Origin of the sequence: Mesorhizobium sp. M1050 (assembly GCF_040318715.1) — a bacterium.
Taxonomy (GTDB): Bacteria; Pseudomonadota; Alphaproteobacteria; order Rhizobiales; family Rhizobiaceae; genus Mesorhizobium.
This window is the reverse complement of the sequence record NZ_JAMYMV010000009.1, coordinates 57672-146864: the sequence shown is the minus strand read 5'-3', so window position 1 is coordinate 146864 and position 89193 is coordinate 57672. Positions and strand designations below refer to the sequence as shown.

The 89193-nt window shown below is 63.0% G+C and carries 91 protein-coding genes, 2 tRNA genes and 1 riboswitch (1 of these 94 cut by a window edge); of the genes, 45 read left to right on the top strand and 48 right to left on the bottom strand.

What is annotated here, in order from left to right:
* Positions 1 to 129 precede the first annotated feature (129 nt).
* The 6 genes from clpB to NKH57_RS08445 form a co-directional block, all read right to left on the bottom strand.
* On the bottom strand, positions 130 to 2736 hold the full coding sequence (clpB, locus tag NKH57_RS08470) for an ATP-dependent chaperone ClpB (protein WP_352943484.1): 2607 nt from the start codon (positions 2734 to 2736) through the stop codon (positions 130 to 132).
* A gap of 221 nt (positions 2737 to 2957) precedes the next feature.
* Positions 2958 to 3905, bottom strand: a complete 948-nt coding sequence (locus NKH57_RS08465) for a DUF4167 domain-containing protein (protein ID WP_352943482.1) — start codon at positions 3903 to 3905, stop codon at positions 2958 to 2960.
* A 302-nt stretch (positions 3906 to 4207) separates the two neighbouring features.
* Positions 4208 to 5086, bottom strand: a complete 879-nt coding sequence (prmC, locus tag NKH57_RS08460; protein ID WP_352943480.1) for a peptide chain release factor N(5)-glutamine methyltransferase — start codon at positions 5084 to 5086, stop codon at positions 4208 to 4210.
* On the bottom strand, positions 5079 to 6158 hold the full coding sequence (prfA, locus tag NKH57_RS08455) for a peptide chain release factor 1 (RefSeq protein ID WP_352943478.1): 1080 nt from the start codon (positions 6156 to 6158) through the stop codon (positions 5079 to 5081). Before prfA ends, prmC begins: the two co-directional genes overlap by 8 nt.
* Positions 6159 to 6168: 10 nt before the next feature.
* A complete protein-coding gene (gene ptsP, locus NKH57_RS08450) occupies positions 6169 to 8439 on the bottom strand; it encodes a phosphoenolpyruvate--protein phosphotransferase (protein ID WP_352943476.1) in 2271 nt (756 codons plus the stop codon).
* Between the two features lie 81 nt (positions 8440 to 8520).
* A complete protein-coding gene (locus NKH57_RS08445; protein ID WP_023757178.1) occupies positions 8521 to 9774 on the bottom strand; it encodes an aspartate kinase in 1254 nt (417 codons plus the stop codon).
* A 259-nt stretch (positions 9775 to 10033) separates the two neighbouring features.
* Here NKH57_RS08445 and NKH57_RS08440 point away from each other — a divergent pair, with 259 nt between their 5' ends.
* Positions 10034 to 11875, top strand: coding sequence for a CHASE3 domain-containing protein (locus NKH57_RS08440; protein ID WP_352943491.1), 1842 nt, complete (start codon positions 10034 to 10036; stop codon positions 11873 to 11875).
* Between the two features lie 26 nt (positions 11876 to 11901).
* Here the strand turns inward: NKH57_RS08440 and NKH57_RS08435 are convergent, their stop codons facing one another.
* Positions 11902 to 12471: a putative glycolipid-binding domain-containing protein gene (locus NKH57_RS08435; RefSeq protein WP_352943474.1), complete on the bottom strand. Its 570-nt coding sequence runs from the start codon at positions 12469 to 12471 to the stop codon at positions 11902 to 11904.
* Positions 12472 to 12652: 181 nt separating this feature from the next.
* Here NKH57_RS08435 and ubiG point away from each other — a divergent pair, with 181 nt between their 5' ends.
* Positions 12653 to 13402 (top strand): bifunctional 2-polyprenyl-6-hydroxyphenol methylase/3-demethylubiquinol 3-O-methyltransferase UbiG, encoded by a 750-nt coding sequence (ubiG, locus tag NKH57_RS08430; RefSeq protein ID WP_352943472.1) that lies wholly within the window; start codon positions 12653 to 12655, stop codon positions 13400 to 13402.
* Between the two features lie 115 nt (positions 13403 to 13517).
* On the opposite strand, the gene NKH57_RS08425 is transcribed toward ubiG, so the two are convergent.
* A complete protein-coding gene (locus NKH57_RS08425; protein WP_352943469.1) occupies positions 13518 to 14432 on the bottom strand; it encodes a DMT family transporter in 915 nt (304 codons plus the stop codon).
* A gap of 97 nt (positions 14433 to 14529) precedes the next feature.
* On the opposite strand from NKH57_RS08425, the gene NKH57_RS08420 reads away from it, so the two are divergent.
* Positions 14530 to 15015, top strand: coding sequence for a MarR family winged helix-turn-helix transcriptional regulator (locus NKH57_RS08420; RefSeq protein WP_352943466.1), 486 nt, complete (start codon positions 14530 to 14532; stop codon positions 15013 to 15015).
* Positions 15016 to 15019: 4 nt separating this feature from the next.
* Here NKH57_RS08420 and NKH57_RS08415 read toward each other — a convergent pair whose 3' ends face one another.
* Genes NKH57_RS08415 through NKH57_RS08400 form a run of 4 tightly spaced genes read right to left on the bottom strand, consistent with a single transcriptional unit; the run spans position 15020 to position 17414 of the window.
* Positions 15020 to 15445 carry a DUF1178 family protein gene (locus NKH57_RS08415; protein WP_023757184.1) on the bottom strand — a complete coding sequence of 142 codons (426 nt, stop codon included), beginning with the start codon at positions 15443 to 15445 and terminating at the stop codon, positions 15020 to 15022.
* On the bottom strand, positions 15442 to 16305 hold the full coding sequence (locus tag NKH57_RS08410; RefSeq protein WP_352943462.1) for a carbon-nitrogen hydrolase family protein: 864 nt from the start codon (positions 16303 to 16305) through the stop codon (positions 15442 to 15444). The genes NKH57_RS08415 and NKH57_RS08410 overlap by 4 nt, the downstream gene beginning before the upstream one ends.
* Before the next feature lie 11 nt (positions 16306 to 16316).
* Positions 16317 to 16586, bottom strand: a complete 270-nt coding sequence (gene grxC / locus NKH57_RS08405; RefSeq protein ID WP_023757186.1) for a glutaredoxin 3 — start codon at positions 16584 to 16586, stop codon at positions 16317 to 16319.
* 27 nt (positions 16587 to 16613) lie between these two features.
* Complete coding sequence (locus NKH57_RS08400) at positions 16614 to 17414, bottom strand: ComF family protein (protein WP_352727979.1); 801 nt, start codon at positions 17412 to 17414, stop codon at positions 16614 to 16616.
* Positions 17415 to 17477: 63 nt separating this feature from the next.
* Between NKH57_RS08400 and NKH57_RS08395 the strand changes: the two genes are divergently transcribed.
* The gene (locus NKH57_RS08395) at positions 17478 to 18353 is read left to right on the top strand and encodes a methyltransferase domain-containing protein (RefSeq protein WP_352943458.1); all 876 of its coding nucleotides are present in this window, start codon (positions 17478 to 17480) and stop codon (positions 18351 to 18353) included.
* A 23-nt stretch (positions 18354 to 18376) separates the two neighbouring features.
* On the opposite strand, the gene NKH57_RS08390 is transcribed toward NKH57_RS08395, so the two are convergent.
* The 5 genes from NKH57_RS08390 to argJ form a co-directional block, all read right to left on the bottom strand.
* The gene (locus NKH57_RS08390; RefSeq protein WP_352943456.1) at positions 18377 to 18556 is read right to left on the bottom strand and encodes a Flp family type IVb pilin; all 180 of its coding nucleotides are present in this window, start codon (positions 18554 to 18556) and stop codon (positions 18377 to 18379) included.
* 109 nt (positions 18557 to 18665) lie between these two features.
* Complete coding sequence (locus NKH57_RS08385) at positions 18666 to 18980, bottom strand: hypothetical protein (protein WP_023757190.1); 315 nt, start codon at positions 18978 to 18980, stop codon at positions 18666 to 18668.
* 129 nt (positions 18981 to 19109) lie between these two features.
* On the bottom strand, positions 19110 to 19532 hold the full coding sequence (locus tag NKH57_RS08380) for a (deoxy)nucleoside triphosphate pyrophosphohydrolase (RefSeq protein ID WP_023757191.1): 423 nt from the start codon (positions 19530 to 19532) through the stop codon (positions 19110 to 19112).
* Between the two features lie 23 nt (positions 19533 to 19555).
* Entirely contained in the window at positions 19556 to 20308 is a 753-nt protein-coding gene (locus NKH57_RS08375; protein ID WP_352943452.1) for a GNAT family N-acetyltransferase, read from the bottom strand.
* 29 nt (positions 20309 to 20337) lie between these two features.
* Positions 20338 to 21579 carry a bifunctional glutamate N-acetyltransferase/amino-acid acetyltransferase ArgJ gene (argJ, locus tag NKH57_RS08370; protein WP_352943449.1) on the bottom strand — a complete coding sequence of 414 codons (1242 nt, stop codon included), beginning with the start codon at positions 21577 to 21579 and terminating at the stop codon, positions 20338 to 20340.
* A 498-nt stretch (positions 21580 to 22077) separates the two neighbouring features.
* Between argJ and NKH57_RS08365 the strand changes: the two genes are divergently transcribed.
* Positions 22078 to 22677, top strand: coding sequence for a TetR/AcrR family transcriptional regulator (locus tag NKH57_RS08365; RefSeq protein ID WP_352943446.1), 600 nt, complete (start codon positions 22078 to 22080; stop codon positions 22675 to 22677).
* A gap of 78 nt (positions 22678 to 22755) precedes the next feature.
* Here the strand turns inward: NKH57_RS08365 and NKH57_RS08360 are convergent, their stop codons facing one another.
* A complete protein-coding gene (locus NKH57_RS08360; protein WP_352943443.1) occupies positions 22756 to 23667 on the bottom strand; it encodes a peptidylprolyl isomerase in 912 nt (303 codons plus the stop codon).
* A 247-nt stretch (positions 23668 to 23914) separates the two neighbouring features.
* On the opposite strand from NKH57_RS08360, the gene secA reads away from it, so the two are divergent.
* The 3 genes from secA to NKH57_RS08345 all read left to right on the top strand — a co-directional run bounded on the left by secA (position 23915) and on the right by NKH57_RS08345 (position 28096).
* Positions 23915 to 26647, top strand: coding sequence for a preprotein translocase subunit SecA (secA, locus tag NKH57_RS08355; protein ID WP_352943440.1), 2733 nt, complete (start codon positions 23915 to 23917; stop codon positions 26645 to 26647).
* A 403-nt stretch (positions 26648 to 27050) separates the two neighbouring features.
* Positions 27051 to 27692, top strand: coding sequence for a DUF433 domain-containing protein (locus NKH57_RS08350; RefSeq protein WP_352943437.1), 642 nt, complete (start codon positions 27051 to 27053; stop codon positions 27690 to 27692).
* The gene (locus tag NKH57_RS08345) at positions 27689 to 28096 is read left to right on the top strand and encodes a DUF5615 family PIN-like protein (RefSeq protein ID WP_352943434.1); all 408 of its coding nucleotides are present in this window, start codon (positions 27689 to 27691) and stop codon (positions 28094 to 28096) included. The genes NKH57_RS08350 and NKH57_RS08345 overlap by 4 nt, the downstream gene beginning before the upstream one ends.
* Before the next feature lie 12 nt (positions 28097 to 28108).
* On the opposite strand, the gene NKH57_RS08340 is transcribed toward NKH57_RS08345, so the two are convergent.
* Positions 28109 to 28178 (bottom strand) — tRNA-Ser (locus NKH57_RS08340).
* A gap of 291 nt (positions 28179 to 28469) precedes the next feature.
* Between NKH57_RS08340 and NKH57_RS08335 the strand changes: the two genes are divergently transcribed.
* On the top strand, positions 28470 to 29870 hold the full coding sequence (locus NKH57_RS08335) for a lipopolysaccharide biosynthesis protein (protein WP_352943431.1): 1401 nt from the start codon (positions 28470 to 28472) through the stop codon (positions 29868 to 29870).
* The gene (locus tag NKH57_RS08330) at positions 29870 to 31150 is read left to right on the top strand and encodes a GNAT family N-acetyltransferase (protein WP_352943429.1); all 1281 of its coding nucleotides are present in this window, start codon (positions 29870 to 29872) and stop codon (positions 31148 to 31150) included. Before NKH57_RS08335 ends, NKH57_RS08330 begins: the two co-directional genes overlap by 1 nt.
* Positions 31151 to 31190: 40 nt before the next feature.
* On the opposite strand, the gene NKH57_RS08325 is transcribed toward NKH57_RS08330, so the two are convergent.
* Positions 31191 to 31275 (bottom strand) — tRNA-Leu (locus NKH57_RS08325).
* Between the two features lie 254 nt (positions 31276 to 31529).
* Here NKH57_RS08325 and NKH57_RS08320 point away from each other — a divergent pair.
* A complete protein-coding gene (locus tag NKH57_RS08320; RefSeq protein WP_352943426.1) occupies positions 31530 to 32117 on the top strand; it encodes a YqaA family protein in 588 nt (195 codons plus the stop codon).
* Positions 32118 to 32152: 35 nt separating this feature from the next.
* Positions 32153 to 32671: a disulfide bond formation protein B gene (locus NKH57_RS08315; RefSeq protein ID WP_352943423.1), complete on the top strand. Its 519-nt coding sequence runs from the start codon at positions 32153 to 32155 to the stop codon at positions 32669 to 32671.
* A gap of 274 nt (positions 32672 to 32945) precedes the next feature.
* On the opposite strand, the gene NKH57_RS08310 is transcribed toward NKH57_RS08315, so the two are convergent.
* Together NKH57_RS08310 and NKH57_RS08305 are read right to left on the bottom strand one after the other, a co-directional pair.
* Positions 32946 to 33503, bottom strand: coding sequence for an HNH endonuclease (locus NKH57_RS08310; RefSeq protein WP_006328497.1), 558 nt, complete (start codon positions 33501 to 33503; stop codon positions 32946 to 32948).
* A 128-nt stretch (positions 33504 to 33631) separates the two neighbouring features.
* A complete protein-coding gene (locus NKH57_RS08305) occupies positions 33632 to 34273 on the bottom strand; it encodes a DNA-3-methyladenine glycosylase family protein (RefSeq protein ID WP_352943420.1) in 642 nt (213 codons plus the stop codon).
* Between the two features lie 74 nt (positions 34274 to 34347).
* Between NKH57_RS08305 and gluQRS the strand changes: the two genes are divergently transcribed.
* Positions 34348 to 35223 carry a tRNA glutamyl-Q(34) synthetase GluQRS gene (gene gluQRS / locus NKH57_RS08300; RefSeq protein ID WP_352943417.1) on the top strand — a complete coding sequence of 292 codons (876 nt, stop codon included), beginning with the start codon at positions 34348 to 34350 and terminating at the stop codon, positions 35221 to 35223.
* A 150-nt stretch (positions 35224 to 35373) separates the two neighbouring features.
* Positions 35374 to 36270 carry a DMT family transporter gene (locus tag NKH57_RS08295; protein ID WP_352943414.1) on the top strand — a complete coding sequence of 299 codons (897 nt, stop codon included), beginning with the start codon at positions 35374 to 35376 and terminating at the stop codon, positions 36268 to 36270.
* Positions 36271 to 36430: 160 nt separating this feature from the next.
* Here NKH57_RS08295 and NKH57_RS08290 read toward each other — a convergent pair whose 3' ends face one another.
* The gene (locus NKH57_RS08290; RefSeq protein WP_032906951.1) at positions 36431 to 37282 is read right to left on the bottom strand and encodes a YihY/virulence factor BrkB family protein; all 852 of its coding nucleotides are present in this window, start codon (positions 37280 to 37282) and stop codon (positions 36431 to 36433) included.
* 55 nt (positions 37283 to 37337) lie between these two features.
* Between NKH57_RS08290 and NKH57_RS08285 the strand changes: the two genes are divergently transcribed.
* The 7 genes from NKH57_RS08285 to NKH57_RS08255 all read left to right on the top strand — a co-directional run bounded on the left by NKH57_RS08285 (position 37338) and on the right by NKH57_RS08255 (position 42735).
* Positions 37338 to 38204 (top strand): SDR family oxidoreductase, encoded by an 867-nt coding sequence (locus NKH57_RS08285; RefSeq protein WP_352943411.1) that lies wholly within the window; start codon positions 37338 to 37340, stop codon positions 38202 to 38204.
* A 24-nt stretch (positions 38205 to 38228) separates the two neighbouring features.
* Positions 38229 to 38420, top strand: coding sequence for a twin transmembrane helix small protein (locus NKH57_RS08280; protein ID WP_023757208.1), 192 nt, complete (start codon positions 38229 to 38231; stop codon positions 38418 to 38420).
* Positions 38421 to 38443: 23 nt separating this feature from the next.
* Positions 38444 to 39025, top strand: a complete 582-nt coding sequence (locus NKH57_RS08275; protein WP_352943408.1) for a cob(I)yrinic acid a,c-diamide adenosyltransferase — start codon at positions 38444 to 38446, stop codon at positions 39023 to 39025.
* 27 nt (positions 39026 to 39052) lie between these two features.
* The gene (locus tag NKH57_RS08270; protein WP_352943489.1) at positions 39053 to 39853 is read left to right on the top strand and encodes a rhomboid family intramembrane serine protease; all 801 of its coding nucleotides are present in this window, start codon (positions 39053 to 39055) and stop codon (positions 39851 to 39853) included.
* Positions 39854 to 40036: 183 nt separating this feature from the next.
* Entirely contained in the window at positions 40037 to 40786 is a 750-nt protein-coding gene (locus tag NKH57_RS08265) for an electron transfer flavoprotein subunit beta/FixA family protein (RefSeq protein ID WP_352943405.1), read from the top strand.
* Positions 40787 to 40810: 24 nt separating this feature from the next.
* Entirely contained in the window at positions 40811 to 41740 is a 930-nt protein-coding gene (locus NKH57_RS08260; protein WP_352836682.1) for an electron transfer flavoprotein subunit alpha/FixB family protein, read from the top strand.
* Positions 41741 to 41856: 116 nt separating this feature from the next.
* Positions 41857 to 42735: a 3-hydroxybutyryl-CoA dehydrogenase gene (locus NKH57_RS08255; RefSeq protein ID WP_352604382.1), complete on the top strand. Its 879-nt coding sequence runs from the start codon at positions 41857 to 41859 to the stop codon at positions 42733 to 42735.
* Between the two features lie 113 nt (positions 42736 to 42848).
* On the opposite strand, the gene NKH57_RS08250 is transcribed toward NKH57_RS08255, so the two are convergent.
* Both NKH57_RS08250 and NKH57_RS08245 read right to left on the bottom strand, forming a co-directional pair.
* Entirely contained in the window at positions 42849 to 43487 is a 639-nt protein-coding gene (locus NKH57_RS08250; protein WP_352943401.1) for an NrsF family protein, read from the bottom strand.
* A gap of 1 nt (position 43488) precedes the next feature.
* Positions 43489 to 44025 carry a sigma-70 family RNA polymerase sigma factor gene (locus NKH57_RS08245; RefSeq protein WP_352943398.1) on the bottom strand — a complete coding sequence of 179 codons (537 nt, stop codon included), beginning with the start codon at positions 44023 to 44025 and terminating at the stop codon, positions 43489 to 43491.
* Positions 44026 to 44226: 201 nt separating this feature from the next.
* Here NKH57_RS08245 and NKH57_RS08240 point away from each other — a divergent pair, with 201 nt between their 5' ends.
* From NKH57_RS08240 to NKH57_RS08230, 3 genes are all read left to right on the top strand, one after another.
* Positions 44227 to 45234 (top strand): iron ABC transporter substrate-binding protein, encoded by a 1008-nt coding sequence (locus tag NKH57_RS08240; protein WP_352943395.1) that lies wholly within the window; start codon positions 44227 to 44229, stop codon positions 45232 to 45234.
* A 174-nt stretch (positions 45235 to 45408) separates the two neighbouring features.
* Positions 45409 to 46989, top strand: a complete 1581-nt coding sequence (locus NKH57_RS08235) for an ABC transporter permease (RefSeq protein ID WP_352728011.1) — start codon at positions 45409 to 45411, stop codon at positions 46987 to 46989.
* Complete coding sequence (locus NKH57_RS08230; protein WP_352727925.1) at positions 46986 to 48068, top strand: ABC transporter ATP-binding protein; 1083 nt, start codon at positions 46986 to 46988, stop codon at positions 48066 to 48068. Before NKH57_RS08235 ends, NKH57_RS08230 begins: the two co-directional genes overlap by 4 nt.
* A 36-nt stretch (positions 48069 to 48104) precedes the next feature.
* Here the strand turns inward: NKH57_RS08230 and NKH57_RS08225 are convergent, their stop codons facing one another.
* The 5 genes from NKH57_RS08225 to tlpA form a co-directional block, all read right to left on the bottom strand.
* A complete protein-coding gene (locus NKH57_RS08225) occupies positions 48105 to 49172 on the bottom strand; it encodes a sn-glycerol-3-phosphate import ATP-binding protein UgpC (RefSeq protein WP_352943392.1) in 1068 nt (355 codons plus the stop codon).
* 7 nt (positions 49173 to 49179) lie between these two features.
* Entirely contained in the window at positions 49180 to 50028 is an 849-nt protein-coding gene (ugpE, locus tag NKH57_RS08220) for a sn-glycerol-3-phosphate ABC transporter permease UgpE (protein ID WP_352943389.1), read from the bottom strand.
* Positions 50029 to 50036: 8 nt separating this feature from the next.
* The gene (gene ugpA, locus NKH57_RS08215) at positions 50037 to 50921 is read right to left on the bottom strand and encodes a sn-glycerol-3-phosphate ABC transporter permease UgpA (protein ID WP_352943386.1); all 885 of its coding nucleotides are present in this window, start codon (positions 50919 to 50921) and stop codon (positions 50037 to 50039) included.
* 186 nt (positions 50922 to 51107) lie between these two features.
* Positions 51108 to 52418, bottom strand: coding sequence for a sn-glycerol-3-phosphate ABC transporter substrate-binding protein UgpB (gene ugpB / locus NKH57_RS08210; protein ID WP_352943383.1), 1311 nt, complete (start codon positions 52416 to 52418; stop codon positions 51108 to 51110).
* Between the two features lie 285 nt (positions 52419 to 52703).
* Entirely contained in the window at positions 52704 to 53393 is a 690-nt protein-coding gene (gene tlpA, locus NKH57_RS08205) for a thiol:disulfide interchange protein TlpA (RefSeq protein ID WP_352943380.1), read from the bottom strand.
* A 35-nt stretch (positions 53394 to 53428) separates the two neighbouring features.
* Here tlpA and argH point away from each other — a divergent pair, with 35 nt between their 5' ends.
* The 6 genes from argH to NKH57_RS08175 all read left to right on the top strand — a co-directional run bounded on the left by argH (position 53429) and on the right by NKH57_RS08175 (position 60792).
* Positions 53429 to 54829 (top strand): argininosuccinate lyase, encoded by a 1401-nt coding sequence (gene argH / locus NKH57_RS08200; RefSeq protein ID WP_352943377.1) that lies wholly within the window; start codon positions 53429 to 53431, stop codon positions 54827 to 54829.
* A gap of 144 nt (positions 54830 to 54973) precedes the next feature.
* Positions 54974 to 55180 (top strand): lipoprotein, encoded by a 207-nt coding sequence (locus tag NKH57_RS08195; RefSeq protein ID WP_352727911.1) that lies wholly within the window; start codon positions 54974 to 54976, stop codon positions 55178 to 55180.
* Positions 55181 to 55247: 67 nt separating this feature from the next.
* Positions 55248 to 56516 (top strand): diaminopimelate decarboxylase, encoded by a 1269-nt coding sequence (lysA, locus tag NKH57_RS08190; protein WP_352943374.1) that lies wholly within the window; start codon positions 55248 to 55250, stop codon positions 56514 to 56516.
* Positions 56517 to 56556: 40 nt separating this feature from the next.
* A complete protein-coding gene (locus tag NKH57_RS08185; protein ID WP_352943371.1) occupies positions 56557 to 57498 on the top strand; it encodes a threonine/serine dehydratase in 942 nt (313 codons plus the stop codon).
* Positions 57499 to 57716: 218 nt separating this feature from the next.
* A complete protein-coding gene (locus NKH57_RS08180; RefSeq protein ID WP_352943368.1) occupies positions 57717 to 60308 on the top strand; it encodes a TIGR02302 family protein in 2592 nt (863 codons plus the stop codon).
* A 112-nt stretch (positions 60309 to 60420) separates the two neighbouring features.
* Entirely contained in the window at positions 60421 to 60792 is a 372-nt protein-coding gene (locus tag NKH57_RS08175) for a glyoxalase superfamily protein (protein WP_352943365.1), read from the top strand.
* Here NKH57_RS08175 and NKH57_RS08170 read toward each other — a convergent pair.
* Positions 60771 to 61652, bottom strand: a complete 882-nt coding sequence (locus NKH57_RS08170; RefSeq protein WP_352943362.1) for a LysR family transcriptional regulator — start codon at positions 61650 to 61652, stop codon at positions 60771 to 60773. The two genes, NKH57_RS08175 and NKH57_RS08170, sit on opposite strands and share 22 nt — an antisense overlap.
* Positions 61653 to 61874: 222 nt before the next feature.
* Between NKH57_RS08170 and NKH57_RS08165 the strand changes: the two genes are divergently transcribed.
* Complete coding sequence (locus NKH57_RS08165; protein WP_352943486.1) at positions 61875 to 62822, top strand: DMT family transporter; 948 nt, start codon at positions 61875 to 61877, stop codon at positions 62820 to 62822.
* Here NKH57_RS08165 and NKH57_RS08160 read toward each other — a convergent pair whose 3' ends face one another.
* From NKH57_RS08160 to NKH57_RS08150, 3 genes are all read right to left on the bottom strand, one after another.
* Positions 62823 to 63194 (bottom strand): response regulator, encoded by a 372-nt coding sequence (locus NKH57_RS08160; protein WP_023757231.1) that lies wholly within the window; start codon positions 63192 to 63194, stop codon positions 62823 to 62825.
* Between the two features lie 75 nt (positions 63195 to 63269).
* On the bottom strand, positions 63270 to 63812 hold the full coding sequence (gene hpt / locus NKH57_RS08155; RefSeq protein ID WP_023757232.1) for a hypoxanthine phosphoribosyltransferase: 543 nt from the start codon (positions 63810 to 63812) through the stop codon (positions 63270 to 63272).
* Positions 63813 to 63832: 20 nt separating this feature from the next.
* A complete protein-coding gene (locus tag NKH57_RS08150; protein WP_352943359.1) occupies positions 63833 to 64477 on the bottom strand; it encodes a hypothetical protein in 645 nt (214 codons plus the stop codon).
* Between the two features lie 192 nt (positions 64478 to 64669).
* Here NKH57_RS08150 and ftsE point away from each other — a divergent pair, with 192 nt between their 5' ends.
* The 3 genes from ftsE to NKH57_RS08135 all read left to right on the top strand — a co-directional run bounded on the left by ftsE (position 64670) and on the right by NKH57_RS08135 (position 67129).
* Positions 64670 to 65329 carry a cell division ATP-binding protein FtsE gene (gene ftsE, locus NKH57_RS08145; protein WP_023757234.1) on the top strand — a complete coding sequence of 220 codons (660 nt, stop codon included), beginning with the start codon at positions 64670 to 64672 and terminating at the stop codon, positions 65327 to 65329.
* Positions 65322 to 66317, top strand: a complete 996-nt coding sequence (locus NKH57_RS08140) for a cell division protein FtsX (protein WP_352943355.1) — start codon at positions 65322 to 65324, stop codon at positions 66315 to 66317. Before ftsE ends, NKH57_RS08140 begins: the two co-directional genes overlap by 8 nt.
* An 86-nt stretch (positions 66318 to 66403) precedes the next feature.
* Entirely contained in the window at positions 66404 to 67129 is a 726-nt protein-coding gene (locus NKH57_RS08135; protein ID WP_352943353.1) for a YdcF family protein, read from the top strand.
* Positions 67130 to 67133: 4 nt separating this feature from the next.
* Here the strand turns inward: NKH57_RS08135 and NKH57_RS08130 are convergent, their stop codons facing one another.
* From NKH57_RS08130 to NKH57_RS08120, 3 genes are read right to left on the bottom strand one after another with little or no spacing between them, the layout of a single operon-like run.
* On the bottom strand, positions 67134 to 67793 hold the full coding sequence (locus NKH57_RS08130; protein ID WP_352943350.1) for a pyridoxamine 5'-phosphate oxidase family protein: 660 nt from the start codon (positions 67791 to 67793) through the stop codon (positions 67134 to 67136).
* A 21-nt stretch (positions 67794 to 67814) separates the two neighbouring features.
* Positions 67815 to 68285 carry a nuclear transport factor 2 family protein gene (locus NKH57_RS08125; protein WP_352943347.1) on the bottom strand — a complete coding sequence of 157 codons (471 nt, stop codon included), beginning with the start codon at positions 68283 to 68285 and terminating at the stop codon, positions 67815 to 67817.
* A gap of 59 nt (positions 68286 to 68344) precedes the next feature.
* On the bottom strand, positions 68345 to 68896 hold the full coding sequence (locus NKH57_RS08120; RefSeq protein WP_023757238.1) for a carboxymuconolactone decarboxylase family protein: 552 nt from the start codon (positions 68894 to 68896) through the stop codon (positions 68345 to 68347).
* A 100-nt stretch (positions 68897 to 68996) separates the two neighbouring features.
* Between NKH57_RS08120 and NKH57_RS08115 the strand changes: the two genes are divergently transcribed.
* Both NKH57_RS08115 and NKH57_RS08110 read left to right on the top strand, forming a co-directional pair.
* Complete coding sequence (locus NKH57_RS08115; protein WP_352943344.1) at positions 68997 to 69902, top strand: LysR family transcriptional regulator; 906 nt, start codon at positions 68997 to 68999, stop codon at positions 69900 to 69902.
* A gap of 76 nt (positions 69903 to 69978) precedes the next feature.
* The gene (locus tag NKH57_RS08110; RefSeq protein ID WP_352943341.1) at positions 69979 to 70779 is read left to right on the top strand and encodes a lysophospholipid acyltransferase family protein; all 801 of its coding nucleotides are present in this window, start codon (positions 69979 to 69981) and stop codon (positions 70777 to 70779) included.
* Positions 70780 to 70803: 24 nt separating this feature from the next.
* Here NKH57_RS08110 and NKH57_RS08105 read toward each other — a convergent pair whose 3' ends face one another.
* From NKH57_RS08105 to NKH57_RS08095, 3 genes are all read right to left on the bottom strand, one after another.
* On the bottom strand, positions 70804 to 71430 hold the full coding sequence (locus NKH57_RS08105; protein ID WP_352943338.1) for a LysE family translocator: 627 nt from the start codon (positions 71428 to 71430) through the stop codon (positions 70804 to 70806).
* Between the two features lie 92 nt (positions 71431 to 71522).
* Positions 71523 to 72470 (bottom strand): aldo/keto reductase, encoded by a 948-nt coding sequence (locus tag NKH57_RS08100; RefSeq protein WP_352943335.1) that lies wholly within the window; start codon positions 72468 to 72470, stop codon positions 71523 to 71525.
* A 120-nt stretch (positions 72471 to 72590) separates the two neighbouring features.
* Entirely contained in the window at positions 72591 to 73112 is a 522-nt protein-coding gene (locus tag NKH57_RS08095; protein ID WP_023757241.1) for a gamma-glutamylcyclotransferase, read from the bottom strand.
* Between the two features lie 150 nt (positions 73113 to 73262).
* On the opposite strand from NKH57_RS08095, the gene NKH57_RS08090 reads away from it, so the two are divergent.
* Positions 73263 to 74261: a DUF2125 domain-containing protein gene (locus NKH57_RS08090; RefSeq protein WP_352943332.1), complete on the top strand. Its 999-nt coding sequence runs from the start codon at positions 73263 to 73265 to the stop codon at positions 74259 to 74261.
* Between the two features lie 10 nt (positions 74262 to 74271).
* A complete protein-coding gene (locus tag NKH57_RS08085) occupies positions 74272 to 75195 on the top strand; it encodes a sugar kinase (RefSeq protein WP_352943329.1) in 924 nt (307 codons plus the stop codon).
* A gap of 7 nt (positions 75196 to 75202) precedes the next feature.
* Here the strand turns inward: NKH57_RS08085 and NKH57_RS08080 are convergent, their stop codons facing one another.
* Both NKH57_RS08080 and hisC read right to left on the bottom strand, forming a co-directional pair.
* The gene (locus NKH57_RS08080) at positions 75203 to 76138 is read right to left on the bottom strand and encodes a prephenate/arogenate dehydrogenase family protein (protein ID WP_352604327.1); all 936 of its coding nucleotides are present in this window, start codon (positions 76136 to 76138) and stop codon (positions 75203 to 75205) included.
* Between the two features lie 6 nt (positions 76139 to 76144).
* Positions 76145 to 77254, bottom strand: a complete 1110-nt coding sequence (hisC, locus tag NKH57_RS08075) for a histidinol-phosphate transaminase (protein WP_352943325.1) — start codon at positions 77252 to 77254, stop codon at positions 76145 to 76147.
* 137 nt (positions 77255 to 77391) lie between these two features.
* A riboswitch (SAM riboswitch) is annotated at positions 77392 to 77469 on the top strand.
* Between the two features lie 112 nt (positions 77470 to 77581).
* On the opposite strand from hisC, the gene metX reads away from it, so the two are divergent.
* From metX to NKH57_RS08055, 4 genes are all read left to right on the top strand, one after another.
* Positions 77582 to 78751: a homoserine O-acetyltransferase MetX gene (gene metX, locus NKH57_RS08070; RefSeq protein ID WP_352604323.1), complete on the top strand. Its 1170-nt coding sequence runs from the start codon at positions 77582 to 77584 to the stop codon at positions 78749 to 78751.
* A 58-nt stretch (positions 78752 to 78809) separates the two neighbouring features.
* On the top strand, positions 78810 to 79424 hold the full coding sequence (gene metW / locus NKH57_RS08065) for a methionine biosynthesis protein MetW (RefSeq protein ID WP_023757246.1): 615 nt from the start codon (positions 78810 to 78812) through the stop codon (positions 79422 to 79424).
* Positions 79373 to 80203 (top strand): Stf0 family sulfotransferase, encoded by an 831-nt coding sequence (locus NKH57_RS08060; RefSeq protein ID WP_352943320.1) that lies wholly within the window; start codon positions 79373 to 79375, stop codon positions 80201 to 80203. Before metW ends, NKH57_RS08060 begins: the two co-directional genes overlap by 52 nt.
* 155 nt (positions 80204 to 80358) lie before the next feature.
* On the top strand, positions 80359 to 81351 hold the full coding sequence (locus tag NKH57_RS08055; RefSeq protein ID WP_352727878.1) for a glycosyltransferase family 2 protein: 993 nt from the start codon (positions 80359 to 80361) through the stop codon (positions 81349 to 81351).
* A 58-nt stretch (positions 81352 to 81409) separates the two neighbouring features.
* Here NKH57_RS08055 and NKH57_RS08050 read toward each other — a convergent pair whose 3' ends face one another.
* On the bottom strand, positions 81410 to 81730 hold the full coding sequence (locus tag NKH57_RS08050; protein WP_352727877.1) for a DUF1330 domain-containing protein: 321 nt from the start codon (positions 81728 to 81730) through the stop codon (positions 81410 to 81412).
* Positions 81731 to 82097: 367 nt separating this feature from the next.
* Here NKH57_RS08050 and NKH57_RS08045 point away from each other — a divergent pair, with 367 nt between their 5' ends.
* A complete protein-coding gene (locus NKH57_RS08045; RefSeq protein WP_352604317.1) occupies positions 82098 to 83033 on the top strand; it encodes a glycosyltransferase family 2 protein in 936 nt (311 codons plus the stop codon).
* Positions 83034 to 83099: 66 nt separating this feature from the next.
* Here the strand turns inward: NKH57_RS08045 and NKH57_RS08040 are convergent, their stop codons facing one another.
* The 3 genes from NKH57_RS08040 to NKH57_RS08030 all read right to left on the bottom strand — a co-directional run bounded on the left by NKH57_RS08040 (position 83100) and on the right by NKH57_RS08030 (position 86862).
* Positions 83100 to 83897 (bottom strand): DUF1194 domain-containing protein, encoded by a 798-nt coding sequence (locus NKH57_RS08040; RefSeq protein ID WP_023757250.1) that lies wholly within the window; start codon positions 83895 to 83897, stop codon positions 83100 to 83102.
* Positions 83898 to 84107: 210 nt separating this feature from the next.
* Positions 84108 to 85934: an ABC transporter ATP-binding protein/permease gene (locus tag NKH57_RS08035; RefSeq protein ID WP_352943316.1), complete on the bottom strand. Its 1827-nt coding sequence runs from the start codon at positions 85932 to 85934 to the stop codon at positions 84108 to 84110.
* A gap of 139 nt (positions 85935 to 86073) precedes the next feature.
* Positions 86074 to 86862 (bottom strand): class I SAM-dependent methyltransferase, encoded by a 789-nt coding sequence (locus tag NKH57_RS08030; protein ID WP_352943313.1) that lies wholly within the window; start codon positions 86860 to 86862, stop codon positions 86074 to 86076.
* 107 nt (positions 86863 to 86969) lie between these two features.
* Here NKH57_RS08030 and gloB point away from each other — a divergent pair, with 107 nt between their 5' ends.
* Both gloB and NKH57_RS08020 read left to right on the top strand, forming a co-directional pair.
* Complete coding sequence (gene gloB / locus NKH57_RS08025) at positions 86970 to 87737, top strand: hydroxyacylglutathione hydrolase (RefSeq protein ID WP_352943311.1); 768 nt, start codon at positions 86970 to 86972, stop codon at positions 87735 to 87737.
* A 23-nt stretch (positions 87738 to 87760) separates the two neighbouring features.
* Entirely contained in the window at positions 87761 to 88189 is a 429-nt protein-coding gene (locus NKH57_RS08020) for a cupin domain-containing protein (RefSeq protein WP_352832765.1), read from the top strand.
* A gap of 13 nt (positions 88190 to 88202) precedes the next feature.
* Here NKH57_RS08020 and NKH57_RS08015 read toward each other — a convergent pair whose 3' ends face one another.
* The gene (locus tag NKH57_RS08015; protein WP_352943308.1) at positions 88203 to 88877 is read right to left on the bottom strand and encodes a lysoplasmalogenase; all 675 of its coding nucleotides are present in this window, start codon (positions 88875 to 88877) and stop codon (positions 88203 to 88205) included.
* Positions 88874 to 89193, bottom strand: partial view of an aromatic amino acid exporter YddG gene (yddG, locus tag NKH57_RS08010; RefSeq protein WP_352943306.1) — the final stretch only. It continues 616 nt past the right edge of the window; 320 of the gene's 936 nt are visible here — the last part of the coding sequence; its start codon lies off the right edge, out of view; the stop codon is at positions 88874 to 88876. The genes NKH57_RS08015 and yddG overlap by 4 nt, the downstream gene beginning before the upstream one ends.

The following is an 89193-nucleotide window of genomic DNA, read 5'->3' as shown; positions in this document are numbered from 1 at the left end:
TCTCCTATGATTCGAGCTTCGCAACCCGAGTTACGGAGAACCCCTCCTCAACTGCAAGAATCTCATATCTGTCTGAGCGCGGTCAAGACCTAAGACGCCGCGCATCCAGAATGGACGCGCGGCGTTGGATCAGGCTGCCGCTTCCGCCGCGACGATCGTCGGCTTAGAGCGGAAGTTCAGCCGGTCGGAACCGGCTGTCACCTTGACGGTCGAGCCGTCGAGAATGTCGCCAAGCAGGACCTTCTCCGCCAGAGGATCCTGCAACTCCTTCTGCATCACTCGCTTCAGCGGCCGCGCGCCATAGGCCGGGTCGTAACCCTTGGCTGCCAGCCAGTCGATCGCCTCCTGATCCAGCGATAGCGTGATCTTGCGGTCGACAAGCAGGCTCTCCAGCCGCTTGAGCTGGATCTCGACGATGCGGCCCATATCCTGCCGGCGCAGCCGGTGGAACAGGATCACCTCGTCGACACGGTTGAGGAACTCCGGCCGGAACGATGCCCTGACGACATTCATCACCTCGTCGCGAACCACATCGACATCCTGGTCCTCGCCGAGATTGACGAGATATTCAGCACCGAGGTTCGAGGTCATGATAATCAGCGTGTTGCGGAAGTCGACGGTACGGCCCTGGCCATCGGTCAGGCGGCCGTCGTCGAGCACCTGCAACAGCACGTTGAAGACATCGGGATGTGCCTTTTCGATCTCGTCGAACAGCACGACCTGATAAGGCCGCCGCCGCACCGCTTCGGTCAGCGCGCCGCCTTCCTCATAGCCGACATAGCCGGGAGGCGCGCCGATCAGCCGGGCAACCGAGTGCTTCTCCATGAACTCCGACATGTCGATGCGCACCATCGCGCTTTCGTCGTCGAACAGGAAGTTCGCCAGCGCCTTGGTCAGTTCGGTCTTGCCGACACCCGTCGGTCCGAGGAACATGAACGAGCCGATCGGCCGGTTCGGATCCTGCAAGCCCGCACGCGCCCGACGCACGGCCTTCGAGACAGACTGCACCGCTTCGCCCTGGCCGACGACGCGCTTGCCGATCTCGTCTTCCATGCGCAGCAGCTTGTCGCGCTCGCCCTGCAGCATCTTGTCGACCGGAATGCCGGTCCAGCGCGAGACAATATGGGCGACGTGGTCGGGGGTGACCACCTCTTCGACCATGCCGACCTTGCCGTCCTGGGCCTCGGCCTGCTTCAGCTTCTTTTCCAGTTCCGGGATCTTGCCATAGGCCAGCTCGCCGGCGCGCTGGAACTCACCCTTGCGCTGGGCAATGGCGAGGTCGTTGCGCGCCTCGTCGAGCTGCTTCTTGAGGTCAGCGGCGAGCCCGAGCTTCTGCTTCTCGGCCTGCCACTTGGCGGTGATCTCGGTCGATTCCTCTTCGAGGCCGACGAGTTCCTTTTCCAGGCGGGCGAGTCGGTCCTTCGAGGCATCGTCCGTCTCGACCTTCAGCGCTTCGCGCTCGATCTTGAGCTGCATGATGCGGCGATCGATCTCGTCCAGTGCTTCGGGCTTGGAATCGACCTGCATGCGCAGTCGCGATGCGGCCTCGTCGACGAGGTCGATCGCCTTGTCCGGCAGGAAGCGGTCGGCGATGTAGCGGTTGGACAACGTCGCCGCCGCCACCAGCGCCGAATCCGAGATACGCACCTTGTGGTGCTGCTCGTATTTTTCCTTCAGGCCGCGCAGGATCGAAACGGTGTCCTCCACCGTAGGCTCATCGACGAACACCGGCTGGAAGCGCCGGGCAAGGGCTGCATCTTTCTCGACATGCTTGCGGTACTCGTCGAGCGTGGTGGCGCCGACACAGTGCAGTTCACCGCGCGCAAGCGCGGGCTTCAACAGGTTCGACGCATCCATGGCGCCATCCGCCTTTCCGGCACCGACCAGCGTGTGCATCTCGTCGATGAACAGGATGATGTTGCCGCTGGCCGAGGTGACTTCGGAGAGCACGGCCTTCAGCCGCTCCTCGAACTCGCCGCGGTATTTGGCGCCGGCAATCAGCGCGCCCATGTCGAGCGCCATCAATTGCTTGTCCTTCAGCGATTCCGGCACGTCGCCATTGACGATGCGCAGCGCCAGGCCTTCGGCGATCGCTGTCTTGCCGACGCCCGGTTCACCGATCAGCACCGGATTGTTCTTGGTGCGGCGCGACAGCACCTGGATGGTGCGTCGGATCTCGTCGTCACGGCCAATCACCGGATCGAGCTTGCCGGCACGCCCATCCGCGGTCAGGTCGCGCGCATATTTCTTCAGCGCGTCGTAGCCCTGTTCGGCACTCGCTGAATCGGCGGTGCGGCCCTTGCGGACGTCGTTGATGACCTGGTTGAGTGCCTGCGCGGTGACGCCGGCCTTGGCCAGGATGTCGGCGGTCTTGGCCGATTTCTCCATGGCGAGCGCCTGCAGCAGCCGCTCGACGGTGACAAAACTGTCGCCGGCCTTCTTGGCCAGTTCCTCGGCGGTCGAGAACACTTTTGCCAGCGGCTGCGCCAGATAGAGCTGGCCATTGCCGCCCTCGACCTTGGGCATCGCCTCGAGCGCCGTCTCGACGCCAAGCTTGACGTCGCGGGCATTACCGCCGGCGCGCTCGATCAGCGATGCGGCAAGGCCCTCGTCATCGTCGACGAGCACTTTCAGGATGTGTTCAGGCGTGAACTGCTGGTGGTTGCGGGAGAGCGCCATGGTCTGCGCGGACTGGATGAAGCCGCGCACGCGCTCTGAGTATTTCTCAAGGTTCATATCTGTCTCCTTCCATCACCGGCCCGCTTTGCGGCACCGGATCAGATTGCGGTGACGAATCCGCCCATTCGAGCCGGATCCTGTTCAGCCGAGATATGGTGCGTAGGCCATGCTGTCTCAAGACGCCTTGATGTCGGTCAACGCATAATATGCCATCGCGGCACAAAACAAAAACGGCGGAGATTTCTCCCCGCCGCTCAATGTGTTGAAATGTCGTTCGATCAGTTGTCGATGTCGACAATTGCCGGTTCAGCGTTGCCGCTGTCGGCCGGGGCCGCTGTCACCTCGCCGCCTTCGGCACTGTCGCCACCGCCATCGACCTGATTGGCGTTGACGCGCGGACGGCGCGGACGCCTCGGGCGACGGGCAGCACCGCTTTCGGCGGCCGCCTCATTGAGCTCGGCCTGGGCGGCAAGACCCGCCGGCGAAAGGTTCTCGAACAACGGAGCGGGTTCGGCCGCCGCAACGGACTCGGTCGGCGAAGCGGTTTCGGCCTGAACCGGAGCCTCGTTGCCCCGGGACTGACCACCTTGCTCGGCGGACGACGAATAATCCCGCTGACCGTAACCGCCATTGGGGCGACGATCGCGATGGCGTGCGCCACTGTTGTCGCGGCCACCACTGTTGCGCCCGCTATTGTCACGTCCGCTGTTGTCACGCCCGCTATTGTCACGATTGTCGCGGCCACCTTCCCGGTTGAGCGCAACCTCGGCCGGCATGCCTTCGATGACCGGCTGCGGGCCGGCGCCATGGTTGATCACCGGCACTTGGGCATCGGAAACGGTATTGCTGTTGTTGCTGGCATTGTCGAAATCGTCGCGATCCTCGTCGCCGTCATCGTCGAAATCATCGCGATTCTGCTGCGTGTTCTGGATCGGCATCTGCGCCTGCGCGGCCGCGATGATGCGATTGTAATGTTCGGCGTGCTGGAGATAATTCTCCGCCATGACCCGATCGCCGGAGCTTTGCGCGTCGCGGGCAAGGGTGGCGTATTTTTCGGCGATCTGCTGAGCCGAACCGCGGATCTTGACGTCCGGGCCATTGCTCTCGTAGTTGCGCGTCAGGGGGTTCGGCCCCTTGCGGTTGTTGTTGTTATTGTTGTTATTGTTGCTGCCGCCGCCATTGTTGTTGCGACCGCGCATGCGCCTGTTCTGCTGTTGTGGCCTCATCAAACTCTCTTCATCTTGAAATTTTCGAAAACTCTTCACGAACGGAGGCGCTCATGCAGCCAGCCGCTTCGTCTCTTCACCGGCGTTCGCCCGCATCAATTGCGTTGGCGCCACGTGCCATCCTGTTCCGGTTACATCACTTGCCGGACGATTCCCGCACGAAGCTTGGGCATCGTTTGCGCAAGAAGGCAGCTATTTCCAAGGAAAACCGAATCGCTAAGAGCACTGCCTGCTTCGTCTCATCCGGTTAAGGCGACCCTAGCCGCATTCCCCGGCATTGCCAAGCGCTTTTTTGCACTGCATCAAGGCTTTATCCTTTCAAAGACAAGAACCCTGTCGTTTCCGCCAAGATCCCGAAAAGCACCACCCGGCACGTAGCCGGCAACTGTGAATATCTCCGAGACTTGATCGTGCTGCGTGTGGCCGATCTCGACCGCAATCCTGCCTTCAGTTTCCAAAAACCTCGCCGCCTCCGCGGCGATGATCCTATAGGGGTTCAGACCATCCGCGCCGCCATCCAAGGCCAAGCGCGGGTCGAAATTGCGGACTTCGTCCTGCAGATTTCCTATGTCTTCAGAGGGTATATAGGGAGGGTTTGCGGCAATTACATGGTACCGGCCCGAAACTTTTTCAAACCAGTCCGACTGCAGCGCTGTGAACCGCCTTGCAAGGCCCAACTGCCCGGCATTGCGGGTCGCCGTCGCCAACGCGCCCGCGGACAGATCGACACCGGTGGCCGTAGCTGTCGGCACGGCACTGAGCAGCGCCAGCGCAATGGCGCCGGTGCCGGTGCCAAGATCGAGGATCCGGCATACGCCCTCCCGCGCCGCAATTGCCTTGACGAAGGGCAACACAGCCTCGACCAGCGTTTCGGTATCCGGCCGCGGCTCCAGCGTTTCCGGCGACAGCGACAGGCGTAAACCATAGAATTCACGATAGCCGAGGATGCGGTGCACCGGCTCACCGCCGGCGCGGCGCCGCAAGGCAGCGTCGATTTCGGCAACAATATCGGCGTCGACCTTGCGTTCGGGGTCCGCGATGGCTTGCGTACGCGTGGTGCCGGAAAAATGCTCGACGATCAGCCGCGCATCGAGCGCCGGATCATTGGTAACTGCAGCGGCAAGCCGAGCCTGCGCTTCCCGCAGCAGCGGCCCGAGCGTCTCGGGCAGTTGATCAGCCATCGATGCCGATGTCGGCAAGCAGCTTCGACTGGTGATCGGCGATCAGCGCGTTGATGATCTCGTCGAGTTCGCCCATCATCACCCGGTCGAGCTTGTAGAGCGTCAGGTTGATGCGGTGGTCGGTGACGCGGCCTTGCGGGAAATTATAGGTGCGGATGCGTTCAGAGCGGTCGCCGGAACCGACCTGCGACTTGCGCGATTCGGAACGCTCCTCGTCAGCCTTGCCGCGCTCCAGGTCATAGAGCCGGGCGCGCAGGATCTGCATGGCCTTCGCCCGATTCTGATGCTGCGACTTCTCCGCCTGCACCACCATGATGCCAGTCGGCAAATGAGTGATGCGAACGGCCGAATCAGTGGTGTTGACGTGCTGGCCGCCTGAACCCGAGGCGCGCATCGTGTCGATGCGGATGTCTTCGGCCCTGATGTCGATGTCGACCTCTTCGGCTTCCGGCAGCACCGCGACGGTGGCCGCCGACGTGTGGATGCGCCCGCTCGCCTCGGTCGCCGGCACGCGCTGCACGCGGTGCACGCCGGATTCAAATTTCAGATGCGCAAAGACGCCCTTGCCCGACACGGTGGCGATGATTTCCTTGTAGCCGCCGGCATCGCCTTCACTGGCCGAAGCCGTCTCGAAACGCCAGCCATGTTCGGCAGCGTAGCGCTCATACATGCGAAACAGGTCGCCGGCGAAAAGGGCGGCCTCATCGCCGCCGGTTCCGGCGCGAATTTCGAGGATGGCGTTCTTGTCGTCGGCGGCATCCTTGGGCAACAGCAGGATTTGGATGTCCCTCTGCAGCGCCTCGATGCGTTCCTCGACCTCCGGCAGGTCGGCCTCGGCAAGCGCCCGCATCTCGGCATCGGTGCCCTTGTCGGCAAGCATGGCTTTGAGGTCGGCCTGCTCATGCTCGGCCAGGCGCAGTGCCCTGACCTTGGCCACCACGTCCTGGATTTCGGCATATTCGGACGCCATCCGTACATAGGCATCCGGCGCCGGGCCGGCCGACATCTGCGCTTCGAGCATCTCGAAACGCTTGACGACTTGATCCATACGATCGCGGGGCAGGTTGACCATGATGAGGACGCTACAATGGAATCGAACGGTCGTCGGCAAAGGCCTGCAGTAGCGCCCGCATCGGCAATCCCTGCGCCGGCGCCATCAGATTGTCGTCGAAGAACGCCTCCAACTCATCCAGCGGCAGTTCCGTCAGCATCGCCTTGACCGGGCCGATCGAGGCCGGCGACATCGAGATAGAGCGGAAGCCGAGGCCGATCAACGCCATCGCCGAGATAGGTTTTCCGGCGAGTTCGCCGCACAGGGTCACCGGCGTGTGGTTGCGGACGCCGGCATCGGCGATCTGCTTGAGCACCCGCAGGAACGGCGCCGACAGCGTGTCGAAGCGGTTGGCCAATTGCGTGTTGCCGCGGTCGACGGCCATGACGAACTGGAACAGGTCGTTCGAACCGACCGAGACGAAATCGACGGCCTTCATCAATTCGTCGAGCTGGAACAAAAGCGACGGCACTTCAAGCATCGCGCCCAGCTTGAGGCTGGTCGGTAAATGATGGGCAAAACGCGACAGATGCCGCACCTCACGATCGATGATCTCGCGCGCCTGGGCGATCTCGCCGAGTTCGGTCACCATCGGCAGCATCAGCTTCAATTCGCGCCCGCCGCTGGCCTTGAGCAAGGCGCGAATCTGGGTGCGCAGCAAGCCCGGCCGGTCCAGCGTCAGGCGGATCGCCCGCCAGCCAAGCGCCGGATTCTCCTCCTGGATAGAGCCCTTGAAGTAGGGCAGCACCTTGTCGCCGCCAATATCGATGGTGCGGAAGGTAACCGGCTTGCCGCGCGCTGCCTCAAGCACGTCGCGGTAGAGCTTTTCCTGGGCCTCGGCCCGGGGAAACGTCGAGGCGACCATGAATTGCAATTCGGTGCGAAACAGGCCGATGCCGGCCGCACCCGCCTCGGCGAGCTGCGGCAGGTCGACGGCAAGACCGGCGTTCATCAGCAGGTCGACCTGGACGCCGTCCTTGGTCGTCGACGGCTTCTTGCGCAGCTCGCGATAGACCTCTTGCCGGCGCGCCCGGAAACGCACCTTTTCGGCATAGGCAGCTTCGAGATCGGCCTGCGGCCGCAAATGGATCACGCCCTCTTCGCCATCGACAATGATGGCGTCGCCGTTTTCCGCCATGGAAACGGCGCCCTTCATCTGGCCGGCGACAGGGATGCCCATGGCGCGCGCGACGATGACAACGTGACTGGTCGCGGCACCGTCCTCGAGCACCAGCCCGCGCATCTTGTCCCGGGGATAATCGAGCAGTTCGGCGGCCCCCATCGAACGGGCGACGATGATGGCGTCCTTCGGCAGCGATGCGGCGACATCCTCCGGCCCACGTCCCATCAGCTGGCGCAGCAGCCGGTTGGCGAGGTCGTCGAAGTCGCTCATCCGTTCGCGCAGATACGGATCGGTCATGTGCAGCATGCGGGCGCGCATGTCGCTCTGCACCTTCTCCACGGCAGCCTCGGCCGTCAGGCCGTTGCGGATCGCCTCCTCTAGCCGCCGCACCCAACCGCGGTCGTTGGCGAACATGCGATAGGCTTCCAGAACCTGGCGATGCTCGCCCTCGAAGGCAACATCGCGGCGTTCCAGCATGTCGTCGATGGACAGCCTGAGCGAGCCAAGCGAGGTTTCGAGCCGGCGGATCTCTTCCTCGCTGTCCTCGTTGAACAAATTGGTGACGACGATGCGCGGCTCGTGCAGCACGACATGGCCAAGCCCGACGCCGTCATTGAAGGACAGGCCGGTGAAGCTGACAGGGCGGCGCAGATCGAGTTCCAGGCCCGGCCTGGTCAGCCGCGCCAGATCGCCGGTGGCGATCATCTCGGCGATCACCATGGCGGTGGTTTCCAGCGCCTCGACCTCATCGTCACGGTAATGACGCATGGTTTTGTTCTGCACCACAAGCACGCCCAATGTGCGCCCTGCCCGCAGCACCGGGACGCCGAGGAAGGAGTTGTAGATCTCTTCCCCGGTCTCCGGCAGATAGGCGAAGGCCGGGTGTTCCTGCGCATTCGAGAGATTGAGCGGCCGCGCGCTGGCCGCGATCGTGCCGACCAGGCCTTGCCCCAATCGCAACTGCGCCAGATGGACGGCGTTCGGGTTCAAGCCCTCGGTGGCGTAGAGTTCGAGCACCGAATCGGAGCGCAGCACATAGAGCGAGCAGACTTCGGCGACCATATTGGAGGCGATGTCGCGCACGATCCGGTCAAGCCGCTCCTGCGGCTCCAGCGGCTCCTGCATGAGCTCGCGGAGCCGTTTCAGCAAAACGCGCGGGCCACTGGCCTGATCACGCATCGCGGCTTGTTCTCCAATGGGCATTCTGCCCGCCACAGTTTCCACTGCGACCGGCGCACACGCAACAACTCAAATCGTTCGCTACTGCTTATCCAGACCGTAGACGGAATGCAAAGTGCGAACCGCAAGTTCGGTGTACGGACCGTCGATCAGGATCGAAATCTTGATCTCCGAAGTCGTGATGGCACGGATGTTGATCGACTTGTCGGCCAGCGCCTTGAAAGCGGTGGCGGCGACGCCGGCATGGCTCCTCATGCCTATGCCGATGACCGAAACTTTCGACATGCCGGCTTCCGACTGCACGACATCGTAGCCGATCGACGCCTTGAGGCGCTCCAGCACGGCCAGCGCCTTGTCGACATCGCCCGACGGCACGGTGAATGTCATGTCGGTAGACTTTCCGTCCTCGGATATGTTCTGGACGATCATGTCGACATTGATGTTGGCCTCGGCCAGCGGCCCGAAGATGCCGGCGGCAACGCCCGGCCGGTCGCCGACCCGGCGCAGCGAAATCTGCGCCTCGTCCTTGGCATAGGCAATTCCGGTGACGACCTGTTGTTCCACGATCTCTTCCTCGTCGCAAATGAGCGTTCCGGGCGGATTGAGCAAATCCCCCATTCCGGGCGCATTGGGATCGTCGAAGGACGACCGCACGAAGGTACGCACCCTGTGCACCATGGCAAGCTCGACCGAACGCACCTGCAGAACCTTGGCACCGAGCGAGGCCATTTCAAGCATTTCCTCGAACGATATCTTGGCCAGACGCCGCGCCTTGGGCTCGATGCGCGGGTCGGTGGTGTAGACCCCGTCGACATCGGTGTAGATGTCGCAACGATCGGCCTTGACCGCCGCCGCAATGGCGACCGCGCTGGTGTCGGAGCCGCCGCGGCCAAGCGTGGAGATGCGATTGTCTGGACCGATGCCCTGGAATCCGGCGATCACCGCCACCTGGCCCTCGCCGAAGCGTTTGATCAGGAACGCACCATCGATGTCGAGGATGCGCGCCGCGCCATGCGCATTATCGGTCTTGATCGGGATCTGCCAGCCCTGCCAGGAGCGTGCATGCACGCCCATGTTCTGCAAGGTGATTGCCAGAAGGCCGGCAGTGACCTGTTCGCCGGAAGCGACGACCGCGTCATATTCGCGTGCGTCGTGCATCGGCGAGGCCTCGCGCGTCCAGCCGACCAGTTCGTTGGTCTTGCCGGACATCGCCGAAACGACCACCGCCACCTCATGTCCGGCGTCGACCTCGCGTTTGACATGACGCGCCACGTTGCGGATGCGGGCGATGTCGGCGACGGAGGTTCCGCCGAATTTCATCACGATGCGCGCCATGGAAGCGAAATGCCTTTGACTGAAGCCGGATCCAGCCAAAAAAAGCGGGAATCCCGAAAAGTGGAAGGCCGGCTGACGCCGGCCGCTGAATGCGCGGCCTCCTTAGCCAAATGATGAAGGTTTCGCAAGGCTGGCGGCGGATTGCCGCCTTCAAGAAGACGACATATTGCGTTCCGCCCCGCTGCCGCTTACGAAATACCGCCCAGGGGGAACTCCTTTTGGTTCAGCATTGCAGATGATTACTCGTCTTCGGCGTGCCATGCGGTGGCAATCGCTCCCGCTCATCATCGGCTTCGCGGTGTTGGCGCTGATCGTCGGTAGCCGTGCCATGCTGGTCGAGGGCCAGAGGGCTAATCGCGCAGCCGCGCGCGAAGCAATCGAGTATCAGGAATTGCTTTCGGAGCTGCTTTCGCTGGCGCAAGACGCGGAGGGCGGTCAGCGCGGCTACCTTCTGACCGGCGAGAAATCCTATCTCGAACCCTATCGGCAAGCCGTCGGCGCAATTCCCGAGCAACTTGCGCATATCGAAGGCATGACCGCCCCCGACGACCAGGTCGTCCAGCAAATCAACCACATCAAGGAGGCGCTTTCGCAAAAGCAGGCCGAAATGGCCGAGACGATTGCGCTGTATGACCAAGGCAACGCGACAAAGGCGCTGGATCTGGTCCGCAGCGGCCAGGGCAAGGCCGCCATGGACGAAATCCGGACAAGCATGGATGCGATCCGACGCATCAGCGCCGCCGCCCTCGCTGCGCGCGACATTCATACCGACCAGGTCGAGGCCTGGCTGCGCATCGGTTCGCTGGCGGCGCTGCTGGCGATCTTCCTGCTTGCCGCCTACACGATCAGGCAATCGCGTCGCCGCTTTCACGACGTGGTCGTCGTCCAGGAAGAACTGATGCGCAAGAACATCGCGCTCGGCCATGAGATACAGACGCGCGAAAAGGCCGAATCCCAGATACGCCAGATGCAGAAGATGGAGGCAGTCGGCCAACTGACGGGCGGTATCGCCCACGATTTCAACAACATGCTGGCTGTGATCATCAGTGCCATGAACCTCGCCCAGCGCAAGTTGGCGCGCGGCGAACACGACATCGAAAAATTCATAGAGGCGGCGGTCGACGCTGCGACCCGTGCCGCCAATCTGACGGCCCGGCTGCTCGCCTTCTCGCGTCAGCAGCCACTGGCGCCGCAGATCGTCGACGCCAACCGTCTGCTGACCGGAATGTCGGACCTGATCCGGCGGGCACTCGGCGAAGCCATCCGCATCGAAACCGTGCTGGCGGGCGGCTTGTGGAAGATCCATGCCGACCCGAGCCAGATCGAGAACGCCATTCTCAACCTCGCCGTCAATGCACGCGACGCCATGGGCGATGGCGGCAAGCTGACCATCGAAACCGCCAACAGCCATCTCGACGACAACTACGCCGCAGCACATGCCGATGTCGAGGCCGGCCAGTATGTGATGATCGCCGTCAGCGACACCGGTTCGGGCATGGCCCCCGAAATCATAGCCAGGGCCTTCGAGCCCTTTTTCACCACCAAGCCGGTCAACAAGGGCACCGGCCTGGGACTGAGCCAGGTATTCGGTTTCGTCAAACAGTCGGGTGGCCACGTCAAGATCTATTCCGAACCCGGCGAAGGCACGACGGTCAAGATATACTTGCCGCGATTCTTCGACCCGCAGGGACCTGTCGTGTCGGGCGGGCGCGGCGAGAATCCCGCCGCACCGGTCACCGAAACGATCCTTGTCGTCGAGGACGATGCCGGCGTGCGTGCCTCCACCACGGATGCCTTGCGCGAACTCGGCTACGTCGTCATCGACGCCGCAAGTGGCCAGGAAGCATTGCAGAAACTGGCGGAAAACCCCGGCATCGCGCTTCTGTTCACCGATATCGTCATGCCCGTGATGAACGGCCGCAAGCTGGCGCAAGAGGCGGTCGCGCGCATGCCGCGGCTGAAGGTGATCTTCACCACCGGCTTCACCAGGAATGCCGTGGTCCACAATGGCGTGCTCGACCATGACGTACATTTCCTGGCCAAGCCCTTCACCATCGAACAGTTGGCGACGAAACTGCGCGACGTGCTGGACACGAAATAGGCCGCATCGGAACGACCTTGATCGCTTCAGCCTGATGCAGCCGAGCTTGCCCACAGGCCGGGATAATCGACTACGAACCCGCACGGCGAAACCTGAAGGACCTCGTCATAGCCGAACATGGGCGCGACGTAGGCGTAGCGAGCCTCATCGAGACGGCGGTAACTCTGTTCGAGGCGCGCCAGCTTGAGCTCCGGAAAGGTCAGGTAGGCGGCGGGGGCGGGCGTCGCCTCGCCGATGCCGAGATCGAACCGGCGGATCGCCAACAGGTTCGATGTCGGCGTGAACCCGAGGTCGACGTCGACGAGGCCGGCGACATCGCGCTGGACTTCGCCGTTCAGCGTCCAGCGGCCATCCGAACCGCGTTCGATCGCATAATGCAGCTCGCGCGTGCCGAGAAAGCCGTCGACCTGCGCCGCCCGTGTCCTCCAGCCGGCATCGCAATCCAGCTTGTAGGCAAGGCAGCACGGCTGGCCGTCCTGGATGAAGATGGCCTGCCCCTCGAGGCTGTGCCCGTCGTCGGTCGGCGAAAGCAGGCAGGCGTCGTGGCCCTCCAGGTCCAGCCGGCGCCAGAGGATCGAAGCCGTTTCCCGTTTCATCGTCGTCCCCTTCGAACTTAAAGCCTGTCTTCTTTTCGCCCGGCGGGCCAATTGTGTTTCGACGAGGCGCCCGACAGGTGACATGTGCTGACAGAAGCTGCTGCTTCGACTGCATCGAAAAATGCTGCCTTGACATTCGCGGTCTCACGCCCGACTTCCTAGCGTTCGAGGAGACCAATCGATGCCAGAGCCCCGACGATCGACGATCGATGCCGGAGAGGTGGAACGCTTTTCCGCCCTTGCCGCCGAATGGTGGAACCCGAACGGCAAGTTCCGTCCGCTGCACAAATTCAATCCGGTCCGGCTGTCCTATATCCGCGACCAGATAGCGACGCGCTTTGGCCGTGATCCACGCGCCGCGAGGCCTTTCGAGGGTCTGCGCATCCTCGACATCGGCTGCGGCGGCGGCCTGTTGTGCGAGCCGATGGCACGGCTTGGCGCCGAAGTCGTTGGCGCGGATGCCTCCGAAACAAACATCGAAGTGGCGAAGCTGCACGCGGCCGAGGTCAATGTCAGCGTCGACTATCGCGCCACGACTGCCGAGGACCTTGCCGACGCCGGTGAGAAATTCGACGTCATCCTCAACATGGAAGTGGTCGAGCATGTCGCCGACATCGACCTGTTTGTCGCCAAATGCGGCGAGATGGTCCGGCCGGGCGGCATCATGTTCGTGGCCACTATCAACCGCACGCTGAAGGCGCTCGGTCTGGCCATCATCGGCGCCGAATACGTGCTGCGCTGGTTGCCGCGCGGCACCCACCAATTCGGCAAGCTGGTGCGCCCGGAAGAGCTTGAGAAGGCACTTGGCAGTGCTGGCCTCACCGTCATCGACCGCACCGGAGTGACCTACAATCCGCTCGCCGACCGTTGGGCGCGCTCGAAGGACATGGACGTCAACTACATGGTGCTGGCGGAAAAAAGCTCGATCTGACCCCTATTCGAATCGAGCGGCCGATAGCCGCCGCGCCAATAGATCGCCTTGGGCGGATCGGCCGACATCGGTGGCGAAGACAGCGAAACCGGCGCCAGCTGAGGCGCGAAGGCGCTCACGCCGCCTGGCTTTGCGCGTTGGTGCTGATCTGATTTTGTGCACTGGTGGTGATGAAAACGCCGGCGGTGATGATGACCGCGCCCGCCCAGGTCAGCAGCTGATACTGCTCGCCGAGGAAGATCGTGCCGGCAAACAGGCCGACCGCCGCGGCCACGTAGCCGATCTGGCTGAGGTAGACCGGACCGCCGACTGCCTGCAGCCGGAAAAAGAAGGCGAACATCGCCGACGCCGACGCAGCCTGCGCGATGACCACCATCGGCACGCCGCTCAGGGGAGCGAAGGCCTTGACGCCGAATAGAGCCAGAATGCCGACAAGCAGTATCGCCGCCGATGCCAGGTGGCTGCCGACGGCAAGCTCGATGGGGCCGGTGCCTTTCGGCCAGTCGGCCGTGCGGTAGATGTTGCCGGCGGCAAGGCTGACCGGGATGAGCAGCCCCATGACCACCCAGAACAGATCGGCCGGCTCGCCGGCCTCGCCGCGCGTCACCGCCACCATGACGGCGCCGACAAAGCCGATGGCAATGCCGACAATGCCCAGCATGTTCGGGCGCCGGACACGCAGCAGGATCGAGAACACCAGCGTGATGACCGGCGACAGGGTGAACATGATGCCGGTGTAGCCGGCGCCAAGATGCGGAATGGCCGAGAACATCAGGAGATTGGGCACGGCATAGGACACCGCCGCGGTGACGAAGAAATAGCGCAATTTGTGCGCCGTGAGCCGGACGCGCTGGCCGCGTAGCAGCAAGGCGCACAACAGCACGCCGCCGGCGCCAAGCGAGATGACGAAAGCCCAGACCATGGCCGGCACGCCGGCCGCCGTGGCGAGCTTGCCGAATGGCAGCGTCAGGCCGAGCAAACCGCCGGTGACGACCAGCAGGCCGAGCGCCGAATCCCATAGAAATTTCATGATCGAACCCTGTTGCGAGCGGCCCTTGGCCGGCATTGCATCTTGAGGTAAGATAATGGAAAGATTCTTAACGTCAAGATATATGATGGTGAGACAGTTGGACAGGGCAGCAAGGGCGATCGAGCAATGGAAGCGGGAGCGGCCCGATCTGGATGTCTCGCCGATGGCAGTGCTCGGGCGGCTGAACGAGGCCGCCTCGCTGATCGCCCGCGAGCACCTCGGTCCGTTGTTTGCCCGCTATGGATTGCAGTCCGGGGAATTCGATGTGCTGGCCACGCTGCGCCGCTCTGGCTCGCCTTTCGCGCTGACGCCGACCGCCCTCTATGAAGCAACGATGGTGACGTCCGGCGCCATGACGAACCGGCTCGACCGGCTCGAAACGTCGGGATTGATCCTGCGCGGGCCACACCCCAACGATCGGCGCGGCATTGTCGTGCGGTTGACTGAAAAGGGGCTGGCTTTGATAGACGAGGCAGTTACCGCCCATGTCGCCAACGAGCACAAGATTCTGGCGAGCCTGACGCAGGCAGAAAAGGAAACGCTCTCTCGGCTGCTTGAAAAGCTGATCGGCAGCGTCGGCTAGCCGCTCAGTTGCGGTCGTCCGGGAACACCGGAATCGGCATGAACTCGACGCCGTCCTCGGCCAGGCTCTTGGCCTCGTCCAGCGTCGCCTCGCCATAGATGCCGCGCGGGTCGCTTTCGCCGAAATGGATTTTTCGGGCTTCCTCGGCGAATTTGTCGCCGACATAGTCGGCATTCTCGCGCACCTTCTCGGCCATCGCCTTCAGTTGCGCCAAAGCCTGCTTCTGCGCCTCGCCCATGGCGAGCGCGATTGTTTCCTGCTTGCGCGCCGTGGAGACGGCCGGCGCCATCAGCGCCTTCTGCACCTTGTGCGAGCCGCAGGTCGGGCAATCGACAAAGCCGCGCTTCTTCTGGGTGTCGAAATCTTCGTTGCTGCGAAACCAGCCTTCGAATTCGTGCTCATGCTCGCAGATCAGGGAAAAACGGATCAAGAGGCTGCACCCCTGAGACGCGGCGCCTCGCCCGAGCCGTTGACGGCAAAATCCCGCGCATTTTTCAAATTGGGGATCTTCTTGCGCGCGGCAAGCGACTGCGCCGGGTCGATTTCGGCGACGATCACTGCCGGCTCATCATGCGCGGCTTCCGCGATGATACGGCCCCACGGATCGACGACCAGCGAATGGCCATAGGTCTCACGGCCGTCTTCATGCAAGCCGCCTTGCGCGGCCGCGACGAGATAGGAGCCGTTCTCGATGGCGCGCGCCCTGAGCAGCACATGCCAGTGCGCCTCACCGGTCTGGCGGGTGAAGGCGGCAGGTACGGAAAGCAGGTCGGCGCCAGCCAGTGCCTCGGCGCGGAACAATTGCGGAAAGCGCAAATCGTAGCAGATCGCGAAGCCCAGTTTCGCGCCATTCAGGTCGGCCACGACAGCCTCGGTCCCCGGCTCATAGGCCGAGGATTCGCGCCAGCTCTCGCCATTGTCGAGATCGACGTCGAACATGTGGATCTTGTCGTAGGTGGCGAGCGTAGCGCCATCCGGGCCAAACAGCAGCGCCCGGTTGGCGAGCTTGCCGTCGGCGCGCGCGATGGCGGTCGAGCCGATATGCAGGAAGACGCCGAGCTCCTTGGCCAGTCTGCGCGCGGTCGCGACGACGACATCCTTGTCCTCCGACGTGAAGGACGCGGCGCGGGCTTGCCTGTCGCGGATCAGCGCGCCGGTCATCTCCGGCGTCTGGATGTAAGTCGCACCTTGGCCAGCAGCCTCACGCACCAGCCGCTCGAGATCGACCGCGTTGCGCTCGGGGCTTTCGCCTGAACGCATCTGGATTGCAGCGGCCTTGAAAACACCCATCGCCATCTTCCTCAATTCGTCGCGCCGTTGGCGAGCAGTTTGTCCAGCCGGCCTTCGGCTTCCAACTCGTGGAGGTCGTCGCAACCGCCGACATGCGTGTCGCCGACGAAAATCTGCGGAAAGGTCGAGCGGCCACGGGCGCGGGAGATCATCTCCTGGCGCAGTTCCGGCGAGAACGAGGCGTCGTGCTCGGTGAAGGCGACGCCCTTGCGTTCGAGCAGCCGCTTGGCTGCCGTGCAATAGCCGCACATCATGCGGGTGTAGATGGTAACTTCGGCCATGACGAATTTCCGCTGTTCGTTGCCGACTTATATAGTCACGGACTCGTCCGCCCGGAAGTCCCCCGGCAACACACGCGCGAAGGTCAGCACGTCGACGGCGGCGGCACCTCCCCTTTTGAGCGCCTTTGTGGCGGAACGCACGGTGGCGCCGGTGGTGTAGACATCGTCGATCAAAAGCACTCGGCGGCCGGCGATCTCGATTTCCGCTTCGGCGGGCACGCGAAAGGCGGCCCGCACATTCTCCTCGCGCTCGCTGCGCTCCAGCCCAACCTGCTGCCGGGTGAGTTTTACGCGCCGCACCGCCGAGGGCGCGAACGGCAATTGACTGAGCACCGAGACCGCCCTCGCCAATTCCGCCGACTGATTGAACCTTCGCCTGAAAAAGCGCCGCCAGTGCAGCGGCACCGGCACCACCACATCCGCCTGCGCGATGAGATCGGCACCGGCGCGCACCATCCAGCGCGCCATCCATGGCGCGAGATCGGTGCGATCCTGGTATTTCAGCCCTTGCACCATCTGGCGGGCGACGCCGGAATAGGCGACCGCCGCCCGCGCCCGCTCGAAAGGCGGCGGATCGGCAATGGCCTCGGCGGACAGAAAGCCCTCGCCCATATGGTGGGTAAACGGCGTGCCCATCACCGGGCACCATGGCCGCTCCAGCAGCCTGAGCTTCGGCCAGCAGGCGCCGCACAGCACGCCGGGCTGCGAGACATGCCTTCGGCAACCGGCGCAGACCGGCGGAAACAGGATGCGCGCCGGCCAGCCGAGAGCCGATCGGGCGAAACTGCGGATCTCGACGGACTTGATCTTGGGCATCGGATCGGCCACGTGGTTGGTCCTGCGATCACTATATCAACGATCTATAGGCGTGGACAAACAAGGATCTGCCCGTTGCAGCCGATAATGGATACCTCTCTGTGGCTGGCGCACAAGCGGCGCGCGCTTGCCCATCCGGTCGACGGCGCGGACTTCCTCATGCGCCGCACCGCAGAGGACCTTGCCGACCGCCTTGGTGCCGTCGAGCGCCGGTTCGGCAAGGCCGCCGTGCTGTTCTGCCAGACACCGGCTGCAACCGAAATGCTCGCCGAAAGCGGCAAGGTCGCCGACATTGTCCGCGTCGAGACGGATAGGGCGTTCCTGGACGGTGGCGGCGCCGGCATGATCGCACCGCTCGAAACCGTGCCGTTCGAGGCGGAGAGCCTCGATCTGGCGGTCTCGCTTTTGTCGCTGCAGGCGATGAACGACATTCCCGGCATGCTGATCCAGATCCGCCGCGCGTTGCGGCCGGACGGGCTTTTCCTCGGCGCCTTTGCCGGCGCCGGCACGCTTTTCGAGTTGCGCGAAAGCCTGCTTGCGGCGGAGACCGAGCTTTATGGCGGCGCCAGCCCGCGTGTGATCCCGTTCACCGACGTGCGCGAGGCCGGTGCGCTTCTGCAGCGCGCCGGCCTTGCTCTGCCGGTCGCCGATGTCGAGACGGTGACGGTGCGCTACGCCAGCCTGTTCGACCTGATGGCGGATCTGCGGGCCATGGGCGAGACCAATGCGCTCACCGATCGCAGCCGGCGGCCGGGTTCGCGCGCGCTGTTTGCCCGCGCGGCGGAAATCTACGCCGAGCGGTTTTCCGACCCCGATGGCCGCGTGAGGGCCAGTTTCTCGATTGTGTGGATGTCCGGCTGGGCGCCCGACGCATCGCAGCAAAAGCCGCTGAAGCCGGGTTCGGCCAAGGTTTCGCTGAAGGCGATCCTGGAGGCGCCAGACGGGCAATGATTCTGCCCGCGGGAGCCGAAAGGTCAGGGGCCGAAAGCGTTCGCAAGCCTGCTGCTGTTGTCGCTGAACAGCCAGATGATCCCGTCGCGGACCTGACCGATACCGCCGACGATGGCCAGTGACAGCACGGCGATGATCACGCCATATTCGACGGCCGTGGCGCCGGTCTCGTCTTTCAGAAAACGCAGCAGCACTGCTTTCATGGCCTGAACCCCTCTCGTCCGGACCTTACCGCCGACCTGTTAAGAAAGGTTAACGGCAAAGGCTTAACAGGCGGTGAAACCGCCGCGTTCGCGAAAAGTCTTAACCATGTCAGCAATCGCCGCTGCTTCTGCCATTGGACCTGATGATGCAGACCGAACCGGGCTGCGGCTGCAGCACACTGCGGCGCAGCGTATAGGTTTCGCGATGGCTCAGCGAGCCGGTGGCCGTCATGTCGAGCCCGGCAAGACCGTCGCGGGCAGACAGAGGGCGTGTCTGGTTGTCGAGGAAAGAGGTCGCGATCAGTGCCAGCGCCACCGCAGCCGAACCGAACAGCAGCGTGATGCGCAATATCCCCATGCCCGCGTCGGCGGCGCGAAAGCCGCGCTCGGGCCGGATCGAGTCCCAATCCCTGTCTAGGCTCATGCTATCGCTCCCCAGCAAATCGGCGGCGCGACCGTGAAACGGCCATGCTTCAATTTTTCACGATGAGATAAATCTTCCATTAACGCTGACTGATACGAGGGCTCGACCGGCAATCGGACGGGAGCGCGCTCAAAGAAGGTCGATGAGGAACGGGATCAGCGGCGCATCGGCCGGCGGCATCGGATAGTCTCGCATCTGCTTCGGCCGCACCCATTTCAGCGCCTGCCCTTCCCTCGGCTGGGCGATGCCGCGGAAGCGGCGGCAGATGAAAAGCGGCATCAAAAGGTGGAAATCGTCGTAGGAATGGCTGGCGAAAGTGAGCGGCGCCAGGCACGGAATGTCGGTTTCGACGCCGATCTCCTCGTGCAGTTCGCGAATGATGCATTGTTCGGGCGTCTCGCCGGGCTCGACCTTGCCACCGGGAAATTCCCATAGCCCGGCAAGTTGCTTGCCCTCTGGCCGCTGCGCCAAAAGCACGCGCCCGTCGGCATCGACCAGCGCGCAGGCGGCGACCAGGAGCATGCGCTTGCCGGCGATCATCACATCACTCATGGCCAACTTCACCCATGCCACCTTCACCCATAAACAGGCGGCCGGCGGTAGTGGTAGCGGTAGACTTCGTCGAAGCCGAGCGAATGGTAAAGCGCCAGCGCCGGCACGTTACCGGCCTCGACCTGCAGCCAGGCCTCCCGCGCGCCACGCAGCCGCGCCCATTTCAGTGCCGACAGGATCAGGTTGCGGCCGTGGCCCTTGTTGCGCGCCGACTTGTCGGTGGCGACCTCAAACAGGCCGGCCAGATCGCCGTCATGCACGCAGATAAGCGTCGCCAGCGACTCGGTTCCATCTTCGAGCGCGAACAGGCCGGCCTCGGGCTGGATCGCACCGATGATCTCCGACAGCCCAGGCCGCAGCGAAACATCCGAACCGCTGACCTTGAGCGAGGCGCCGATGAAGCGGCTGATGTCCTTCAGCGGAATCTGGTCCATGGCGGCATCGAGTTGCGCGTCGGCCAGCGGCAGCCGCATCACGAGCGACTCGTCGAACCGGCTCCAGCCTTCCTTGTCGAGATGGCTGGCGAGATCGGGACCCGACAGCGGCGACATGCGAAACGTCAGCGGCCTGCCATAGGCATCGAAACGGCGGCTGGCCCGGCCGATACGCTCGGCAATGTGCTGGGTGTCGCCGGGATCGAGCGGATTGACAGAGTTCAGCCGCTTGGCCGGATGGCCGGCGGTCAGCCGCACCACCCAGGTGCCGTCATAGTGGACGGCCGCTGCGGGCCAGGCGCGAAAGCCGGCCGCCTCGTAGCGGCGTACGATCGCGAGCATGCTTGCCGGATGCCTGGACCCCAAAACCGTCAGCTCCGATAATCGCCATTGATGGCGACATATTCCTTGGTGAGATCGCAGGTCCACACCGTCGCCTTGCCGCGGCCGATGCCGATATCGGCGCGGATGCGGATATCGTCGCGCTTCATGTAGGCCGATGTCGCCTGCTCGGAATAGGAGGGATCGCGCTCGCCTTCATGCGCCAGCCTGTTGTCGCCGAACCAGATCGACAGCCGGTCGCGATCGGCGGGCTCGCCGGCCTTGCCGACGGCCATGACGACGCGGCCCCAATTGGCATCCTCGCCAGCGACCGCCGTCTTGACCAGCGGCGAATTGGCGATCGACAGCGCGATGCGCTTGGCCGAGCGCGCCGATTTGGCGCCGGTGACGGTGACTTCGACCTGCTTGCGGGCGCCCTCGCCGTCGCGCACCACTTGCAGCGCCAGCGACTTCAGCACCTTGCCGAGCGCCCGGCGGAACGCGCCAAGGCGGGCATCCTTGGGATCGGTTATATCAGGCGCGCCGCGCTTGGCGGCCTTGCCGGTGGCGAAGATCAACAGCGTATCGCTGGTCGAAGTGTCGCTGTCGACGGTGACCGCGTTGAAGGTCTTCGCCGTGCCGCGCGACAAAAGGTCCTGCAAAACAGGAGCGGCGATCGGCGCGTCGGTGGCGATGAAGGAGAGCATCGTTGCCATGTCGGGCGCGATCATGCCGGCGCCCTTGGAAATGCCGTTGATGGTGACGTCGGTGTCGCCCAGCTTGACGGTCGCGGTCGCCACTTTCGGATAGGTATCCGTGGTCATGATCGCCTTGGCCGCTTCGGTCCACAGGTCGGGCTTGCCGTTGCTGACCAGCCCCGCGAGCAGATGGCTGAATTTGCTGGTGTCGAGCGGCTCGCCGATGACGCCGGTCGAGGCCAGGAAAACCTCGCTTGCCTTGCAGCCCGCCGCCTTGGCCGCCGCCTCGCCCGTCAATGCGGTCGATTCGCGGCCTTTCTTGCCGGTGAAGGCGTTGGCGTTGCCGGAATTAACGACCAGCACCCGCGCCTTGCCGGGGCCGAGGTTCTGCCGGCAGAAATCGACCGGCGCCGAGGGGCATTTCGACTTCGTGAACACGCCGGCGACTGCGGTGCCTTCATCGAAGACCATGGTCAAAAGGTCGGTGCGGTTCTTGTACTTTATCCCCGCCTCGGCGGTGGCGATGCGCACCCCCTCAATGGCCGGCATCTTGGGGTACTTCTTCGGCGCAAGCGGCGAAATCGTCGTGGACATGCAGACCTCGGGCGGCAAAAATCGCAAGGGAAGGCCGGTTTGCCCGATACGCCGCGCGGGCGCAAGGGCGTTGTCGTCGCTTTGCAGGACAGGCCAACTCGGGATTAAGCTTGCATTTCAAATCTGTTGGCGTCGCCGGGAGCTATGGCGTCATGAGGTCATCGCGGGCAATGTCCTCGGTAGGCGCGAACTCGAACGCAGCATCGGCGAGTTCTCCCCATCATGCTGATAGGAATTTTTTCCTTGACCCGTGAGGGCAGCTATGCTAGATTTTCGACGATGGTGCTGATTGCGCCCGTGACCCGCCGCATAGGCGGGTTTTTGCGTCAGGGGGCTTCGCCAACCAACATGCTGGTGAAGGCTCCAAAGGAAAATGTTATCGCGGGTTCATTGCCTACCGCGACCATCACCGCCATCCAGAAGTTTGAAAACGCGGCGTTTCGTTTGAACGCCAGGTCACCTATGCTGCCGGCAAACTTGGTGGCGAGGACGACAGAAATGGCCGAGGACGCCGATCCGGCGCGCAGATCGATCGGTGCGCGACGCAACCCCGACAGCGCCGATGCCATTCTCGAGGCCGCTGAGGCCGTGCTGGTCGAGGCCGGCTATGCCGGTTTCTCGATCGAGGCGGTGGCGCGGCGGGCCCGCGCCGGCAAACCCACCATCTATCGCTGGTGGCCGAGCAAGGCGGCATTGCTGCTCGAAGTCTACCAGCGCCAGAAACGCGTCGACGTTCCCGATACCGGGCGACTGGAGGAGGATCTCGTCGGCTTCGTGAACAACCTGTTCGCCCACTGGCGTGAGACATCGTCGGGCAGCGTGTTCAGGTCGCTGATCGCCGAGGCTCAGTCGGATGACATGGCGTCCGCGGCGCTTGCCGACTATGCGCTGGGCCGACGGTCCCACACCGGCCAGATCGTCGAACGCGCCAAGGCAAGGGGCGAAATCCCGGCCGAAATCGATCCGGCTGTTGTCGCCGACCTGATCGCCTCCTTCGCCTGGAAGCACCTGTTGACCAACCGGCTCGACGAGGACGAGGCGACCATACGCAAGGCAGTCGGTTACATCATGCGAGGCATAGCGGCGCCCGCAGGTTAAATATCGGCCGATGCTGGACGAAAAAAGGGGCGCGGCAACCCTTGGCTACCGCGCCCTCTTCAAAAACTCTCTTCAGGCCTACTTGGCGCTTTCCAGCGTATCGACCGCCTGCTTCAGTTTCGCGTCGGGGATCTCGACCTTGGCGCCGGCGCGCAGCGACTTGACCAGCGCGAAATATTTGTCGCGGATGACCGCCTGCTTGGCCTGGTCCTTGACGTCGTCGAAGGCCGGCGGCTGCTTGGTGCGCTTGTCCTCGAGCTTGATGACATGCCAGCCGAACTGCGACTGCACCGGCTGCTTGGTGTATTTGCCGACCTCGAGCGCGAAGGCCGCCTTGTCGAACTCCGGCACCATCTGGCCGGGTCCGAACCAGCCGAGATCGCCGCCGCTGGTCTTGCCTGAGGGATCGCTGGTGTGCTCGTTGGCGAGCTTCTGGAAATCGGCGCCGCCGTCGAGCTGCTTGATGATGGCCTCGGCCTCTTCCTTCGTCTTCACGAGGATATGTCGGGCATGCACCTCGTTGGTGGGCGGCGTGTTGGCGATTTCCTGGTCGTAGCGGGCGCGAACCTCGGCGTCGGTGACCTTGTTGACGACGCCCTTCTCGACCATCTCGCCATGCAGCGCACGCTGCTGCAGGAAGGCCATGCGGCGCTGGAAGTCGGGATCCTTGTCGAGCCCGGTCGTGACCGCCTGGGCGGCCATGACGCGGATTTCGATGGCGGCCGAAAGAGCGGCGGCGCGGCGCTGCTCGGGCGGCAGCTGGGCAAACTGCTGCGACAGCTCGCCTTCGGCAAGCACCAGGTCGGCCTCGGTCAAGGGCTGGCCGTTGACCGTGGCGATAATCGTATTCGGATCGACCGGTGCCGCGGCCGGCGCATCCGCCGGAGCGGGAGCGGTTTGCTGCGCCATCAGCGGCGACAGCGAAAGGGCCGACAGGCCGAAGGCCAAGCCAAGGCTGGCAAGCGACGCACGGCGGAACAACAAGGACATAAGACGACTCCGGTGGGGATTGTAAGGACGGGTGGCTTCCAGATCAGCCAGATTGTGGCGGAATTTGGCGCGCCCGGCAGGCCCAGCGCGGCGTTGACATCAGTTGAGCCCCCTCTTATCTGTCCAACGACTTTGCGTCCAGAACCGTTTTCCGGGCGCTTTTTGCGTTTGTCCACGTTCACGTGGAGTTGATGGGGCCGGCCGGCGCTCATCTCATGTTTGAGAATTCTATCGAAAGGACCATTGGATGGTCAGTCTCGGCGGTCTCGCCCGTAAGGTTTTCGGTTCCTCCAACGACCGTCGGGTCAAATCGACCCGGCCCCGTGTCGAGGCGATCAACGCCATGGAAAACGAGATGCGGGCGCTCTCCGACGAGGAGCTGGTCGGCCGCACCGCGAAATTCCGCCAGGACATCGCCAACGGCGCCACGCTCGATGACCTTTTGGTGCCAGCCTTCGCCACTGCGCGCGAGGCGGCGCGCCGCGTGCTCGGCATGCGACCCTTCGATGTCCAGCTGATCGGCGGCATGGTGCTGCACAATGGCGGCATTGCCGAGATGCGCACCGGCGAGGGCAAGACCCTGGTGGCGACGCTGCCGGTCTACCTCAACGCGCTCGCCGGCAACGGCGTCCATGTCGTCACCGTCAACGATTACCTCGCCACGCGCGACTCCGAATGGATGGGCCGCGTCTACAAATTCCTCGGCCTCTCGGTCGGCGTCATCGTGCACGGCCTGTCCGACGAGGAACGCCGCATCGCCTACGCGTCCGACGTCACCTACGCCACCAACAACGAGCTCGGCTTCGACTACCTGCGCGACAACATGAAGTATGAGCGCGCCCAGATGGTGCAGCGCGGTCACAATTACGCGATCGTCGACGAGGTCGATTCCATCCTGGTCGACGAGGCGCGCACGCCGCTGATCATTTCCGGTCCGCTCGAGGACCGTTCGGAAATGTACAACACCATCGACACCTTCATCATCCAGCTGCAGCCGCAGGATTATGAGATCGACGAAAAGCAGAAGACCTCGATCTTCACCGAGGAAGGCACCGAGAAGCTCGAAAACCTTTTGCGCGACGCCGACCTACTCAAGGGCGAGTCGCTCTACGACGTCGAGAACGTCGCCATCGTCCACCACGTCAACAACGCGCTGAAGGCGCACCGGCTGTTCCAGAAGGACAAGGATTATATCGTGCGCAACGGCGAGATCGTCATCATCGACGAGTTCACCGGCCGCATGATGCCGGGCCGTCGCTATTCGGAGGGCCTGCACCAGGCGCTCGAAGCCAAGGAGCATGTGGCGATCCAGCCGGAGAACCAGACGCTCGCCTCCGTCACCTTCCAGAACTATTTCCGCCTCTACAAGAAGCTCTCCGGCATGACCGGCACGGCGCTGACCGAGGCCGAGGAATTCGGCAACATCTACAATCTCGACGTCACCGAGATCCCCACCAATCTTCCGGTCATCCGCATCGACGAGGACGACGAGGTCTACCGGACGGTCGAGGAGAAATACAAGGCGATCGTCAGGGAGATCCGCGAAGCCAGCGCCAAGGGCCAGCCGACGCTGGTCGGCACCACGTCCATTGAAAAGTCCGAGCAGCTGGCCGAGCGCCTGCGCAAGGAAGGCTTCACCGGTTTCGAGGTGCTCAACGCCCGCCATCACGAGCGCGAGGCCGCCATCGTCGCCCAGGCCGGCAAGCCGGGCGCCATCACCATTGCCACCAACATGGCGGGCCGCGGCACCGACATCAAGCTTGGCGGCAACGCCGAGATGCGCATCGAAGAGGAACTCGGCGACATGCCGGCCGGTCCGGAGCGCGAAGCGCGCGAAAAGGAAATCCAGGCCGACGTCGAGCGCCTGAAGGAAAAGGCGCTGGCTGCCGGCGGTCTCTACGTGCTCGCCACCGAGCGCCACGAATCGCGCCGCATCGACAACCAGCTGCGCGGCCGTTCCGGTCGCCAGGGCGACCCCGGCCGCTCGAAATTCTTCCTGTCGCTGCAGGACGACCTGATGCGCATCTTCGGCTCCGAGCGCATGGACGGCATGCTGCAGAAGCTCGGCCTCAAGGAAGACGAGGCCATCATCCATCCGTGGATCAACAAGGCGCTGGAAAAGGCGCAGAAGAAGGTCGAGGCGCGCAACTTCGACATCCGCAAGAACCTGCTGAAATATGACGACGTCTCCAACGACCAGCGCAAGGTGGTGTTCGAGCAGCGCATCGAGCTGATGGACGGCGAAGGTCTCTCCGAAACCATCGCCGAGATGCGCGAGGGCGTCATCGACGAGATCGTCGCCAAGGCCATTCCCGAAAACGCCTATGCCGAGCAGTGGGATGTTGCCGGCCTGAAGGCCGAGGCCGCCGAATTCCTCAACCTCGACCTGCCGATCGAAGAGTGGGTCAAGGAAGAGGGCATCGCCGAGGACGATATCCGCGAGCGTATCGCGCAGGCCGCCGACGCCGCCGCCAGGGAGCGCGCCGAGCGCTTCGGCCCCGAGGTGATGAACTATGTCGAACGTTCGGTGGTGCTGCAGACGCTCGACCATCTGTGGCGCGAGCACATCGTCAATCTCGACCATCTGCGTTCGGTCGTCGGCTTCCGCGGCTACGCCCAGCGCGATCCGCTGCAGGAGTACAAGAGCGAGGCGTTCGAGCTGTTCCAGGCGATGCTGGGCAATCTGCGCCAGGCCGTCACCGCGCAGCTGATGCGCGTCGAACTGGTCCGCCAGGCCGCCGAAGCGCCGCCGCCCGAAGCCCCCGACATGTTCGGCACCCATATCGACGGCACCACCGGCGAGAATGACTTCGAAGGCGGCGAGACGGCGCTGCTGGTCCGCCCGGAGACAACCGCCGTCGTCGCCCCCGAAGACCGCGACCCCAACAACCCTGCCACCTGGGGCAAGGTCGGCCGCAACGAAGCCTGCCCCTGCGGTTCGGGGAAGAAATACAAGCATTGCCACGGGGCGTTCGCGTAAGGGCGCTATTCCTTCTCCCGTCACTATACGGGGAGAAGGTGCCCGAAGGGCGGATGAGGGGCGGCGCTGACGTCAGCGATTAGCCATCTCCCCACCTGAGGGGGAGATGGCCGGCAGGCCAGAGGGGGGGCGCCTAGCGCCGCGCTTGCTACCTTGCGGAATTCACTTTCCGGCCCAATGATCCAGAACGCCGTGTTTGATCTGGTTGTCGCTCGTGTTTGATCACTTTGGGGACCGCTTCTAGAAAGGCGACCTCATCGAAGGGACCGATTCCGGCGGCTTCCTGTTCAACAATAAATTCCTCCAACCGCCCGGATCTTAAAGCTTCCGAAAGTGACAAGTGGGCTTCACTTGTGGGTAAATCGCCTCTTTTTATGGCCTCAAAGCGCGCGTAGGATGCATTATGGCCAAGCTAGACTCAAACACGGTCATTGCTGCTTTCACTATCGATCAGACCGCTCGTCTGACCGGTGTGAGCAAGCGCCAACTTGGCACATGGGATCGTGACCAGTTCTTTGTTCCGAGTATCATCTATGGCGGTGATCGTCGGACCTATTCTCGCCTGTATTCCTTTCGCGACCTGCTTTCGCTCAAGGTTCTCAATCAGCTTCGGAACGAGACGCGGATAACGCTCTCGCATCTGAAAGAGGTTAAGGGCGATCTCGCACACCTTGGCGATGACATGTGGGTTAAGAGCACCCTGTATGTTCTAGGCAAGCGAGTCGTCATTAGAGGGGACGACGAAACGCTTCAGGAAGCGGGATCCGGTCAGGCCGTTCTGCAAATTCCTCTAAGGGTTGTCGTCGGCACTCTGCGTGAGCAAGTCCAAGCGATGAATAAGCGAGATAGCGATGACATTGGTAAGTTTGACCGCCATCGCGGCGTGGCTAACAACCAGGTTGTCATTGCCGGAACTCGCATTCCTGTCCGGAGCGTAAAGGCATTCCATGATGCCGGCTATTCGGTCGAGGATATTAAGCGCGAATATCCAACTCTCACGGAGGCGGATATCGCGGCGGCCATAAAATACGATGCCGCTGCTTGAGCAAGAAGAAGCCCACGCTTCGAACCTTTCTGGACGCCGGTGTTCCTGATTCTGTTGGCAGAAAACTCGAAGAATTCGGGCACACAGTAATCTATCATCGGAACGCCTTGCCGGAGCGTACGCCGGACGATGTGGTATGCATAACCGCCATGGAAAACGACGCAATTCTTGTCGCGATAGACGGCGACATGAAGCAACTCGCAAAGCGATATGGCGTTACCCCGAAGGGCGACAAATTCGACAAGCTGAGCATTATTCGCTTGTGCTGCAATGAAGTTCTGGCCGCAAAGCGACTGGAGCAAGCGCTACCGCTGATCGAAGTGGAATGGGAATACGCGACTGTCAAAACCGCACGTCGTATGTGGATCGATATCTTTCCCCACGCCATTCAGACCAACCGCTAATTGCTTCTAAAGGATGGACGGGGCTTGAACCCGCGACCTCCGATTAGCAATTGGGCGCTCTATCCGGCTGAGCTGCCATATTGACCTTTGGCTCTTGCAAGCCTTCCTTTCAAGCGTGCTCGTTTGAAGGGGATAATCGCCTATTCTTATTCTCTTCGATCTCGCCAGCGACCTGCATGATGCAAAAGCCGCGTCCTGCACCGGTCGGCCTGGGGCCCTTCGCCTCCAGCAACTCCCCAGCGTTCGCTCGCCATTCGTCATGCCGGCATGACGAATGCGCGTGCCGCACCCACCCTCCTCACCCAACCGTTTCTTAATGTGTCTCCGCTACACCCAACCCTGAAAAAGAAGCGGAAAACGGAGAGAAATCGGGGTGCGCTTTTCCGCGGCCACGACTGCCGGGCGGTTCTTGCCGCAGCGTTGGGCGCTGCGCATGAGGCCGCTGCTTGGCCGCATCGATGCCGTGCTGTTCACCGCCGACGAGCGCGGCGAGGCGGGCCGCATGTCGGTCATCGCCTTCGCCATCCGCATCGTCAGCGCCGTCATCGCCTTCATCAGCCAGGTGCTTATGGCGCGCTGGATGGGCTCGTTCGAATACGGCATCTTCGTCCTCGTCTGGGTGACGATGGTGATCGTCGGCAACCTCGCCTGCCTCGGCTTCCACACCTCGGTCATCCGCTTCATTCCCGAATACCGCGAGCGCGGCCTGATGGACGAACTGCGCGGCATCGTGCTGGCCAGCCGCCTGTTCGTGCTGATCGCCTCCACGCTCATCGCCGGGCTCGGCGCGCTCGGCGTCTGGCTGGCGGCACCCTGGATCGAAAACTACTATGTGATCCCGTTCATCCTCGGCGTCATCTGCCTGCCGATGATCGCCATGTCGGACCTTCTGTCGGGTCTGGCACGCGCTAACAGCTGGGCGCTGTTTGCCCTGTCGCCGACCTATCTGGTGCGACCCATCCTGATCCTGCTGTTCATGGCGCTGATGCTCGCGGCGGGCTACGCCCCCGACGCAAAGACCGCCATCTTCGCCTCGATCGCCGCCACCTACGCCACCACGCTCGGTCAGCTCATCGGCGTCACCCAGCGCATGGAAAGGCAGATCCCGGCCGGGCCGATGAAGGTGCATTTCGCGCAATGGTTCGTCGTCTCGCTGCCGATCTTCCTGGTCGAAAGCTTTTTCTTCCTGCTCACCAATGCCGACGTGCTGATGGTCGGCGCCTATATGGATCCCAACGACGTCGCCGTCTATTTCGCCACGGTGAAGACGCTGGCGCTGGTGCATTTCGTCTATTTCGCCGTCAAGGCCGGCGTTGCCCAGCGCTATGCGCAGTTCACCCATGGCGACCCGCAAAGGCTCGCCGCCTTTGCCCGCGAGACGGTGTCGTGGACGTTCTGGCCATCGCTGTTGATGGCGCTGCTGGTGCTGGCGCTCGGCGAACCGATGCTGGTGCTGTTCGGCCCTGAATTCGGCAGCGGCTATCCCCTGCTGTTCCTGCTCGTCTTCGGCGTCGTCGCCCGCGCCGCCGTCGGCCCGTGCGAGAGCCTGCTGACGATGAGCGGTAACCAGAACATCTGCGCCGCGGTCTATGCCATGACGCTGGCCTTCAACATCGGCCTCAACGTGGTGCTGATCCCGATGTTCGGCCTGTGGGGCGCGGCCATGGCCACCGCCTTTGCCATGATCTTCGAAGCCAGCGCGCTCTCCTTCACGGTGTGGCGCAAGCTCGGCATCGTCATGCTCATCTTCGTGCCTGCGAAAGGAGCCGCGTGATGGCCGCCATCCCGTTGCTTGAGGAAACCAGCGGCGGCAGCGCCGGCGCCATGGTGTCGGGCCTTGCCGGACTGGCCCGCGACCCCGACCCCGCCCATATCGAGATCCTCGCCAACAACCGGCCCGAGCGAAAACTCGCCATCTACCCGGCATCGGCCGGCTTCGACCTGGTCGAGGAGCTGGATTATCTCTGCGCCCGCACGGTCGAGCCCAACGTCTTCTTCAACCCGCGCTTCCTGGCACCCGCAATGCCGCGGCTGGAGGATCGCGAGGTGCGGCTGGCGGTCATCCGCGACGGCGACGAATACCGCAACCGGCTGCGGCTCCTGGTGCCGTTCTCGGTGGAGCGGCCGGCCGTGCCGCTCGGCGTGCCGGTCATGCGCACATGGTCGAGCCCGTTCGGCCCGCTTGGCACGCCGCTGGTCGACCGCGACGATCCGGTCGGCGTCGTCGAGGATTTCTTCGCGATGCTGTCGCGCCCGCATCTGAAGCTGCCGAAAGTGTTCGTCCTGCCCGACATCCGGCTCGATGGCCCGGCAGCGAGCCTGATTGCCACCGTGGCCGAGACGCGCGGCCTGATGCTGGTCACCACCGGCCAGACGCAGCGCCCGGCGCTGGAGAGCGAAGCCGATGGCGACGACTATCTCAAGGCCTCGCTGCGCCCGCACCACTATCGCGAGTTCCGCCGCCTGAAGCGCCGCCTCGGCGACCTCGGCAGGCTGGAGCATGTCGTGGCGCGCGGACCCGAAGACATCCGCCACGCCATCGAGAGCTTCCTGACGCTGGAGGCGGCCGGCTGGAAGGGCCGCGAACGCACCGCCATGGCGATCGACCGCTACCGCGCCGCCTTCGCCCGCGAGGCGGTGCACCGGCTGGCCGAGCAGGACATGTGCCGCATCCATTCGCTGACGCTCGACGGCCGCACCATCGCCTGCCTGATCGTCTTCGTCGAAACCGGCGTCGCCTACACCTGGAAGACGGCCTATGACGAGACGCTTGCCTCCTATTCGCCGGGCACGCTGCTGACGATCGAGGTGACCAGGCAGCATCTCGACGATCCCAACATCATGATGACCGATTCCTGCTCCGTGCCCGACCATCCGGTGATGAGCCGGCTGTGGGCCGAGCGCAAGCCGATGGGCACGCTGGTGATCGGCCTGACGCCGGACGCCGACCGCCTCACCCGCCAGGCCGCCTCGCAACTGCACCTCTACCGCGAGACCCGCAACATGGCCCGCCTGCTGCGCAACCGCATGAAGAGCCTGCTGGGACGGCGGTAGAGCCGGTCCAGAAACGTGAATTGGCTGCAGGAAGAAAGTTTGGTGCCCCTAGCCGGGATCGAACCAGCACTCCTTGCGGAACTCGATTTTGAGTCGAGCGCGTCTACCAATTCCGCCATAGGGGCTCAGGCCGGGCGGCCTGGATGGCGCGGGACTATACGGTTGGGGGCCTGTTCGTCAACTGGCCAATTCTGCGGCTGGCCAATTCTCCGGCATGAATTCTCCGGCATGCCGGATGCGACCAAACTGCGTCTTTCGATTTCGTGACCGCGCTGCCATTGTGCGGTGCGGCAAATCTTTCTAGACAAGCGGCGCATCAAAGCGCGGCTGTCGGAGAAGTTCGCTGCGCAATTTTGGGCGACATGCGTTAGGAGTGGCGATGCTTCGCGGACTTTATGACTGGACCTTGTCGCTGGCGGCCCGCAAATCGGCCGAATGGTGGCTGGCCTTCATCGCCTTCGTCGAAAGCTCGGTGTTCCTGGTGCCGGCCGACGTGCTCTATCTGCCGATGGCGCTGTCGCGGCCGGATCGCGCCTACCGCTATGCGCTGATCGCCACCGTCGCCTCGGTGCTGGGCGGCATCGCCGGCTGGTTTATCGGCCACTATGCCTATGACGCGGTGGCGCGGCCGATCCTCGAATTCTACGGCAAATACGACGAGTTCGAGACGCTGCGCGCGGGCGCGGGTGTCGGCTTCATCATCCTGATGCTGATCACTTCGGGCGCTGCCCATTTGCCGCCGATCAAGGTGGTGACGATCCTATCGGGCGTCATCGGCGTCAATTTGCTGCTGTTCACGGTGCTGGCGATCGTGGCGCGCGGTGGTCGCTTCCTGCTGCTCGCCTGGCTTTTGCGCCGCTATGGCGAGCCGATCCGCGATTTCATCGAAAAGCGCCTCGGCCTGATTGCAGGGACCGCCGCCGCCGCCCTGATTTTGCTCTATGTAACAGTCAAATACGCCCTCTGAAGACAGCCATTGCGAGCCGGACGGAGCCGATTGAAATGACAGCGACCATGAATGCCGACGCCGGGCGCCAGCGGACGCGCACGGCTCTGTTCCTCGCCGTCGCCATGGCCGCCACCGTCGGCTCGGCGCTCGGCTTCCAGTATCTCGGCGGCTACATTCCCTGCCACCTCTGCCTGGAGCAGCGCACGCCCTACTATATCGGCGCGCCGCTGATGGTGCTGGCGGCGATAGCATCGATGCTGCACGCGCCGGCTTGGCTGACGCGCGGCCTGCTGGCTGTCGGCGGCCTGCTGATGCTCTATGGCCTCTATCTCGGCGTCTATCACTCCGGCGTCGAATGGCAGTGGTGGGCCGGCCCGACCGATTGCACCGCGGGTGCTGGACCGGTCGACACCGGCGGCAAGGGCGTGCTCGACGCGCTCGACAAGTTCGTGCCGCCATCCTGTGACAAGGCGGCGCTGCGCATCCTTGGCCTGTCGCTGGCCGGGTGGAACGCCATCGCCAGCCTGATCCTCGCCGCCGTCGCTTTCCGCGGCGCTTTCACGCGCGACTGAGCCAAAATTGGCCAGGCTGAGTCGGATCGCGCGGCGTTCGACGTCCGAGCCAGATCGACCCCCACTCCGTCTCGGCTTCGCCGAGCCACCTCTCCCCCGATCGACGGGGTAGAGGAAGGGCGCGAACTTATTCTAGCCACCGCTCCTCACGCTGGGTTCCCTTCCTCTCCCTCCGGAGGGGGGAGAGGTGGCGCTGCGAAGCAGCGACGGAGTGGGGGAAGCCGGTCCTCAAGCGCGAAGCCGCTGATAAGTGAGCGACCGAGCTGGCCCGATCTCAGGGTTCGAGTTCGACATCCCAGTAGAGATAATCCATCCAGCTTTCATGCAGATGGTTGGGCGGGAACAGGCGGCCATTATTGTGCAGATCATGCACCGTCGGCTGGAAAGGCTTTTGCAGCGGCCACATCTTGGCGTGCGCCGGCATCATGCCGCCTTTCCTGAGGTTGCAGGGCGAGCAGGCGGCAACGACGTTCTCCCAGGTCGTGGCACCGCCACGGTGGCGGGGAATGACGTGATCGAAGGTCAGGTCCTCCGGCGTGCCGCAATACTGGCACTGGAATCGGTCGCGCAGGAAGACGTTGAAGCGGGTGAAGGCCGGATGCCTCGACGGCTTCACATAGGCCTTCAGGCTGACCACGCTCGGCAGCTTCATCGAGAAGGTCGGCGAGGACACGGCGTGCTCGTATTCGGCGACGATGTTCACCCGATCGAGGAACACCGCCTTGATCGCGTCCTGCCAGGACCAGAGCGACAAAGGGTAATAGCTGAGCGGACGGTAATCCGCATTCAGCACAAGTGCTGGAAGCCCATCCGGAGATACGGCAACCGTCACGTGTTTACCTCCTTGGTTCTAGAACCGAACGGCGAGGATACTGTAAGCCCGACATGACAGGGATGTGAAGCGGATTGTCGCGTCGTCGAAGCAGCAAAAAGATAGGATTTTCATGCTTTTTTGCGGTTTCAGGCCGGTGGTGCGGCGTCCCGCCCTCTGGTTTCGCGATAATAGGACCAGAAAAGCCGCGATGCGACACCTCGCCACGGGCTCCATGATTCGGCGAGTTGGATCAGCGTTTTCTCCGGCGGACGCGGGTCGATGCCGAGTGCATGGCCGACCGCGCTCTGCAAGGCGACGTCGCGCGCGGGGAAGATGTCGGGATGCCCGGCGGCAAACAACAGGTATACTTCCGCCGTCCACGGACCGATGCCCGGCACCGCCGTCATCGTCGTGATCGCCTCCTGGGCATCGAGCGAACAGAGGTGATGCAGGTCGAGGCCGTCGACCACGGCTTTCGCAATTGCGATCAGGCCGCGCTGCTTCGGCCGCGACAGGCCGGCCTCGCGAAACATGTCTTCGCCGGCAGCCAGGATAGCCTGCGGCGTCAGCGGATCGACGAGCTTGGTCAGCCGGCCGAAGATCGCATCGGCGCTGGCGCGCGACACTTGCTGGGAAACGACAATCGACGCCAGGCTCCGAAACCCCGGCTCGGAGAGACGCAGCGGCACCTCGCCGGCCATGCCGCGCACCTTTTCCAGGCGTGGGTCGATCACGCAAAGCGCGTCGAGCCCCCGGGCAATGTCGTCCGATGTCACGATACGCTGCATGCTTTCTTGTTCCTCGACCGGCTGCACGGTAGCAATTGGCAAAACCGCCACACAACCCGATTGCCTCAGAAGAGATGACACTCCTGACATTCCGCTTCGCGCCCAGCCCCAATGGCGAACTGCATCTCGGGCACGCCTATTCGGCGCTGCTCAACCAGAAGCTCGCGACACAGGCTGGCGGCCGCCTGCTGCTGCGCATCGAGGACATCGACACCACGCGCTGCACGCCGCAATTCGAGGCCGGCGTGCTTGACGATCTGAAATGGCTGGGGCTCGCCTGGGAAGAGCCGGTGCGCCGCCAGTCGGAGCATTTCGCCGAGTACAAGGCGATGCTTGACCGGCTGATCGCGGAAGAACTTGTCTATCCCGCCTTCATGAGCCGCGGCGAGATCCGCGCCTTTATCACCGACAGCGAAAAGCACGGACGCGACTGGCCGCGCGATCCCGACGGCGTACCGCTCTATCCCGCCGCCGACAAGGCGCTGCCGATGAAGGAACGCAAGCGGCGGATCGCCGAAAACACGCCTTTCGCCTGGCGACTGGATGTCGGCGCGGCCATGGTCCGTGTCGGCAAGGCCCTGTCATGGACCGAGTATTCCGACGAGACGCTGCTTGTGGCACGCTCTATCGAAGCCCGCCCGCAGGAGTGGGGCGACGTGATCGTGGCGCGCCGCGACATCCCGACCAGCTACCACCTCGCGGTCGTCATGGACGATGCGCTGCAAGGCATCAGCCACGTCGTGCGCGGGCAGGATCTGTTTTCGGCCACCGCCGTGCAGCGCCTGCTGCAGGAACTCCTCGGGCTGCCGCAGCCTGCCTATTTCCATCATCGTCTCATCCTCGGGCCGGATGGACGAAAGCTGTCCAAGAGCCTCGGCGATACCGGCCTTGCCGCCTTGCGCCATGCCGGCGCATCACCCGAAGACATCAGGCGGGCAGTCGGGCTTTGAGCCCGAAAAGACCAGAGAACGGCCTGCCAAATGCACCGGCCGTTGAATTCCGATGATGTATGGATCAACGGTTTCACTTTGCGCGTCGCATTGAAGCGCAGTAGAGCAGCGCCACATTCAACTTCTCCCCAGCACGGCGGTGTCCGGAACATGCACAGCATCAAGCGGTTCATTCCCGCCACCTTCGTCGTCTTGTGGGCGACCGGTTTCATCGGCGCGCGCTATGCCATGCCATGGGCGGAGCCGTTCACCTTCCTTGCCGCGCGTTTCGTCATCGCCGCCATCCTGCTGGCCGTCCTGATGCTGGTGCTGGGCTCGAAGGGAGCCACCCGCGAGGAGGCATTGCATGCCACCGGCGCCGGCATACTGATGCACGGCGTCTATCTCGGTGCCGTGTTCTGGGCCATCCACCACGGCATGCCGGCCGGCTTTTCGGCCCTGATCGTCGGCCTGCAGCCGCTGATCACGGCGGTGCTTGCCGGCAAGCTTCTCGGCGAGGCGATCCTGCCACGCCACTGGCTTGGCCTTGGCATCGGCCTCGTCGGCATCGTCATCGTGCTGTGGCCGAAGCTCGGCGCGCTCGGCGGCGGCGTAACAGCGGCGACACTGGTCGCCTCGCTGGTCTCGGTGCTCGGCATGAGCGCCGGCACCATCTGGCAGAAGCGCTTCGCATCCGGCGGCGACCTCGTCGCGGCGACCATGTGGCAATATGTCGGCGGCGCCTCGCTGATGCTCCTGGCTTCGCTCGCCTTCGAGACGCATACGGTCGTCATCAATGGCGAATTGATCTTCGCCATGGCCTGGCTGGTGCTGGTGCTGTCGCTCGGCGCCATCTTCCTGCTGATGGTGATGATCCGCGACGGCGAGATGTCGAAAGTGGCCTCGTTGTTCTATTTGGTGCCGGCGGTGACGGCCATCATCGCCTGGGCCTTGTTCGACGAGCAACTCAACGCGCTGCAGATTGCCGGCATGGCGATCACCACATTCGGAGTCGGCCTGGCAACGGCGCGGCAGACCAAGGGTGGAATTGTAGAATTGAGGAATTGAGGAATTGAGGAATTGAGGAATTGAGGAATTGAGGAATTGAGGAATTGAGGAATTGAGGAATTGAGGAAAATGGGGCCATCCGGTGCTGGGTGCCACTTCTTCAATTCTTCAATTCTTCAATTCTTCAATTCTCCAGTTCCCAAATCCTCCAATTCGGCCGTCATCCAACCCGGGCGCGGGCCTCCAGATAGCGGCTGATCGCGGCATTGAGCTCGCCGCCAAGGATGAAGATCGCCGAGACCATGTAGAGGAAGACCACGGCGATCATGATCGAGGCGAGGCCGGCATAGGTCGTCACGTAGGACGAGAAGTGGTCGAGATAGGTGGCGAAGACAGTCGAGCCGACAAGCCATCCGGAAAGCGTGAAGATGATGCCCGGGACGATCGACACCAGGCGGCGCTTGCCCGCCGGCAACCAGAAATGGACGGCAAACAATCCGCCGACGATGACCGCCGAGGCGATCACATAACGCCACAGCGTGATGGTTCCCATATAGGGCTTGATCCAGTCGATATGGGCTTCGGCGAGCCGCGCCAGCAGCGGCGCGAACACCAGAAGCACGCTGATCGCCAGAAACCCGGCCGTTGCGATGAGCACGAAGATGATGCTCTGCACCCGGCGGTAGATGATGCCGCGCGTTTCCGAGACGCGATAGGCGCGGTTGAGCGACGTGCGCAGCGCCTCGATGCCGTTCGAGGCGAAGTAGGCGGCAAGCAGCACGCCATAGGTCAAGAGATCGGTGCGCCTGACGGTCAGCACATTGAGCACTTCGCGCGCGATCGGCTTGGCGATCTGCTCGGGCCAGGTGTCGAACACAAGGTGCACGGCCGTGTCTGAGAACGCCTGCGCGCCGAGGAAGCTCGCCAGCGTGGTGGCAAAGATCAGGAATGGGAACAGGGCCATCAACGATGTGATCGCCAGATGGCTGGCCATCGCCCAGCCGTCATCGGTGTTGAAATGGCCAAGCGCGTCGTAGAGGACCCGTTTGAGTGCAACGATCTTCCGCAACAAGAACCGTGCCCTCCAATTGTCTCCACGCCGGGAATATGGGAAGGGATTGCGGCAAATGGCAACCCTTGGCGAAACCACGAACAGTTCAACGCAAGAGTTGCGCCCGATCATCGTCACCGGCGCATCTTCCGGAATTGGTGCGTATTGCGCCCGTGCGTTGAAGGCGGAAGGCTGGCGGGTGTTCGCGACCGCGCGCAAGCCGCAGGACATCGTCGCACTCGAGGCCGACGGTATCGAGGCTTTCTATCTCGATTATTGCGAACCGGATTCCATCGCCGCGCTGGTGGCGGCGGTGCTCGACCGCACCGGCGGCCGGCTCGATGCCCTGTTCAACAATGGCGCCTATGCGCAAGGCGGCGCCGTCGAGGATCTGCCCGTTGCCGCGCTCAAGGAGCAGTTCGAGGCGAATTTCTTCGGATGGCATGACCTGACCCGCCGGCTGGTGCCGGTGATGCGCCGCCAGGGGCACGGCCGCATCGTCCACTGCTCGTCGATCCTCGGCTTGATGCCAGTGCGTTTTCGCGGCGCCTATTCGGCATCGAAACACGCCTTGGAGGCCTTGATGCTGTGCCAGCGCCAGGAACTGGCTGGCAGCGGCATCCATGTCTCTCTGATCGAGCCAGGGCCGGTAAACTCGAAGATCGCCAGCAACGCGCTTCCCTGGTTCTTGAAGAACATCGAGCACGAGACTTCAGTCCACCGCCTCGACTATGCGGCGCAACTGGAGCGGCTGCGGGCCGGCGGCAGTCAATCGGCCTTGAAGCCCGGACCGGAAGTGGTCCACGCGGCGCTGCGCCATGCACTTCTGTCGCGGCGCCCGCGCCCGCACTATGTGGTAACAGTGCCGGCCAGGATCGGTGCGGCGCTCAAACGCATCCTGCCCGCTTCGATGCTCTATCGCCTGCTCGCCAAGCGAGCCTGAAGCCAAACAACTGGAAACGCAATAATGGCATCCGTCTTCAACATCCTCGCCATCCTGGTCATGGTCGCCGTGGTGATCGTCCTCGTTCGCGGCCTCATCAACATGATGCGAGGCGGTTCCGGCTTCACCTCGAACAAGCTGATGCAGACGCGCGTTCTGTTGCAGGCCGTGGCGCTGGCGCTGATCCTGCTTGCGGTGTATTTCACCCGCAAGTGAGATATCGGCTGCCGGGAGGCGACGTGGTCAAGCTCAACAAGATCTACACCCGCACCGGCGATGACGGCACCACGGGTCTCGGCACCGGCGAGCGGCGACTGAAATCCGATCTGCGGGTGGACGCCTACGGCACCGTCGACGAGGCCAATGCCTGCATCGGCATCGCCAGGATCCACACGGCATCGAGCCACCCCGCGATCGACGCCATGCTCTCCCGCATCCAGAACGATCTATTCGATCTCGGCGCGGATCTCGCCGTGCCCGACGACGGCAAGCCGCTCGGCTATGAGCCGCTTCGCATCGTCGCCGTGCAGACCGATCGGGTCGAGAAGGAGATCGACCTGCTCAACAAGCAGCTTCAGCCGCTCAAATCATTCGTGCTCAATGGCGGTACACCGGCAGCGGCCGCCCTGCACCTCGCCCGCACCGTGGCACGGCGGGCCGAACGGCTGATGGTGGCCTTGGCCCAGGACCCGAACGAACACGTCAACCGCGACGGACTGAAATACATCAACCGCGTCTCGGATTTCCTGTTTGTCGCCGCCCGGGCGGTCAATGACAACGGAAACGCCGACGTGTTATGGGTTCCGGGCAAGAACCGCTGATTGTCGAAAGCGGAAGGGGCCTGCGGCATGTTCATCCCGCTCTACGATACCAACAGGCTGCGGCACATCAGGCTGCAATATGTGACGATCGGGCTGATCGCGGTCAACGCCCTGGTCTACCTCATCACTGCGATCGGCGGCGAGAATTTCTCCAATGCCGCCGTGCTTGGCCTCGGCTTCATCCCGTCGGTCGTGCATGACACCGCCGAACTCGACCCGCGCTTTGTCGTCATCCCCGAAAGCCTGAGCTATCTCAGCTATTCCTTCCTGCACGCCGACATCTTCCACCTCGGCGGCAACATGCTGTTCCTGTGGGTGTTCGGCGACAATGTCGAGGATGCGCTCGGCCACATCCGCTATCTCATCTTCTACCTGTTGTGCGCCGTTGCGGGAGCGGCATTCCAGGGGCTCGTCGCCTGGGATTCGCAGGTGCCGCTGATCGGCGCGTCCGGGGCCATCGCCGGCGTGGTCGTCGCCTATCTGATCCTTTATCCCAGAGTAAAGGTCTGGGTGCTGGCCTTTGCCCGCATCCCGTTGCGCATTCCGGCCTTCATCCCGCTCATTCTGTGGGTGCTGTTCCAGGTGGTGATGTTTGCCGCCGGCGGCGAGGATCAGATCTCCTGGGCCTGCCACATCGGCGGCATCATCGCCGGCGCCGTTCTGGTGCTCATATTGCGCAGCCGCGGTGTGCCGCTGTTTGCAGGCCCTGACGAAGATGTCGCGCCCAGCGCTCCCAACCAACAGCCGGTTGCCACGGAACCGCTGATCCCCGTCCCACCCGCCGCGACACCGCGCTGGGGGCGAGGAAACGCGTCCAGCTCGGACTGAACCGATTTGAGCAGCTTGCGGCGTATTGACGTGCAGGGTTGCCGCAACTACGGAAACGTCTCCGCCGCAGCCTAAGGCGGTCAAAGACCAGAATTTCCATCCGGAATGTCGGCTTTCGACAACTCCGCAGGGGCGCAGGCTGCTATAGGCGCGCCCAACTATCTCAAGAGAGGTGACAGGCAAATGAAAATCCTTGTGCCCGTGAAGCGGGTTGTGGATGCGAATGTGAAGGTTCGCGTGAAGGCCGATGGTTCGGCGGTTGAACTCGCCAACGTCAAGATGGCGATGAACCCGTTCGACGAGATCGCGGTGGAAGAAGCAATCCGGCTGAAGGAAGCCGGCAAGGCGGAAGAGATCATCGTCGTGTCGATCGGCCCGCAGCAGGCGCAGGAAACCCTGCGCACCGCACTCGCCATGGGCGCCGACCGCGCCATTCTGGTCAAGACCGACGAGCAGACCGAGCCGCTCGGCGTCGCCAAGGTGCTGAAGGGCGTCGTTGACGCCGAACAGCCGGGCCTCGTCATCCTCGGCAAGCAGGCGATCGACGACGATTCCAACCAGACCGGCCAGATGCTGGCGGCGCTTCTGGGCTGGGCGCAGGGCACCTTCGCTTCCAAGGTCGTGCTCGACGGCGACAAGGCCAAGGTGACGCGCGAAGTCGATGGCGGCCTGCAGACCGTGGAACTGAAGATGCCGGCGATCGTGACCGCCGACCTTCGCCTCAACCAGCCGCGCTATGCCTCGCTGCCCAACATCATGAAGGCAAAGAAGAAGCAGCTCGACGAGAAATCGCCCGCCGACTACGGAGCCGACGTCAAGCCGCGCCTCAAGGTCATCAAGACCGAGGAGCCAGGTGGCCGCAAGGCGGGCGTCAAGGTCAAGAGCGTCGCCGAACTGGTCGACAAGCTGAAGAACGAAGCCGGCGTTTTGTAAGCTATCGGGAAAGGAATAGATAAAATGGCAATTCTCCTCATCGCCGAACACGACAACGCCACCCTTTCCGACCAGACCGCCAAGGCGCTATCGGCGGCCCTGCAGATCGGTTCGGACGTGCATGTGCTGGTGGCCGGCAAGAGCGCCAAGGGCGCAGCCGATGCTGCCGCCAAGCTGAAGGGCGTCACCAAGGTGCTGCTCGCGGAAGCCGACGAACTCGCCGAGCGTCTCGCCGAACCGACGGCGGCACTCGTCGTGTCGCTGGCAGGCGCCTACGACACCATCATCGCGCCGGCGACCTCGTCGGGCAAGAATGTCGCGCCGCGCGTGGCTGCCTTGCTCGACGTCGCGCAGGTATCGGAGATCATCGAAGTCGTATCGCCCGACACCTTCAAGCGGCCGATCTATGCCGGCAACGCCATCCAGACGGTGCAGTCGAGCGACGCCAAGAAGGTGATCACGGTGCGCACCGCCTCCTTCCAGGCAGCACCCGAGGGCGGCTCGGCTTCCATCGAGACCGTCAAGGCCGCGGCCAATCCGGGCCTGTCCACCTTCGTCGAGAACAAGCTCTCGGAGACCGACCGTCCGGAACTGACCTCGGCCAAGATCATCATCTCAGGTGGTCGCGCACTGGGTTCCTCGGAAAAATTCCAGGAGGTCATCCTGCCGGTCGCCGACAAGCTCGGTGCCGCCGTCGGCGCTTCCCGCGCCGCCGTCGATGCCGGCTATGCGCCGAACGACTGGCAGGTCGGCCAGACCGGCAAGGTCGTCGCCCCCGATCTCTACATCGCGGTAGGCATCTCCGGCGCCATCCAGCACCTCGCCGGCATGAAGGATTCGAAGGTCATCGTCGCCATCAACAAGGACGAGGAGGCGCCGATCTTCCAGGTTGCCGACTACGGCCTCGTCGGCGATCTCTTCGTCATCCTGCCGGAGTTGCAAAAGGCGCTTTGACGCTTTCTGCCAAAGCGTATTAAATAGTGAGGGCGGGGTAGACGAAGTCGCCCCGCCCTTTTAGTTTGCACCGCACAAAAAGCAGGCCGCAAAGGCATTTTGACGGGATCGGTGTAATGAGCAAGATCGAGACGATCGGCATCATCGGCGCGGGCCAGATGGGCGGAGGTATCGCCCATGTCTCCGCGCTTTCGGGCTACAAGGTGCTGATCTACGATATATCGCCCGACCGCATCGAGAAGGGCATCGCCACCATCAGCGGCAACATGGCCCGCCAGGTGGGTTCCGGCAAGCTCGAAGAGAAGGTGCGCAACGAAGCGATGGCGCGCATCTCTTCCGCGCCAGCGATGGCGGATCTTGCCGGCGCCGATCTGGTGATCGAGGCGGCGACCGAGGACGAGACCGTCAAGCGCAAGATCTACGCCCAGCTCTGTCCGCAGCTCAATCCCGAAGCCATCCTGGCGACCAACACTTCGTCGATCTCGATCACGCGGCTTGCCGCGCAAACCGACCGGCCGGAGCGGTTCATCGGCATACATTTCATGAACCCGGTGCCGCTGATGAAGCTGGTCGAACTGGTGCGCGGCATCGCCACCGAGGACCAGACCTTCGAGGCGGCCAAGACCTTTGTCAAGCAGCTCGACAAGACGATCACGGTCTCGGAGGATTTTCCGGCCTTCATCGTCAACCGCATCCTGCTGCCGATGATCAACGAAGCGATCTACACGCTCTATGAGGGTGTCGGCTCAGTCGACGCCATCGACACCGCCATGCGGCTCGGCGCCAACCATCCGATGGGGCCGCTGCAGCTTGCCGATTTCATCGGTCTCGATACCTGCCTGTCGATCATGCAGGTGCTGCACGACGGCCTGTCGGATTCGAAATACCGTCCTTGCCCCCTGCTGGTGAAATATGTCGAGGCCGGCTGGCTCGGCCGCAAGACCGGGCGCGGCTTCTACGACTATCGCGGCGAGCATCCCGTTCCGACGCGCTGATCAGATTCGCGTCAGCAGCAGGCTCTTTTCGGGACCGGTTCTGATCGAGGCCGACAAACAGTTACCGGGATGATCAAGGATCGGTGAGCACGTGCCGTGATCGCGGTGGCGCACTACCAGCGCACGAAAAATCGCCCGCCAAGCGCGCCAAGCAGCGCCAGTCCAGCGATCGCGATCGTGTACCAGGTAGCAACGAAAAGCGGCGAATCGTCGAAGCAATGGGCGGCGTAGAAGGTCGCCGACAGCCCGCCGGCGAGCAGACCCGCGACCGCGCCTGCAAGCACCGGTCGTGTCGGCGCGCCGTAGCGCAGCATCCACAGGAAGATGGCAAGCGGTCCGATCCCGATCAAAGGGATGAATGTCATGCAGATCATCATGTTGGAGCCGACCATCCTTGTGCCCCACAGCGCCTCCGGCACCATGAAAAGCTCCAGAACCACCGCCACGGCTACCAGCACCGGCGCCGCGGCCATCCAGGCCATTGCCCGGCGCGTCGAAGCTCCCGGCGTCGACAAGTCGCGGACCAGGGCAAAGGCACTGACGGCAAGCACGATGGTGAAAACAAACTTGGAGAGAAAACGCATCGTATGCGCGGCCGCCATGAAGTCCGGGCGCGGGCCGATGGTCAGCAGGAAAACGACGGCGGCGATCACCGCCGCAGCACCGGCGGCCATCCACCAGGCCGATTGCAACGGCATCGCCTTGCTACCGGCATCGGCGTCCAGCGCCTTGATGAGATCGTCCGTCCTCATGTCATTCCCGCCCGAATCGCTTGGCTATCGCGGCAAGTCCCCGATGCAGCGACACACGCACCGCCGTCTCGCTGATACCGAACCTTGCCGCCGTCTCTCCGATAGAGCGGCCTTCCACCGACACGGCTGAGACCACCGAGCGCTGTGCCGGCGACAGGCCATCCAAAGCCCGGTTGATGTCGCGCTCGTTGACGGTTTCCGCTTCCGGCTCGGCGAATGTCTCGGCGATATCGTCGATATCGACCTCGATGCGCCGTCCACGCCGCCGGAACGCGTCGATGAGCTTGAAGCGGGCGATTGCATAGATCCACGGCAACACCGGCGCGTCCTGGCGCCAGGTATGTCGTTTCACATGAATGGCCAGCAACGTTTCCTGCACGACATCCTCGGGATCGACCCCGCCCTGCACGATCTTGCGCCTGACAAAACCGCGCACCAGCGCGGCAATCCGGTGCAGAAAGTCGGCATAGGCCCTTTCATCTCCCGCGATCGCGGCCCGCATCAGCCGGGAAAGCTCGGCCTCGTTCTTGCCGCTCACAAGAGTTCACTCCCCCGATTTTCGCGTCTCGGCGCTGATTTGTTACGTGGCCGGCGAAATAATGTCCAAGCCAAACTAGCGGCAAATCACGAAACTTTGCAGGCGCTCGATCAAAATCAGCAAAGCAATGTTGACTATCGTGGTCAGGTATCGATAGGTGCAGCCCTGACAGATCGAAGACCCGCAGAACGAGGACATGCCATGAAATACGCCCTTTCCACCCTCGTCGGCGCCACCGCGCTGGCAATCACCCTGCTCGCCGGTACGGCGATGGCGGAAGATGATGGCATCATTGTTTACAACGCCCAGCACGAGAGCCTGACCAAGGCGTGGGCCGAAGGCTTCACCAAGGAGACCGGCATCAAGGTAACGGTGCGCAATGGCGGCGACAGCGATTTCTCGAACCAGATCGTCGCCGAGGGCGCTGCTTCGCCCGCAGACGTGTTCCTGACGGAAAACTCGCCAGCCATGGTGCTGGTCGAAAATGCCGGCCTGTTCGCGCCGGTCGAAGCCGACACGCTGGCCCAGGTTCCCCAGGACTATCAGCCGGCCAGCGGCAAATGGGTCGGCGTCGCGGCGCGCAGTACGGTCTTTGCCTATAACAAGACCAAGCTGAGCGCCGACCAGCTACCCAAGTCGATGCTTGACCTCGCGGATCCGAGCTGGAAGGGCCGTTGGGCCGCTTCCCCATCGGGCGCCGATTTCCAGGCCATCGTCAGTGCGCTGCTTCAGCTCAAGGGCGAGGCCGCCACGGCGGACTGGCTGAAGGCGATGAAGACCAATTTCACCGCCTACAAGGGCAACAGCACGGTGATGAAGGCGGTCAACGCCGGCGAAATCGAAGGCGGCGTGATCTACCATTATTACTATTTCGGCGATCAGGCCAAGACCGGCGAAAACAGCAAGAATGTCGAGTTGCACTATTTCAAGAATCAGGATCCGGGCGCGTTCGTTTCGATCTCCGGTGGCGGTGTGCTGGCTTCGAGCAAGCATCCGAAGGAAGCCCAGGCCTTCCTGAAATGGGTCACCGGCAAGGGCGGCCAGGACGTGCTGAAGACCGGCGATTCCTTCGAATACGCGGTCGGCAAGGGTGCGGAGTCCAACCCTAAGCTGGTACCGCTCGCCGATTTGCAGGCGCCAAAGGTCGATGCCACGAGGCTGAACTCCAAGAAGGTCACCGACCTGATGACGGCAGCCGGCTTGCTTTAGTTGGCATTCCTCCTAAAAGGACAACCGACCACGCTCCCGCGGGAATTCGCCTTCCGCGGGAGTGATTTTGTTTTTCGAGATGGCATTCGTCGATGACGACACGCTGTGTTCCCGACCGCGACCGCGGTCCTTCAATTGCTGCAGCTGAGCGCCAACGGCGTGGCGTCTGACCTGATGCAGTCTGCGGTCGATCTTGCGCGCTCGGGCCTGCCTTCGGGCACAGGCCGAAGGTCTCGGCGGCGCGTACCGCTTTGGCTGGTCATCGTCGCTATCTTCGTTGCGCTGCTGGCGCTGCTGCCGCTTGCCTTCATCATCTGGATCGCAGTGCAGACCGGCTGGGAAACCGTCTCGGCGCTGGTCTTCCGGCCACGTGTCGGCGAGCTTCTGGTCAACACTGTCCTGCTGGTGCTGCTCTGCGTGCCGATCACCATCGTGCTGTCGGTTGCACTGGCCTGGCTGACCGAGCGCAGCAACCTGCCGGGCGCCCGGTTCTGGGCGTGGCTGTGCGTGGCGCCGCTCGCCATTCCCGCTTTCGTGCACAGCTATGCCTGGATCACCATGGTGCCAGGACTGCACGGCCTGTGGGCCGGCGTCCTGATTTCCGTGATCGCCTATTTCCCGCTCCTGTATCTGCCGGTGTCGGCGGCGCTGCGCCGTCTCGATCCCGCCCTCGAGGACGCCGCCGCCGCGCTCGGCCTTGGGCCCCGGCGCGTGTTTTGGCGTGTCGTGCTGCCGCAATTGCGGCTCGCGATCTGCGGCGGCTCGCTGCTGGTCGGTCTGCATCTGCTGGCTGAGTACGGCCTCTATGTCTTCATCCGCTTCGACACCTTCACCACGGCGATCGTCGACCAATTCCAGTCGACCTTCAACGGGCCGGCCGCCAACATGCTGGCTGGCGTGCTGGTGAGCTGCTGTTTCGTGCTGCTCGGCCTCGAAGTGCTGGTGCGCGGCGAGGAGCGCTATGCCCGCGTCGGCTCCGGCGCCGCGCGCTATCAGCAGCGCACAAGCCTGGGACGGGCCACCGGACCTTGCCTGGCCTTGCTTGTCGTCACCACGCTGCTGGCGCTTGGCGTGCCGTTCGTCACCATCGGCGGCTGGCTTGCCGCTGGCGGCGCCGCTGTCTGGCGCTTCGACGAGATTGGGCTGGCGCTTGGCCAAACGCTGTTCCTGGCGCTCGCCGGCGCATTGCTCGCCACGGTCGCCGCCATGCCGATGGCCTGGATCTCGATCCGCGCGCCGGGGCCATTGCAGCGCCTGCTGGAGGGCTGCAATTACATCGTCGGCTCGTTGCCGGGGGTCGTCATTGCGCTGGCGCTGGTCACCATCACCGTGCGCATCGCGTTTCCGCTCTACCAGACCCTGTTCACCATCCTGATGGCTTATGCGCTGATGTTCCTGCCGCGCGCGCTGGTCAGCCTGCGCGCGTCGATCGCGCAGGCACCTGTCGAACTCGAGCGCGCAGCTTCCAGCCTCGGCCGGCCGCCGCTGCAGGCGCTGTGGTCGACCACGATCCGCCTGTCGGCGCCAGGTGCCGCAGCCGGCATGGCGCTGGTGGCGCTCGGCATCATGAACGAACTGACCGCCACCCAGATGCTGGCGCCGAACGGCACCCGCACGCTGGCGATGGCGTTCTGGTCCTATAGCGGCGAGATTGATTATGCCTCTGCGGCACCTTACGCCTTCATCATGGTGGCCATGTCGCTTCCCTTGACCTGGCTGCTTTATGTCCAGTCGAAACGGATGGCCGGACGATGAGCTTTCTCGAGATCAGCGGCCTGCACAAGCATTACGGCCCGGTCGCGGCGCTTGCTGGCGTCGACCTCAGCGTCGCCAGTGGCAGCCGCACGGCGATTGTCGGCCCATCGGGCTGCGGCAAGACGACCCTGCTGCGGCTGATCGCCGGCTTCGAGGCCCCGGATCGGGGCCGCATCATGCTCGACGGCGAGGTCCTGGCCAATGGTGACGGTGCCGTGCCGGCACATCGCCGCGGCATCGGCGTGGTGGCGCAGGACGGCGCTCTGTTCCCGCATCTGACCATCGGCGACAATATCGGCTTCGGCATGGCGCGCGGCGAAGAAAAGCGCACAGAGCGCATCGTCGAACTCGCTTATATCGTCGGGCTCGACAAGGCGATCCTCAAACGCCGTCCGCACGAACTCTCCGGCGGCCAGCAGCAGCGCGTGGCGCTGGCCCGCGCCATGGCGATGAAACCCAGGCTGATGCTTCTTGACGAGCCGTTCTCGGCGCTCGACACCGGCCTGCGCGCCTCGATGCGCAAGGCAGTGGCCGAGCTTCTGGAAACCGCCGGCATCACCACCATCCTGGTGACGCACGACCAGGCCGAAGCGCTGTCCTTCGCCAGTCAGGTCGCGGTGATGCGCGATGGCAAGTTCTCGCAGATCGGTACGCCGCGCGAACTCTATTTCAAGCCGAAGGACAGGATGATCGCCGAATTCCTCGGCGACGCCATCATCCTGCCGGCAAAGATATCCGCTGGCTTCGCCAGCTCGCCGCTCGGCCGCATCGCGGTCGACACCAACGACAGCCGCGATGTTGCCCGCATCATGCTGCGGCCGGAGCAGATCGCGCTGAAAAGAACGTCGCGCGAGGGCATGTCGGGCACTTCGGACATGCTGTTCGGCGAAGTGACGGAATCGGAATTCGCCGGCTCGATGTGCACGATCGCGGTGCGGCTTCTGAACAATGCGGATCCGCCCGATGCGGCCGCGATCGGCAACACGCCGCTGGTGCTGCGCAAACCGGGCATGGACGCGCCGGCGGTCGGCGAGATCGTCCGGCTGACCGTGTCGGGAAAGGCGCATGTCTTTGCCTGAACGCCGGCGGGTGGGGCGTAGGACATATCGTTCGGACTAGCCGACGCGCTTTCCGGCCTGATCGAACCAATGCAGCTTTTCTGCCTTGGCAACCACGCGCAATTGGTTGCCGACCGTAGCGGTCGCGCGACCAGCGACACGCACGATGATGCTGCTGCCGCCTGCGGCGCAGTGAAGAAAACTCTCGGCACCTACCGGTTCGACGGCCGCGACCAGCGCCGGCAGGACGAGTGCGCCGGACGGCGCCTCCGCATTGAAGGTAACATCGGCATCCTCGGGCCGAAAACCGACTGTCGCGGCTCTTGCCTGCTCAGGCGCGAAGGCAATCGCCGTGCCGTCAGCTAGCATCGGGCCCGAGGAGCCTGCGGTCAACGCCAGGAGATTCATCGGCGGCGCGCCGATGAAGGAAGCGACGAACGTCGAAGCCGGTTTCTCGTAGACGTCGAGCGGCGCCCCCATCTGCTCGACCAGTCCGGCATTCATGACAACGAGGATGTCGGCCAGCGTCATCGCCTCGAGCTGGTCGTGGGTGACATAGACCGACGTGACGCCGAGCGAGCGCTGCAGGTTCTTGATCTCGACCCGCATCTGGCCGCGCAATTTGGCATCGAGATTGGAGAGCGGCTCGTCGAACAGGAAAACGCGCGGGTTGCGCACAATGGCACGGCCCATGGCGACCCGCTGGCGCTGGCCGCCGGACAGCTCGCGCGGGCGTCGGTCGAGCAGTGTTGAAAGTTCCAGCACCTTCGCCGTCGAACGGACCCGGCTGTCGATCTCGTCTTTCGGCGTGCCGCGGTTGCGCAACCCGTAGGCCATATTGTCGTAGACCTTCATATGCGGGTAGAGCGCATAATTCTGGAACACCATGGCGATGTCACGCTCGGTCGGGCCGATGGAGTTGACGATCTTGCCGTCGATCGCAACCGTTCCCGAGGAGATGGTTTCGAGCCCGGCGATCATTCTGAGCAGCGTGGACTTGCCGCAGCCGGATGGGCCGACCAGCACGCAAAGCTGCTTGTCGGGAACGGCGATGGAAACCCCCTTCACGGCCTCGAAGCCGCTCGGGTAGACCTTCTTAACGTCCTTCAGATCGACGGTCGCCATCAGCTTCTCACTTTTCGGAATCGACTAGGCCGCGAACGAACCAGCGTTGCATCAGCACCACGACCAGGATCGGCGGCACGATGGCCAGCATCGCTGTGACCATGACCAGGTGCCATTGCGTATCGGCATCGGCGAAGGAGACCATCTTCCTGAGCGCGATGACGATCGTATTCATGTTGTTGCTGTTGGTGACAAGCAACGGCCATAGATACTGTGTCCAGCCATAGATGAAGAGGATGACGAACAGCGCCGCGATGTTTGTCCGCGACAAGGGCAACAGGATATCGAAGAAGAAGCGCCATGGCCCCGCACCGTCTACACGCGCCGCCTCCACGAGTTCACCTGGGATGGTCATGAAAAACTGTCGAAACAGCAGTGTGGCGGTGGCAGAAGCGATCAAAGGGATGATCAGGCCCGCATAAGTGTCGATCATACCCAGATCGACCATCACCTTGTAGGTTGGCAGGATGCGTACCTCGACAGGAAGCATCAAGGTGATGAAGATCAACCAAAAGAAGGTCATGCGCAGCGGAAATCGGAAGAAAACGATGGCGTATGCCGACAGGATCGAGATGAAGATCTTTCCCACCGCGACGCCGAGCGCCATGATCGTCGTGTTGAGCAGCAGCCTGCCAACGCTGACTCCGCCGATGCGGCCGACACCGCCGAACAGTGCCTCGGCGTAGTTGTTCCAGAACTGGTCGCCGGGCAGGAGCGGCAATGGCGGCCTTAGGATCGTTTGCAGCGTCTGCGTCGAGGCGACGAAAGTGTAATAGATCGGAAAGGCGACGATCAGTATGCCGAGGATGAGCACGGCATGGGCGAGGAAAATGCGAGTCGAGGACTGACCGATCATCGCTGCCCTCAGCCGTAATGGACTTTGCGTTCCACGTAGCGGAACTGGATGGCGGTGAGCGAGATGACGATGATCATCAGGATGACCGACTGCGCCGCGGAGTCACCGAGGATCAGATTGACGAAGCCGTCATTGTAGACCTTGTAGACCAGCGTCTCGGTCGCCTTGCCCGGCCCGCCGCCAGTGACGGCGTGGACGATGCCGAACGTGTCGAACAGGGCATAGACGGTGTTGACGACCAGCAGGAAGAACGTCGTCGGCGCAAGCAGCGGAAAGACGATGGTCCAGAAGCGCTTGGTCTCGCCGGCGCCGTCCATGGCCGCCGCCTCGATCAGAGTTTTCGGCACCGCCTGCAGGCCGGCGACGAAGAACAGGAAATTATAGCTGATCTGCTTCCAGGCAGCGGCGGACACCAGCAGGATCATGGCATCGGTGCCGTTGAGCAGCGGATCCCAGGCGATGCCGAAACTTCTCAGCACATAAGCCAGCGACCCGATCGACGGGTTGAACAGGAACAGCCACAGCATACCGGCAATCGCCGGCGCCACCGCGTAAGGCCAGATCAACAGCGTGCGGTAGAGACCTTTGCCGCGCACCACCTTCTCTGCCATAACCGCAAGCAGGAGCGCCACGCACATGGCGACGATAGCGGTCGCAAGGGAAAACACCACCGTCACCTTGATCGAGTTGAGGTAGGCTGGATCGGCAAGCACCTTCCTGAAATTGGCAAACCAGACGAACCTGGTCCTCAGTCCGAACGGGTCCTGCCTGAGCATGGACTGATAGAAAGCCTGACCGGCCGGCCAGTAGAAAAAGACGAGCGTGATGGCAAGTTGCGGTGCCACCAAGAGGTAGGGGAGGACCTTGTTGGGAAAGACGACGCGAGGGGTCAAGGAGCCACTCCGGGCTGGTTAGTCGGGTGGCACCATATGGTGCCCCTCTCTGTCAAAGATGGCATTGACGGACGTTTCAGATTCGGCAGCATCGACAATTGGCGAGATCACAGCAAATCTCCCCCTCCGGGGGAGATCCCTGACAGGACGGTGGGTGCGCTGTGGAACAAGGACTTTGCGCTCGCTTTAATTCCCCAGCGCTTCCTTGATCGCGGCGTTGCCACGCGTAACCGCATTGTCGAGCGCCTGCTGCGCGGTTTGCTGGCCGGCGAGCATCTTCTCGAACTCCTCGTTCTGGATATCGCGCACCTGCGGCAGATTCGGCAGACGTACGCCCTTCGAATTGTCGGTCGGCGCCTTACCCGTCATCTGCAGGATCGGCGTCTCGCGACCGATGTTCTTGTCGTAGAATCCGGATTTCTTGGTCGCTTCGTAGGCCGCAAGCGTTACCGGCAGGTAACCCGACTTCTGGTGCAGGTATTCCTGCACGTCAGTCTTCGACAGGTAGGCGAAGAAGGCCGCGACGCCCTTGTATTCCTCGTCGGATTTGTCCGCGAAAACCCACAGGCTGGCGCCGCCCGGCGTCGTGTTCTGCGGTGCGCCCTTGGCGTCGCTGTCGTAGGGCAATTGGCCAATGCCGTAATTTATCCCGGACTTGACGATATCGCCGAGACCTCCGGAGGATTCGGTCATGATCCCGCATTCGCCAGCAAGGAAGATCTGCTTGGCTTCGGAGGTGCGCCCGCCATATTTGAAGGTGCCGTCCTTGGCGAGGTCTGCGAGCGCCTGGAAGTGATTGACGAAAATCGGCGCATTGATCTTGAGTTCGACATCGCCGCCGGCCAAGCCATTCTGCTGGGTGGCCCATGGCACATCATTCCAGGCGGCGAAATTCTCCAGATGGATCCAGGTCAGCCAGGTCGAGGTGTAGCCGCAGGTGGCCGCGCCGCTCGCCTTGATCTTCTTGGCATCTTCCCACACTTCCTTCCAGGTCTTGGGCGGGCTGTCGACGTCGAGGCCAGCCTTCTGGAAGATATCCTTGTTGTAATAAAGGATCGGCGAAGAAGAGTTGTAGGGGAAGGACAGCATGGTGCCGTCCGGCTTCGAATAATAGCCGACTATGCCTGGCAGGTATTGGCTCTTGTCGAAGGTCATTCCAGCGCTGGTCAACACATCGGCTGCCGGCTTGATTGCTCCTTCGGCTGCCATCATCACGCCGGTGCCGACGTCGAACACCTGAATAATGTCGGGCGCCTGGCCGGCGCGGTAGGCGGCGATGCCGGCATTCAGCGTCTCGGGATACGTGCCCTTGAACACCGGAACGAGCTCATAGTCGCTTTGGCTGGCATTGAAATCTTTGGAGATCTTGTCGACGACTTCAGCATTGGCGCCAGTCATGGCGTGCCACCAACTGATCTGCGTGACAGCAAAAGCGGAGGTTGAGGAAAGCAGCGTAAAGGCGGCGGCAACACCGGCCGCGAAGCCGAAGGACTTCATGTTTCATCTCCCGTTTGTCATTGGCGAAAGGGGCACTCCCGCAAAGGCAATATGTGTCGCTCATGACAATCAGACAACGGTTTTGTTGCAGATCGACGAACTTCATCTCTGCCTGAAGCAATGCTCGCCTCCCCGTAACAGACTACGGCAAAGCAATGGCGTTAGCCGACTTAGCGCGACAACGAACAGGGCAGGAACCGTCTTCAGGACCGGGCTCCGCCAAGCTGGCTTTCGGGCACGACAAAGCTGATTACAGCCGCCGCAGCCGTGAAACGGTGAGTTGCTCTAAAGGCTTTCGGGTTTGAGCACCGTCTCGACCAGTCTCCTGGCATCCGGCCCCGACCATTCGGCCGGGCCGTTCATATGGGCGAGCAGGCAGCCCTCGCCGTCGATCAGCATGGTGACGGGAAGGCCGAGCGCCAGGCCGCGCTTCTTGAGGTCGTTGAACAGCGCCATCGTCGAATCCCGGTAGTAGCCGAGCGTCGCGACGCCGGTATCGCTGAGGAACTTCTTCGGCTTCACATCGTCGCCGGCATCGACATTGACGGCGACCACCTGAAATGCGTCGCTGCCCTTTTCCTTCTGCAGTGCATCGAGCGCGGGCATTTCGGCACGGCACGGCGCGCACCATGTCGCCCAGAGATTGAGCAGCACCGTCTTGCCGGCAAGGTCGGCAAGCGTCATCGGCTTGCCGTCCGGACCGTTAAAGGCGAGGCTTTTCAAGGATTGCGGCGGATCGGCCGGCAAAAGCGCTGCGACTTCACCAGTGGCCGAGGCCGCGATCTTCTTGGCGCGGTCGCTCTTGGCGGCGCAGGCGACGTCATCCTTGCTGTCGTCGACGGCAGCTTGTGCCGGTGCATTGTTGCCAGACCGGCTCTCGCTGACATATACCGCGACCGCGCCGGCCAGCGCGCCCGCCACCAAAGCGGCGAGGATCAGGCGCGGGGCCGGGAAGAATTTATTACCGTCTGCCATTTTCTCAGAACTGCTCCGAAGCACGGGTTATAGCCATGAGCGACAAGAAGACCAGCAACCAGATGTGGGGCGGACGTTTTGCCTCGGGTCCGGCCGCGATCATGGAAGCGATCAACGCGTCGATCTCCTTCGACCGCAAACTCTATGCGCAGGACATCAAAGGCTCGATCGCCCATAGCGAGATGCTGGCGCAGACGGACATTATTTCAGCGGCCGATCAAGAAAAAATCGCTCTCGGGCTGAACACGATCCTGAAAGAGATCGAGGCCGGGAGCTTCGAGTTCTCGACCCGGCTCGAAGACATCCACATGAACATCGAGGCCCGCCTTGCCGACCTGATCGGCCCGGCCGCCGGCCGGCTGCACACCGCACGCTCGCGCAACGACCAGGTGGCGGTCGACTTGAGACTGTGGGTCAAGGACGAGTGCTTTCGCGTCGCCGAGGCATTGAAGGGGCTGATCAGGGCGCTGCTGGAGCGGGCCGAGGAGCATGCCGCGACGGTGATGCCGGGCTTTACCCATATGCAGGCGGCACAGCCGGTGACCTTCGGCCATCACTGCATGGCCTATGTCGAGATGTTTTCGCGTGACCTGTCGCGCGTGCGCGATGCGATCGAGCGGATGGACGAAAGCCCGCTCGGTGCCGCAGCCCTTGCCGGCACCAGCTTCCCGATCGACCGCCACCGGACCGCCAAGGCGCTCGGCTTCCGCGAGCCGATGCGCAATTCGCTGGACAGCGTCTCGGACCGCGATTTCGCGTTGGAGTTTCTCGGCATGGCGGCGATCTGCGCCACGCATCTGTCGCGGCTGGCCGAGGAGATCATCATCTGGTCGACGCCGCAGTTCGGCTTCGTCAGGCTGTCGGACTCGTTTTCCACCGGCTCCTCGATCATGCCGCAGAAGAAGAACCCCGATGCCGCCGAACTGGTGCGCGGCAAGACCGGCCGCGTCACCGGCCATCTCGTCGGCCTGCTGACGGTGATGAAGGGCATGCCTTTGACCTATGGCAAGGACATGCAGGAAGACAAGGAATCGGTGTTCGATGCCGCCGAGACGCTGGACCTGATGCTGGCCGCGATGACCGGCATGGTTTCGGACATGACGGTCAACGCGGCCGCGATGAAGAAAGCCGCCGGCGCCGGCCATGCGACCGCGACCGACCTCGCCGACTGGCTGGTGCGCACGCTCGGCCTGCCGTTCCGCGAGGCACATCATGTCACCGGCCGGGCGGTAGCGCTGGCCGAAGAGAAGAAGATCGGGCTGGAGAAGCTCTCGCTGGAGGATTTGCAGTCGATCAATCCCGGCATCACGGCGGACATATTTTCGGTGCTGGCGGTGCAGAACTCGGTCAAGAGCCGCACCAGTTTCGGCGGCACCGCGCCGTCGGAGGTGAGGAAACAGATCCGCACCTGGAAAAAACGACTGGCGAAACCGTGATGCCGACTACTGCGACCAGCAATATCTCCGGGCTATTGCGACCAGCAATATCCCTGATATTGCAACCAGCAATATCCCGGGGTGCAATACGCCGAGAACTCGGCTAAAAGCGGCGGCTGGCAAACGTTTCGGACGGATGGATCGATGACCGGAAGCAGGATTTTGGTGACGCTGACGCTTCTGGCGGCGATCGCGGCCGTTTCGGCCTGCGGCAGGAGGGGCGGTCTCGACACGCCCTATGAGGCAGCCGTGCAAGCGCGCAAGGATGCCTCGAAAGCGCACCAGCCTGTACCTCCGGAGCCGGAAAAACCGGCCCAGGACAAGAAGTTCATCCTCGACCCGCTGATCTAGAGCCATGCGATTGGGTTTGGTCCTTCTAAACCCGATCTCATCGCTCCAACTTCCCGGAACCACTCTCGTGAACCATTTCGACTACCGCGACGGCGTGCTCCATGCCGAGGACGTGGCACTCCCTGATATCGCCGCACAGATCGGCACGCCGTTCTACTGCTATTCGACGGCCACGTTGACCAGGCACTACCGGGTGTTTGCGCAGGCCTTTGCTGGGCTCGACGCGCTGGTCTGCTACGCCATGAAGGCCAATTCCAACCAGGCCGTCCTGCGGACGCTGGCCAGGCTCGGCGCTGGTGCCGACGTGGTTTCGGAAGGGGAATTGCGCCGGGCGCTTGCCGCCGGCATCCCGGCAAGCAAGATCCTGTTTTCGGGCGTCGGCAAGACCGCACGCGAAATGGACTTTGCCCTGGCCGCCGGCATCCTCTGCTTCAACGTCGAATCCGAGCCGGAACTCGAACTGCTGTCGGCACGAGCCGCGACGCTGGGCAAGGTGGCGCCGATCTCGCTGCGCATCAATCCCGATGTCGACGCCAGGACCCACAAGAAGATCTCCACCGGCAAGGCCGAGAACAAGTTTGGCATTCCGTGGCAGAAGGCACGTCAGGTCTATGCTCGCGCGGCAACGCTTCCCGGCATCAAGGTGACCGGCATCGACACCCATATCGGCAGCCAGATCACCGAGCTGCAGCCTTTCGACGACGCTTTCGCGCTGCTTGTCGATCTGGTCGGCGCTTTGCGCACTGACGGCCATGCCATCGAGCATATCGATCTCGGCGGCGGCCTCGGCATTCCCTACCGCGTCGACAACAACCCGCCGCCGCTCCCCGATGCCTATGCCCAGATCGTCAGGAAGCATGTCGGCAAGCTTGGGCTGAAGGTGATGTTCGAGCCGGGCCGGCTGATTTCAGGCAATGCCGGCATCCTCGTCTCGGAAGTGATTTTCGTGAAGGAAGGCGACGCCAAGAACTTCCTCGTCGTCGACGCCGCCATGAACGATCTCATCCGGCCGACGCTCTACGATGCTTTCCACGACATCCGTCCGGTCGTTCAGCCGCCTGCCGACGCGCCACGCATGATGGTCGATGTGGTCGGCCCGGTCTGCGAGACCGGCGACTATATCGGCCTCGACCGCGATCTGCCCAGGCTGAAGGCCGGCGACCTGATTTCCGTCTTCACCGCCGGCGCCTATGGCGCGGTGCAGGCCGGTACCTATAACACTCGCCTGCTGGTGCCGGAGGTGCTGGTTGATGGCGACCGCTTCCACGTCGTGCGTCCGCGCCTGACCTATGACGACCTGATCGGGCTGGATTCCGTGCCCGATTGGCTCGCATAGAGGCGCCGGAAACACAGTTACCCCTCACAGGGAGCAGATCATGAGGAACGGCAACACCGTCACACGCGAGCGCATTGGCGCGATGGAACCGCGCATCCGCCCCTATATCAGGCACACACCGGTGCTGCGCGTCGACATGGCCGACTTCGACCGGTCGCCGCTGACGATCGACCTGAAGCTCGAATGCCTGCAGCATTCCGGCTCGTTCAAGGCACGCGGCGCCTTCACCAATCTCCTGGAACGGCCGGTTCCCAAGGCCGGTGTCGTCGCCGCGTCGGGCGGCAACCATGGTGCTGCCGTCGCCTATGCCGCCATGCGGCTTGGCCACAAGGCGACCGTCTTCGTTCCAGAAGTGAGCCCGCCGGCCAAACTGGAGCGGATCCGCTCCTACGGCGCCGATCTGATCGTCGGCGGCGCCCGCTATGCCGAGGCACTGGCCGCCAGCGAACGCTTCGCCGAGGAAACCGGCGCCTTGCAGATACATGCCTTCAACCAGCAGGAGACGCTGATCGGCCAAGGCACGCTCGGGCTGGAAATCGAGAGCGATTTGCCCGACATCGACACGCTGCTGGTCGCTGTCGGCGGCGGCGGCTTGATCGGCGGCATCGCTGCCTGGTTTGCCGGCCGCATCCGCATTGTCGCCGTCGAGCCGGAGGGGGCACCGACACTTTACCGGGCGTTTGAAGCCGGGCACCCCGTCGATGCGCCAGCCGAGGGCATCGCCGCCGATTCGCTGGCGCCAAAGCGTGTCGGCGAGATGATGTTCCCGATCGCCGAGGCCTTTGTCGAACGCTCGATCCTGGTCAGCGACGACGACATCATAGCCGCGCAAAAGGCGCTGTGGAACCGGGTGCGCATTATCTCCGAGCCGGGTGGCGCCGCCGCCTTTGCCGCGATCCTGTCCGGCCGCTATGCGCCGGCGCCGAGCGAACGCGTCGCCGTGCTGGTCTGCGGGGCAAATGCCAACCCCGCAACTTTCTGACTGCAACCGGTGGAACTATAACGGCGGCCTTCACGTTTTTGCAAACTGCCTCGCCTTTGCCGTGTTTGCTGGTATTCTTCGAGTCGTGAGGCTTGGGCTATCCTGCCCGCCCACAGCATGACCACGAAAAGGGAAACCGGTTTTCGGACAGATCATGCTCAAGGAGACAGAGTCCCATCCCGGTTCTTTCGGGATGAAATAGGCTCCAGGAAGGGCCGATGACGCAACGACCCACCTTCAACGGCAACCGCGGCCTGGCCGGGCGCCTCGCCTTGAGCCGGCTGGCGACGCGGGTCTCGATGATGGTCGAGCGTGGCTGGCCGTTGCTGCTTCCGCTCGTCATCGTCGCCAGCCTGTTCCTCAGCGCCTCATGGCTCGGTATCTTCACCCGGCTGCCGGATATGGCGCGCATCGGCCTTGTCGCTGCTTTCGCAATCGCGGCACTGGCCGCGCTCTACCCGCTGCGTTTCTTCCGCATCCCTGGTGCCGCCGAAATCGACCGCCGCATCGAGGCGGCCAATCAATTGCTGCACAGCCCGGTGCTGGTGCAGACCGACCGGCCTAGCGGCAGGGAAAGCAGCTTCTCGCAGGCGCTCTGGCGCGAGCACCAGAAGCGCATGGCCGGAAGGCTCGACAGCCTCGGCGCCGACCTGCCGCGCACGCGCGTGCCGGAACGCGACGCTTGGGGGCTGCGCGCGGTGGCAGCACTTTTGCTCGTTACCGCCTTCGCCTTCTCATTCGGGCCGACGGGCGGCAGGATCAGCGACGGATTCAAAGCCCATGGCGCGCATGATGCCGTGCCGCCGCGCATCGACGCCTGGGTGACGCCACCGGCCTACACCGGCAAGCCGCCGATCTTCCTGACGGCCGACGCCAACCAGGCGACCCCGACCTTCACCATTCCCGAAGGCAGCGATGTTTCGTTGCGCGTGACCGGCGGTTCGGGCGAGGAAACGCTTGCCTACGCCGACAAGAGTGGCAATTCCCGCGCCATCGACCCGGCCGGCCCGCAGGCCGCCGCCACGGCCAAGCCGGCGGCAAGCCCGGCAACACCGTCCAAGATACGCCAGTTCACCGGCAAGCTGACCGGTGACGGCACGTTGACGCTGACATCGGGCGAGGATCAACTCGGCCGCTGGGCCTTCGCGGTCATAGCCGACAAGCCGCCGCAGATCCGCTTCGTCGGCGAGCCGAAGCGCGCCGCCAACGGCGCCTTCGAACTCAACTACCAGATCGACGACGACTATGGCGCCGCCAATGCCAAGGCGGTTTTCGCGCTTGCCGATCCGCAGGCACCGAATGCGCATTCGCTCTTTGGTCCGCCTGAAATGCCGCTGTCGCTGCCGCGCCGCGGCGGCAAGTCGAATGCCGCCAGGACCTCCAAGGACCTGACGGAACATGTCTGGGCCGGCAGCAGCATAAAGGTGACGCTGGTTGCCACCGACGACGCCGGCCACACCGCATCGAGCGAAACCAAGACGCTGCTGATGCCGGAACGGCCATTCGCCAATCCGCTGGCACGGGCCGTGATCGAGCAGCGCCGCCTGCTCGCGCTCGACGCCAATACCAAGCCGCGCGTGCTCGACCTGATGGACGCCATCACGCTGCGGCCGGAAGACACTTTTGACAACATGTCCCACTACCTCGCCATCATGAGCGCCCGCAGCCGGCTGAAGATGGCCGACAGCGACGATCAATTGCGCAACGAGGTCTCCTATCTCTGGGAAATTGCGCTCGGCATCGAGGAAGGCAATCTCTCGGCTGCGGAAAAGCGGCTGCGCCAGGCGCAGCAGGCACTGCAGGACGCCATCAAGAATGGCGCCAGCGACGCTGAAATCGAAAAGGCGATGAAGGAACTGCGCGAGGCGATGAACCAGTTCCTGCAGGAATTCGCGGAGCGCGCCAAGCAGAATCCCAACGCCCCGCAAATGCAGCAGAACGGGCAGGAACTGCGCCAGAGCGATATCGACCGCATGATGGACCAGATCGAGAATCTGGCGAAGTCGGGCGACCGCGACAAGGCGCAGGAATTGCTGTCGCAACTTCAGGACATGATGAACAATCTGCAGGCCGGCCGGCAGCAGCAAGGCGGCCAGCAGGACAGCGAGATGCGCCAGCAGATGGACAAGCTCGGCGATATCCTGCGCCGCCAGCAGGAGATGATGAACGATACCTTCCGCATGGACCAGATGCAGCGCGGCGAACGCCAGCGCGGACAGAACCGCGACGAACAACTCGGCCAGGACGAGCAACAAGGTCAATCCGGCGAAAACGGCAAGCCGAACGAGGGCGGCCAGCCGAAGCCGATGACACCGCAGGAATTCGCCGATGCGCTGAAGCAGTTGCAGCAAGGTCAGGGCCAGCTGAAAAGCGACCTCGAGCAGCTGAAGAAGGGCCTTGAAGGCATGGGCATGCAGCCCAACGAAGGCTTTGGCGAGGCCGGCAAGTCGATGGGCAATGCCGAACAGGCGCTCGGCGAGGGCGAAGGCGATGCGGCCGTCGGCCATCAGGGCCGGGCGCTGGAAGCGCTGCGCAGGGGCGCCAAGGACATGATGAAGCAGATGCAGGCCATGCAAGGCGACCAGGGCGGCAGCGAGAAAGGCGGTCGCCAGCAGAACGCCGATCGTGATCCGCTCGGCCGGCCGCGCGCCAGCCAGGGTCCGGACTTCGGCGATTCGGTGAAGGTGCCGGACGAGATCGACGTGCAGCGTGCCCGTCAGATTCTGGAAGCGATCCGCAAGCGGCTCGGCAACGCGCTCAGCCCCGACATCGAACGCAGTTATCTGGAGCGGCTGCTTGAGTTGAAATAGAGCAATTCCAAGAAAGGTGTGAAGCGGTTTTCCGTGCGGAATTGCAACAAGACATAGGGATTGCCGCCCCGCCTCCACCCCACTCGAAACCCCTCTCCAACGGTTGCCCCCCATGCCCAGACTTGGCGCCGTAACCCCCATCCTGCGCATCTTCGATATTGCAAAGGCGCGTGAATTCTATGTCGACTTCCTCGGCTTCGAGGTGCAGTGGGAACATCGCTTCGAAGACGACGCACCGCTCTACATGGCGGTAGGCCGCGACGGCTGCGTCCTGCATCTCAGCGAACATCACGGCGACGGTGCACCCGGCATTGCCGTGCGCATCAAGGTCGAGGACATCGCCGCACTGCATCGCGAACTGATCGGCAAAAAATACCGCTTCGCCAGGCCGGGCCTGGAAGAGACGCCATGGAAGACCCGTGAGGTATCGGTCGCCGACCCGTTCGGCAACCGCCTGCATTTCTACGAGGATGCCGCAGGTTGATCCTGCCTGTTGACGAACGCTTCGCGGATTGCCTCCTGCATGCCGTCGATCGCCTCACCTGAGGCATTGGGGTTGCGGTGCATCACCACATTCGAGGAATCGATGTCGCCGAACCCGTCCGCGGCCGTCAGTTCGCGACAGCCGCCTGGGATGTTGCTGCGCGAAATCGGCGCGATCGCCAGTCCGGACGTGACGGCGAGCTTGAGGCCGCCAGTGGTGTCGCTGGTATAGGCGACACGATAGGCAAGATTGCGCTGCTCCAGTGACTTGATGGCGAAGTCCTTGCACCAGCCGGCCCGGTTGTAGAGCGCGATCGGCACCGGCTGCTCCTCATGCATATGGTGCAGGGTCGATGTCACCCACACGGTCGGATCGTGCATCAGCACTTCGCCGCCGGCAGGATCCTGCCATTCGAACACCACACACAAATCGAGTTCTCCGGCGGCGAGCGCCGCTATCTGTGCCCCTGAATGCGCATAGCGCACCGTGACCTCGACCTGCGTGTGACGCTTCGAAAAGGCACCGAGCGCGCGCGACAGGATAGCGTGGCCATACTCCTCCGGAATGCCGATGCGCACCGGCCCGCCAAGCGGCGCCGCCGCCATCGACGCCGCCGTCTCATCGAGCAGCGAGACGATGCGGCGGGCATTGACGATGAGTTCGCCGCCGCGCCGCGTCAGCGCGACGCCGCGCGAACCGCGTTCGAACAGGCTGTCACCGATCAGCTCTTCGAGCTTCTTCATCTGCATCGAGACCGCCGACTGGGTGCGGCCGGCCTGCTCCGCCGCTTTGGTGAAATTGCCGGTTTCGGCAATGGCCACGAAGGTGCGCAGGAGGTCGCTGTCGAGCGTCGGTCGCATGAAATCCGCCATAAGGAAATTTGATTGCTGGTATCATTCCAATTCGTTTGCAACATGTCAAACCCAGGATGATAGTGGCCTCACCCATTGGATATGCGGCTGCGAAATCAGCCGCGGACCAATCAAGAGTCCTCACTCGTGCCCGCTGCCCGAAACGGTGGCGGGTTCTTTTTACCCCGCAAGCGACAGCTTCGGATCGTATACGCAGGAGCTTGGATGCAGATGCAGAATCGGATGGTGCGCGGCACCCTGAGCCTGTGCCTGGGCGTGCTGGTCTTCTCGCTGCAGGACCCGCTCGTCAAAGCCGTATCGAGCGGCTATCCGGTGACCGAAGTGATGGCGATCCGCTCGATCGTCGCTCTGCCGATCCTGATTGTTCTGGTCCATGCCGATGTCGGCCTGCGGGCGATCCTGTCGAAGCGATTCGGCATGCTGACCATGCGCGCCTTCATCCAGTTCACCTCCTATACGGTCTACTATCTGGCAATCGCCGCTCTGCCGCTGGCCGATGCGGTGGCGCTCTATTTCATGGCGCCGCTGTTCATCATGGCGCTGGCCGGGCCGTATCTCGGCGAGCGCGTCTCGTGGCAGACGCTGGCGACCGTGTTGATCGGGTTGCTTGGCGTGCTCGTGATGCTGCGCCCCGGCACCGGACTGTTCGACATGGCAGCACTCCTGTCGCTGGGCTCGGCGGCGCTCTATGGCTTATCGCAACTCATGGCCCGCAAGATCGGCGACACCGAATCGTCGACCGTCATGGCCTTCTATCAGAACGGCGCCTATCTGGTTGGCGCCGCTGTCGTTGCCGGCGTGTTCCACCTTGCCGGCATCACCCATGCCGTCCACCCCAGCGTGGAATTCCTGGTGCGGCCCTGGCTGTGGCCGACGCTGCCGGATTTTCTCAAGATGGCGGCCTGCGGTATCGTCGCCTCCGCCGGCATGATCCTGCTGTCGCAGGCCTATCGGATGGCGCCGGCCAACCGCGTTGCCACCTTCGAATATACCGGCATCCTGTGGTCGCCGCTGTGGGGTTTCCTGTTCTTCGCCGAGGTCCCGCGGTCGACGACCGTCATTGGCGCAGCCCTCATCATCGGCGCCGGCCTGCTGGCCCTCAACACCGAACGGCGCAAGAGCGCTCCACCCGTGCTCACTGCTGCCGATCCAGCCTGATCAGGCGAAGCAGATCAGTGCCCGTTCGACCCGCGAGCGGATTTCGGCCAGCGTAAAGGGCTTCTGCACGACATCGAGGATAACGCCGTCCAACTCCTCGGCGCGCTCGCGTTGGTCGGCATAGCCAGTCATCAGCATGATCTTCATTGACGGAAAAAGGGCCGACGCCGCAATCGCCATCTCGATGCCGTCCATCTCCGGCATGCGGATGTCGGAGACGACGAGATCGTAGCCGCCTTTTGCGGCCTGGATCAGTGAAAGCCCTTGCGCGCCGTCCGCCGCGACCTCGATCGCATGCCCTGCGCGTTCAAGCGCGCGGGCGGCCAGGGTGCGGACGGACTCATCGTCCTCAACGATCAGAAGCTTTGCCATGGCCGGCATATTTGGCCGCGAAAAGTTGACTTTTCCTGAAAGCGGCCACGGTCGGCGGATCTTTTTGGAAGTCGCTCAGACATCGCCTTTCACGACGCCGACAAAAGGCAGTTCGCGAAAAGCGTGCGCGACATCCATACCGTAGCCGACGACGAAATAGTCGGGACAGTCGAAGCCGACATAGTCAGCGTTGAGTGCGGTCTGTCGACGCATGCGCTTGTCGAGCAGCACGGCGATGGAACAACTTTTTGCGCCCCTCGACAGCATCAGGTCGCGGGTGAAGCTTAGCGTCTTGCCCGATTCGAGAATGTCGTCGATCAACAGCACGTCGCGGCCGGTGACCTCGTTGTCGATGTCGCGCAGCACCCTCACCTCGCCGCTGGTGGTGCCCGCGCCGTAGCTGGAGATGAAGATGAACTCGACCTCCGGCGACAAGCCGACATCGTGCATGGCACGGATGAGATCGGCGGCGAAGATGAACGAGCCCTTCAGCACCGAGATCACCAGCAGATCGTGATAGTCGTGGCCGGCGATCTCCTTGGCGAGTTCGAGGTTGCGCCGGGCGATCGCCGATGCTGAAAACAGGACTTCGATGTCCTTGCCGCGTACGATTGGCATTGGTGTTCCTCGGTAGTCGCCTATTGAGCGAAAGTGACTAAGACGGCTCTTACGCCGTACTTAGGCACGTCGAGCCGGCTGGCAAAGCCGAATCTTTCGCCCGACGCCAGCGAGCGGCCGGATGTCCCCAACGTATAGCGGGTTGTGCGCCCGTCATTGCTCGTCACCCGAATTTCGAGCGGCGGCAGTTGCACCGGTTTCGCGCCATCATTGACGGCCTCGCCATCGACGAACAGCGCTGGGTTCGGGCCCGACGCGTCGACGCGTGAGGTGACGCCTGAAATGCTGAGCGCCGAGGGCTGCGCGCTGGACAGGAACGACGCCTGGCGCACCAGCGCATGCCCGCCGGAGACCCAGAAAGCGGCCAACGCGGCGCCAACGCCGGCGATCCAGAAGATCGGTCCGCCGCGCGAGGCCGGCGGCCGTTCCGCCGAGGCCTCGGGCTTGCGCAGCATGTCCATGCCCTCGATGGCCGGTGTGACGATCGCACGCGGCAGCAGCGAAACGCTTTCCACGGCGGGGACAAGACGCGGCATCACCACATAATCGGCATCGACGACGTCGGCAGCGGGACCACGCATGAACCGGTCCTTAGCGGCAATTGCCGCCGGATCGGTCATGATTTCGCCGGAAACCGGGCGCGCGGTTCGATCGTCAGCCATCATGGCCCCAGCATTGCAGCACGTGTTCGCTTTTCGTTTCTTTTGCGTAAACACAAATGGTTAACGCTTCCCCACCGGAGCCCTCGTGACGAGCCGAAAGAGCCCAGGAATTAACCGCCGGTTAACCATGCCGGCCGATGGTCTTTACCCAGAACAGGCCGGCTCGCCGCCGTGCCGAATTTCAGGTTGCCGAAATTGATTCGCTTCGAAAATGTCGGCCTCCGTTATGGCATGGGTCCGGAAATCCTCCGCGACATCTCCCTGCACATTCCGGAGCGCTCCTTCCAGTTCCTGAGTGGGCCTTCGGGCGCCGGCAAGACGACGTTGCTGCGCCTGCTGTTCATGTCGCTGAAGCCGACGCGCGGGCTGATCACCATCTTCGGCAAGGACCGGTCACGTATCTCGCGCTCCGAACTGCCGCATCTGCGGCGGCGCATCGGCGTCGTGTTCCAGGACTTTCGCCTGCTCGACCACATGACTACCTACGAGAACGTCGCGCTGCCGCTGCGCGTGCGCGGGCGCGAGGAAGCAAGCTACCGCACCGATGTCACCGAGCTGTTGAAGTGGGTTGGGCTGGGCGAACGTATGCACGTGCTGCCGCCGGTTCTGTCCGGCGGCGAGAAGCAGCGCGCCGCGATCGCGCGAGCACTGATCGAGCAGCCGGAGATCCTGCTGGCCGACGAACCGACCGGCAATGTCGATCCGCCGCTGGCGCGACGCCTGCTGCGGCTGTTCATCGAGCTCAATCGTCTCGGCACCGCCGTGGTGATCGCTACCCACGATCTCGGCTTGATGGAACAGGTCGACGCGCGTCGCATGATCCTGGCCGGCGGAAGGCTGGACATCTATGACTGAACTGTCCGCCGAACATCTTGTGGAACGAGACCAGGACGCCGAGGCGGCAAAGGCAGGGGCCCGCGCCCAGCGCAGGATGGCACCGATCGTGCCGGCGCAGAACATCGCCGGCCGGGCGCTGGTGCTGGTCATCGCCATCATGACATTCCTGTCCTGCCTGACCTTCGGCGCGGTAACGCTTGTGCGCGACACCGCGTCCGTCTGGGAGAACCAGATTTCGCGCGAGGCGACGATCCAGATCAAGCCGGTCGACGGCCTCGACATGGAGGCAGCCCTTGCCCGGGCCTCACAGATCGCCGGCGAGTTTCCCGGCGTCAAGGCAACCCGGATCATCGATCGCGAGGCGACCGCTAGGCTGTTGGAACCGTGGCTGGGTTCAGGCCTCAACATCGACGAATTGCCGGTGCCGCGCCTGATCATCGTCACCATCGACGAAAGCAGCCCACCCGATTTCGCCGCGATGCGCGCCGCGATCACGCCGAAACTGCCGAGTGCCTCGCTCGACGATCACCGCACTTGGGTCGACCGGCTGGTTGCCATGGCCCGCACCACGGTGACCATCGGCATCGCCGTGCTGGCGTTGATGCTGTCGGCGACGGTGCTGACCGTGGTGTTCGCAACACGCGGCGCCATGGCCGGCAATGGCCACATCATCGAGGTGCTGCATTTCGTCGGTGCCGAGGCACGCTTCATCGCACGCGAATTCCGCCGGCATTTCCTGGTCACCGGCATGAAGGGAGCGGCGGCCGGCGGTGCCGCGGCGGTACTCGTCTTCATCGTCTTTTCCTGGTGGCCGTCGCGCAACATGGCAACGCCGCAGGCCGACCAGGCAACCGCCCTGTTCGGCAATTTCGCTATCGGCTCGGCTGGGTATCTCGGTGTCGTCTTGATGGTGCTGGTGATCGGCGGGCTGACGGCGGCAACCTCGCACGCCACCGTAGTCGCCTATCTCAGCGACATCGATGTTCGCCAACCGGATGCCAGCTGACGAGGCAAGATGATCACGGATGGAGAATTCGCGTAACGCAAAGTGCGTCTTTTACCTACCCAAGTCCGCATTTCAGGATTAACCATATGGCGATGGACGCGCGGGATACGACCGGTACGGCTGGACAGATGCCAGTGGTGGTTGCCCGTTCGCATGACCGCCGCACGATGAGCCGTCTAAGGGCTGCGTTGCGTATATCCGCTCTCTCCTTGCTCGTCCTCGTGACATTGTTTGCCGGCGGCTTCGGCTGGTTCGCGAACAAGGTCAGCCACCTGACGACGCCTGCCAATCCAGCCAAGGCTGATGCAATCATCGTCCTGACCGGCGGCCAATCCCGCCTCGATGCGGCCATGGACCTGCTGGCGTCAGGCAAGGGCGAGCGGCTGCTGATCAGCGGTGTGCATCCTTCCGCCAGCCGTCGCCAGTTGCAGGCGGCGACCGGTGGCGACGTCAGGCTGTTCTCCTGCTGCGTCGACATCGACCGTGCCGCGCTCGATACGATCGGCAATGCCGAGGAAAGCGCCAAATGGGTCGAGAGCCATGCCTATGGCACAGTGATCCTCGTCACCAACAATTATCATATGCCGCGCAGTCTGCTGGAAATGGGCCGGCTGCTGCATGGCGCCAAGCTTGAGCCCTATCCGGTGGTCAATTCCAACCTCGACAATGGCGGCTGGCTGACCAAGCCGCGGGCGTTGCGCGTGCTGTTCACCGAGTACAGCAAATATTTGCTGGCGCTGGCGCGTGGCATCGTCCCGGTCAAGCCGACGCCCAACGGCATCGCGCTGGCCGAAACCGCAGCCGGCGGCTGAACCATTATTCCCCGGCGGCCGCGCCTGCCCTGGCGGCCCTGGCAGCCGCGCCCGACACCTCCTTGAGCCGTGCGACCTCCTGTTCAAGACGCTCGATGCGCCTGTCCCGTTCACCGAGTGCCGCTGCCACGTCGGCCGCCTCGAAACGCTGCGGGATATGCTGCGGGCAATTGGCATCCCAGGCCGTGATCGTGAACAGGATGACCTGCTCGGGACGTGCCTTGTAATCTTGCGGCATCAGTTTCGCCAGCAGTTCGGCATCGTTCTCGACAACGCGCGCCGTGCCCCAGAGCTTGATGCGTTGCCGATGCATATAGTCGACCAGGAACAGGAAGGCCTGCGGATTGTCGGCCAGATTGCCCTGCGTGATGAACTGCCGGTTGCCGGCAAAATCCGCAAAGCCGATCGTGTGTTCATCCAGCACCTTGAGGAAGCCGGCCGGCCCGCCGCGGTGCTGGATGTAGGGCTGGCCATCGCCATTGGCCGTCGCCAGGAAGACGCTGGTCTGCATCTCGATGAAGGCGGCAAGGTCGGGGGTGATGGCAGCTTGCCAGCCGCCACGCTGCTCGACGCGGGCATAGGATTGGCGTGAGCCCTTGCGGGCCTGGATCGCCTTGATCGTCGGCGTGAAGGCGACGTCGCTGGTGAAAGCATGCGCGTTCATCGAAAGCCTCCTGGAATTGCTCTAAAGCCCGAGTTCCGACAGTGTTGCGTGGTCATCCGGCCGCCGACCGAGCGGCCAGTGATATTTGCGGTCAGCCTCGCCGATCGGCAGGTCGTTGATGCTGGCGATGCGCAGGCCCATCAGCCCGTGTTCGTCGAATTCCCAGTTCTCGTTGCCGTAGCTGCGGAACCATGAACCGCTGTCGTCATGCCACTCATAGGCGAAGCGCACCGCGATCCGGTTGGCGTGGAAGGCCCAGACCTCCTTGATCAGCCTATAGTCAAGCTCGCGGCTCCATTTGCGCGTCAGGAACGCCTGGATGGCATCGCGCCCTTGCAGGAATTCGGTCCGGTTACGCCAGCGACTGTCCATTGTGTAGGCGAGCGCGACCCGTGCCGGATCGCGCGAGTTCCAGGCGTCCTCGGCCGTGCGCGCCTTCTGTGCGGCGGTCTCGGCTGTGAACGGTGGAAGCGGTGGTCGGCTCTCAGACATGACATTCCTCTGCGGCGTGCGTGGCGGAGACCGGCGGACACCGCCTGGCCTTTCCGGAGTCAGGCAGCATCGCGGGCAGAAACAACCGGAAAATCGATCTCGGTCCGGGCAACCTCATTGATATAGTTGGTCCAGACGTTCAGGGCGACGTGCTGGACGATCTCAATGATCTCACCATCGTCATAGCCTGCCAGCCTGACGGCTGCGAGGTCCTCGTCGCCGACATGGCCGCGGCTGTGGGCGACCTTGGCGGCGAAACGGACAGCCGCGCCCGCCTTGGGATCGGTGGAACCGCCGTGGCGGTTGGCAATCATTTCGGCGTCGTCGAGCCTTGCGAGGTTCTTGCCGAGGTAGGTGTGGGCGGAAAGACAGTAGCTGCAACCATTGACCTCGGCGACCGCGAGCGCGATACGTTCGCGCGTTGGCGCCGGCAGGCGGCCCCTGGCAAGCGCCCCCGACATGCCGAGGTAGCCTTCCAGCGCGGCCGGGCTGTTTGCAACCATCCTAAACAGGTTCGGCACGACACCGAGCTGCTTCTCGACAGCGTGCAGCATGGGTTGCGCGGCTGTTGGAGCGGCGGCAATGGATGACAGGGTAACGATGCGGGGCATGACGATTTCCTTTTGAGGTGCCCGTCTTATATGCATCCTTTCACATTGCAGATGTAGATGCCATAATTGCAATCTATCCTTCCAATTTCTGGAATAAACAATGGACCGCCTCGAAGCCATGTCCCTTTTCGTTGCCACGGTCGAGGCTGGCAGTTTGTCCGCTGCCGCGCGCCGTTCGGGCGTGCCACTTGCCACGGTCAGCCGCAAGGTCTCCGACCTAGAGCGTCATCTTCAGACACGCCTGCTGAACCGGTCGACGCGGCGGCTGACGCTGACCTATGCGGGCGACGCCTACCTCGCCGCATGCCGCCGCATTCTCGACGAGGTCGGCGAGGCCGAGCGGGTCGCCGGCGGCGAGTACAGCGCCCCGACGGGCGAATTGATCATCACCGCGCCGATCGTCTTCGGCCGCCTTCACGTGCTGCCAGTCGTCACCGCGTTTCTCGCCGCCTACCCGCAAGTGGACATTCGCCTGACGCTCGGCGACGCGATAAGCCATTTGGCCGAGGAGCATATCGATCTCGCAATCCGCATTGGCCGGCTGCCGGACTCGCGCATGGTTGCCACAGGGCTTGGCTCCATCCGTCGTGTTGTCTGCGCAAGCCCCGCCTATTTGTCTGAACGCGGCACGCCGAAAACCCCCAGAGATATTGAGACGCACAGCTGCATTACCTTTGAGGGTCTCAGTTCCCTCGCCACCTGGACCTTTTCGGTGGAGAAGACCGACCTTCCAATCCAGGTTCGCTCAAGGCTCCGCGTCAACACCGCTGAGGCCGCGATCGACGCTGCGATTGCCGGCATCGGGATAACACGGGTACTTTCCTACCAGATCGTAGCCGCTGTGCGGTCAGGAGCCCTCAGAGCGGTTCTCCAGGACTTCGAACCGCAGCCGTGGCCGGTAAATCTCGTACACGCCGGCCAGGGTCGGCTGCCGGTGAAACTGCGCGCCTTCCTCGACTTCGCCGCTCCTCGCCTGCGGGAACGCCTGGCGCAGGCGGCGTGGTGAATGAGCCGCATCGCCTTGTTTCCTTTTTCCCCGCGCTTGGTGTAACCAACGCTCACCTCCTCACCGGGCCTCCCCCATGCTCTATGCCAGATCACTGACGTTCAATTTCGTCTTCTACGTCAACCTGATCGTCCAGATGATCCTCTGGACCCCCTATTATTTCCTGTCGCCCCGTCACCGCGCCTGGTTCGTGCCGAAATTCTGGTCGCGCACCTCGATGTGGCTCTTCGACAGGATCGCTGGAACGAAGAGCGACATCACCGGCCAGGAAAACCTGCCAGCAGGCTCGTTCATCCTGGCACCCAAGCACCAGTCGTTCTGGGACACGATCGCCTTCTTTCCCTTCCTCCAGGACCCGCTCTACATCTTGAAACGAGAGCTGACCTGGATCCCGTTCTTCGGCTGGTACATCATGAAGATGCGCATGATCCCGGTTAACCGCGGCAGCCGCTCGAAGGCGCTAAAGGCCGTGGTCGCCGCGACCAAGGAGGAGATGGCGCGCAACCCCCGCCAGCTCATTATCTATCCCGAGGGCACGCGCCGGGCGCCGGGCGACGAGCCGGCCTACAAATACGGCATCGTCGAAATCTACGCGCAGCTTGGTGTTCCGGTGGTGCCGGTTGCCCATGTCGCCGGCCTTTATTGGCCGCGCCGGAAATTCCTGCGCTACCCCGGCACGATCAGGGCACGCTTCCTGCCACCGATTCCACCGGGACTGAGCAAGGACGAATTCATGGCCCGGCTGATCGGGGAGACCGAGGCCGCCTGCGACCAGTTCCTGATCGAGGCGGCGCGCGGCCCGAACCCACCTGCCTTGCCACCGACAGCGGTGAAAAGGCTGCAAGAGCTGGATCACGCCGCAAAAACCAAAGCCTGAGCCGAAGTCTCCGGCCTGCAGTTCTCAGCCGAATACGGCCAGCGCAGTGGTCAACACCAGCGTCGCGGCAAAGACCAGATTGATAATCCGCGATGCCGCCGGCTGGCGCAGGAAGCGCGCGAACGCTGCTCCCGCGACGAGCCACACGGCATGGATGGCGACGATCATCAGGGCGAGAACCGTCAGCCTCAGCCATGGACCGAGCTCAGCGACGCCCTGTTTCGACGAAGCCCAGGCGAACACGGCGGCGATCGCCACATAGGCCTTTGGATTGGCGACCGCGAGAAGGAACCCAGCCAGCCATGTTGGACGCGAAGCCTCGGCGGCGCGTGCCGCCAAGGGGGGTGCCGTGGCAATCTTGAAGGCTAGATAGAGAATGTAGGCCGACGACCCGACAGCCAGCAACGGCGCCACCTCCGGCATCGACGTGAGCACCGACATGACCCCGGCCGCGACAACCAAAAGCACGGCGATCGTGCCCAGGATGATCCCCCAGGCATAGCGCAGCGAGTGGCGCAGGCCGAAGGCGGCCCCGACGGCGGTGACGCTTATCGTTGCCGGCCCTGGGCTGCCCATGACGATCGTGGCGGCAAGCACCAGCGCGACCAGCTGACGCCAAAGGTCCAGCTGCGAAAGAAGCGGCTCCGTCATCTGCACCTCTGCCTTGCCCCCGTGCAAAGAAGGCTATGGCAAGACAACAGGGTCGTCTTGGACGTTCGTGCGAGGAGCGGTCGCCGAAAGCTTCAGCCGCTCGCCTTGTCGAGTTCGGCCATATCGTCGGCGCTCAATTTCAGCGACGCCGCCTTGATCAAGCTGTCCATCTGGTCGGGCTTGGTGGCGCTGGCGATCGGCGCGGTCACACCGGGCCGCGCGATCACCCAGGCAAGCGCGACTTCCGCTTGCTTGGCCGAATGCCTGGCCGAGACCGCATCCAGTGCCGCAAGGATGCGATATCCGCGCGCGTTGAGATAGTCCTTCACACCGCCGCCACGCGGGCTCTGACCAAGATCGGCCTCGCTGCGGTATTTGCCGCTGAGAAAACCCTTGGCAAGGCTGAAATAGGTGATGACGCCGATGTCCTCGGCCACGCAGAGATCACGCAGTGGGCCGTCGAAGGACGAGCGGTCGTAGAGATTGTATTCCGGCTGCAGCACTTCGTAACGCGGCAGGCCGCGCAGGCTCGCCACATCGAGTGCGGCGCGCAACTGGGCGGCGTCGAGGTTCGAGCAGCCGGCATAGCGGATCTTGCCCTTGGCGAGCAGCTTCTCATAGGCGCCAAGGGTTTCCTCGTAGGGCGTCGTCGGATCCGGCCAGTGCGACAGATAGAGATCGATGGTGTCGGTCTGCAGCCGCTTCAGCGATGCGTCGACGGCCTTTTCGATGTATGCGGCGGACAGGTCCTTATGGCCCTGTCCCATATCCGAACCGACCTTGGTGACCACGATGACCTTGTCACGATTGCCGCGGTCCTTCATCCACTTGCCGATAATGGTTTCCGACTCTCCGCCCTTGTGGCCGGGCACCCAGCGCGAATAAGCATCCGCCGTATCGACGGCGTTGAGGCCGGCGCCGATGAAGCGGTCGAGCAGGTCGAACGAGGTTTTCTCGTCGGCGGTCCAGCCGAAGACATTGCCGCCCAGAACCAGCGGTGCGATGGAAAGATCGGTACGACCGAGACGGCGTTTCTGCAAGGCGTATCTCCGGAATGATTGGGCGGGCGAATGCTGCCCGCGGGCTGAGGTTCGGAGCCTAAGCTAGGTCTTGGCCGATCGAGGTCAAAGGCCTGGCCGCCTTTTTCAGCAGAGCCAGCTTCACAAAGGCGCGACCCGCCTGGCGACTTCCTCCAGCCAATGGTCGCGAATGCCTAGCGCCTCGAGATGCTCCAGTGTGCTGAGCACATAATCCTCGTTGACGCCGGACTGGCCGACCGCGCCACGCACCATGGCCGCCGCCTCCGCCGCGTCGAGCGCGCCGGCATACTGCACGTGCTGGCGGTCGACGATATAGGCCACCGCCTCGACAGTCCGGCCCCCGTCGAGACGAATCTTGAGCAAGCGCTCGAGATAGACATTGGTGACCAGCTCGCGGTCGCGCAGATAGGTGATGACCTCGTCGCGCAAGTCGCCGGGAACACGGAACGCCAGGCCGACGCAGGAGCCGCCACGGTCGAGGCCGAGCACCAGCCCCGGCCGTTCACGCGTGCCGCGATGCACGAAGGAATAGACGCAGAGCGACCGGCGATACCCATGCAGGCGCGCGCGCTGTGTCTCGACATGGGCGAAACCCGGCCGCCAGATCAACGAACCATAGCCAAACACCCAAAAATCGCCCATATCGCCGCGCCTGATTGCAAAGAATGCCAACACCGTACCGGGACCGGAGTTCTTTTAGCCTGTCCCGTCTACCTATTCGTCTCTGTCTACCTATTGTCGGCGGGATCGACTGTCCGTCCGCAACACCCATGCGTTAACGAGAGCCAAAGCATGACGTCAAGTGACGAACGCCAGCCGAGTAACCTTCGCCGCCTGATCTGGCTTGCCGCCTTCGTCGTGGTGCTGTTTGCCATCTACAGCGGCGGCTGGTTCTATCTGGCTGACCGGGTGAGGAGCGAGGCCGACAAGGCGGTTGCCACGCTGAACAAAACTGGCGTCGAAGCCGGCTGTGCCAACCTCCAGGTCAGCGGCTATCCCCTGAGCTTTACGGTCTCCTGCGACAATTTGGCTTACGAGGACGATGCCAGCAACGTCGCCGCTTCGGCCGGCAGTTTCAACGCAGCCGCCCAGATCATCCAGCCTCTGTCACCGGTTGCCAATCTGCGCGGCCCGCTCAGGACTTCCGTGCCAGGCATGGCGCCGCTGTGGATCGACTGGGACAACCTGCAGGCCAACGTCAAATTGTGGTGGCCACTACCGCAGCGGATTGCTCTGGAGGCGGAGGGCCTGTCCGGGCAGACCGATCCGGCCGACGATACCGATCCGGTGCAATTGTTCAGCGCCGGCAAGGCGGCTGGCCAACTGCAGCCGAATGGGGCGGACATCGACTATCTCGGCAGTTTCGGCGATCTCGAGATCGATCCCGGCGCGATCGGCGGGCGCGTGCTGCCGGCGCTCGATGCCAGCGGCGACGCGACGCTGAAGAACGGCATTGCACTGATCGGCACGCAGGTGAAAAGCCTGCGCGGCCAGGCGATCGAAATCCGCAACCTCGACCTGTCGTCGGGCACGGCGCGCATCACCGTTTCAGGACCGCTTTCGGTCGATGCCGAGGGCCTGGTCAACGCCGATCTGATGATCAGGCTGAAGGACCCGAAGGCGGTGGCCGCCATCCTCGGCGCCGCCATACCCGAGCAGAAAAGCCAGATCGAGCAGGGCTTTTCTGCCCTGACGGTGCTCGGCAACGAGCCATCGATGCTGCTGACGGTGGTCAAGGGCAAGGCCTCGCTCGGCTTCATCCCGCTGGGCAAGATCAAGCCACTCGATTAAGCGTCCCTGTATGAACAGACCGGCAAAACTTCTTAGCGTCGGCGCGCTGACGCTGGACACCATCCTGCGTGTCGAGACACTGCCGCTGCATCAAGGCAAGTTCATCGCCTCCGACGGCGTCCAGATCGCCTCGGGCATGGCCACCAGTGCTGCCTGCGCCGCGCACCGCTTGGGCGCCGAGGTGTCGCTGTGGGCTAGTGCGGGTGACGATCCCGTCGGCGACCATCTCGTTGCCGCGATCGAAGCCGAAGGTGTCGATTGCGCCTATGTCCGCCGCGTCGGGGGCGCTCGCTCGGCGCTGGCCTCGATCCTGGTCGATGCGCATGGTGAGCGCATCATCGTGCCGTTCTATGACGGGCGTGCCCAAGCCGATCCCGAAGCCTTGCCGGTCGCCGACCTCATGGCATTCGACGCCGTTTTGGTCGATGTCCGCTGGCCGGGCGCGGCAGCACTTGCCCTCAACGCAGCGCGCGCCGTCGGCCGGCCGGCGATCCTCGATGCCGACACCGCGCCGCTGGAGGTCCTGGAACAGCTGTTGCCGCTCGCCACGCATATCGTCGCTTCGGAGCCGGCGGCGCGCATTGTCTGCGGCCAGGCGCTCGACCCGGAAACGGCTTGCGCCGATCTCGCCAGCCACACCGACGCCTTTGTCGCGGTGACTGGCGGCGCGGCGGGGAGTTGGTGGCACGACCGTTCCGCAGGCTGTGTGCGTCATGTCGCGGCGCCGAGAATCAAAGCGGTCGACACATTGGCCGCCGGCGACGTCTTTCACGGCGCCTTCGCCGTCGGCCTGGCGGAAGCCATGCCCGTCGAGCATGCTTTGCGCTTTGCCAGTGCGGCCGCCGCGCTCAAATGCCTGCGCTTCGGCGGCAGGCTTGGGGCACCGAATAGAGCCGAGACGCTGGCGATGGTTGCGGCGAGCTGGCCGGCCTGAAACAAATTTAAGTCTTGGCCGGGTGTTCGACCGCCTGGCGGCCAAAATCGGGCACGTCGATGTCCTGGCCGGCCTCGATGATCGAGCGGCGCACGGCCCGGGTGCGGGTGAACAGGTCGAAGAGTTTTTCGCCGTCACCCCAGCGAATCGCGCGTTGCAACGACGCCAGGTCTTCCGAGAACCGCGCCAGCATTTCGAGGATTGCATCCTTGTTGTGCAGGCACACGTCCCGCCACATGGTCGGGTCGGAAGCGGCAAGGCGGGTGAAGTCGCGGAAGCCCGAAGCTGAATACTTGATCACCTCGGACTTGGTTACCGACTGCAGATCATCGGCGGTGCCAACGATATTGTAGGCGATGATGTGCGGCAAATGCGAGACGATGGCCAGCGTCATGTCGTGATGCTGAGGATCCATCGTGTCGATGTTGGCGCCGCAGCGGCGCCAGAATTCCGACAGCCGTTCCAGCGCGTCCGGGTCAGTATCGGGCAGCGGCGTGAAGATACACCAGCGATTGTCGAATAGGTCGGCAAACCCGGCATCGGGGCCGGATTTCTCTGTGCCCGCCAGCGGATGACCGGGAATAAAGTGGACGCCGGCTGGCACATAAGGCTGCATCTGCGCGATGACAGATGCCTTGGTCGAGCCGACATCGGTGAGGATCGCGCCCGACTTCAATGAAGACGCAATTTCCTCGGCGATCGCGCCGGACGAGCCGACCGGCACCGAGACGATGACCAGATCGGCATCCCTGACCGCTTCGCTCGCATCGGTGGTGTAGGAATCACCCAGCCCAAGTTCTTTCGCTCGCGCCAGCGTCGCGGCACTGCGGGTCGAGATGGCTACGCGGCCAGCCAGCCCCTCGCGGCGGATGACGCGGGCCAGCGACGAGCCGATCAGGCCGATGCCGACCAGCGCGATCTTTTCAAACATCGGTGATGTCATGGTGTTCTAGCTTTTCAGGAATGTCGTGAGTGCGGCGACAACGCCGCGATTGGCCTCTTCGGTGCCGACGGTCATGCGCAGCGCGTTGGGAAAGCCGTAGCCGGAAACCCGCCGCAATATATAGCCGCGCGCGGTTAGATACTCGTCCGCCGCAGCTGCGGAATGCTTGTTGTCCTCGGGAAAATGCACAAGGACGAAATTGCCGACGCTCGGCGTCACCCGCAGCCCAAGCTTGGTGAACTCCTCGCTCAACCATGCCAGCCAGGTCTCGTTGTGCGCGACGCTGCGCTCGACATGGGCGCGGTCGCGGATCGCCGCGATGCCGGCCTCGATCGCCGTTGCATTGACGTTGAAGGGGCCACGCACGCGGTTGATCGCGTCGACGATGTGCATCGGCGCGTACGTCCAGCCGATCCGCGCCCCACCAAGGCCGATCTTCGAGAAAGTACGGGTCATCACCACATTCTCGGCGCTGCCGACCAGCTCGATGCCGGCTTCGTAATCGTTGCGGCGGACATATTCTGCATAGGCCGCGTCGAGCACCAGAAGCACGTGCCTTGGCAAACCGGAATGCAGCCGGCGCACCTCCTGGAACGGCACATAGGTGCCGGTCGGGTTGTTGGGATTGGCAAGGAACACGATTTTGGTGCGTGGCGTGATGGCGGCCAGGATGGCGTCGATGTCGGCGCGCTCCTCTTTTTCCTTGATCGTCACCGGAACGGCACCCGCCGACTGGATGTAGATCTTGTAGACCATGAAGGCGTGTTCGGTGATGACAGCCTCGTCGCCGGGCGACAGATAAGTCTGCGCCAGCAGGCCGAGGATCTCGTCGGAACCGTTCGAGCAGATGATGTTGGCCGGGTTGAGACCGTGCACTTCGGCGATCGCTTCGCGCAGCCGCCTGGCGGTGCCGTCGGGATAGACGTCGAGCTTTCCGGCAATCTCGCGCGCGGCTTCGATCGCTTTTGGCGAGGGACCGAGCGGGTTCTCGTTCGACGAAAGCTTGTAGACCTTGGCGACGCCGGTAGGCGCCGTGCTCTTGCCCGGCACATAGGCGTCGATGTCCATGATGCCCGCGCGCGGGATTGGACGTGCCTTGTCCGGTGTCTGGCTCATGTCGCAAAATCCGTCGAGAACGCTTCCTCAGGGAAGCCGCAGCGGAAATACAAGCCGTGGCCCGCAATGTCGAGAGGTGACCGCCTCCGGACAATGGCTGGCCGTTGACGCCGGCCTGCCGCAGCCCTAGAAGGGGTACGAACTACCGTGGTGATTTGGCCGGTCGGCTTGCAGCCACGTTAAACAACTTGCTAAAGGGCCGTTTGCATCCTGTAACCGGCTTTGCGACTGCAATGCCGGTTTTTTATTGCCCGCGCCGGCCGGACACCGCATCGGCGTCGATTTTCGAAAAGCACGGTGCAGGGATCAAGGTGTGAGATGGATGCAATGGCCGCTCTGCGTGCTCGCAAAACCAACAACGAGGCCGACCAGCCGTCGAGCCCGGTTTTGCGTTTTGGGCCTGACAAGCCGCTCAAGCTCGACGCCGGCACGCTGCTGTCGCCGTTCCAGATCGCCTACCAGACCTATGGCACGCTGAACGACGCCCGCTCCAACGCGATCCTCGTCTGCCATGCCCTGACCGGCGACCAGCACGTCGCCAGCACCAATCCGGTGACCGGCAAGCCGGGTTGGTGGGAAGTGCTGATCGGCCCCGGCAAGATCATCGACACCAGCCGCTTCTTCGTCATCTGCTCGAACGTCATCGGTGGTTGTCTTGGTTCCACAGGCCCGGCCTCGACCAATCCCGCCACCGGCAAGCCCTATGGGCTCGACCTGCCGATCATCACCATCCGTGACATGGTGCGCGCGCAGCAGATGCTGATCGACCATTTCGGCATCGAAAAGCTGTTCTGCGTGCTCGGCGGCTCGATGGGTGGCATGCAGGTGCTGGAATGGGCGTCGAGCTATCCGGAGCGCGTCTTCTCGGCGCTGCCGATCGCCACAGGCGCGCGCCATTCTTCGCAGAACATCGCATTCCACGAGGTCGGCCGGCAAGCTGTCATGGCCGATCCGGACTGGCATGGCGGCAAATATTTCGAGCACGGCAAACGCCCGGAAAAAGGCTTGGCGGTGGCGCGCATGGCCGCCCACATCACCTATCTGTCGGAGGCCGCGCTGCACCGGAAATTCGGCCGCAATCTGCAGGATCGCGAAGCGCTGACCTTCGGCTTCGACGCCGACTTTCAGATCGAGAGCTATCTGCGCCACCAGGGCATGACCTTCGTCGATCGCTTCGACGCCAATTCCTACCTCTACATGACCCGGTCGATGGACTATTTCGACCTCGCAGCCGACCATGGCGGCCGGTTGGCCGACGCTTTTGCCGGTACCAAAACCCGCTTCTGCCTGGTGTCCTTCACGTCGGACTGGCTGTTTCCGACCGAGGAGAGCCGCTCGATCGTGCATGCGCTGAACGCCGCCGGCGCCTCGGTGTCCTTCGTCGAGATAGAGACCGATCGCGGCCACGATGCCTTCCTGCTGGACGAGCCGGAACTGTTTGCCGCCATCAACGGCTTCATCGGCTCGGCGGCCCGGGCGAGAGGGCTCAGCGCATGACCCTGGAAAGTTGCGGACTGGTCTGTCCAGGATCATGCTCCACGCAGGAGGCGGCATCATGAGTGTCAATCGCGACCAGCGCGTCGACCTCGAGGTCGTCGCCAATCTCATCCCGCCGCAGTCCCGCGTGCTCGATGTCGGTTCGGGCGACGGCTCGCTGCTCGAATTGCTGCAGGACACCAAGCAGGTCGACGGCCGTGGGTTGGAGCTGTCGCAGCGCGGCGTCAACGAATGCGTGGCGCGCGGCCTCTCGGTCATCCAGGGCGATGCCGACAAGGATCTCGAATTCTATCCCGACAAGGGCTTTGACTTCGTCGTCCTGTCGCAGACGCTGCAGGCCACCCGCAACCCGAAGCTGGTGCTCGACGAACTGCTCAGGATCGGCAACCGCGCCATCGTATCCTTTCCCAATTTCGGCCATTGGCGGGTGCGCCTGTCGCTGTTCATCCAGGGTCGCATGCCGGTGACAAAGGACCTGCCCTATTCCTGGTACGACACGCCCAATATCCATTTCTGCACCATCCGCGACTTCGTCAATCTGTGCGACGAACTCGGTGCGACAGTGGAAAAGGCGACGGCACTCGACGCCAACGGCCAGAAGATAGGTCTGTCGATGCCGTGGTGGTTCTGGAATTTCTTCGGCCAGCAGGCGGTGTTCTTGCTGAAGCGGTAACTGTGTTAGCCATGCATCTTTTTCGAAGAGGCCCTCTGCCCGTTGAAACTCCACCGGACGTTCTGGCTGGGATAAAGGCCGGGATTCTGATCTGCACGTCACCTCGGAGCGGCAGCAACTATCTCGCCGAGTTGATGGCAGGTGCGGGACTTGGCAAACCTCTCGAGTGGTTCGGCGGCCGCCGCGTTCTGGAACTGCCCAATTATCCGCGAGATCCCCGTGCTCAGGTTTTACGGGCACTGAAGGACGGACGCACCCCCTCGGGGATTTACGCAGTCAAAATATTTGCAAGCCAGTTTTCGCAAGTGTCCAAGACTGTGGACCTCCCGGCCAGCCTTCCAGCGCTGCGCTACGTCCGCTTGACCCGCCGCGATCTTCTTGGCCAGGCGATCTCTTGGACACGCGCCCGTCAAACGGGACGATTCCGCTCTACCGAGAAAGGCCAGAATTCACCACGCTACGACGGCCCAGCCATCGCAGAATCGCTTAAGAAAATCGGACTGGAAAATCTCGCGTGGGATGTCTGGCTTGCAAAGAACGGACTGCCCTTCCTGCCATTGACGTATGAGGAAGTCTTGGCAAACCCACAGACCTGCCTTGAGAAAATTGCGCATCTGGCCGGCACCCACATCACTTTTGGACCTGCGTCGGCCCTCAATTCCAGCCTTGAGGTTCAAAGAGACACAATCAATATGGAATGGAGGGAGCGCTTTCTGTCGCAGTACTCTGCCCTCTCAAAATTCCAGACCATCAGTCATCGAATTCGGGGGCTTCTTTAAGAAGCGGCGTGAAGTCCCAATTTTACCGCAAAGACAATACGCAGATTGTGCCGGACAATGGCGAAAACGCTGCCGGTTGATCAGCACGGATTGCCTTTACATCGCGACGAGGCGACTATATTCCCCCTGGTTATCGATAGATATTTGGGGCCGGGATGGTTGAAGAACGCGCAACATACTCGCTCGTCATGGAAATGGAAAACGCCAAGTCCATTGACTGGGACGAGATCGGCGTTGGACTGAAGGCTTTGGCGCGGGAAATCGCCGCAGTTTCCGCGAGCGGCCTGGCGCGACCGACGGTTGTTATCTCTCACGGCGCGGCAGAGTCGGAAACAGATGCGCTGCATCATAAAATCGCGGCTGAAGCACCGCAGTTGGGTCAAGTCTCCAACCTGGTCTTCACAGCTTTCCCCGGAGGCCGATACTACGACCTGAAGAACAAGGGCATGCTGGCAGCTGACGGAAATATCGTCATCTTGATCGATTCCGACGTCGTGCCGGAACCAGGCTGGCTGACGGGTTTGCTCGAGCCATTCAAAGACCCCAAAATTATTTGTGTAAATGGATACACATATCTTTCGCACGATGATTTTTTTTCAAGAACGTTTGCCTTGATCTGGTTTTTTCCGATGGCCCATGGAGACAGTCGGTTCGCGTCGAAGCGGGCGATGAACGCAAACAACGTAGGGTTTCGGCGTGAATGGATCGTCAGTCATCCTTTCCCGAACCATAATGGCTTCAAGGTTTCCTGCACGTTGCTGATGCGCCAACTGCTGCGTGAAGGCCACAAAATTCATAATGTCAACGCACGCGTCTACCACTACTCACCGCGGGGCTGGCGTTTCTTTTACTGGCGGGCCCTGGTTACAGGCCGCGACGCCGACCGAAAGTTCGTGGCCCTCAATTCGCCTAGTCGCATGCGACGGGTAGCCAAGTCTTTCAGCCGTTGGTTCACCATGTCGTGGCGCACAACACGACGCATTGTGGGCCATGCTCGGGAGACAGGGATGCCGCTTTGGCAAATTCCGTTCTCCCTGATTGTCGGTCAGGTCTTTTATAGCTTGGCATTCTGGGGCCAGTTTAGCTTCGCTGCCGGCATAGTTCGCGACGAAATCGAGATCGTGCCCGACTATATCGGGCACAGTTAGCCGATTTATCGCATCTTGAGCCGTGCCCCCAACGTTGCATTGATTTGGGACCAGTCAACTATTCCAGAACATCCGTCGCCTTATGCGGATGCTCGACCCCGTCGGCGAGCACCACATCGGCCTCCGAATTATCCGTGCGTAGTGCGAGTATTGCCCGGTAGGCGGGCGAGTTGTACCAGCCATGCACATGCTGCCTGTCGGGAAATTCGATGATGATCAGGTGGCCAGGCCAGTCGTTCTCGATCACTTCCAGATCGCCGCCATGAACCAGAAAATGACCGCCGAAAGGTTCCAGCGTGGCATCGATCTTCTGCAGATATTCGACGATCTGCGGGCCCATCGTGGCCTGGCGCATATGGGCAACGGCGTAGGCGGTCATGACTGTACTCCCTTGTCAACGAAGCCGAGTTGCCGGCCTCGCAAGGGCAATCTGACCGAACGCCGAGCATAAAACGATTACGTTCGAGGTAATGGAATATATGCTGTCCGCTGCGGCAGGCCGCTTCCGTGGTGATTCGCATATGCTCTGTTCGACGATGCTGTTGCAAATGGAGCGCTAATAACCGGAATTCGTTGGCTTGCGCGGCTCGAGTATCGGTAAAGTGGATGACACGGGCAGCTGCTTTTTGTAGCGTCGGATCCACTACGGGATGTCGCGGAAAGGAAGTTCGATCCATTCGACCGTTCCAAGAATTGAAAAGTCCTGGATAGACGCGCAGCTCTGCGCAGGAAACAGCTGACACGACATGGCCGGGATCATGGATCCAACACCTCTCGTTACCGTCATCACGCCGACCCACAACCGGCGCGAAACGGTGTTGCGCGCCGTGGAAAGCGTGCTTTCCCAAAGCATGCCAAGGCTCGAGCATATTGTCGTTGACGATGGCTCGACCGACGGAACCGAGGCGGCACTTGCCCGCATTCAAGACCCGCGGCTGATTTATGTCGGTGCGAAATGGCGAGGCGCCAATGCCGCCAGGAATGCCGGCATCGAGCGGGCCCGGGCGCCCGTGGTGACATTCCTCGATTCGGACGACGTTTACCTGCCGCACCGGCTTGAACGAACCCTGGCCCGCTTCGACGACAATTCCGCACTTCAGGTATTGATCAGCTCTTTTGTGTCCCTGAAGGGCAATCGCGCCACCAATTGCGTCAATCGCGATGCGTTCGTGAGCCCGACGATGCTGGAACGGACGCTGGTCGCACAGACGATCTTCATCGCCGGCTCCGCGATAACCGCTCGCCGCGAGGCCTTGCTGGGCATTGGCGGTTATGACAGCGACATCACCCGGATGCAGGACCGGGAATTGCTGCTGCGGCTAGCGCGCCGTCATGGCGCTCGGTTGTCCGAAGACATCGACTGGACGAAATACAACTCGGAAAACTCCATTTCAGGCCGCCGTGACGGCTATGTCGAAGCCTATGCGAACCTGATGGGCAAACATCCGCATATTGCCGACGCCTACCCGCATATTCCGCCATACATGATCTCGCGGCAGATTATCGCCGATATTCTCAGGGGCCGGATACCTCAAGCATTTGAGGGCTACATGGCCAATCGCTCGTCGAAATCGCTCGGCTACACGCTGCCGGAACTGATGCACGGCTATATTCACGGCCGGCGCTGGCGCCGCGATCTCTACAACGAGTTCCGCGACAAGTTTGGCGCCCGACCGGCCTAATTGCATGTCGCCTAAAAGTGTCCACCGGTTCTAGACTACGACATGCACGACAAGTTCCAGTAAGGCTCACCGGTCGAGTTCCGGAAAATACGGATCGGACAAGAACCGCCTATCCCGTTCGCCCTGCAGACAGTCTATCGGCGTCGCCACGTCGACGGGCATGATTCTCGCCTCGTCCTGATTGCCGCTTACTTCGAGGATCAGCTTGCGCCGGATGGCCGTCGAAAATTCGGCGGCCGCATAAATCGGCAGCACAAAGGAACCGGGCCCGCCGCTCACGCACTGCGCGTAATACTGGTCGAGATGACTGAAGGTGGGTGATGGACTGATCAGGATTGGCAATCCATTGACGACGATGCCCTTTGCGGTCGCCGCATCGCGCGTGGCGGTGACCGGCGGCCCGATATTGTTCGGACCGTCACCGGAAATATCGATGACGCTCCGTTCGCCCTTGAAAGAAGTGTGATCGAAAAGCTCGGTGCCGAAGGCCAGCGCACCGGAAATCGAGGTGCCGCGGAAGCTGCGGAACGGGCGGGCCGCAACCTTGTCGGCAAAGAGGTTGGCGCTCTCCGCGCTGTCGATGATCTGCCAGCCGATGACCGCGTCGTCACGCACCGTGCCGGCCCATTCGAAATAGGTGAGCGCGATCCGGCCGGTGGCGCCGGCGCGAACAGCCTTGATAAAGTCAGGATGTCGCAACGCCTCGACATAACCGGCGCGCTGCAGGGCGAACTCCTTTTCGTCCATCGACAGCGATATGTCGACTGCAAGCACCAACTCGACGTCGACGGCCGGCGCATCCGGCGGCGAGGCGGCGGCCTGGGCGCAGGCAAGACAGGCAAGCAGGCGCAAAGCATCAAGCATGGCCGTCGCCAGGGTTGTTCCTCTGGACAAGCTTGCGGCGCGATCACGGCAGAATAAAGCTTTGCGCGGAGGAATTCTGGGAAAAGCATCGGACGGCCTTCCCAGGAAAAGCGCATAGCGCCTTCCCCCTGGGATTTGCGTCAAAACAAACGATTGGAGCGGATCGGCGTTTCCGTGAAACGATGAACCGCTCTGAACATGAACATCGGTCTATGCCTTGCGGCGGGCAGCGACTGGCGGCGGTTCGATGGCGCCGGCCCTGACGCGGGCGGGCTTCAGAGCGGGAGCGCCGGTATCCTTGACGATCGTCAACGCGCGCGGAAAGAACTGATTGTTGTGCAGGCCGCGCCCTATGTTGAGGATCGCAGTCCCAGGCAAACGCTTCTCGAGCATGGCCAGCACTCGCCGTAGCGACGGGCCGTCAAATGCATCCAGTGCTTCATCGATGATCACCCATTTCGGCTGCCGCAAGACGAGTCTGGCGAAGGCCAGCGAGCGCTGTTCGTCATCGCCCAGCTCGTGGTCCCATCGCCCGGCGCGGTCGAGCGACGACGACAGCCGTTCAAGACCGACCTCTGCAAGCACCTTCGAAATGTCGGCGTCACTCGCCGGCGCGGGTCCGTTCGGGTGATCAAGCACCTCGCGCAACGTGCCGGTCGGGAAATAAGGGACGCGCGGCACGAATATGAGGGTTTCTGCCGCCGGCAGGCCGATCCGCCCGCTTCCCCATGGCCACAGGCCGGCAATGGCACGAAAGAACAGCGTCTTGCCGGCGCCCGCCTCGCCGATGACCATGACGCGCTCGCCGGGACGGATTTCGACATGCTGGTCCGCGAGCCTCGTGCAGCCCTCCGGCGAGGCCACTTCGAGCTTCTCGAAAGTCAGGTTGCCATTGGCGTTGTCGCCGAACTCGATGCGCCTTTCCGTGTCGTGGAGCACATCGATTTCGTCGAGAGCGATGCGGAAATCGGCGACGCGCATCAGCGTGGCGCGCCAATCGGCGATGCTGCCGATGTTGTTGATGAACCAGCGCAGCGACGAATGGACCTGGTTGAAGGCCCCGACCGCCATCATCAATCCGCCAAAACTGATATCACCTGCGAAGTACACCGGCGAGGCGACCAGGATTGGCGCGACGACGGTGATCCAGCCATAAGAGTCGGTCACCCAGGCTAGATTGATCTGTGCGCTGTAGATGCGCCGCATGGCGCCTAGCACCGTGCCGAGATCGAGTTCGAGCCGCCGCCTGGCATCGGGCTCGCCATGGTACAACGCAATGGCATCGACATTTTCGTTGACGCGCACCATCGAGGAGCGCAGCTCGGCTTCACGTGTGTAGCGGTCGCTGTTCAGGCTGATGAGCGGGCGTCCAACCAGCCAGCTCAGCCAGGAGGCGGTGCCGGCATAAAGAATGGCGGCCCAGACCATGTAGCCCGGTATGGCCAGTGCGGTTCCGCCGATGTGGAACACGAAGCCTGAGGACAGCTCCCACAGCACGCCGACGAAGGACACGAGCAGGATGCATGACTGCAGCAGCCCGACACCGAGGTCGGTCGACAGGTCCGAGAGGTGCGCCGCATCCTGCTGCATGCGCTGGTCGGGATTGACGCCGATGGCACCGGCATTGGCCAGCCGGAAGGCGCGCGCGGGCCGCGTCCACTGGTCGATCAGATCCAGCGTCAGCGCCTCGCGCAGCTTCAGCCGGATCATCTGGTTGAGCCAGGTCTGGCCGATATTGAGCACCAGAAGTCCACCGGCTATTGCCGCAAAGACGAGAAGCTGGTGCAGGAAGGCCGCCATGTCGCGCCGCGCGAGCGCGTCGTAGAAAGGCTGATTCCAGCGGTTGAGCAGAACCTGGCCGATCGACGTTGCGATGATCACGGCCATCATGCCGACCGCTGTCCAGAGCAACCATTTGCGAACCGGCGATCCCGCCAGCGCCCTCCTGATCGACGCCACCTGATCGCTCAGGCTGCTGGCTTCGACCGCCACCACAACCGGCTGGACGATGGCGGCATAGTCCGGTTGATCAGCCATGTCCGAGGTCCTTGCGTTCAGTGCCGAAACCGGTTGGAGAGACTTGCAGGCATCCGTCGTCCAAATGGACTGCCAGGTGCGCTGTCACTCCACTTGCGACAGATAGGCAGGGAACCGACGCCAGGCACTCTTGCCCCGATCACGAAGCCGTCACCCGCGCAACCGATGACTTGGTATCCCCGACCTCGTTGCGACGGCCAAGCCGGGTGGCGCCATGCGGCGACAGCACGGGCACGAAGACGCGGCGCGAGGCGCGCTGGGCGACCGGCACGCCTTGATAGAGCCGCTTCTGCGCCTCGACGACGATGACCCCGGAAAAGATCGGCCACAGCCGCCGGCCGGCGCGTTCAAGCACATTGTGGAACTGCATCATGAAGCGCCGCCGCGATGGCGGGAAGAACAACGCATCGGACCAGGACGCGGGCGTGAAATTCGCCTCGCGCAGCAATTCGGTGAGCTGTCCACGCGAAAAAGGCCGGCCATTGCCGAACGGCGTGTGCTCGAAGCGCGCCCAGACGCCGCGCCGGTTCGGGACGACGATGACCACCCGGCCCGCCGGCGACAGCACACGCCAGATCTCGTTCAGCGTCTCACGCGGGTTCTCGACATGTTCGAGCGAATGGACGAGCAGCATGCGGTCGATGCAGGAATCGACCAGCGGCAGTTCCTCGTCGAAGACCAGCGCCGTCGCCGTCGGCCCCGTCGCCGGCCAGACTACGGCGCCCTGCGTTGCCGGCATGAAGGCGAAGACCCGCTCGGCATCGGTGCCGAAGCGCTCCAGCCAAGGCAAGGTGTAGCCGAGACCGACCAGCCGCTCGTTGGGCACGGTTGCCCATATCGACGACAACGCCATGGTGATCGAACGCTCGGCGAACTGGCCGAGTGTTGTCGAATAGAAGGAGCGAAGATCGACGATGTCGGAATGCATGGCAGGGATGTAGCCGTGATATCGTCGGGTTTCAATAAATGCCTCGATAACCGGGATGACAGCGGCGCGCTAGCGCCCTATGTCTGCGGCGACAATGGAGAGATGCGATGGCGGTCGAAATCGAACAGTTCATGTGCCGCAGCGACAATTTCGGCGTTCTGGTGCACGACCCCAAAAGCGGCCAAACCGCGATCATCGATGCGCCCGAGGAAGCGCCCATCCTGGCCGCGCTCAAACGTACCGGCTGGACGCCGACAATGATCCTGACCACGCATCATCATGTCGACCATGTCGAGGCCAATTTGGCGCTGAAGGAGCGCTTCAAGCTGCGCATCGTCGGCCCGGAAGCGGAAAAGGCCAAGATCCCCGGCATCGACGAAACGGTCGAAGACGGCTCGGTTCTCCATCTTGGCGATGAAAAGATCGAGGTGATCGCCACGCCCGGCCACACTGCCGGCCACGTCTCCTACTATTTGCCTGGATCGAAAGTGGCGTTCACCGCCGACACGCTGTTTGCGCTGGGGTGCGGACGGCTGTTCGAATGCAAGCCGCCGGTCATGTACGATTCGCTGAAGAAGCTGGCGGCACTTCCGGCTGAAACGGTCATCTATTGCGGCCACGAATACACGCTCTCCAACGCCCGTTTCGCGCTGACCGTCGATCCGACCAACTCGGCGCTGAGAGAACGCGCTGCCAAGATCGAGGCGTTGCGCGCCGCCGACAAGCCCACGCTGCCGACGACGATCGGCGAGGAGCTGTCGACCAATCCCTTCCTGCGCTGGCACGATCCTTCTATCCGCAAGCATCTTGGACTGGAGAAAGCTTCGGACGCCGAGGTCTTTGCCGAAATCCGCAAGCGCAAGGACAATTTCTAGAGTCCGGTGATATCGTCGAAGCCATGACCAGCTCCGCCGAAATCATCGCGACGCTCGGCCTGAAGCCGCACCCGGAAGGCGGCTGGTACGCCGAGACCTTTCGCGATGACGCCGGCGGCGCGCGCGGCCATTCGACCGCGATCTATTTCCTGCTGGAACGGCATCAGGTGTCTGCCTGGCACCGGGTCAAGGACGCCGCCGAGGTCTGGCATTTTCATGCCGGGGCCCCGCTGGCGCTGTCGATGTGGGAACAAGGCAGCGCCGTTATCGAGCAGGTGCTTGGCATCGATCTCGCAGCCGGTGAGCGGCCGCAGATCGTCGTCCCCGCAGGCTGGTGGCAATCGGCGCGCAGCCTGGGCGAATGGACGCTGGTCGGCTGCACCGTCGCACCGGGCTTTGAGTTTGCGGCGTTTGAGCTGGCCGAGCCGGGCTGGCAACCGAAACAATCCTAACTCAATAAGAACCCTAATTTAGCAGGAAGCCTAGCGTGATCGCGAGCTGGGCCGCGTAGTAGAGTAACCAGACAGCAAAGCGCATCCAGCTGCGGTGCGGCGAGATGGCGGCCACCAGGAATTTCTCCGTGGCGAGCATCCCGTCCGATGCCATGAACAACACGGCGCCGCCGACGATCCAGACGCTGCTTGTCGTCAGGGCCGAGACACCCATCGCGAGGATCGCAGCGACATAGACGGTGATAGGGACACGAAGGCCGGGGCCGACGCGCCGCCACAGCGCCGCCAGCATGACGATCGCAAACACCAGCATGGCCAGCGCGATCGCCCCACGCCACGATTCGGCGCCCAGCAACTCCAAGCCGCCGCCGCTGCGCAGGAACAGCACGGCATAGACAATGTGGGCGACAAGAAAACTGGCGAGCCCGCCGAGAAACGCCTTTTCGCCGTCGCGCGACAGAAAGGCGTCGCCAACAGCGCTGAGCGCAAGGGCTGCGACCAGCAGCAACGGGCCGCCTTGCAGCGCCGCCAGCACGGCAAGCATCGCCACGGCAAGCGTCTTTGCCGCCGAGCGGGCGAGTGTCGGCGGCATCCCGAGCGTGAAGGCATAGATCACCGCAGCAGCCAGCGAAAAGATCAGCGTCGCGTTGGCATTGGCGTCGATGCCGCCGGCAAACGGCATCGTCATGCCCGGGCTCCGCCTTCGGATGCCCGGGCTCCGCTTGCGGATGCCCGCGCTCCACTCTCGGTCACGGCGGGCTTGCGCAGAAACAGTGACTTTGCCGCCAGAGCCGCGCCGCCGGTGATGAGCACGCAGGCGGCAAGAATGCGCAGTGACGGCTCGGCGGCGCCGGCTGCGATCAGCACCAACGTCGACAGCAGTGGCGCGGCATAGCTTGCAGCACCCAGCACCTGGATGTTGCCGCGCTTCACGCCGATGTCCCAGGCATAGAAGGCAGCGCCGACCGGCATCAGGCCAAGGCCGACCACGGCCAGCCACTGCC

Excerpts from the sequence above, each read along its gene's own strand:
- clpB (WP_352943484.1), bottom strand. The coding sequence starts at position 2,736 with ATGAACCTTGAGAAATACTCAGAGCGCGTGCGCGGCTTCATCCAGTCC.
- NKH57_RS08465 (WP_352943482.1), bottom strand. The coding sequence starts at position 3,905 with ATGAGGCCACAACAGCAGAACAGGCGCATGCGCGGTCGCAACAACAAT.
- prmC (WP_352943480.1), bottom strand. The coding sequence starts at position 5,086 with ATGGCTGATCAACTGCCCGAGACGCTCGGGCCGCTGCTGCGGGAAGCG.
- prfA (WP_352943478.1), bottom strand. The coding sequence starts at position 6,158 with ATGGTCAACCTGCCCCGCGATCGTATGGATCAAGTCGTCAAGCGTTTC.
- ptsP (WP_352943476.1), bottom strand. The coding sequence starts at position 8,439 with ATGCGTGATCAGGCCAGTGGCCCGCGCGTTTTGCTGAAACGGCTCCGC.
- NKH57_RS08445 (WP_023757178.1), bottom strand. The coding sequence starts at position 9,774 with ATGGCGCGCATCGTGATGAAATTCGGCGGAACCTCCGTCGCCGACATC.
- NKH57_RS08440 (WP_352943491.1), top strand. The coding sequence starts at position 10,034 with ATGCGGTGGCAATCGCTCCCGCTCATCATCGGCTTCGCGGTGTTGGCG.
- NKH57_RS08435 (WP_352943474.1), bottom strand. The coding sequence starts at position 12,471 with ATGAAACGGGAAACGGCTTCGATCCTCTGGCGCCGGCTGGACCTGGAG.
- ubiG (WP_352943472.1), top strand. The coding sequence starts at position 12,653 with ATGCCAGAGCCCCGACGATCGACGATCGATGCCGGAGAGGTGGAACGC.
- NKH57_RS08425 (WP_352943469.1), bottom strand. The coding sequence starts at position 14,432 with ATGAAATTTCTATGGGATTCGGCGCTCGGCCTGCTGGTCGTCACCGGC.
- NKH57_RS08410 (WP_352943462.1), bottom strand. The coding sequence starts at position 16,305 with ATGGGTGTTTTCAAGGCCGCTGCAATCCAGATGCGTTCAGGCGAAAGC.
- grxC (WP_023757186.1), bottom strand. The coding sequence starts at position 16,586 with ATGGCCGAAGTTACCATCTACACCCGCATGATGTGCGGCTATTGCACG.
- NKH57_RS08390 (WP_352943456.1), bottom strand. The coding sequence starts at position 18,556 with ATGAAAGCAGTGCTGCTGCGTTTTCTGAAAGACGAGACCGGCGCCACG.
- NKH57_RS08385 (WP_023757190.1), bottom strand. The coding sequence starts at position 18,980 with ATGAGCCTAGACAGGGATTGGGACTCGATCCGGCCCGAGCGCGGCTTT.
- NKH57_RS08380 (WP_023757191.1), bottom strand. The coding sequence starts at position 19,532 with ATGAGTGATGTGATGATCGCCGGCAAGCGCATGCTCCTGGTCGCCGCC.
- NKH57_RS08375 (WP_352943452.1), bottom strand. The coding sequence starts at position 20,308 with ATGCTCGCGATCGTACGCCGCTACGAGGCGGCCGGCTTTCGCGCCTGG.
- argJ (WP_352943449.1), bottom strand. The coding sequence starts at position 21,579 with ATGTCCACGACGATTTCGCCGCTTGCGCCGAAGAAGTACCCCAAGATG.
- NKH57_RS08365 (WP_352943446.1), top strand. The coding sequence starts at position 22,078 with ATGGCCGAGGACGCCGATCCGGCGCGCAGATCGATCGGTGCGCGACGC.
- NKH57_RS08360 (WP_352943443.1), bottom strand. The coding sequence starts at position 23,667 with ATGTCCTTGTTGTTCCGCCGTGCGTCGCTTGCCAGCCTTGGCTTGGCC.
- secA (WP_352943440.1), top strand. The coding sequence starts at position 23,915 with ATGGTCAGTCTCGGCGGTCTCGCCCGTAAGGTTTTCGGTTCCTCCAAC.
- NKH57_RS08350 (WP_352943437.1), top strand. The coding sequence starts at position 27,051 with ATGGCCAAGCTAGACTCAAACACGGTCATTGCTGCTTTCACTATCGAT.
- NKH57_RS08330 (WP_352943429.1), top strand. The coding sequence starts at position 29,870 with ATGGCCGCCATCCCGTTGCTTGAGGAAACCAGCGGCGGCAGCGCCGGC.
- NKH57_RS08320 (WP_352943426.1), top strand. The coding sequence starts at position 31,530 with ATGCTTCGCGGACTTTATGACTGGACCTTGTCGCTGGCGGCCCGCAAA.
- NKH57_RS08315 (WP_352943423.1), top strand. The coding sequence starts at position 32,153 with ATGACAGCGACCATGAATGCCGACGCCGGGCGCCAGCGGACGCGCACG.
- NKH57_RS08305 (WP_352943420.1), bottom strand. The coding sequence starts at position 34,273 with ATGCAGCGTATCGTGACATCGGACGACATTGCCCGGGGGCTCGACGCG.
- gluQRS (WP_352943417.1), top strand. The coding sequence starts at position 34,348 with ATGACACTCCTGACATTCCGCTTCGCGCCCAGCCCCAATGGCGAACTG.
- NKH57_RS08295 (WP_352943414.1), top strand. The coding sequence starts at position 35,374 with ATGCACAGCATCAAGCGGTTCATTCCCGCCACCTTCGTCGTCTTGTGG.
- NKH57_RS08285 (WP_352943411.1), top strand. The coding sequence starts at position 37,338 with ATGGCAACCCTTGGCGAAACCACGAACAGTTCAACGCAAGAGTTGCGC.
- NKH57_RS08280 (WP_023757208.1), top strand. The coding sequence starts at position 38,229 with ATGGCATCCGTCTTCAACATCCTCGCCATCCTGGTCATGGTCGCCGTG.
- NKH57_RS08270 (WP_352943489.1), top strand. The coding sequence starts at position 39,053 with ATGTTCATCCCGCTCTACGATACCAACAGGCTGCGGCACATCAGGCTG.
- NKH57_RS08265 (WP_352943405.1), top strand. The coding sequence starts at position 40,037 with ATGAAAATCCTTGTGCCCGTGAAGCGGGTTGTGGATGCGAATGTGAAG.
- NKH57_RS08260 (WP_352836682.1), top strand. The coding sequence starts at position 40,811 with ATGGCAATTCTCCTCATCGCCGAACACGACAACGCCACCCTTTCCGAC.
- NKH57_RS08255 (WP_352604382.1), top strand. The coding sequence starts at position 41,857 with ATGAGCAAGATCGAGACGATCGGCATCATCGGCGCGGGCCAGATGGGC.
- NKH57_RS08250 (WP_352943401.1), bottom strand. The coding sequence starts at position 43,487 with ATGAGGACGGACGATCTCATCAAGGCGCTGGACGCCGATGCCGGTAGC.
- NKH57_RS08240 (WP_352943395.1), top strand. The coding sequence starts at position 44,227 with ATGAAATACGCCCTTTCCACCCTCGTCGGCGCCACCGCGCTGGCAATC.
- NKH57_RS08235 (WP_352728011.1), top strand. The coding sequence starts at position 45,409 with ATGCAGTCTGCGGTCGATCTTGCGCGCTCGGGCCTGCCTTCGGGCACA.
- NKH57_RS08230 (WP_352727925.1), top strand. The coding sequence starts at position 46,986 with ATGAGCTTTCTCGAGATCAGCGGCCTGCACAAGCATTACGGCCCGGTC.
- NKH57_RS08225 (WP_352943392.1), bottom strand. The coding sequence starts at position 49,172 with ATGGCGACCGTCGATCTGAAGGACGTTAAGAAGGTCTACCCGAGCGGC.
- ugpE (WP_352943389.1), bottom strand. The coding sequence starts at position 50,028 with ATGATCGGTCAGTCCTCGACTCGCATTTTCCTCGCCCATGCCGTGCTC.
- ugpB (WP_352943383.1), bottom strand. The coding sequence starts at position 52,418 with ATGAAGTCCTTCGGCTTCGCGGCCGGTGTTGCCGCCGCCTTTACGCTG.
- tlpA (WP_352943380.1), bottom strand. The coding sequence starts at position 53,393 with ATGGCAGACGGTAATAAATTCTTCCCGGCCCCGCGCCTGATCCTCGCC.
- argH (WP_352943377.1), top strand. The coding sequence starts at position 53,429 with ATGAGCGACAAGAAGACCAGCAACCAGATGTGGGGCGGACGTTTTGCC.
- NKH57_RS08195 (WP_352727911.1), top strand. The coding sequence starts at position 54,974 with ATGACCGGAAGCAGGATTTTGGTGACGCTGACGCTTCTGGCGGCGATC.
- NKH57_RS08185 (WP_352943371.1), top strand. The coding sequence starts at position 56,557 with ATGAGGAACGGCAACACCGTCACACGCGAGCGCATTGGCGCGATGGAA.
- NKH57_RS08180 (WP_352943368.1), top strand. The coding sequence starts at position 57,717 with ATGACGCAACGACCCACCTTCAACGGCAACCGCGGCCTGGCCGGGCGC.
- NKH57_RS08175 (WP_352943365.1), top strand. The coding sequence starts at position 60,421 with ATGCCCAGACTTGGCGCCGTAACCCCCATCCTGCGCATCTTCGATATT.
- NKH57_RS08170 (WP_352943362.1), bottom strand. The coding sequence starts at position 61,652 with ATGCGACCGACGCTCGACAGCGACCTCCTGCGCACCTTCGTGGCCATT.
- NKH57_RS08165 (WP_352943486.1), top strand. The coding sequence starts at position 61,875 with ATGCAGAATCGGATGGTGCGCGGCACCCTGAGCCTGTGCCTGGGCGTG.
- NKH57_RS08160 (WP_023757231.1), bottom strand. The coding sequence starts at position 63,194 with ATGGCAAAGCTTCTGATCGTTGAGGACGATGAGTCCGTCCGCACCCTG.
- hpt (WP_023757232.1), bottom strand. The coding sequence starts at position 63,812 with ATGCCAATCGTACGCGGCAAGGACATCGAAGTCCTGTTTTCAGCATCG.
- NKH57_RS08150 (WP_352943359.1), bottom strand. The coding sequence starts at position 64,477 with ATGATGGCTGACGATCGAACCGCGCGCCCGGTTTCCGGCGAAATCATG.
- NKH57_RS08140 (WP_352943355.1), top strand. The coding sequence starts at position 65,322 with ATGACTGAACTGTCCGCCGAACATCTTGTGGAACGAGACCAGGACGCC.
- NKH57_RS08135 (WP_352943353.1), top strand. The coding sequence starts at position 66,404 with ATGGCGATGGACGCGCGGGATACGACCGGTACGGCTGGACAGATGCCA.
- NKH57_RS08130 (WP_352943350.1), bottom strand. The coding sequence starts at position 67,793 with ATGAACGCGCATGCTTTCACCAGCGACGTCGCCTTCACGCCGACGATC.
- NKH57_RS08125 (WP_352943347.1), bottom strand. The coding sequence starts at position 68,285 with ATGTCTGAGAGCCGACCACCGCTTCCACCGTTCACAGCCGAGACCGCC.
- NKH57_RS08120 (WP_023757238.1), bottom strand. The coding sequence starts at position 68,896 with ATGCCCCGCATCGTTACCCTGTCATCCATTGCCGCCGCTCCAACAGCC.
- NKH57_RS08115 (WP_352943344.1), top strand. The coding sequence starts at position 68,997 with ATGGACCGCCTCGAAGCCATGTCCCTTTTCGTTGCCACGGTCGAGGCT.
- NKH57_RS08110 (WP_352943341.1), top strand. The coding sequence starts at position 69,979 with ATGCTCTATGCCAGATCACTGACGTTCAATTTCGTCTTCTACGTCAAC.
- NKH57_RS08105 (WP_352943338.1), bottom strand. The coding sequence starts at position 71,430 with ATGACGGAGCCGCTTCTTTCGCAGCTGGACCTTTGGCGTCAGCTGGTC.
- NKH57_RS08095 (WP_023757241.1), bottom strand. The coding sequence starts at position 73,112 with ATGGGCGATTTTTGGGTGTTTGGCTATGGTTCGTTGATCTGGCGGCCG.
- NKH57_RS08090 (WP_352943332.1), top strand. The coding sequence starts at position 73,263 with ATGACGTCAAGTGACGAACGCCAGCCGAGTAACCTTCGCCGCCTGATC.
- NKH57_RS08085 (WP_352943329.1), top strand. The coding sequence starts at position 74,272 with ATGAACAGACCGGCAAAACTTCTTAGCGTCGGCGCGCTGACGCTGGAC.
- NKH57_RS08080 (WP_352604327.1), bottom strand. The coding sequence starts at position 76,138 with ATGACATCACCGATGTTTGAAAAGATCGCGCTGGTCGGCATCGGCCTG.
- hisC (WP_352943325.1), bottom strand. The coding sequence starts at position 77,254 with ATGAGCCAGACACCGGACAAGGCACGTCCAATCCCGCGCGCGGGCATC.
- metX (WP_352604323.1), top strand. The coding sequence starts at position 77,582 with ATGGCCGCTCTGCGTGCTCGCAAAACCAACAACGAGGCCGACCAGCCG.
- metW (WP_023757246.1), top strand. The coding sequence starts at position 78,810 with ATGAGTGTCAATCGCGACCAGCGCGTCGACCTCGAGGTCGTCGCCAAT.
- NKH57_RS08055 (WP_352727878.1), top strand. The coding sequence starts at position 80,359 with ATGGTTGAAGAACGCGCAACATACTCGCTCGTCATGGAAATGGAAAAC.
- NKH57_RS08050 (WP_352727877.1), bottom strand. The coding sequence starts at position 81,730 with ATGACCGCCTACGCCGTTGCCCATATGCGCCAGGCCACGATGGGCCCG.
- NKH57_RS08045 (WP_352604317.1), top strand. The coding sequence starts at position 82,098 with ATGGCCGGGATCATGGATCCAACACCTCTCGTTACCGTCATCACGCCG.
- NKH57_RS08040 (WP_023757250.1), bottom strand. The coding sequence starts at position 83,897 with ATGCTTGATGCTTTGCGCCTGCTTGCCTGTCTTGCCTGCGCCCAGGCC.
- NKH57_RS08035 (WP_352943316.1), bottom strand. The coding sequence starts at position 85,934 with ATGGCTGATCAACCGGACTATGCCGCCATCGTCCAGCCGGTTGTGGTG.
- NKH57_RS08030 (WP_352943313.1), bottom strand. The coding sequence starts at position 86,862 with ATGCATTCCGACATCGTCGATCTTCGCTCCTTCTATTCGACAACACTC.
- gloB (WP_352943311.1), top strand. The coding sequence starts at position 86,970 with ATGGCGGTCGAAATCGAACAGTTCATGTGCCGCAGCGACAATTTCGGC.
- NKH57_RS08020 (WP_352832765.1), top strand. The coding sequence starts at position 87,761 with ATGACCAGCTCCGCCGAAATCATCGCGACGCTCGGCCTGAAGCCGCAC.
- NKH57_RS08015 (WP_352943308.1), bottom strand. The coding sequence starts at position 88,877 with ATGACGATGCCGTTTGCCGGCGGCATCGACGCCAATGCCAACGCGACG.